This is a genomic window from Geodermatophilus sp. URMC 62 (genome assembly GCF_052931475.1).
In genome coordinates this window covers 4,744,275-4,859,617 of the sequence record NZ_JBRFHY010000001.1, presented here as the reverse complement: position 1 = coordinate 4,859,617, position 115,343 = coordinate 4,744,275, and the positions used below count along the sequence as shown (strand labels likewise).

Below are 115,343 nucleotides of genomic sequence, written 5' to 3'. Positions count from 1 at the left end.
GGTGATGCCCGAGCCGAGGGCGGTGACCTCGGCCTGATCTCGACCAGGTCGACGGCGACGCCGGCCTGGGCCAGCCGGATGGCGGTGGCGGTACCGGCCAGGCCGCTGCCGATCACCAGGACGCTGCCCACTGCGCTCACGGGGTGCTCCCTCACTTGACGGCGATGGGGTTGACCGGGGCGCCGACGGCGCCGGTCACGGGCAGCGGAGCGGCGGTGAGGGAGAACTCCCACACCCCGTCGTCGGCGCAGTCGGCGGCGAGGGCGTCGAGGTCCCACAGCTCGCCGAGGAACAGGCCGATGTGCGGGATGGCGACCTGGTGCAGCGGCTGGAAGGCGACGTCGAACTCGTTGGGCCGCACCTCGAAGCCCCAGGTGTCGGTCGCGACCCCGGCGATCTCGGTGGCGTGCAGCCAGTCGGCGGTGGTGAAGCTCAGGCCGGGGGCGGGGCCGCCGGCGTAGTCGCCCCACCCGGTGCCCGCGGCGAGCGAGCGGCGGGCGCGGGTCAGCTGGCCGGTGCGCACGCACAGCAGGTCGCCGCGGCCGACCCGGGCGGTCCCGCCCTGCGCGGCGATGGTCGCCTCGAGGTGGGCGGGGGTGATGGCGAACCCGTCGGGCAGCTCGCCAGGTGTGCCGAACTGCTCGCCGATCGCGCGGCCGACGTCGAGGAGCACGCCGCGGCCGGCCATGCGGTCGGCGACGGTCTCGATGCCGGTGACGGCGTCGCCGAGGCTGGTGACGACGTCACCGGCGCGGCGGCCGTTCCACGCGTCGCCGTGGTCGAAGATGTGGCCCAGGCCGTCCCACTGGGTGGAGGCCTGCAGCGGCATCGCGATGACGTCGTCGGCGCCGCCGATGCCGTGCGGGAAGCCCTGCACGCCGCGCTCGGCGTCGGTGCCGGTGTCGAGCATCGTGTGCACCGGGTTGGTGCGCCGCCGCCAGCCCTTCTGCGGGCCGTCGGCGTCGAAGCGCTGCGACAGCGAGAAGGTCACCCCGCGGCGGACCAGCCGCGCACCCTCGACCCGCTTGTCCTCGGTGAGGAAGTTCAGCGTGCCCAGCACGTCCTCGGCGCCCCAGCGGCCCCAGTTCGAGCAGCGCTTCGCCGCAGCGGCGATGGCGCCCTCGGGATCGGTGGGATCGAGCGCGGGGACGTCGGTGGTGCGGGTCACGTCTCCACACTCGGGGTCGGACGCCCATCAGGGAAGCACCAATGAGTGATGACGGTCATCGATGTCGCCGATAGCCTCGCGCCACCATGAACCTGGCCAACCTGGACCTGAACCTGGTGGTCTCCCTCAACGCCCTGCTCGAGCAGCGCAGCGTCACCCGGGCGGCCCAACAGCTCGGGCTGAGCCAGCCGGCCCTGTCCGCGTCCCTCGCCCGGCTGCGCCGCCACTTCGGTGACGAGCTGCTGTCCCGGGTGGGGAACGGCTACCGGTTGACCCCGCTGGCCGCGCAGCTCGGGCCGCGGGTGCGGCTCGCCCTCGACGGCCTGGAGCGGGTGTTCACCGCGCAGCCGGAGTTCGACCCGGCCGGGTCCACGCGGGAGTACTCCGTGCGGATCAGCGACTACGGCTGCGCGGTCCTCGGAGACGCCTTGGCGCGACTGATGGCCGAGGAGGCCCCACGCGCCCGGTTGCGGCTGGCACACAACACGCCCGAGGCGGTGGACCAGGCGGCGCAGACGTTGCTGAACACCGACCTCATCGTGCTGCCGCACGGTTTCATCAGCGACCTCCCGCACGTCGATCTGCACCGCGACCGCTGGGTGCTCCTGGTCTCGGCCGACAACGACGAGGTCGGGGAGTCGCTGACCGTCGACCAGTTGACGACGATGCCCTGGGTCGCGACCTACCACGGCCCGACCGCCTCGACGCCGGCCGCGCGACAACTGCGCATGCTCGGCGTGGAACCGCGGGTCAGCGTGGTCACCGAGAGCTTCCTGACCGTGCCCGGGCTGGTCGCCGGCAGCGGCCGCATAGGCCTGCTGCAGGAACGGCTGGTACAGCTCCTCCCGGTGGACGTCGGCGTCCGCGCACTGCCGCCGCCGTTCGAGCTCGGTCCGCTGGTCGAGGCGATGTGGTGGCACCCGGTGTACGACCACGACCCGGAGCACGAGTTCTTCCGGGACCTGGTCGTACGGGCCGCTCGCCGAGCGACTGAGCCGGTCGGCTGACGCGAACTCGACGCCGGCGCGGATGTCGACCTGGGCCACCTCGCGGCCGTCGGCTGGAGGCCAGGCGTCGCGGGTTCCGACCGTGCCGGCCCGACAGCCGGTGGCTGACCGTCGGTCCGGCGAGATGCTGCCAGCGGCCGGGAACGCCTCGCGTCATCTCCCACTGGGTGGGAGCGTCGTCGGCGCGAGTTGCCCGCCGATGCCGCGGGCGGCGACCTGCAGCGTGCTGACGTAGCGCTGCCGCTGGGCACCCAGCCGGGGGAGGACCACCCCCAGGGCGGCCAGCACCTGGGGTTCTCCGTCGTCGGGCCCTGCCGGCGCTGCGGCGACGATCGGCACGGCCACCGAGGACATGCCCGGCCTGCGGGTGCCGCCGCACGGGGTCAGCACGGACTCCCACTCCGGCCGGAAGGGGATGCCCTTACGCACCAGCGCGGCGTTCTGGCCGGGCCCGTCGTAGGTCACGGCGTCCCACCCGCGCGCCCGCGCCTGCGCGGGGCCCGGGGTCCACGCGTCGGCCACCGACCCGTCGCTGCCGTCGGTGACGACGAGGGTGCGGCGCGGCTCGTCCGCCGGCCTGGAGCGGAACAGGTGGCCGGGCAGCGTGGTGTCCACGGAGGGGATCGACAGGCGCTCGGCGGCGACGTCGCCGACGGCGTCGGTGAGGTCGACGAAGCGGTCCCAGGCGTCGCGGTGCCGCTCCCGGAGCGCGGTGAACTGCCCGGTGGCGTCGGCCTGGTCGGCGCCACCGACCAGTGGGTCGAGGCCCGCAGCCGGCGCGGTGCGCCGGTGCCCCGCGGTCTCGGCGGCCTCGCCTGCGGGGCGAGCCGTTCGGCGGTGGCGCTCCACTGCTGCACCCAGGCGCGCCGGTCGCCGTGGGGGATCCGGTCGACGGTGGTCAGGACCTCGCCCTGGCGCGGGGTTGGAGCGGGCGGGTCGACGCTGACCGCACCGACCGCCCGCCGACACCGAGGGGACGACCGTGGACGTCTACGTGCAGGACCTGGTCGACGTGCTGCAGCGGAGCGGGCACCGCCCCGTCCTGCGGTACGCCGGCAGCGACACCCCGGCCTCCGGCCTGCTGGCCGCCGCCTCCCGGTACGCCCGGGCACTGCGGTCCCTCGGCGTCGGCCCGGGAGACCTGGTCGCGCTGTTCGCCCCGAACCGGCCCGAGGCCCTCGCGGTCCGCTACGGCGCGCACCTGGCCGGGGCCGCGGTGGCCTTCCTCCCCGCGCCGCCCGACGCCGGCCGCAGGGCCCGGCTCGTCGCCCAGGTCGACCCGCGGCTGCTCGTCGTCTTCCCGGAGACCGCCGGCCTGGTGCCCGACGGGGTGGCGGCGCCGGTCACGACGGTCGGCGCGGTGCCCGGGGGAGCGCTGCGGCTCGACGCGCTCGCCGCCGGTCTCGACGACGGCCCACCGCCGTGCGGCGCCCGCCCGGGTGACCTCGCGGTGGTGATCCCCTCCGGCGGCACCACCGGGGTGCCCAAGTGCAGCCGGCGGGACTTCGCGACCTACACCGCGATGGTCGCCGGCCCCGCCCGCACCGACCGCCGGCAGCTGGCGAACGGCTCGCTGGCCCACCTCACCCAGGTGCTGGTCGACCAGACCCTGCTCGGCGGTGGCACCGTGGTGCTGCAGGACCACTACGACGGCGCGGCCACGCTGGCGGCCGTCGAGAGCGAGCGCATCACCGACCTCTTCCTCGTCGAGCCGCAGCTGTTCGACCTCATGGACCGGCCCGAGGTGGCGCGGCACGACCTCGGCTCCCTGCAGACGATCACCCACGTCGGCGCCCTGGCCCCGCCGGTGCTGCGCAGGCGGGCCCGCGCGCGGCTCGGCCCGGTGGTCGCCCACACCTACGGCGCCAGCGAGGTCGGCATCGTCAGCGCGCTGTCGGCCGCCGAGCACGACCGGCCCTCGCGCTTCTCCTGCACCGGGCACGTGCTCCCGGGGGTGCAGGTCCGCTTCCGCCGGCCCGACGGGACGCTCGACCCGTGGGCGGGGACGGTGGAGGTCCGGTCGGCGGGGATGGCGGCGGGCTACCGCAACCGGCCGGTCGAGGAGTCGGCGGCCTTCGTCGACGGCTGGTACCGCACCGGCGACCTCGGCTCCCTCGACGAGGAGGGGATGCTGCGCGTCCTGGGCCGTGCCGCCGACATGATCACTCCGGGGACGGTGGTGCCGGTCGACCTGCAGGAGACGCTCTGCCGCCGGCCCTCGGTGCGCTACGCCGTCGTCGTCCCCGATGCCGCTCGCGGCGTGCGGGTCGTGGCCGCCGAGGCGTGGCCGGGCGGGGAGGTCGACGTCGCGTCCTGCCGGGCGGCGGTCACCGCCGTGCACGGCCGGGAGGTCGCGGCCACGGTGCAGCTGCTGCCGGTCGAGCGGGTGCCGCTGACCGAGCAGGGCAAGCCCGACCGGGCGGCCCTCCGCGCGACGGCCGCCGCCCTGGGCGTGCCCGCCTGAGCCGGGGCCGGGGCAGGAGTCCGCGCGCGCGGTCAGGCGGTCTCGGCCACCGTGCGGGGCGGGTCGACGACGTCGGCCAGGGTGAGCCGGGCGCCGTCGACGCGGGCCCGCTCCGCGGCGCCCGGGTCGAGGGCGGCGGTGACCTCCCGCAGCACGTCCGGTGTCGCCTCGAACGCCGGCCAGCCCAGCCCGTTGCGCCCCGCCTGCGTGCGGGCCGCGGACAGCAGCCGGACCGCCTCCTGCGGCCGGCCGGCCATCGCCGTGGCCACGCCCCGCAGCTCCAGGGCCACCGGCCCGTCGGAGGTGCCGAGCACCAGCCGGTGGGCGATCATCCGGTCCGACCAGGACAGGGCCGTGGCCGCGTCGCCGGAGCGGAGCGCGGCGACGACGCCCATCCCCGCCACCAGCAGCGCGACGTGCACGTTGCCCAGGGTCAGCGCCCGCCGGTGCAGGGCGGGCAGCCACCCGCCCGGGAGGACGCCGGAGCCGCTGTCGACGAGGGTGGCGCAGGTCTGCGCCAGCAGGTCGAGGTCGGCGTCCCCGCTCCCGGCCCGCGCCGCCGCCGCCACGGCGGCGGCCACGGCCCGCGCCGGCTCCAGCGCACCGGCCACCACCAGGGCGTGGGCGAGCAGCGTCTGGACCTCGGCCACGGTGCGCGACCGCGCCCCGGGGCCGCCCTCGAGCAGCCCGGTGGCGACGGTGAGGTGGGCGGCGGCGAGGTCGTCCTGACCGCCGGCGGAGAGGTGGTGGGCGAGGGTCAGCCGCACGAGCGCCGCCGACACCGGGTCGGCGAGGTGCTCGGCCTCCAGCGCCCGCTCGGCCCACGTCCGGCCCTCGATGGTCTTGCTGCGGAAGCACCAGAAGGTGCCCAGCCGGCCGGCCAGCCGCACCCCCTCGGCGGAGGGCGCCTCCACGAGCAGGTGCTGCAGCGTGGCGCGCAGGGTGGGCAGGTCGTCGTCGAGGGCGTCGAACCACGCGCTCTCCGCCACGCGGCCCAGCGGCGGCTTGGCCACGGTCAGCGCGCTCGTCCACCCGTCGCGCCGGCGGCGCAGCGCGGCGGCGTCCGCCCCGGCCACGTGCGCGGCGTGCCCGCGCACCGTCGCGAGCTGGACGAACCGCGAGGGGCCGCCCGGCCGCGCCGGCCCGAGCGGCACCAGCAGCGAGCGGTGCACCAGCCGGGCGACGAGGTCGGCGGTGACCGTGCCCGGCCGCGGCTCCGCCCCGGGACCGCCGAGGACGGCGCCGGCGACGGCCACGGTGAACGGGCCGGGCAGGACCGAGGCGGCGCGGTGCAGCTCCGCCTCGTCGTCGGGCAGCAGCGCGACACTCTGCTCGACGGCGGCGCGCACGGTGCGGTGGTGGTCGCTGCCGCGTCCGGGCCGGGCCAGCGAGCCCGGGTCGGCCGTGACCTGGTGGGCGATCTCGTCGAGGCTGAAGGCCCGCGCCCGGGCCGCGGCCAGTTCCAGGGCCAGCGGCACGCCGTCGACCGCGGTCGCGATCTGCACCACCGCGCTGAGCAGGCCGAGGTCTTCGCGGTCGGCGCCGGCGGCGGCCAGCCGGTCGAGCAGCAGCGCCACCGCGGGGGAGGAGGTGACGTCGTCGTCGCCCTCGGGGAGGGGCAGCGGGCCGAGCCGGTGCAGCCGCTCGCCGGCGACCCCGAGCGGCTCGCGGCTGGTGGCCAGCACGGTGAGCGCGCCGGAGCCGGCGAGCCAGTCGTCGACGAGGTCGGCCACCGGGTCGAGGACCTGCTCGCAGTTGTCGAGGACGAGCAGCGCCCGCCGGTCGCGCAGCGAGGCCCGCAGCGCATCGGCGGGCCGGTCGGTGTCAGCGGGGGCGAACCCCAGCGCGGACACCACGGTGCACAGGACGGTGACGGCGTCACCGGCCGCGGTGAGGTCGACGAACCACACGCCGTCGGGGAACCGGTCGGCGACCGCGCGTGCCACCTCGATGGCCAGCCGGGTCTTCCCGCACCCGGCCGCCCCGACCAGGCTGACCAGCCGAGCGCTGGTCACCAGGCCGGTAAGCTCGGCCAACTCCCGCTCACGCCCCACCAGCGACGCGGTGCGGTGGGGGAGGTGCGCCGGCCGGGGCGCGGCGGTCCCCTCCGGGGGCCCGCGCCGCGGCGAGGGGACCGGCGGCCCGGCGCGGGCGGCTGCCGGCGGGCCGGCCAGCGTCGGGTCCTCGGCGAGGATCCGCCCGTGCAGCTCGCGCAGCTCCGGTCCCGGCTCCAGCCCGAGCTCCTCGCGCAGCACCGCGCGGACCTGCTGGTAGCTGCGCAGCGCCTCCTCCGGCCGGCCCAGGCGGTGCTGCGCGAGCATGCGCAGGCTCCACAGCCGCTCGCGCAGCGGCGTCTCGGCGACGGCGGCGCCCACCTCGAGCAGCGCCCGCTCCGGGGCGCCGCCGGCCAGCAGCGCCTCGGCCAGGAGTTCGCGCACCTGGTCGCGCAGCTCCTGCAACCGGGCGACCGCGGCCGTCGCCCACGGCTCGTCGGCCACCGTCGGGTAGGGCCGCCCGCGCCACAGCGCCAGGGCCCGCTCCGCGGCGCGGGCGGCCTCGTGCGGGCGGCCGGCCTTCAGCAGTGCCCGCGCGTCGGCGGCCAGCCCGGGAAACAGCCGCGAGTCGATGGTGCCGGGGTCGGCGACCAGCCGGTAGCCGCCCGGCTCGCGCACCAGCACCGCCGAGGGGACGCCCGGCCGCCGGCCGGGCTCCAGCACCTTGCGCAGCCGCCAGACGTGCGAGTCCAGCGTCGACGGCGAACGGGCCGGGGAGTCCGCACCCCACACGGCCTCGGTGAGCGCGTCGACGCTGACCTGCCGGCCCGCGTCGAGCAGCAGCAGGGACAGGGCCGCGGCGAGGCGCGCGCCGCCGAGGGCGACCGGCTCCCCACCGCGGGAGACCTCGAGCGGGCCCAGGTCCCGGAAGGACAGCACGTCGGCCGGAGCGTCGCCGCCCACGATGGACCCCCTCGCGTGCCACCCCCGTGCCCGCGACGACGGGGCCGGCCCCGTCCCGGAGGAGCGGGCGGGGGCACGTGGCCACCGTCGGTGACGCTGCAGCGTCGGACCACTGCGTACCGCATGTGGCGCTGTCCCGGTAGGGGTCCGGACACGGGCGGGTGCCCGGGTTGGAGCCCGCTTGGAGCGCCCGGCCGGAGGGTCCTCCGACCGGCCCCGCGCGGGGGCCCGGACCGCAGGGGGAGCCGTGACGAGCGTGCGAGGGACCAGGGGGGACACCGGGGGACGGGACGGAGGGCGGCGGGGGCTGTCGCGGCGCGGGTTCCTGATGGGGACCGGGACGGCGGCCGCCGGGGTCGCGGCCGGGTCGGTCGTCGGCGCGCTCCCGGCCGTCGCCGCTCCGCAGCCGGAGGCGGGCGGCGGGCCGGTCCCCGCCGTCGAGGTCCGCCCCGGTGACCCGCGCTACCCGGCGCTGGTCACGGGGTTCAACCAGCGGTTCACCGGCACCCCCGCGGCGGTGGTCGTGGTGACCACCCAGGAGCAGTGCGTGGCGGCGGTGCGCGCCGCGGTCGCCGCCGGCCGGCGGGTCACCGTCCGGGCCGGTGGCCACTGCTACGAGGGCTTCGTCACCGACAACCCCGGCGGCGTGGTCCTCGACGTCTCGGGGATGCGCGCGGTCACCCGCACCGACGACGGCATCCGGCTGGAGAGCGGCTGCACCAACTGGGACGTCTACGAGCTGCTGTACAAGAGCTCCGGCGTCACGCTGCCCGCGGGGTCCTGCTACTCGGTGGGACTGGGCGGGCACGTCGTCGGCGGCGGCTACGGGCTGATGTCCCGCGAGCACGGGCTGACCGTCGACCACCTGTCCGCCGTCGACGTGGTGGTGGTGGACGCCGACCTCTCCGTGCGGTTGGTGACCGCGCGCCCCGACGACCCGGAGACCGGGGACCTGTTCTGGGCGCACACCGGTGGCGGGGGCGGCACCTTCGGCGTCGTCGTCGCCTACACCTTCCACGACCTGCCGGCGCCTCCGCCGACCGTCCAGCTCGCCACCACCACCTGGCAGTGGAGCGCCCTCGACGCGACGTCGTTCGCCACCCTGCTGGGCAACTACGGCGGCTGGCTGGCCGCCAACAGCGCGCCGGACAGCCCCGGACGCCGGCTGTTCGGCCTGCTCAAGCTCTCCCACGTCTCCGCCGGCACGATCACGCTGGTCACCCAGGCCTCCGGCGAGGACCCCGCGCTGCTCGACGGGTTCCTCGCCGCGCTCGACGCCGGCATGCCCGCGGCCGCGCTGCCCACCACCACGCGGCGCACCATGCCGTGGCTGCAGGCCACCCAGACGCTCAACGGCTCGGGCCCCAACCAGCGGGGCAAGTACAAGTCGGCCTACCTGCGCCGGCCCTTCCCGGAGTCCCACGTCGCCGCGCTGCACGCCGCGCTGACCGACCCCTCCTACAGCAACCCCCAGGCGCTGGTGCAGGTCGACACCTACGGCGGGCAGGTGAACGCCGTCGCTCCCGGCGACACGGCCGTGTCGCAGCGGTCGTCGATCATGAAGCTGCAGTACCAGACATACTGGACCGACCCCGCTGAGGACGAGGTGCACCTCGGCTGGATCCGCCGCTGCTACGCCTCGGTCTACGCCGCCACCGGCGGGGAGCCGGCGCGCGACGACGTCACCGACGGCTGCTACGTCAACTACCCCGACGTCGACCTGCGGGACTGGCCGACCCTCTACTTCGGGCCGGACTACGGGCGCCTGCAGGAGGTCAAGGGCCGCTGGGACCCCACCGACCAGTTCCACCACGCCCAGTCGGTCCGCCTGCCGGGCCGCTGACCGGGCTCCGGTCACCGGGTGGGGCGGGAGCCGGTGGCGGCGGGACGGCGGCGAACAGGTCGACCAGGGCGTCCCAGCGGTTGCGCCGGCCCGGCGGGAACCGGAGCAGCGACCGGGCGTGGTGAGCGCTGCCCTCGGGATAGCGCCACCGCGCCCACGGCGACACCGGCCGCGCCAGCCGGACCGCGCCGACGAGGGCCACGAACGGCACGAACACGCCCACGACGCCGAGGACCACCCGGCCCTTGAGGACGGCGACGAGGGCAGTGGTGACGTGCAGCAGCACGGTCAGCGCGAGCAGGCCCTCGCCCTGGGCGTCGTCGGTGTCGAAGGGGTTGGCGCCGACGAGCAGCATGACGCCGACGACGAGCGCGATCAGCACCGCGTCCACCGAACTGCGGCCCTCGCGCGACCAGTAGACGTCCTCCAGGTGCAGCCACAGCGCGAACTCGTCGAGGGTCAGCGCGGCGCCGGTGCCGAACAGCACGGCGAGCAGGGCGCCGCCGGCGCCGTCCGGGCGCCAGGTGAACTCCGCCGTGCCGGTGCCCAGCAGCAGGAAGATGCCGTAGACCTCGTGGTGCACGTGCACGCCGCCGACGCTGGCGTCCCGGAACGGCCCGCGGCCGGTGCGGATGGCGTGCGTGACGAAGCGGGTGACGAGGAAGGCCACGAGGAAGCCGAGGACCAGCCAGGCGACCAGCTCGCGGCGGCCGCTGAGCACGGGCAGCAGCTCCGGGTCCAGGCCCGCACCCAGCAGGTCCCTCCGCTCGGGGTCCACGTCGCCTCCTCGCGTCCGGCACGTCCTGCGATCGTGCCGTCCCCGCCGCCGCCGCGGAGAACGCGCAGGTGTGCCTTCCACCGCGCACCGGGACCGGCGAGGATCGCTGCGCGCGCCGGGCGAGGGGAGGACTGGGTGGACGACGTCCTGTCGATCGACACCCTGGCCGCCGTCGCTGCCGTCTCGCTGCTGGCGGCCGTCGTCGTCGGGCTGTTCCCCCGCCTGCTGGTGCCCCAGGTGGTGCTGCTCCTGGCCGGCGGGATGGTCCTCGGCCCGCACGTCCTCGACGTCGGGGCGGCGGCGGACGTGCGGGTGCTCGCCGACGTGGGGCTCGGCTTCGTCTTCCTGCTCGCCGGCTACGAGCTGGACCCCCGGTTGTTCCGCGAGGACGCCGGCCGGCGGGCGGTCCTGGCGTGGTCGGTCTCGCTGGGGCTGGCGCTGGGGGTGGTGGGGGTCCTGGCGGCCACGGGCGTGGTCCGGGCCTTCCTCCCGGTGGCGCTCGGGCTGACCACCACCGCGCTCGGCACGCTGCTGCCCGTCCTGCGGGAGAAGGGCCTGCTCGGTGGCCGGCTCGGGCGGTACCTGCTGGCCACCGGTGGCGTCGGCGAGCTGTTCCCCGTCCTCGCCATCGCGGTGTTCCTGGGCAGCCAGGGGCGGCTGGCCGCGCTCGTCTCGCTGGCCGCGGTCGCCGTCCTGGCCGTGGTGCTCGGCCTGCTGCGCCGCAGCATCCGGGAGGGCGGCCGGCTGGCCGCCGTGGTCAGGGCGGGGCAGGACGAGACCGCGCAGATCACCCTGCGCGCCACGGTGCTGCTGCTGATCGCGCTCATCGCGGTCACCGACCAGTTCCACCTCGACGCGGTGCTCGGCGCCTTCCTCGCCGGCGTCGTGCTGCGGCAGTGGGTCGGCGCCGCCGCGCCGCAGCTGGAGGCCAAGCTCGACGCGGTCGGGTACGGCTTCTTCGTCCCCGTCTTCTTCGTCTCCTCCGGCATGGCGCTGGACCTCGCCTCGATCGCCGACGCCCCGCTGCGGCTGCTGCTGTTCTTCGTGCTCATGCTGGCGGTCCGGGGCGGCCCCGCCCTGCTGCTCTACCGCCGCGTGCTCCCGGTGCGGCAGCGGGTGCAGACCGCGCTGGTGAGTGCGACGGCGCTGCCCGTGCTGGTGGCGCTGGCCGAGATCGGCGTGCGCAGCGGCACGATGCTGCCGGAGAACGCCGCCGCGCTGGTCGGCGCGGGCGTGCTGACCGTGCTGCTGTTCCCCGCGCTGGTCGTCGCGCTGGACCGGCGGCCGGCCGTGGCGGCGCCGGTGCGGGCAGCGGGAGGCCCGGCGGGCAGCGGGTGAGCGCGGCCGCGGCCGGGCTGGCGCTGCTGGCCGCGGCCCTGTTCGCGCTCGCCTCGGCGGTCCAGCAGCGGACCGCGGCGGCGGTGCCGGAGGGCGCGGGCGGGGGCCTGCGCCTGGCCCTCACCCTGGCCCGGTCACCGCGGTGGTGGGCCGGCACCGTCGCCGACACCGGCGGCTACGCGGCGCAGGCCGCCGCCCTCGGCCTCGGGTCGCTGCTGCTCGTGCAGCCGCTCCTGGTCACGACGGTGCTCTTCGCGCTCCCGCTCGGCGCCCGGTGGGCCGGGCGGCGGCTGGGCCGCGCCGACTGGGTGTGGGCCGCGGTCCTCGTCGTGGCGCTGGCCGCGTTCGTCGTCACCGGGGAGCCGACCGCCGGGGACGACGCGGCCGGCTGGCGGACGTGGCTGCCGGTCTGGGCCGTCCTCGGCGCGGTCGGGGGCGCGTGCCTGCTCGGCGCGGCGCTGCGGCGGGGCACGCCGCGCGCGGTCCTGCTCGCGCTCACCACGGGCCTGGCCTACGGGCTGGCCGCGGCGCTCACCAAGGGGGTGGTGGACCTGCTCGGCGACGGCGTGGTCGCGGTGCTGACCTCGTGGAGCACCTGGCTGCTGGCGGCGGCGCTGCTCGGCGGGACCGCCGTCCAGCAGGCGGCGTTCCAGGCCGGCCCGCTCGGCGCCTCGCTGCCCGCGGCCACGGTCGGCGAGCCGGTGGTCGGCGCGGCGCTCGGCATCGCCGTGCTCGGCGAGCGGCTGCGCGCGGGCGGGACGGAGTGGCTGCTGGTGGCGGTGCTGGTCGCCGCCATGGTCGCGGCCACGGTGGCGCTCGCCCGCTCCGCCGCGGCGCACGGCGCGGTCCCGTAGGGCTCAGCCGACCGGCGCCGGGGCGCGGCGGCACGACGACCAGGTGCACGACGTCGGCGGTGCCGCACACCGGCGGCCCGGCCGCCGCCACCGCCCGCTGGACCGCGGCGGGGGAGCCGGGACCGCACGGCGCCCGCTCCCGGCCGCCTCACGCCGCCGCCCGGCCCGGCGGGTCCGGAGGCGCCGGCACGCCACCGACGGCGCGGGGCACGAGCAGCGGCCCGAGGCCGGGGACGGCGAGGAAGCCCTCGGCGCCGGCGTAGCGCAGCCCCACCCGCGGGAGGTCCGCGCGCCGGCGGACGGCGAGGACGCGCGGGAGCCACTCGGGATCGAAGCGCTCGTTGAAGTCGCGCAGCGAGCGGATCTGGAAGAAGGGGTTGAGCACGCCGACCGCCCAGCGGGCCGCGCGCTGGGCGGGGGTGAACTCGACGTCGTCGGCGAACAGCCGCCCCCACACGGCGAAGTTCATCGACAGCCGCGCCACGCCCCGGGCGCCCAGGGCGGCGGCGGTCCGGGCGATGAGGAACTCCGTCATCCCGTTCGGGGCGTCCGGGTCGTGCCGCATCAGGTCCAGCGTGTAGCCGAAGGACGGGCCGTAGGCCGGCACCAGCCGCAGGAAGCCGCCGGGCACGCCGCGCTCGTCGAGGGCCACGCAGAGGAGGAACTGCGGGTCCGCGCCGGCGCCGCGCACGTCCTGGGACAGCGTCATCGTGAACCCGCGCTCGGGTGCCTTCCCCCGCCAGCGGGCGCTGATCGCGTTGAGCTGGTCGACCAGCGCCGGCGGGGCGTCGGCCTCGGCGAGCAGCCGGAACCGGTGGGTGCGGCCGACCCGCCGCACGGCCGCCCGCAGGCCCTTGTGCGCGGACCCCTCGAGCAGCGGCCGGCGGCAGTCGATCACCGCCTCGTCGCCGAGGTACACCGAGGTGAACCCGCGGGAGGCGTACAGCGGCATGCTCGCCTCGCGGACCGCCAGCAGCGCCGGCGTCCACGCGCGCTCGTCGCACAGGTCGAGGAACTCGTCGAGGACCCGCACGACCGACTCCCGCGCCCCCACGGGGTCCCCGGACACCAGCGCGTACCCGCCCAGGTAGGTGTAGGCGAGGAACGCCTCGCCGTCGCGGGAGAAGAAGAAGCTCTTGTCGTCGCGCAGCGAGAAGTAGGCCAGCGTGTCCCAGCCGTAGGTGTGCACCAGGCGCGAGGCGTGCTTCCAGTCCTCTCCGGTGTGCGGCCGGCGGACGGCCAGCGGCCGCAGCAGCAGGACGCCGAGCACGACGAGCCCGGCGACGCCGAGGGCGAGGAGCGCGTCGGGGAGGAACCGGGCGAGGAACGCCGAGCGGTAGGTGTAGGGCCCGTCGAGGCCGACCAGCCCGCCGAGCACCGTCTCCAGCGCGCCGCCGGGGGTGAGGGCCGGCTCGACGCGGGCGCGCTCGGCCCACAGCGTGGTCAGGCCGAAGAGCAGGACGCCGGCCAGGTACAGCGGCAGGGCGTGCAGCAGCCGCAGTAGCGACGGCGGGTCGCCGGGTGCGCGGAACGCCGGGCGGGCGGCCACCAGCGCGGCCACCATCGCGACGCACAGCGCCACCGCGACCGGGTGCGGCCCCTTGACCGCGTGCGCGACCGCCCCGACCGCGAACAGCGCGACGACCAGCTGCCACGCGCGGCGCTTGCGCCGGGCGAGCTGCCGCGCGAGCAGAAGGAGCAGCAACCCGATCACGACGGAGGCCACCGAGCCGGCGACGGGCACCCAGAGCGGGTCGACGTCGACCACACCGCCGCCGATGCGGTCGTGCACCACCGGCAGGCGGACGGCGAGCTGCAGCACGCCGCACAGCGCGGTCAGCGCCGACAGCAGCGCGACGGTGCGCGGGCGCACCCGCGCGCGGGCCGGCGGCGCGGGCACGGGGTGTGCCGACGGCGCGAGGTCGGGGAGTGCGGTCACCGGGCCGCCGTCGGCCGGGAGCGGCGTGGGGGTGACCAGCGGCCGCGGGGCGCCGCCGGGGCCGCCGCCGGGCGGCGGTCCCGACTCCGGCCGCAGGGTGGGGAAGAGGATGACCTCGCGGATCGAGTCGACGCTCGCCAGCAGCATGACCAGCCGGTCGATCCCGATGCCGAGGCCGCCGGTGCACGGCATGCCGCGCTCCAGCGCACGCACGTAGTCCAGGTCGACGTCGCCGGCCTCGGGGTCCCCGTGCTCCTTGGCACGCGCCTCGGCCTCGAAGGCGGCCAGCTGCTCGACGGCGTCGTTCTGCTCGGAGTAGGCGTTGCACAGCTCGAAGCCGGCGACGATCAGCTCGAAGCGCTCGACGTAGGCGGGGTCGTCGCGGTGGGTGCGGGCCAGCGGGGAGACCTCGCGCGGGTAGTCGACGCAGAAGACCGGCCCGACGACGTCGTGCTGCACGCGCTCGTCGTAGACCTCCTTCATCAGCCGGCCGGGGCCCCACCCGGCCTCGTAGGGGAGGCCGAGCCGGTCGAGCACGGCGCGGGCCTCCTCCACCGGCATCGCCGGGTGCATCACCGCGCCGGTGACGTCGGCGATCATGTCGGCGAAGCGCCGGCGCGGCCACGGCGTCGCGCCCAGGTCGACCGCCTGCCCGGCGTGGTGGACGACGAGGTCCTCGCCGAGCGCGGCCCGGGCGGCGGCGGTGACCATGCCCTCGACCAGGTCCATCACGTCGGTGTAGTCGGCGAAGGCCTGGTAGGCCTCGAGCATCGTGAACTCGGGGTTGTGGCGGGTGTCGATGCCCTCGTTGCGGAACACCCGGCCGATCTCGAAGACCCGCTCCATGCCCCCGACGATCAGCCGCTTGAGGTGCAGCTCCAGCGCGATGCGCAGGTAGAGGTCCAGGTCCAGCGCGTTGTGGTGGGTGACGAACGGGCGCGCGCTGGCGCCGCCCTGGGTGCTCTGCAGCACCGGCCCCTCGACCTCGGTGAAGCCGCGGTCCTCCAGGTGCCGGCGGATGGCGCGCACGGCGGTGTGCCGGATCCGGAAGACCTCGCGGGTCCGCTCGTTGACCTCCAGGTCGGTGTAGCGCTGCCGGTAGCGCGTCTCGACGTCGGGCAGGCCGTGGTGGGCGTCCGGCGGCGGGAGCAGCGCCTTGCCGAGGACGGCGAACTCCTCGACGCACACCGACAGCTCACCGCGCCGGGTGGTGATCACGGTGCCCTCGGCGCCGAGCCAGTCCCCGCGGTCGACGTCGTCGAACTCGGCGTGCCGGTCGGCGCCGAGCACGGAGCTGTCGACGAACAGCTGGACGGTGCCCGTGCGGTCGCGCAGCGTGGCGAAGGTCAGGTGGCCCTGCCGGCGGACGAGCTCGAGCCGGCCGGCGATCCGCACCCGGTCGGCCGTCCGCTGGTCCGGCGCCAGGCCCGCGTACCGGTCCTGCAGGCCCGCGGCGGTGGCGTCGGTCGGGTAGCGGTAGGGGAGCGCCCGGCGCTCGTGCAGCGCCTGGAGCTTGCGCAGCCGGTGCGCGCGCTGGTCGGCCGCCGTCCCGGTCCCCGGCGGCTGCCCCGGCGTGGTCACCGGGTCCCGGCCCCGGCCGACACCCGGTCCGCCAGGACCCGGTGCAGGCGCGGGTGGACGGCGGCCGCCCGGACCTGCTGCCCGAGGCCGGCGCAGTGCCCGCCGGCCCGCAGCGAGGCGGCGCGGGCACCGGCCCGGTCGCCGGCCGCCGTCGCCGCGGCCGCCGCGTCCTCGGCCGCGGCGGCGGCCCCCGCCCAGGTGGCGTGCCAGCGGTCGCGGTCGGGCCGGTCCACGTGGGAGGCCGCGGCCGTCGCCTCGCCCAGGTCGGCGGCGGACACCACGGCCATCGACGGCGTCCGGGCGAGCCGGCCGTCGAGGTCCTCGTCGCAGAAGTGGAGGCGCGGGGGCCGGGCCATCGGTGTCCTCCCTGGTGCGAGCGGTGTCGCGATCGGGACCGTGCCGGTCCCGCCTCCAACCCGGCTCCAACGGGCGAGGCGTCGGGCGAGGCGCCGCACGGCCACGTCCCCGTGCACCGGCCCTCGACACGGACGAACAGCCGCGACACCCACCCTCGACCAGGACGGTGCAGCCTGGGGAGACGACACCACAGGAGGTGCTGCCGTGGTCCGACCGGCGGACTTCTACACCGGCATCGTCGCCGACCTCTACCACCTGTTGAAGTCGGTGTCCCCGGATCCGGAGCCCTACGCGCGGTTCATCCGGCGGCACGGTGAGCCGGCCCTCGAGCTGGGGTGCGGGGACGGTGAGCCGTTGCTGGACCTGCGTCGGCGGGGCTTGGCGGTCCAGGGCGTCGACTCGTCGGCGGACATGCTGCAGCGCTGCCGTCGCGCGGCCGCGCGGGCCGGGCTCGACGTCGTCCTGCACCACCAGCGGATGGAGGCGCTGGCCCTGCCCGAGCGCTACCGGTCGATCTTCCTGGCGGGCCCGACCTTCACCCTCCTGCCGGACGACGAGGCCGCGCTCCTGGCGCTGCGGGCGATCCGTGCCCACCTCGCGGCCGGTGGTGCCGCGCTCGTCCCGCTGTTCGTCCCCGCGCCCACTCCCGAGCACTCGTGGCGGCAGGTCCGTGAGGTCCGCGCGGAGGACGGTGCGCTCCTGCGGTTCTCGGTCGTGTCGGAGGAACGCGACGAGAGCAACCGGACGCAGCGGGCCGTGCTGCGCTACGAGCGGCACACCGCCGGCGAGAGCACGGTCGTCGACCGGACCTGGACGCTGCACTGGCACACCCAGGCCGGCTTCCGCGACCTCGCGGCGGCCGCCGGGCTGCGGACGGCAGCGGTCCGCGACGGGACGGGGCGGCGTGTCCGTGCCGACGCCTCGTCCTTCGCCTTCGTCCTGGAGCGCGGCGGCGGAGGCACCCCGTGACCGAGGGCAGTGCCGTGTCGTCGGCCGAGCGCGGTCCTCGTGCCGTCACCCACGTCCGGTGAGCGCCTCCGGCCGCCGGCGACAGGCCATCGGGCGAGCGGGCGCCGTGTCGGCTCTGCGGGAGTGTCGGGACCAGTCGTCCGGTCAGCCGTCGAACTGCTGGCCTCATCCCGGGTGTCCCGCTGCTCGCTGGTGCCGGGTGTCCGGCACCGACGGCCCGCGACCGGACGTGCACGAGGTCGTGAGCCGGCGGGGCCGGGGCAGCGGGTCACTCCTCCCCGGCCTCCGCCGTGCAGCGCGTCCGGCCGTGGCCGGCCGGCCCGGGCTCACACCTGGGCCGCGTGCGTCACCCACAGCTGCGGGGTGACGGGCACCCGCCCGACCGGCGGCGTGGATCCGGGCACGACGCCGAGATCGTCGCTGCGACCACTATCGGGGTCCGTGCGAGGTCGTTCGCCGCAGTCCGCCGTCGTTCGTGTGCCGCTCGACCTGCGTGGACGAGCACCAGCGGACGTACGCGGACCCGCGGCCGACGGCTGGGCGTCAAGGGGTCGCGTCCTCGGGCTGCCTCCTGTGAGTGGACGTCTGCGTGACCGCAGCCGTCAGGCGTCCGCGAGCTCATGGGGAGCCTCGCCCACGGGTGAGCGTCGGCCCGTGTCGCTGCGGTGGTTCGCGGCGAACGTCACGAGGCCGAGGACGACCATGGCGGCCCCCACGAGGGGCAGCAGCCGGTAGTCGTCGTCCAGGTCGAGTGCGGCGCCTCCGGCGGCTGAGCCGAGCGCGATGCCGGCGGCGAACGCGGCCGAGACGAGTGCGGGGACCATCGAGCTGCCACGGCGCCCTCGGCCGGGTCTACGGTGCCCCTCTGCCGGTTCGACCGGCCCCAGCCACCCCGGAGGTGCGCGATGGTGACCACCCCGCTGTGCACGTCCCTCGGCACCGAGGTGCCGATCTGGAACGCCGGCATGGGCGGCGGCCTCGCCGGCCCGGAGCTGGCGGCCGCGGTCTGCGGTGCCGGTGGCCTCGGGGTGCTGGGGATGGGCGGGCTGCCCACGCCGGCGATCCGGGAGTCGATCCGGCAGCTGCGGGCGCTCACGGACCGGCCCTTCGCGGTCAACCTGATCGTCCCGCTGATGGACGAGGAGGCGGTCTCCTGCTGCCTGGAGGAGCGGGTGCCCGTCCTCGTGCTCTTCTGGGGTGACCCGAGCCCGTACGTCGAGGAGGCGCACCGGGTCGGGACGAGGGTCCTGGTGCAGTGCGGCTCGGTCGCCGAGGCCCGGCGCGCAGCGGCCGCCGGTGTGGACGCCGTGATGGTCCAGGGCGTCGAGGCGGGCGGTCACGTGCGGGGCACCACGGCGCTGTCGGTCCTGCTGCCTGCGACGGTGGAGGCGGTCGCCCCGCTACCGGTCGTCGCCGCTGGGGGCATCGCGACCGGACAGCAGGTCGCGGCCGCCCTCGACCTCGGTGCCCAGGCGGTCTCCCTGGGCACCCGCTTCCTCTGCAGCCAGGAGTCGCGGGCCGCCCAGGAGTACAAGGACCGCGTCGTCGCCGCGACCGCGGAGGACACGTTCTCCACGAGGATGTTCGACGTCGGGTGGCCCGACGCCCCGCACCGGGTGCTGCGCAACGGGGCCGTCCGCGACTGGGAGGCGGCCGGTTCGCTGCCGATCGGGTCCCGCGCCGGTGAGGGGGACGTCGTCGGGAAGATGCCGGTCGCGGGGCAGACGGTCGAACTGCCCCGCTACGGCATCTTCATGCCGATGGAGGGGTTCGAGGGCGACCTCGACCACGCGGTCCTCTACTGCGGTCAGTCCTGCTCGCTCATCGACGACATCCGACCCGCGGCCGACATCGTGCGGGACCTCGCCCGGACTGCGGACTCCGTCCTCGCCGGGCGCTCGTAGACCGCGGCGTCCGTCAGCCGGGGGGCGCCCTCGCATCGAGCACCCGCCCGCTGTCCGCCGTCGGCGCTCGCGTCTGCGGCGCCGGCTCGCACACCGTCCTCCGCCGGGACGCCGCACCGAGGTCGCCGAGCGGCCTGACGCCGTGCGGGTCGCGCAGGGAGCGCCGTCGTGGCGCCGCTGGCAGGGTGGACGGCGTGGCCGACTCCTCTCCCGTCGTCGTGGTGACCGGTGCGAACGGACTGGTGGGCAGCGCGGTGTGCCGGGCCCTCGTGGAGCGGTCGGCGCGGGTGCGCGCCGTGGTCCGCCGCGCGGGCAGCGCGCCGGCGCTCGACGGCATCACCGAGCACGTCGGTGACTTCGCCGACGAGTCCCTGGCCCGCGCGGTGACCCAGGGCGCCGACGCGGTGGTCACAACGGTGCACCCGATGGGCTCGTCGCGGGAGGTGCAGTACCGGGTGGGCGCCGAGGGGACGCCGGTCCTGGCCCGGGCCGCCCGGGACGCCGGTGTCGCCCGGCTGGTGCACCTGTCCACGGCCGGGGTCTACGACCGCTCCGCCGGCGTCGGCGACGTCGCCGAGGACGGCGCCCTGCTGCCCGAGGGCAGCGGCGACTACCCCGACACGAAGAACGCCACCGACGCCGCGCTCGCGCAGGTCGGCGGGCTCACCACCGTGCTGGTGCGCCCGCCGGCGATCATCGGCGCCGGTGACACGTCGGTGTGGAACACCCTGCGACCGCGGGCCGTCCGGAACGGCGACCGCCGGGTGAACCCGGCGCAGACCTGGGCCTGGGTGCACGTGGAGGACCTGGCGGCGCTGGTCGCCGACGTCGCCACGGGCGCCGTCGCGACCGCCGACGACCCGGAGCGGGGCCCCGTGGCCGGGAGCACGACGCCGGTCATCGTCGCGGGCGAGCCGGCGACGTGGCGGGACTACCTCGGCACGGTGACCGACGCGCTGGGTGTCGCGCCGGAGTGGACCGACGAGCCGGTGTGGACCGGGCAGCTGCTGGCCGACCGCGCCCGCCGGTGGGGCTGGACGCCGCGGGTGAGCCTCGCCCAGGCCCTCGACGAGCTCCGCAACGGCCTGGTCGCGCGTCCGTGACGGGGCTCCCGGGCTGATCAGGCACCCCCCCGGGAGGGGGGACGGGAACGGGCGGCGCGGCGCCTGACGTTGTGCAGGGACGACGCGCCCGGCCCGGGTGCGGGAGTGGAGGAGGAGACGTGGACTACCTGCAGCGCCTGCGCCAGGAGCGGCCCGTCGTGTACTTGTTGGTGCTGCTGGTCGGCGTCTGGGTCGGGTTCCAGGTCCTCCTCGTCGTGGCGCAGCTGCTGCTCGGCCCGTTCGCGCTGCCGGCCTGGGCGCCCCTCGCGCTGGTGCTCGCGGTGCTGGTGCTCATCGCCCGCCGTCAGCAGCGGTCCCGCTAGTCCATCGCCGCGGTTCGCGGCGCCCTCAGGGGGCGCCTCCCGGACCGCGCGCACCGGCCGGGACCCCAGCGCCCGACTCGACCGGCACCGCCGGGTGGTCGGACGAGCCATGGGCGGCGGCTGTCCTGCGCGCGCCTGGACCCGCCGTCAGGCCCGCGTCGCCACGACCACCACCGTGCCGGCCTCGCCTGGCCGTCGTCCTCGTCTGCGTCGGGTGCCTGCCGACGACCACGCCGTCGGCGACGCGCTGCCCCTCCTCGGACGCCGCGTATCAGGAGGGGACGCCCGCTGCTCCTGGGTGTCGATCCCCACCCGTCACACGAGCGGAGCCGAGCCGAGATGACCTCCACTGCCAGGGCGACAGGACCGATGGTGACCACGAGCATCGAACCGGGTGAGGTCGTCCGCCGGGGCACGGTCATCTCGGTACGAGCCCGGGGCGACATCGCGCCGGAAGCGGTCGGTGGTGTCACGGTGCCGGGGCAGCGGGCCACCGTGACGCCGGCCGGCGACGGCACCGCCGCGGTGTCGACCGAGGGGCTCCCGCTGGGCGCGCACGTGCTGCGCATCGGCGAGGTGCGCCCCGACGGCGACGGCGACGGCGACGGCGGTGGGTCCGAGGTGGTGGCCGTCCCGTTCGTCCTGGTCGACACGCCGGCGCCGGTGCCGGACGACGTCGTCGTCCACCACGCCGTCCGGCTGCGGATCGGCGAGCTCGACGTCGAGCGCCTGCCGATGGCCCCGGGTGGTGAGGGCCCGTTCGTGGACGTGTTCAAGGCCGCGCGACGCGGGGGCGACGAGCCGGTGCAGCTGGCGTTCGACGACCGGGGCGAGCCGGTGGACGTCGACCACCTCCTGGCGGGGGTCGCCGCCCGCCGCGCCGAGCGGTTCGGGCGGGTGCACCCGCACCTCGACGCGCGGGTGCGCGGCCTCGGCGCCGACGAACCGGTGCCCGTCGCCGTGTGGCTGCACGCAGGAGACGCGGCGGACCCGGAGAAGTCGGAGGACGAGCCCACGCCGGAGCCTCCGCGCGACGAGCTGGCGGCCCGCGAGGAGTGGGTCCGGCTCGGCGAGCGCTTCGCCGCGGCGGCCGCGGAGGTCGACTTCGCGGCGGAGCGGATCGACGACGCGGCGCCCGTGGTGTTCGGGCAGCTGCCCGCCGGTCGCGTCGCCGCGCTCGCCGACCGGCCCGAGGTCGCAGCGGTGTTCCTGCACGAGGTCGAGGGCATCGAGGACCTCGCGGACTCGATCGCCATCGCGAACGCCGACGACGCGCACGCCGCCGGGGCGACGGGCCGGGGTGTGAGGGTGGCGGTCTACGAGGACGGGCCGGACACCACCACCGACCTCGTGATCGCCGCGCGGTTCCGCTCCGACCCGGCCACGAGCGACCACAGCCGGCACACCCACGGGATCATCCGCAACCAGCGGCCCGGCGCGCCGCACGGTCATGCGCCGGACTGCTCGCTGCACTCCGCGAACAGCAAGTCCCTCGCCGCGATCCGCTGGGCGGCGATCGAGCAGGGCTGCACCGTGATCAGCCAGAGCTTCCACCGCACGGCCGAACAGACCTCCTCCGAGCTCTCGTTCGACGACGTCTACAAGGACCACCTCGCACTGCGCTGGCCGTACCCGACGATCTGCGAGGCGGCCGGCAACGGAACGTCCTCGGAGTTCGTCAACCACAAGGGGTTCAACCGGCTGACCGTCGGCAACCACGACGACCAGGCCGCGGCGATGTCGTCCACCTCGGTCTTCGGCAACCCGGCATCGCCGCACGGCGACCGGGAGCTCCCCGAGCTGGCCGCGAACGGGACGGCGGTGACCGCGGTCGGGCTCACCAAGAGCGGCACGAGCATGGCGGCCCCGGCCGTCGCCGGTGGTGCGGCCCTGGTCCAGCAGACCGCGCCGCTGCTGCGCTCGTGGCCGGAGGGCTGCCGAGCGATCCTGCTGGCCGGCGCCTGGCGGAACCCCTCCGGTGGCACGTGGCGGGACGACCTCGTCGCGGGCGTCGATGCCGCCGACGGTTCCGGCGCGCTCGACTCGCACGCCGCCGTGCGGATCGCCCGACACCGGGAACGGCGCGGCGGGGACGGGTCCCGCCGCGGCTGGGACGTCGGCACCGTGCGCAGCGCGGACCTCGACCGGTTCGGCTTCACCACGTCGTCCTACCGGGTCACCGTGCCGCGGACCGGCCTCCGCTCGCGCGTGAAGGTCGCGCTCGCCTGGAGCTCGCACGTCGACGTCCTGCGCTTCCTGGGGCTCAGCCTCCCGCTGTCCTCGCACCTCACGGTCGACCTCGACCTGCACGTGCGGGACTCCTCGGGCGCCACGGTCGCGACGAGCACCTCGTGGGACAACAGCTACGAGATCGCCGAGGTCGCTGCCCGACCGGGGGAGACGTACGAGGTCCGGATCCGGCGCTGGTCCGGGACGGAGCGCGTCTGGTTCGGCATCGCCTGGACCGTCACCGGTCTCGACGTCCTCCTCGACCGCGTGAAGGCGACCGGTGCCGAGGGTCTCAGTCGCCGGTGAGGGGCCCTCGGTGCGCGGCTCGTCGAGCTCGCCGGACCGGACCGCCACGTCGCCGGCGACGACGGGACGACCGCCGGTCCCGACGACGACCACCTGCGTGCCGGGTGTGTGGCCGGGTGCCGGGAGGAGCCGGAGGCCGGGGAGCAGCTCGAGCTCGCCGTCGACCGGCACGTACCGCACGCCGGGCGCGTCGACCGACGCGCGGATGGTGTGGTCGTCCTGGCTGTGCGCGTCGTCGAGCTCCCGGCGCTGGACGGAGGTCGGTCTGCCGGCGAGGAGGTGGTTGCCGCCGCAGTGGTCGACGTGCAGGTGCGTGTTCACCACGACGTCGATGCCGGCGAGGTCAACGTCCTGCCCGGCCAGGGGCACGAGGCGGGGATCCGTGTCCGCCACCGGCGCAGGCGCCGTGCAGCGTCTCGCGCGGTGTGCCGCAGCCGGGGGTGCCGCACCGCCCTCCCGGGGCGTCGATCGAGTCGATCGACCCAAGCGCTCCGGTGGGCCGCCGGTGCAGGATGCGGCGCCTGCGCCGGCTCCCGAGGAGGAGGACCGATGTCCGATCCCACCGCGACGGGGAGCGACGCCGCGCTCCCACCCGAGTTCGACCGGCTCCCGCTGTCCCGGATGACCGTCGGGGAGGTGTCGCTGCGGGTCCGCGCAGGAGGCGACGGGCCGCCGCTGCTGCTCCTGCACGGCTACCCCGAGACACACCTGGCCTGGGCCCTGGTGGCCGGCGAGCTGGCCAGGGACTTCACCGTCGTGGCTCCCGACCTCCGCGGCTACGGGGAGAGCTCCAAGCCCGCCGCGGTACCGACGCACGAGAGCTACGGCAAACGGGCGATGGCCCAGGACTGCACCCGTCTCATGCAGCAGCTCGGCTTCGACCGGTTCGACGTGGCAGGCCACGACCGCGGCGGCCGGGTGGCCTACCGCATGGCGCTCGACTCACCGGCCGCGGTGCGCCGCCTGACCGTCATGGACGTCATCCCGACCGGGGAGGTCTGGGCCCGCGCCGACGACCGCTTCGCCATCGGGTACTGGCACTGGGGCTTCCTGGCCCAGCCGCACCCGATCCCGGAGCGGCTGATCGAGCAGGACCCGGAGTTCTTCCTCCTCGACGCCGAGTTCGGCGGCGCCATCCGCCGCTTCCCGCCGGCCGCCGTCGCCGACTACGTGCGGTGCGCCCGGGATCCGGCCGTCATCGAGGCCATGTGCGAGGACTACCGGGCCGGTGCCACCTGCGATCGTCGGTGGGACGACGAGGACCGGGCCGCGGGGCACCGGATCACCTGCCCGACGCAGGTCCTGTGGGCCGGGAGGGGCGCGCTGGAGGCGTGGTACGACACGCTCGCGGTCTGGCGCGACTGGGCCGACGACGTCTCCGGCGCCGCTCTGGACTGCGGGCACTTCCTGGTCGAGGAGCGCCCGGCCGACGTCCTGGCTGCCCTCCGCACCTTCCACGCCGGCGGTCGTGGGTCACCGGGGCCGTCCGTGTCGCCGTAGCAGCGTTCCGCCGGTCGGCCTCCGGTCGTCTCGAGGTCACTTGACCCATGCGCGGCCTCGCCGGCGCGAGGAACGTCCTCGACGCCTCCACCGAGGGGTGCGCCGGGTCGATGCGACGAACCGTGGGGAGGGGTCGTGGGGACGTTCACCACCGAGGACGGCGTGGACATCTTCTACAAGGACTGGGGGAGCGGGCAGCCGGTCGTCTTCAGCCACGGGTGGCCGTTGACCTCCGACGCCTGGGATCCCCAGCTCCAGCTGGTCGCCGATGCCGGCTACCGGGCGATCGCACACGACCGGCGAGGCGGTGGCCGGTCCTCCCAACCCTGGGAGGGCAACGACCTCACCACCTACGCCGAGGACCTCGCCGGGCTCATCGAGCACCTCGACCTGCACGACGTCGTCCTGGTCGGGCACTCCACCGGTGGAGGTGAGGTGACCAGGTACATGGGCCGTCACGGCACCGCACGCGTGGCCAAGGCCGTGTTGCTCAGCGCCATCCCGCCGCTGATGGTCCGGACCGACGCGAATCCCGACGGACTGCCGCTCTCGGTGTTCGACGACATCCGCGCCGGCGTGGCCGGGGACCGGTCGCAGTACTACGCGGACCTGTCCGCCGCGTTCTACGGCGCCAACCGTCCGGGTTCGAGCGTCTCGCAGGGCAAGAGGGACGAGTTCTGGTTGCAGTCGATGTCGGTCGGGATCAAGGGCGCCTACGACTGCGTCAAGGCCTTCTCCGAGACCGACCTCACCGAGGACCTCGAGGCCATCGACGTCCCGACGCTGATCCTGCACGGGGACGACGACCAGATCGTGCCCATCGTCGCCGCCGCTCGCAGGTCCATCGACCTGGTGCCGAACGCGACGCTCAAGGTCTATCCGGGAGCTCCGCACGGCCTCACCGGAGCCCACGAGGAGGAGTTCAACGCCGACCTGCTGGCCTTCCTGGGCAGCTGACCCACCACCGGATCCGCGCCGTTCCCGAGATCGGGAGATCGAGGAGATCACCATGTCCGAGTCCGCCACCGCCCCCACCGTCGCCCTCGTCCACGGGGCCTTCGCCGACAGCTCCGGCTGGAGCGGCGTCATCGCCGGCCTCACCGCTGCCGGGGTGCGGGTGCAGGCCATCCCCAACCCCCTGCGGGGCATCACCCACGACGCCGCCTACGTGGCCAGTGCCCTGGGCCAGATCCCCGGCCCGGTGCTCGCCGTGGGGCACTCCTACGGCGGGGCGGTCATCAGCAACGCCGGAGCGCGTCCGGGGAACGTGATCGGCCTGGTCTACGTGGCCGCCTTCGCCCCGGACGAGGGGGAGACGCTCCTGGCGATCGAGGGGAACTCCACGGACAGCGTCCTCGACAGCGCTCTCGTCGAGCTGCGGTACCCCACCGGGGAGGGGGACGGGACAGAGGTCGAGTTCGCCATCGACCCCGCGCGGTTCCACGACGCCTTCGCCGCCGACGTGTCCCCCGAGGAGAGTGCGGTGATGGCCGTCGCGCAGCGGCCCGTGTCGAGGCGGGGCTTCACCGAGCCGAACGGGACACCGGCCTGGAGGAGCCTGCCGTCGTGGGCGGTCGTCGCCACCGGGGACAAGGCCGCCGGCAGCGACGTCGTCCGCAGCATGGCCCAGCGGGCCGGCGCGACGATCACGGAGCAGGAGGGCTCGCACGTCGCCTTCGTCACCAAGCCCCAGCCGGTGGTCGACGTGATCCTGCAGGCGCTTCAGTCCCTGGGACACGAGGTGCGCGGTCGGACGGTCGCCGGCGTCTGAACCGGCCGCTCCCGTGCCCGGGTGGGGCTGTCGCAGGGGCGGCGGACCCACCCACCGGCCGCGGGGCTGCCCCGGGCGCGTCGATCCGCGGGTTCCTCCGCGACGTCGTCCGCCGTCCACGGGATCATCGAGCGGCGGAGCTGATCGCCGTGCGAGCTGGTGTCCGACCGGCGCCGACCGTGAAGCACCCACCACGAGGAGCCCGGCGGCGACCGCCCGGGTCGGTACGGCCGGCGGACGGAGGCGGGAGGACGCGGGGACGAGGGCCGGGCGGGATCGCCGATCGCGGTGGACGCCGGGGAGGTGTCCGGGGCTCAGCTGGCCTCGGCGGCGAACTTCTCGATGAGGTGGGTGGCTCCGGACACGATGAGCAGGTCGCCGTCCCTGACGGTCGTCTCGGGGACGGCGTGGGTGAAGTCCTCACCGCCTCGCTTGACCCCGACGATGGTCACGCCGTACCTGCTGCGCAGGGCCGACTCGCCGAGGGTCCTGTCGAGGGCCTCTCGTGGCGCCTTCATCTTGACGATCGCGAAGCCGTCGTCGAACTCGATGTAGTCGATGAGGCGACCGGACAGGAGGTGGGCGGTGCGCTCGCCGGCGTCGCGCTCCGGGTAGATGACGTGGTGGGCGCCGCTGCGCTCCAGGATGCGCCCGTGGGCAGGGGTGATGGCCTTGGCCCACACCTCCCGTAGTCCCAGGTCGAGCAGGATGCCCGTGCTGAGCAGGCTCGCCTCGATGTCGTCGCCGATGCCGACCACCGCGATGTCGAACTGCTCTGCGCCCAGTTGCCGCATGGCGCTCTCGCTGGTGGCATCGACCTGGGTCACGTGCCGCAGCCGGGTCGACCACTCCTGCACCAGCTCCAGGTCGGCGTCGACGGCCAGCACCTCGTGACCGAGGCGTTCCAGGGTGGTGGAGATCGAGCTGCCGAAGCGTCCCAGTCCGACGACCAGGACGCTGTCCTCGTGGTTCCTACCCAACGAGCACCCTCTCCTCCGGACGTCGGTACAGGCGGCGTCGTTCCCGCAGGACCAGCGCTGTCGCCAGCGTGACAGGTCCGGTCCGGCCCAGGAACATGAGCGCGATCAACACGTACTGCCCGGCCGCGGGCAGGTCTGCGGTGATGCCGGTGGACAGCCCGACGGTGGCGAAGGCCGAGACGGTCTCGTACAGCACCTGGTCCAGAGGCAGCCCGGAGACCACGAGCAGGACGAGGGTCCCGGACACGACCAGGGCGACGCCGAGCAGCGCCACGGTGAGGGCCTGCCGCAGCACCGGTGAGCTGATCTCCCGGCCGAGGGCGTCGACGTGGGGATCGCCCCGGGCCTCGGCCACGATGGCGAAGAACAGCACCATGAAGGTGGTGACCTTGATCCCGCCGGCGGTGCTGGCACTGCCACCGCCGATGAACATGAGCACGTCCTGGACCAGCAGGCTCTCCGGCTGCATGGCGCCGACGTCGACGGTGTTGAACCCGGCCGTCCGCGGCTGCACGCCCCCTTGGAAGAAGCTGGTGAGCAGCTTACCGGGCACGCTCAGCGGGCCGAGGGTACCGGGGTTGGTCCACTCGAAGGCGCCGATGACGACGGTGCCGCCGAGCAGGAGCAGGGCGTAGGTCAACAGCGTCGTCTTGGTGTGCAACGACCAACGCCTCGGGGACGTCAGCTCCCGCCGGAGTTCGAACAACACGGGGAAGCCCAGGCCGCCGAGGACGACGGCCGCCGCGATCGGCAGGCAGACGAACGGGTCGGAGGCGAAGCCCACCAGGTTGTCGCTGTACAGGGAGAAGCCCGCGTTGTTGAACGACGAGACGGCGTGGAACACCCCGCTGTTGAGCGCCTCGAGGGCCGAGTGGTCGTATCCCAGCCAGAACCTCAGGGTCAGGGCGAGGGTGACCAGCGCCTCCACCGTGAACGTCGTGCGCGCGACGCCGCCCAGCACGCGGCGGAGGTCACCGAGCCCCTCGGCCTTGGTCTCCCAGCTGGTCAGCAGTCGAGTACGGAGGCCGAGGCGGCGCGAGGCGGCCAGTCCCAGCAACGAGGCCAGCGTCATGATCCCGAACCCGCCGGCCTGGATGCCGACGAGGATGACGAGCTCCCCGAAGCCCGACCAGTGCCTGGAGGTGTCGACGACGGCCAGACCCGTCACGCACACCGCGGAGGTCGCCGTGAACAACGCCTCCCGGACGGTGGTCGTCTGCCCCGGCTCGGCGGCCACGGGCAGCAACAGCAGCACCGTGACCGCGAGAACGGCCACCGCGAACGCCAGTACGCCGGCCTGCGCCGGGTGCGGCGTCCGCACCAGCCGGACCAGCCGCGTCCGCAGCCGGCGCGTCCGCGTCGGGCGGCGCTGCGCGCGGTCGATGCCCGGTTCCGTCGCGCTCAACGACCCCTCCGTCGGCCAGCGACCCGCCTCACGGCTGCAGCACCGATGACGCCCAGAAGCTACCGCCTGCTCGCCGGTCAGCGGCCGTCGCCTCCGTGCGGCCGGTCCCCAGGAGGCGGTGGCCGAGCGGATGCCCGATGACCCCCACGGCGGCGCCGGGGGAGGGCATGCTCCGCACACCAGGAGGCGCCCGACCGGTGTGGCGGGCCCCGCGGACGGAGGACGCGATGACCGATCAGCAGCCAGTGGAGCCCGACGCGATCATCGGCGCGGACGGGGCAGCAGTCGCCCGCCGGGACGCCGGGGAGGGCGGGGTGGGTCATCTCCCCGAGCGGCTGGTCTCGACGCTGGCGCGGCTGGGCACCGCCGGGCCGGTGCTGGCCGCGTCGGCGGTCGCGCTGACCGCGGTCGCGTCCGCCAAGGTGCTGCAGATGGCCGGGCGCACGGCCTGGCAGGTCGCGGTCCGGGACGCGCAGCCGCAGCGGATCACCGGCCAGGTCCAGATCACCTGGACCCAGGTCGAGATCCGCATCCTGGAGTAGCCCTCGAGAACTCACACCCCGGTGGCGGACGCCGGCGCTGGCGTCACCGGGGGTTCACGGGCGCGCCATCGACTCCCCGTGTCGACGTGACGGGACGGTCGTGAGCGCTCGAGGTCGGCGTCCGGGCCACGCGCATCCTCGGTCACCGCGGTGCCCCCAGCACCCTCCGGCACGCCGAGAACACCCTGCAGTCCGTCCGCGTCGCCCTCGACGCAGGCGCCGACGCGGTGGAGGTCGACGTCCGGGCCACCGGCGACGGGGCCTCGTCGACGGGTGCCGGCTCCACGTCGACCCGGTCGTCGTCGGTCGCGGTCGACGGCCGTTCGAGACCGCGGACGACCCGACCGACCTGGAGCTGGTGGAGAACCGGCCGTTCGGCAACGGGGTCGCCCTGCTGCGCCACGCCGTCCCCCGGACCTGAGCCCGTCGCCGGCCGGATGTCGGTTGCGCGCCGCGTCACCGGCGTGCGACCGTCCCGGCGATCGTGCTCCACCGGCAGGAGGTGAGACCCGTGAACGCAGTGTCCAACGCAGTGTCCGCAGCGGGTGCTCCCTCCTGTCCACGATCGCGCGACTGACGTCGTCGCCACCGGGAGCGCCGCCAGGCGATCCGCGAGAGGCGACTCCCATGAACACGAACCCCTCCACCACCCCGCACGTCCCCTCGACGACGAGCTCCGGCGGGGGCCAGCCGCAGGCCGGCGCCACACCTCCGGCGGGCGCCGCGGGGCAGCGGGCGCTGGTCCTCGGTGGCGGCGGATCGGCGGGCAACGCCTGGTTGATCGGCGTCGTCGCCGGCCTGTTCGACGCCGGGCTGGACGTGGCCGACGCCGATCTCGTCGTCGGGACGTCGGCCGGGGCCACGGCCGCGGCCCAGATCACCGGCGCGACCCCGCCCGACCTGCTCGCCGCCGTCCTCACCGCGCCGCCCCCGCACCGCACCGGTCGGGTCGGCCCCGCCGGCGGGCGGGGTCCTCTCGCCGAGCACATGGAGCGGACGGGCCGGATCATCGCCGCCGCCGAGGACGCGGCCGACATGCGCCGCCGGATGGGTGCGGCGGCGCTCGACGCGGCCGGGGCGGACGGCGCCGGGTGGACGCGGTGGCGCGCCACGGTCGCCGCCCGGCTGCCCGGGCAGCGCTGGCCGGAGCGGCGGGTGCTCGTCACCGCGGTCGACGCCCGCACCGGGGACCCGGTCGTGTTCGACCGCTCCAGCGGGGTCGACCTGGTGGACGCCGTGGCCGCCAGCTGTGCCGGTGGCCCCGCCTACGGGATCGGCGACCGCCGGTACGTCGACGGCGGCTACCGGTCCGTCGAGAACGCCGACCTGGCAGCCGGGTACGCGCGGGTGCTCGTGCTGTCACCCCTGGGCGGTAGATCGCGGCACCCGCGGGAGTGGGGTACCCGACTGGTGAGGCAGGTCGAGGTCCTGCGCGCCGGCGGCAGCAGGGTCGAGACCGTCTTCCCGGACAGCAGGTCCCGCGCGGCGTTCGGCGAGGACCTGATGGATCCGTCGACGCGTCCGCCCGCCGCTCGAGCCGGGCACGACCAGGGCCGCGCCCTCGCCGGGCGGCTCGCCGCGTTCTGGCGCTGACGGCTCCGACTCGCGCCGGGTCGCGCCGCGTCGTCAGCCGCGGGGCCGGCGGGGGAGCACCTCGCGGGCGAGGCGGACCAGGGCCTCGACGGCCGGGTGGCTGGGCGGGTCGGTCCAGGCGAGGGAGACCGGCACGGGCGGGGTGTCGGTCAGCGGGAGGAACCGGACGCCGGGGTAGCCGTTGAGCTCGGCGGTCGCGCTGACCGTGACGCCGACGCCGCGGCCGGAGGCGATCGCGGCGAGCCAGTCCTCGGTGCTGGTGACCTCGACGGTGCGGGTGGGCCGGCGATCGGGGGGCCACAGCCCCGTTCCGGTCGTCCCCGAGACGCTGTTCACCACGACCGGGTCGTCGGCGAGGTCGGTCAGCGCCAGCCGCGGCCGGTCGGCCAGCCGGTGCTCGGCGGGGACGGCGGCCACCCGGGGCTCGTCGAGCAGGTGCTCGCTGCGCACCCCCGGACCGGGGACGGGGCCGCGGACCACGGCGGCGTCGGCGCGGCCGTCGGACAGGCCCGCGCTGCGGTGGTCGACCTGCACCAGCTGCAGCTCGACGTCGGGGTGGCGCTCGGCCCAGCGGCGCAGCAGCACCGGGGTGTGCACCCCGAGCGCGGACCACGCGTGCCCGAGGCGCAGCGGCCAGGACGGCGGCGCGGCCGGGTCGAGGACGGTGTCGACGGCGGTCACCGCCGCGGCCACGCGGTCGCGGTAGGCGGCGCCGGTGCGGGTGAGGGTCAGGGAGTGGGTGGACCGCTCGACCAGGCGCACGCCCAGGTGGGCCTCGAGCTGGGCCAGCAGCCGGGACACCGCCGGCTGGGTCATGTGCATCCGGGCCGCCGCGGCGGTGATCGTGCCGGCGTCGGCGATGTGCAGGAAGGCCCGCAGGTGCCGCAGGTCGGCGGTCATGCCTGCAGGGTATGACCGCCGCCGACTCGGCATTTCCGCGCGCCCGGCCCGGTTCGTAGCGTCGGGAGGCGTGACCACCACCGCACCTGCAGACCAGCGCACCCCGGCGGTCCTCGCCGCCGGCACCCGGCTCGGGGTGGGGCTGGTGCTGGGTGGGCAGCTCGCCCAGCAGGTCGGCGCGGCCGTGGCCACCGGCCTGTTCGACCGCGTGGGCGCCGTCGGCGCGGTCGGCCTGCGCCTGGGCCTGTCCGCGGTGGTGCTGCTGGCGCTGTGCCGGCCGTCGCTGCGCGCGGTGCGCCGCGGTGGCTGGCCGGTGGTGGTCGGCTACGGCGGCGCGCTGGCCGGCATGAACGTGCTGTTCTACGAGGCGATCGCGCGGCTGCCGCTGGGCACCGCGGTGACCCTGGAGATCCTCGGGCCCCTGGCCCTGTCGGTGCTGACCTCCCGGCGGTGGCTCAGCGTCCTGTGGGCGGCGCTGGCCCTCACCGGGGTGGTCCTGCTCGGCCACGGCGGTCTGGCCGACCTGGACGCCGTCGGCGTCGGCTGCGCACTGGGCGCCGGGGTGCTGTGGGCCTGCTACATCCTCACCGCCCAGCGCTCGGCCACCACCCTCGCCGGGCTCGACGGCCTGGCCCTGGCGTTGGCCGTCGGCGCCGTCGCCGTCGCACCCCTCTCCCTGGCCGCCGCGGGCTCGGCGCTGTTCTCACCCGCCGTCCTGGCCGCCGGCGCCGCCGTCGCCGCGCTGTCCTCGCTGCTGCCCTACGCCCTGGAGGCGATCAGCCTGCGCCGGCTGCCCAGCAGCACCTTCGCCGTCCTGATGAGCCTGGCGCCCGCCGTGGCGGCCGGCACGGGGGCGGTCCTGCTGGGACAGCGCCTCGCACCGGTCGGCGCGCTGGCCATCGCCTGTGTGGTCGCCGCCAGCGCCGGGGCGGTCGCCACCTCCGTGCGACGGCCGCGGCACGACCGGCCGTGACCGCCGTGGTCGGCGCGGCGACGTGACGCCCACCTCGTGGATCAAGCGGCAGCGGGGAGCGGCGCGCCGGCCAGTGGGCTCTGCACGGCGTAGACGCCGTGGGCGGGCGTGAGGACGGCACCGGGGAGCAGCCGGCGCACCAGCCCGACCATGCGGCCGTTGTCGGCCTGGACGTCGGCCGTGAGGGTGCGCACGCCGCGGCGTGCGGCCAGCTCGGTGAGCTCGGCGAGCAGGTGGCGGCCGACGCCGACACCCTGCCAGGCGTCCTCGACGACCACGGCGACGTCGGCGGTGGCGGGGTCGACGGGGGAGCGGTCGTAGCGCGCCACCCCGACCACCTCACCGCCGACGACCGCGACGAGCGCCTCGCGCAGGTCGTGGTCGACCTCGACGAACCGGCGCGCGTCGGCCGGCGGGTGGCGCAGCGGCGAGTGGAAGCGCCGGTACACGGTCTCGGGGGAGAGCCGGTCCCACAGCCGGCAGAAGAGCGGGCCGTCGTCCGGTCGCACCGGCCGGGTGTCCACGGGGATGTCCATCGCGACCTCCTGAGTTCGATTCCCGAACCGTCCTCCTCCCTGATGGGTTCGTCAAGTGAACTCAGCACGCCGTGGCCGTGGCCGCGAACCCGTCCCAGGAGCTGCGCCATGCCGGACACCGTCCTCGTCGCCGGAGCCAGCGGACTGGTCGGAGCCGCCGCCGTCGACCGTTTCCTCGACGACGGCCGGGACGTCGTGGCGGTGTCGCGGCGCAGGCCGGAGGTCGTCAGCGAGCGGCCCTTCCGGCACCGCGCGGTGGACCTGCGGGACGCGGGCGCCTGCACGGCGGCGCTCGCCGGCGTCACCGACGTGAGCCACCCCGTCCACGCCGCCGTCCACGAGAAGCCCGGTCTCGTCGCCGGGTGGACCGAGGACGACCAGATGCAGACCAACCTGGAGATGCTGCAGAACCTGGTCGAGGCGCTGTCCGGTGACGACGCCCTGCAGCACGTGACCCTGCTGCAGGGCACCAAGGCCTACGGCATCCACGTGCACCCGATGCGGGTCCCGGCGCGCGAGCGCCACCCCCGTGACGAGCACGCCGACTCCTACTGGCTGCAGGAGGACCTCCTGGCCGAGTGGGCCGCGCAGCGCGGCCTGCGGTACACGATCTTCCGTCCGCAGCTCGTCGTCGGGCCCGACCACGGCGTCGTGATGGACCTGCCGCCGGTGATCGGTGCCTACGCCGCGATCTGCCGGCAGGAGGGCCGGCCCTTCTTCCCGGGCGGCCCGCGCCTCGTCTGGGAGGCGGTCGACACCCGCATCGTCGCCGGCGCCATCCGCTGGGCCGCCACGGAGCCGGCGGCCGACGGGCAGCACGACAACCTCACCAACGGCGAGGTCTTCGAGTGGCGCGACCTGTGGCCGGCCCTGGCCGAGGAGCTCGGCGTGGAGGTGGGCCCCGACGAGCCGCTGAGCACGGCGGAGTTCCTGCCGTCCAAGGCCGATGTGTGGGACCGCATCGTCGCCGAGCACGGTCTGTGCCCCCTCGGCATGCAGGAGCTGCTGGGGGAGTCGCACCACTACGCCGACTTCTGCTTCCCGCACGGCGCCGCGGAGCCGCCCCTGGCGTTCGTCAGCACGGTGAAGATCAAGCAGCACGGCTTCGGCGAGGTCATGGACACCGAGGAGTCGTTCGGCACTGGATTTGCGTGCTGCAGGAGCGCCGGGTCCCGCCACCGCGCGAGTAGCCGCGCGCTGACCGCACCTGCGCCCCGGAGGCCCCACGACGCCGAGCCGCCGCGGCGTCCTCGACCGGGATCCCGGTCCGGACGCCGCGGCGGCTCGGCGCGGGGCTGCTCAGTCCGGCTGCGCCTGCAGGCCGGCCGCCTCGATGCCGGCGACGGCGGCGGCCTCGTCGTTGTCCGACGTCTCCCCGGAGACGCCCACGGCGCCGAGCAGCGTCCCGGACCCGTCCCGGACGAGCACCCCGCCCGGGACCGGGACCAGCGAACCGCCGACCGCCGCCGTCGCGGCGGCGATGAAGTACGGCTGCTGCTCGGCCCGCGCCATGAGGGCCCGCGACCCCAGGCCCAGCGCGATCGCCCCGTGGGCCTTGCCGAACGCGATCTCGAACCGCTTGGTCGACGAGCCGTCCTCGCGCTCGGCGGCCACCACGTGCCCGCCGGCGTCGAGGACGACGACGGTCAGCGGCTTGAACCCCTTCTCGCGGGCGGCCGCCCGCGCTCCCTCGATGACGGTGCGGGCGGTCTGCAGGTCGATGGCCATGGCGGCTCCTCGTCGTCGGTGCGGGTGGTGACGTCGGGCGGGCGGGACCGGGCTCAGGGCGCCGGGCTCGGGGTGCGGTCCGCGACGACGGCGTCGCGGGTCTGCCCCTGGCCGTCCTCGGTGGACTTGGCCCGCTGCCGCCAGGTGGTCAGTGCCCGCTCGGTGTAGCCGTTGGGCTCCCGCCGCCCGGAGAAGACCAGGTCGAGCGCGGCCTGGAACGACGGGCTGCCGTCGAGGTCGGCACACATCGGCCGGTAGCCCGGCTCGTCGGCGTTCTGCTCGTCGACCACCGCCGCCATCCGGGCGAAGGTCTCGCGCACCTGGCCCTCCTCGACCAGGCCGTGGTGCAGCCAGTTCGCGATCTGCTGGCTGGAGATCCGCAGCGTCGCGCGGTCCTCCATCAGGCCGACGCCCTCGAGGTCCGGGACGGTCGAGCAGCCGATCCCCAACCCGACCCAGCGGACGACGTAGCCCAGGATGGACTGCGCGTTGGTCTCCAGCTCGTGGCGCCTGTCCTCCTCGGCGAGGCCGGCGCCGCCGTCGGGGAGCACGGGCGGCACGAGCAGGCCGCGCCGGTCGGCCAGCGGACGCTGCCTGAGCTCCTCCTGGACGGCGAGCACGTCGGTCTCCAGGTAGTGCAGCGCGTGCAGCGTCGCCGCGGTCGGCGAGGGCACCCACGCCGTGTTCGCCCCGGCCCTCGGGTGCCCGCCCTTGGTGTCGAGCATCTCGCGCATGGCGGCGGGCTTGGCCCACATGCCCTTGCCGATCTGCGCCTGCCCGGCGAACCCCGCGCGCAGCGCCACGTCGACGTTGCGGTCCTCGTAGGTCTTCAGCCAGGTCTGCGACCGCTGGTCGTCCTTGCGGACCACCGGGCCGGCCTCGAAGTCGGTGTGGATCTCGTCGCCGGTGCGGTCGAGGAAGCCGGTGTTGACGAAGATGACGCGGTCGGCCGCGCGGGCGATGCAGGCCTCCAGGTTGACCGACGTCCGCTTCTCCTCGTCCATGATGCCGATCTTGAGGGTGGTCGGCTCGAGGCCGAGCGCCTCCTCCACGGCGGCCAGCAGCTCCACCGACAGGGAGACCTCGTCCGGGCCGTGCATCTTGGGCTTGACGATGTAGACGCTGCCGGTTCGGGTGTTGCTGAACCGGGCCTGCCCGCGCAGGTCGTACAGCGCGGCGGTCGCGGAGACGAGGGCGTCGAGGACCTCCTCGAGGATCGGCTCCCCGTCGGCGGTGCGCACGGCGTCCAGGCGCATGTGGTGGCCCACGTTGCGCACCAGCAGCAGCGACCGGCCGGGCAGGGTCAGCTCCCCGCCGTCGGCCCCGACGTAGGTGCGGTCGCCGTGCACCTCGCGGGTCACGGTCCTGCCGCCCTTGCCGAACGTCGCGGTCAGCTCACCGGTGCGCAGCCCCAGCCAGGTCCGGTAGGCGCCGACCTTGTCCGGCCCGTCCACCGTGGCGACCGAGTCCTCCAGGTCCACGATCGTGCTCACCGCGGACTCCAGCACGGCGTCGGACACCCCGGCGTGGTGCTGGGTCCCCACCCGCGTCGACGGGTCGATCGTGAGCTCCAGGTGCAGCCCGTTGCGGCGCAGCAGCACCGCGGCCGGGCGGTCGCCGTCCCCGGGCCGGTGCCCGGCGAACTGCGCGGGATCGGCCAGGCCGGTGCTCCCGGCGGAGGTGTCGACGGCGAGCTCGCCGGGGGAGGGCACCCGGTAGGCGACGACGTCGGCGTGGCTGCCCTCGGCGAGCGGGAAGAAGCGGTCGAGCAGGCGGTCGGCCTCGGCGATGACCTGCGCGCCGCGGCGCTCGTCGTAGCCCGGGGCCAGCTCGTGCTCGGTCGGGAGGGCGTCGGTGCCGTAGAGGGCGTCGAACAGCGAGCCCCAGCGGGCGTTCGCGGCGTTCAGCGCGTACCGCGGCACGGTCGCCGGCACCACCAGCTGCGGGCCGGCCACCTCGGCGATCTCGCGGTCGACGCGGGTGACCGAGACCGTCGGGTCCTCCAGCGGCAGCAGGTAGCCGATCCCGGTGAGGAACGCCTCCAGTGCCTCGACGTCACCGACCCCGTGCTCGCGGTGCCAGTCGTCGATCTGCTGCTGCAGCTCGTCGCGGCGGCCCAGCAGCTGCCCCACCCGTCCGGCGAACCGCTCGTTCAGCTCGGCCACGGTCGACCAGAACCGCTCGGGCTCGAGGTCGAGCCCGGCCAGCAGCTCGCCGGCCACGAAATCCCGCAGTGCCGGGTCGACCTGCAGCCCACCGGTAGCGCGTGCGTCACTCACGATCTCCACCCTCGTCCCTGTCGTCCGCCGGGACACCCCGTCCCGTCGCCGGAGTCTCCTTCCCGGCGCAGGGCACGGTTGCACCTCCCCTCCGGACGCCGCCTCCCAGGGGCGCCGAGCAGACCTCGCCGCCGCCCGGCGGGCGTCGGGGTGGACGCCGCCGCACGTAGCGTCGGAGGGGTGTCCGAGGCCGCCCGAGGCAGCCGGGGAGCGCGCGCGGCGGCGTGCCGGCCGCCCGTCAGACGCTCGCCCTGCTGCAGGCGCTGGCCCGGCAGCCCGGGCCGGTGCCCGCCGCGGCGCTCGCCCGCGAGCTCGGGCTGCCCCGCTCCACGACCTACCACCTGCTCGCGGAGATGGTGGCGGCGGGCTTCGTCGTCCACCTGCCGGAGGAGCGCCGGTACGGCCTGGGCGTCAGCGCCTTCGAGATCGGCAGCGCCTACGCCCGGCAGGAGCCGCTGGCCCGGCGGCCCGCCCGGTGCTCGCCCGGCTGGTCGACGCGCTCGGCCAGTCGGCGCACCTGGCGGTGCTGCACGGCCGCGAGGTGCTCTACGTCGTCGAGCAGCGCGCCCCGGGCCGGCCGCCGCTGGTGACCGACGTCGGGGTGCGCCTGCCCGCGCAGCTGACGGCCAGCGGCCGGGCCATGCTCGCGGCCCTGCCGGCCGCCCAGGTCCGCGCCCTGTTCCCCGACGCCACGGCCTTCGTCGACCGGCACGGCGTCGGCCCCACCCGGCTCTCCGAGCTGCGCCGCCTGCTCGCCGACGTCCGCCGGGCCGGGCACGCCGGCGAGGACGGGGAGGTGACCCCCGGGTTCGCCTCCGTCGCCGCGCCCGTCCACGACCACGCCGGCCGGCCGGCGGCCAGCGTCGCGGTCACCTTCGTCGCCGACGAGGTCGACCCGTCGGCGCGCGAGCGCATCGCGCACCGGGTCGCCCGGGCGGCCGGGGAGCTGACGAGGCGCATCAACGGCCGCGCACCGTCGTCCCGGGTCCCGTCCCGCACCGGGTAGAACGTCTGAGATCCCAGACAGGACCGGTCCTCCGGCCCTGGGAGCGGGCGCGCCGGAGCTGTCTGATGGGACGCATGGATGCCCAGCGGGTCGTCGTCGGTACCGGTCCCGTCTCCCCGGAGGACGTGGTCCGCGTCGCCCGTGGCGGCGCCCGTGTCACCCTGGCCGACGCCGCGCTCGCCGAGATCGCCCGGTCCCGCGACGTCGTCGACTCCCTGGCGAAGGACGACCGCGCCCACTACGGGGTGTCCACCGGGTTCGGTGCCCTCGCCACCCGGCACATCCCCGCCCGCATGCGCGCCGACCTGCAGCGCAGCCTCGTCCGCTCGCACGCCGCCGGCTCCGGCCCCGAGGTCGAGCGGGAGGTGGTCCGGGCGATGATGCTGCTGCGGCTGTCCACCCTCGCCACCGGCCGCACCGGGGTGCGGCCCGGGACCGCCGCGGCGTACGCGGCGGTGCTGGACGCCGGGCTCACCCCGGTCGTCCACGAGTACGGCTCCCTGGGCTGCTCCGGCGACCTGGCCCCGCTGTCGGCCGCGGCGCTGGCGCTCACGGGGGAGGGGCAGGTCCGCGACGCCGACGGCGCGCTCCGCCCGGCCGCCGAGGCGCTGCGCGCGCACGGCATCGCCCCGGTCGAGCTCGCCGAGAAGGAGGGCCTCGCGCTGGTCAACGGCACCGACGGGATGCTCGGCATGCTGGTGCTCGCGCTGGCCGACCTGCGCCGGCTGCTGACCACCGCCGACGTGGCCGCCGCGATGAGCGTCGAGGCGCAGCTGGGCACCGACGCCGTCTTCGCCGCCGACCTGCAGGCGCTGCGGCCGCACCCCGGGCAGGCCGCCTCGGCGGCCAACCTGCGCGCCCTGCTCGCCGGCAGCGGCATCGTGGCCAGCCACCGCGGACCGGAGTGCACCCGGGTGCAGGACGCCTACTCACTGCGCTGCTCCCCGCAGGTGCACGGCGCCGCCCGCGACACCGTCGACCACGCCGGCACGGTGGCCGCCCGCGAGCTCGACTCCGCCATCGACAACCCCGTCGTCACCCTCGACGGGCGGGTCGAGTCCAACGGCAACTTCCACGGCGCCCCGGTGGCCCACGTCCTCGACTTCCTCGCGATCGCCACCGCCGACGTCGCCGGCATCAGCGAGCGCCGCACCGACCGCTTCCTCGACGTCGCCCGCAACCACGGGCTGCCGCCCTTCCTGGCCGCCGACCCCGGGGTCGACTCCGGCCTCATGATCGCGCAGTACACCGCGGCCGGGATCGTCAGCGAGCTCAAGCGCCTGGCCGCACCGGCCAGCGTCGACTCGATCCCGTCGTCGGCGATGCAGGAGGACCACGTCTCGATGGGCTGGGCGGCCGGCCGCAAGCTGCGCCGCGCGGTGGACGGCCTGACCCGGGTGCTCGCCGTCGAGGTCCTCACCGCGGCCCGCGCCCTGGACCTGCGCGCGCCGCTCGACCCGGCCCCGGCGACCGCCGCGGTGCGCGACGCCGTCCGCGCCGCCGGCGTGCCGGGCCCGGGCCGCGACCGGCACCTGGCGCCCGAGATCGAGACGGTGGTCGAGCTGGTCGCCGGCGGCGCGGTCGTGGCAGCCACCGGCCTGTCCCTGTCCTGACGCCCGGGGCGGACCCGACCCACCGGCCCGCGCGGCCGGCCCACGCAGAGGAGGACGACATGGACGGAGCACGACCGGTGCGCGCCGCCCGCGGCAGCGGCCTGACCGCGCGCAGCTGGCAGACCGAGGCGCCGCTGCGGATGCTGCAGAACAACCTCGACCCCGAGGTGGCCGAGCGTCCCGACGACCTCGTCGTCTACGGCGGCACCGGGCGCGCGGCGCGCGACTGGCGCAGCTTCGACGCCATGGTGCGCACGCTCACCACCCTGCGCGAGGACGAGACGATGCTCGTGCAGTCTGGCCGCCCGGTCGGGGTGCTGCAGACCCACGAGTGGGCGCCGCGGGTGCTCATCGCCAACTCCAACCTGGTGGGCGACTGGGCCACCTGGCCGGAGTTCCGCCGGCTGGAGCGGCTGGGCCTGACCATGTACGGCCAGATGACCGCGGGCTCGTGGATCTACATCGGCACCCAGGGCATCCTGCAGGGCACCTACGAGACCTTCGCCGCGGTGGCGGCCAAGCGGTTCGGCGGGACCCTCGCCGGCACCCTGACCCTCACCGGCGGCTGCGGCGGCATGGGCGGCGCCCAGCCGCTGGCGGTCACCCTCAACGGCGGGGTCTGCCTGGTCGTCGACGTCGACGAGACCCGGCTGCGCCGCCGGGTCGAGCACCGCTACCTCGACGAGGTGGCCACCGACCTCGACCGGGCGGTCGAGCGCTGCCTGGCCGCCAAGCGGGACCGGCGGGCGCTGTCGGTCGGGCTGGTCGGCAACGCGGCCACCGTGTTCCCCGAGCTGCTGCGCCGCGGCGTGGAGGTCGACGTCGTCACCGACCAGACCTCCGCGCACGACCCGCTGTCCTACCTGCCCGAGGGCGTCGAGCTCGGCGACTGGCGCGACTCCGCCGAGCGGAAGCCGGAGGAGTTCACCGACCGGGCCCGGGCCTCCATGGCCAAGCACGTCGAGGCCATGGTCGGCTTCCTCGACGCCGGCGCCGAGGTCTTCGACTACGGCAACTCCATCCGCGACGAGGCCCGCCTCGGCGGCTTCGCGCGCGCGTTCGCCTTCCCCGGCTTCGTCCCGGCCTACATCCGGCCGCTGTTCTGCGAGGGCAAGGGCCCCTTCCGCTGGGCGGCACTGTCCGGGGACCCTGCCGACATCGCGGCCACCGACCGCGCCGTCCTCGACCTCTTCCCCGAGGACGACCACCTGCAGCGCTGGATCCGCGCCGCCCAGGAGAAGGTCGCCTTCCAGGGGCTGCCGGCCCGCATCTGCTGGCTCGGCTACGGCGAGCGGGACGCCGCCGGCCTGCGGTTCAACGAGCTGGTCGCCTCCGGCGAGGTCGCCGCGCCGATCGTCATCGGCCGCGACCACCTCGACTGCGGCTCGGTCGCCTCCCCCTACCGCGAGACCGAGGCGATGGCCGACGGCTCGGACGCCATCGCCGACTGGCCGCTGCTCAACGCCCTGGTCACCACCGCGTCCGGGGCCAGCTGGGTGTCGATCCACCACGGCGGCGGCGTCGGGATCGGCCGGTCGATCCACGCCGGCCAGGTCAGCGTCGCCGACGGCACGCCGCTGGCCGCGCAGAAGCTGGCGCGGGTGCTGCGCAACGACCCGGCCACGGGGGTCATCCGGCACGTGGACGCCGGCTACGACCGGGCCGTCGACGTGGCCGCGGAGCGCGGCGTCCGGACGCCGATGCGCGAGGGCGACGGCGCGGGCGTGGGCGCGGGCACGGGCGGGGCGGGGTCGTGACCGGCGGCCGGCCGGCGGGAGCGCGGCGGTGACGTTCGGGGGGATGTGGGCGGAGCTGGCCCCGGTCGGCAGGGACGCCGCCACCGGCGGGTACCACCGCTTCGCCTGGACCCCGACCGACGCCGTGCTCCGGGAGTGGTTCCGGGCCGAGGCGCAGCGCCGGTCCCTGGACGTCACCACCGACCGCGCCGGCAACCTGTGGGCCTGGACCGCGGACCCGGACGCCGCGGTCGCCGCCGGCCGGCCCGGCCTGGTCCTCGGCAGCCACCTGGACTCGGTGCCCGACGGCGGCGCGTTCGACGGGCCGCTGGGCGTGGTCTCGGCCTTCGCCGCGCTGGACCTCCTGCGCGCCCGCGGGACCGAGCCGCGGCGGCCGCTGGCCATCGCCTGCTTCGCGGACGAGGAGGGCGCGCGGTTCGGGATCGCCTGCGCCGGCTCGCGCCTGCTCACCGGCGCGCTGGACGCCGACCGCGCCCGGTCCCTGACCGACGCCGGGGGCGTGTCGATGGCCGAGGCCCTCGCGGCGGCCGGCCACGATCCGCGGTCCCTGGGCCGCGACGAGGAGACGCTGCGCCGGATCGGCGGCTACCTGGAGCTGCACGTGGAGCAGGGCCGGGGGCTGGCCCACGCGCGGGACGGCCGGGGCGCGGCGGTGGGCGTGGCGGACGCGATCTGGCCGCACGGGCGCTGGCTGCTGGACCTGCGCGGGCGCGCCGACCACGCGGGCACCACCCGGCTGGCCGACCGCGACGACCCGGTGCTGACCCTGGCCGGCGTCGTCACGCGGGCGCGCAGCGCCGCCGAGCGGCACGGCGCCGTGGCGACGGTCGGCCGGGTCCTCGTGCACCCCAACGGGGTCAACGCCATCCCGTCGCGGGTCACCGCCTGGCTCGACGCCCGCGGGCCGGAGGAGAGCGCGGTCCGGGCCGTCGTCGCCGACGTGGCCGACGCCGCCGGGACCGCGCCGGACGAGGAGTCGTGGACGCCGTCGACGGTCTTCGACCCCGCCCTGCGCGACCGCCTCGCCGCCCTGCTCGCCGGCCCCGACGGCGCGCCCGCGCCCGTGCTGCCGACCGCGGCCGGGCACGACGCCGGGGTCCTGGCGGCCGCCGGGATCCCCAGCGGGATGCTGTTCGTGCGCAATCCGACCGGCACCTCGCACTCCCCGGAGGAGCACGCCGAGGAGGCCGACTGCCTGGCCGGCGTCTCGGCGCTGGCCCGTGCGGTGGAGGCGCTGGCGTGACGGGGCCGGCGGGCTGGTGGTGTGAGCACGCGTGGCTGGACACCGGGCCGGTGGCCGGCGTGCGGGTGCTCGTCGACGACGGCCGCATCACCGCGGTGGAGCCCGGAGCCCCTGCTCGGCCCGGCGACGCCCGCCTGCCCGGCCTGGTGCTCCCCGGCCTCGCCGACGCGCACTCGCACGCCTTCCACCGGGCGCTGCGCGGCCGCACCCACGACCAGGGGGGCACCTTCTGGACCTGGCGCCGGCGGATGTACGCGGTCGCCGCGCGGCTCGACCCGGACTCCTACCTCGCGCTGGCCCGGGCGGCGTACGCCGAGATGGCGCTGGCCGGGGTCACCTGCGTCGGCGAGTTCCACTACCTCCACCACGCCCCCCGGGGCCGGCGCTACGCCGATCCGAACGCGATGTCGGCGGCGCTGGTGCAGGCCGCCGCGGAGGCGGGGATCCGGCTGACCCTGCTCGACGCCTGCTACCTCGCCGGGGGGCTGGAGGCCGGCGGCCACACCCCGCTCGACGAGGTGCAGCTGCGGTTCGCCGACGCCGACGCCGACGCCTGGGCCGCGCGGGTGGCCGCCCTGCCGGAGCGCCCCGGCGTGCGCGTGGGCGCGGCCGTGCACTCGGTGCGCGCGGTGCCGGCCGGCCAGCTGGGGGTCGTGGCCGCGGCGGCGCGCGGCCGGCCGCTGCACGTCCACCTCTCCGAGCAGCCCCGGGAGAACGAGGCCTGCCGGGCCGTCCACGGCCGCACCCCCACCGCGCTGCTGGAGCGGCACGGGGTGCTCGGCCCGGCGACGACCGCGGTGCACGCCACCCACCTGACCGACGACGACGTGGCGGTCCTCGGGCGGACCGGGACCGCGGTCTGCGCCTGCCCGAGCACCGAGGCCGACCTCGCCGACGGCATCGGGCCGTTCCGCCGGCTGGCCGACGCCGGCGCGCCCCTGTGCCTGGGCGGCGACCAGCACGCCCTCACCGACCTGCTCGCCGAGGCCCGGCTGCTCGAGGCCCACGAGCGGCTGGCCACCGGGCAGCGCGGGCGCTTCCCCCCGGCCGAGCTCGTCGCCGCCCTCACCGTCCAGGGGCACCGCGCTCTGGGCTGGCCCGACGCGGGCTGCCTGGCGCCGGGCCGCCGCGCCGACCTCGTCGCCGTCCGGCTGGACAGCCCGCGCACCGCCGGCTGCGCCCCCGGCCAGGCGCCGCTGGTCGCCACCGCCGCGGACGTCGACACCGTCGTCGTAGACGGCCGCGTCGTCGTCCGCGGGGGCCGGCACGTCCTCGGCGACGTCGGCCGGCTGCTCGCCGACGCCGTCGACCCGCTGTGGGAGGGCGCGTGAGCACCCTGGTCACCGGCATCGCCGAGCTGGTCACGAACGACCCCGGGCGGGGCGAGGGCCTCCTGGGCACGGTGCCCGACGCCGCCGTCGTCGTCTCCGACGGCGTGGTGGCCTGGGTCGGGCCGGAGCGCGCGGCGCCGGCGGCCGACCGGCGCGTCGACGTCGGGGGCCGGGCGGTGGTCCCCGGCTTCGTCGACTCCCACGCCCACCTGGTCTTCGCCGGCGACCGGGCCGCGGAGTTCGAGGCCCGGATGTCGGGCGCCCGCTACGACGGCGGCGGGATCTCGGCGACCGTCCACGCCACCCGCGCGGCCCCGGACGACGCCCTCCGCGCCCGGCTGCGGGCCCTGCTCGCCGAGATGCGGGCCCAGGGCACCACGACCGTGGAGGTCAAGAGCGGCTACGGGCTGACCGTGGCCGACGAGGCGCGGGCCCTCCGGATCGCCGCCGAGTGCACCCCGGAGACGACGTTCCTCGGCGCCCACGTCGTGCCGGCGGAGTACACCGGCCGCACGGAGGACTACCTCGCCCTGGTCCGCGGCCCGATGCTCGCCGCCTGCGCCCCCCACGCGCGCTGGGTCGACGTCTTCTGCGAGCCCGCCTCCCCGCACGCCTTCGACGGCGCGGCGGCCCGGGCCGTCCTGGAGGCCGGCCGCGCCGCCGGGCTCGGGCTGCGGGTGCACGCCAACCAGCTGTCGGCCGGCCCCGGCGTCCGGCTGGCCGTCGAGCTCGGCGCGGCCAGCGCCGACCACTGCACCCACCTCACCGGCGCCGACGTCGACGCGCTCGCCGCCGGGACGACGGTCGCCACGCTGCTGCCGGGGGTGGAGTTCTCCACGCGCTCGCCGTACCCCGAGGCGCGCCGGCTGCTCGACGCCGGGGTGACCGTCGCGCTGGCCACCGACTGCAACCCGGGCAGCTGCTTCACCTCCTCGATGGCCTTCTGCATCGCGCTCGCCGTCCGCGAGATGCGGATGACCCCGGCCGAGGCGCTGTGGGCCGCGACCGCCGGCGGCGCGGCCGCCCTGCGGCGCACTGACGTCGGCCGGCTCACCCCCGGTGCCCGAGCCGACCTCGCCGTGCTCGACGCGCCGTCCTACCGCCACCTCGCCTACCGCCCCGGCGTGCCGATCGTCCGGGCCCTCGACCCCGACCCGGCCGGGCCGGGCAAGCCGGCGGCGAAGCGGTCCTGAGGCCGCGGCGGTCACCCGGACGCCGTCCCTCGCGCGAGGGATCCCGGGCCACCGCAGGACCACCCGCGCGGGACCCCGGGTCGCCCCCGCGTGGGGCTCGTGGACGGCGCTCCTCCGGCCGCACGCTCGGTGCCCTCGTCCCCGCAGCACCGAGGCCCGGAGGTCCACATGAGCACCACCCGCACCCGACCGACCCGGCGCCTGCTGCCGTCCGTCCTGGCCGCCACGTGTGCCGTGGCCACCGCGCTCACGGCGGCCTGCACCACGACCGCGGGGCCCGCTGGGCCGCCCGTCCCCGCCACCGCCGCGGCCGAGCTCCCACCCGGCGGCGTGCCCGGCGTCCCGGTGCCGACGATCGAGTGGCGCGACGCCGGCGACGGCTACCAGGAGGCCACCGCCGCGGTGCCCTACGACTACGCCGACCCCGGGGGCCGCAGCCTGGGCCTGCACCTGGTCCGGCTGCCCGCCACCGACCCGGCGCACCGGATCGGCTCGCTGTTCGTGAACTTCGGCGGCCCCGGATCCGACGCCGCCGAGACGATCCGCGCCATGGGGCGGCAGCTGCTGCCGCCGGAGGTGCTGGCCCGCTACGACCTGGTCGGCGCCGACCCCCGCGGCACGGGCCAGAGCTCACCGGTGCGCTGCTTCGACGACCCCGCGGAGCTGTGGACCCTGTCCTACACCACCGCCCAGGACTTCCCCACCACCCCGGCCGAGGAGGCCGAGGCCGTCGCCCAGGCGCGCCGCCTCGCCGACGCCTGCCGGACCCGCAACGGCGACCTGCTCGACCACGTCGGCACGCTCCCGGCCGCCCGGGACCTGGACGTGCTGCGGGCCGCGCTCGGTGACGACCGGATCAACCTGATCGGGCTGTCCTACGGCACCTTCCTCGGTCAGGTGGTCGCCAACGTCTTCCCCGACCGCGTCGGCGCGCTCGTCCTCGACTCGGTACTGGACCCCGCCTGGGCCGACGGGGAGGAGGGCAGCACCGCGTGGCTGCGCGCCCACTCCGCCGAGGGCAGCGCGGACACCCTGCAGCAGTTCCTCGAGCAGTGCGGGCAGGCCGGCCCGCAGCGGTGCGCGTTCGCCGCGGACGGCGACCCGCGACGCGCGTTCGACGTGCTCGCCGACCGGCTGCGCACCTCTCCGCTGACCGTTCCCCTCCCCGGACGGCCGCCCGAGCAGTTCGGCTACGCCGAGCTGCTCGAGGTCACCTTCGGCCTCACCACGCTGTACCTGCCCGGCAACTGGCCGGCGCTCGCCCAGTTCCTGCAGGCGGTCGCCACCGGTGACACCGACGTCGTGGGGGAGCTCCTGGCCGTGCTCGGGCCGTCGGCGGTCCCCGGGTTCGAGGGCCTGCTCACCGCCAACGTGGCCATCACCTGCGCCGACACCGACAACCCGGCCGATCCGCACCGCTACGGGCAGCTCGGACGCCGGTACGACCGGACCGTCGCCCCCTACGCCGGGTCACGGTGGGCGTACCTCGGGCTGCCCTGCGCGGTGTGGCAGGGGCACTCCACCGAGCGCCACACCGGCCCGTGGACCGCGACGACCGCCGAGCCCGTCCTGCTGGTCGCCACCCGGCACGACCCGGCGACCCCGTACGGCAACGCGGTCCGGGTCCACGACCTGCTGCCGAACAGCACGCTGCTGACCGTGGACGGCGTCGGGCACCCCGCGCTCCTCTCCAGCAGCTGCGCGCTGCAGCTGACGAGCCGGTACCTGCTCACCGGCGCCACCCCGGCCGCGGGGACGGTCTGCCCGCAGGACCAGGGCCCCTTCGACCCGCCGGCGTGACCCGTCCCTCCCGATCCCCGGAGATGGTCCCGATGTCGCTCTCCGACGCCCTGGTCGACCCGCCGCTCCCGGCCTCGCGGTCCGGACCGCCGCGCCGCCTGCTGCCGGCGCTGGTCGCCCTGCTCGCCTCCGCGCTGGCGGTGGTGTGCGGCGCCGTGCTCCTCGGCGCGTACCTGCCCGCCGTCCCCGTGGTCGGGCCGATCGGCTCGGTCCTCGCCGGCGACCTCCCGGTGCACGTCGCCCTGCTCGCCGTCGCGGGGCTCGTGCTGGCCCTGGTGGCGCTGCGGGCCGGGCTGGTGCGGTGGGGGCGGGTGCTGACCGCGGCGACGGTCGTCTGCGTCCTGGCCGCACTGACCGTCGTGGGGGTGCAGGTCTCCGCCGCCGCCCGCGCCGGTGCCGACGTCCCGTGGCGTGGCGTCCTCACGCAGATCGGCACCCCGGCGGCGCAGCCGGACGAGACCACGACCTACGCCCGCCCCGGGGGCACGGCGCTGGACGTCGACGTGTACCTGCCCCCGGCCGACGTCCGGGGGGCGACGCCGGCGGTGGTGCTGGTCCACGGGGGCGGGTACCGCAGCGGGGACAGGGCCGACCTCGGTGGGACCGGGCGCTGGCTCGCCGAGCACGGGGTCGCCGTCTTCGCCGTCGACCACCGGCTGGCCACGCCCACCACGCCGACGTGGGACCGGGCTCCGCAGGACGTGGTGTGCGCGCTGGCCTGGGTCCAGGACGACGCCGCCCGCTACGGCGTCGACCCCACCCGGGTGTCGCTCGGCGGGATGTCCGCGGGCGGAGCGCTGGCGCTGGGCGCGGCCTACCGCCTGGAGGCCGGGACGATCGCGTCCAGCTGCGGGCGGACGCCGGCCCCTCCGGCCTCCGTCGTCGGCTTCTACCCCGTCACCGACGTGGTCCGGTCGTGGGAGGACGACGTCGACAGCTCGCGGGAGGCGGCCGAGTGGTTCACCGGCGGGACTCCCGAGGACCACCCGGAGCGCTACGCCGCCGTGTCGCCGAGCACCGCCGTCCGGCCGGGCCTGCCGCCCACCCTCCTCGTGGTGGGCGCGCACGACCTGGGCACCCGCCCCGAGGTGGTGACGGCGTTCGCCGCAGCTCTCACCGCCCGCGGCAACGACGTCACGGTGGAGGTGCTGCCCTTCGCGGTGCACGCCTTCGACGCCGTCGACGGCAGCATCGCCACCCAGACCGCCCGCCAGGTCCTGCTCGACTTCCTCCTCGGGGGCTCCTGACCCCGGGGGAGGAGCTCACCCGCGCGGCCGGCCGCCCGCCTCGGCCGGGTCAGCAAGTGGGCGATCCAGGAGGGTGAGGACGGTGTTCGCGCCGAACACAGGTGGCTGGCCGTCACCGCGGCGAGGAGCAGGGCCACGACCAGGACGGCCAGCCAGGAGAACGCGTCGCGCCGGACGGTCACGATGCCGTGGATCGACAGCGTCCGCTCGGCGCGGTGCCCTTCCACGTCAGTGGGCTGCTGGCCCGGGTGGGGGCCGTGGTCTCTGACGACGTGGGCCCGTGACCGCCCGCCCGGCACCGTGCGGCAGAGTCATGGCGCCGGGAGTCGGGAGGTGGACGCGTGCGCAGTTCCTCCGTCTCGCTCTGGCAGGACGAGCCGTACCGTCCGCGCGCCCCGCTGGAGGGGGAGGCGCGGACGGACGTCTGCGTGATCGGCGCCGGTGTGGGCGGCCTGGCCACCACGCGGCGGCTCATCGACGCCGGCCTGTCGGTCGTCGTGCTGGAGCGGCACGAGGTGGCCTCCGGCGCGAGCGGCCGCAACGGCGGCTTCCTCATCGCCGGTGCCGCGCCGATGTACCACGACAGCCGCCGCCTCTGGGGACGCGAGCGGGCGGCCGCCGTCCACCGCGCGACGCTGACCGCCCAGCGCGAGCTGCTCGAGGTGGCCGGGTCCGTCGGCGCGCGCCACCACTTCCGCGTCGGCGGGCTGCTGCGGCTCGCCGTCAACGCGGACGAGGCCGGCGACGTCCGGGCGAACGCCGCCGCGCTCGCCGAGGACGGGTTCCCCGGACAGCTGGTCGAGGCCGGTGACCTCCCGGCCCCGCTCGCCCGGCCCGACCGGGCCGGGCTGTTCCTGCCCCACGACGGATCGGTGCACCCGGTCCGCTGGCTCCGGGCGCTCGCCGGCGTCCTGGCGTCCCGCGGCGTGCGGCTCTTCGAGCACTCGGCGGTGGTCGGACCACCGGCCGCCGACGGCGACGGCGTCCGCGTGCGGACCGCGTCGGGGGTCGTCCGGTGCGACCGGGCGGTCGTGGCCGTGGACGGCGACCTGGCCGCGCTCGTGCCCCCGGCGGGGGCCGTCCGCCCGCGGCGCCTGAACGCGCTCGCCACGGCACCGCTGCGCCGGGCGGTCCTCCCGTTCCCCGTGTACGCGCGGTACGGCCACGAGTACGCGCACCAGACGGCGGACGGCCGGATCGTGCTCGGCGGCTTCTCCGACCTCGACGGGGACGCGAGCTGGACGGCCCGGGCCGAGGTCTCCGCGCCCGTCCAGGCGCGCCTGGACCGCTGGCTGCACGAGGAGCTCGGGGTGGAGGCACCGGTGACGCACCGCTGGGCGGGGGTCGTGGGCTTCGCCGAGGACCCCCTGCCCCGTTGCGGGCCGGTGCCCGGCACCGACGGGCGGGTGCTCGCGCTGGGCGGCTACAACGGCACCGGTCACGTGCAGGCGTGGGTGGCCTCCCGCGTGGTGGCCGACCTCGTGGTGACCGGCCGGAGCCCGTCGGCCGGGCTCTACGCGCCCGTCGACGCCTGACGGGGCCGGGCCGGGTCGGTCCGCCGCGGCCGCCGCGGTCCGCCGGCCGCACCCTGGGCGGGAGGCAGGCCCCGTATCCCGGTGGGGTGTTCCCGCTCTGAGGAGTGGGGTCGGCGCGCGGCTGATCGGGGGTGCGCCCGATGGTCCGCCCGGCCGCCGGAGGACATCGTTGCCTCGTGCTGGAGAACCAGGACGACACCGCCGTCCCGAGGCCCGGGAACGGGCGTCGGCCACGCGAGAGGAGCACCACCGTGTCCCGTCCCCGCCCGTGCCACCGGCACCCCGCGCACCGCTGGATCGCCGGCTGCGCCGACTGCACCGCCTGGCACCTGACCGCCCAGCTCCCCCTGCGGCGCACCGCGTCGTCGCCCGGGTGAGCCGTCCGCGCGACCCCGCGCCGCCTCGCCCTCGTCCCCCACCCACCCCTCCGCCGGCGCCCCCCGGAGCTCGCGGAGACCCCCGATCGGAGTTCGCCATGACCACCACCGTCGAGAGCCCGCTGGACGGCCTGCGCGCCGTCCTCGAGGTCGAGTTCTCCCGGGCGCGGACCAGGCTCGCGGAGGCCCGCAGCCAGCAGCGCCGCAAGGACACCCCGAGCGCCCGCGCCGCCGTCGCCGCCCGCGGTGCCGAGATCGACGCGGTGCTCGACATGTACCTCGCGGCCCGGGCAGCACCGGCCTGAAGGGGCGGTTCCCGGGCCTCCCGGCAGCTCCGCGCCGCCGGTTCAGGCCGCGAGGTCCAGCACGGTCAGCGTGCGGCCGTCCAGGTCGCTCACGTACCCCGTGGTGCCGTCGGGCAGGACGGCCAGGGACGTCGGTGACGGACCGGTGGGGATCGTGGCGGTCACGGTTAGACCGTCCGCGCTGATCACCGAGACCGAGTCGTCGCCGTTGTTGACGACGTAGGCGAACCGGCCGTCGGGGGCCCAGGTGACGAACTGGGGGTGCGTCCCCACGGCGACCCTGCCGACCACCGTGTTGCTGTCCGTGTCGATCACCGAGACCGACGCGGAGTCGAAGTTGACGGCGGCGACGAGGGGCCGCACCGGGTTCACGGCCACGCTGTGGGGGCTGTGTTCGACCGGGACCTCCGCGACGACGGTGTCGGTCGCCGGGTCGACGACGGAGACCAGGTCGGACTCGTGGTCGGCGACGTAGGCGCGTGTGCCGTCGGGGGTGAAGTCGATCCAGTGGGGGTTGGCCGGCACCCTGAAGTCGTGGACGACGTCCCTGGTGCGGGTGTCGATCACCGAGATGGTGCCCGAGTCGTGGTTGGGCACGTAGAGCTCCTCCCCGTCGGCGGTGACCGCGGCGAGGAAGGGACGGGTCCGGACGCCGATCGTGTCGACGACCGTGTTCGTCGTCGTGTCCAGCACGCTGACCGCCGCGACCGTGCGCGCGTCGTCCCACACGCTGACGTAGACCTCCCTGCCGTCGGGCGAGAAGGTCAGGAACTGGCTCGGGCCGGCCGTGACCGGGATCGTCGCGGTCACCTGCCCGGCCGCGGTGTCGACGACGGTGACCACCCCGGCGGCGCGGTTGGCGACGTAGAGCTGACGGCCGTCCGGCGCCGCCGCCACGAACCCCGGGGTCTCCCCGACCGGGATGGTGCCGGCCACGGACGGGACGGGGACGCTGGTCGCCACCTGCGGGGACGGCGACGCCTCGGACGAGGAGGCGGCCGAGGAGGCCGGGGAGCCGGCGCCCTCCTCGACGTCGCGCGGCGCCGGGCGCAGCACGAGGTAGATCCCGAGGCCGGCCAGCGCGACGACGAGCACCGCGGCGATGCCCGCGAGCAGCGGCCGGCGCCGGGGGCGCGACCCCGGCCTCCCCGGTGACGGCGACCCCGGCGGCGGGGTCCCCGGCCTGCGCGGCGGCCCGCTCGCGGCGGGAGCGGGCGGCGCCACGACCGACGCCACGGGGGAGGGCCGTGTCCCGGCCTCCGGGCCCGACGTCCCCACCGCCGGACCGGCCGCGGCGCGCGGCGCGGGGACCGACGACGGGACCTGCCGCGGAGCCCGGGCAGCCGAGGCGGCGCGCCCCGCGGTCGTGTCCCGACCGCTCCGGGACCGGCCGAGGAGGGCCGCGCCGAGGGCCACGGCGTGCACGGGGTGGGCGCTGACCACGGTGGGGCGCCCCAGCTCCTCCGAGACCATCCGCGCGACCAGCGGGATGCGGGAGGAGCCGCCGACGAGGAGCACCGCGGTCAGCTCGCCCGCCTCGACCCGGGCCGTCCGCAGTGCCCGGTCGAGGGTGCCGATGGTCGACTCGACCGGTGCCCGGATCATGTTCTCGAACTCGGCGCGGGTGAGCGGGACCTCGACGTGCCTGGTCGGCAGGAACACCGGGATGGTCGTCTCCGGCTCGGTCGACAGCGTCTCCTTCGCCAGGACGCAGTCCTGGCGGAGCCGGGTCAGCGCGACCACGGTCCGCGGATCGCCGGTGTCCAGCTCGGACAGTGCGCCGCCCGAGACGTTGTCGACGTGGGTGAGGACGGCGTCGTCGAAGTCCGCCCCGCCCAGGCGCTCGATCCCGTCCGGCGTGCCGAGGACGTCGAAGCCGGTCCTGCTGCGGCGCAGGACCGTGGCGTCGAAGGTGCCCCCGCCGAGGTCGTAGACGGCGATGGTCTCGCCCTCGGCCAGCCGGTGTGTCGTCGCGTGGTGCGCCGCGGCGGCCTCCGGCTCGGGAACGAACCGGGCCGTGGCCAGCCCCGCGGACGCGGGGACCTCCTCGAACAGCTCGCGGCGGAAGGGTCCCCAGGTGGCCGGGTGGGTGAGCACCACCTCGCCGGGGTCGTCGCCCTCGACCTCGCGGACCCGCTCGAGCACGTCCCGCAGCAGGGCCGCCAGCAGGACGGTCGGTGTGTGGGGACGACCCCCGAGGACCAGGGGGTCGGGGTTCCCCAGGCTGCGCCGCACCTCCCGCGCGACCCGGTCCGGGCTGCTCGCGGCGCGTCGGGCCGCCGCGTCGCCGGTCACCAGCCGGCCGTCGTCCCGGACGAGGACGACGGCGGGGACGACCAGGGAGCCCTCACCGAGCGGGAACACGTCGACACCCCGGTCGCGGCCCACGGCGGCCGCGACGGAGGTCGTACCGAGGTCCACCCCGAGGCTGTAGGTCACGACGCTCCCCCCAGGAAGAGCCGCATCGTATCGGCCCCCGCGCGGGCACCGGCCCGGATCGGGAGTGGGAGGTCGACGCCGCGCCGGTGGGGTTGTCCCCACCCGAGGTCGGGGGCGGTCCCCCTGGCGCCGGGGGAGGAGCGCCGGGGACGATTCGACGATGGCGCGTGAGCCCGCCCCCGGCACGGGAGAGGTCCTGGCCTCCGCCGGCCCGGACCCCGGTCCCGGCGACCGGTCGCCGGAGACCCCGCTGCCCGGCGGGGCGCCGCGACGGGCGGAGCGTGAACGGTGGCTGCGGCGACTGCGGTTGCAGCGCCAGCTGCACGACGGTGCCTCGCTGCGGATCTCCGCGCTCGCCCTGCAGCTCGGCGTCTTCCGGAGCCGGGTGCCGGACGGGGAGACGGACCTGCGTGCGTCCGTCGACGGGCTCCAGGACCAGCTGCACGCCGTGCTGCAGGAGCTGCGACAGGTCGCGCGGGAGATCTACCCCCCCTTGCTCGACCAGGCGGGGCTGCAGGCGGCGCTGTGCGAGGCCGCCGACGGCATCGAGGTGCCCGTGGCGGTCACCGCGCCGGTCGGGCGCCTGGACCCGGCCGTCGAGGGTGCCGCGTACTTCGCGGTCACCGACTGTCTGCGCGCCCTGGAGCCGGGTGGGCCCCCTGCCGGGGTGACCCTCCGAGCAGGGAGGGACGTGCTGCGCATCGTCGTCGACGGGGTGCCGGTGCGGCTGGCCTCCGTCATGGGGGACCAGGTCCGGGGACTGGGCGGCGAGGTGACCACCGAGGGTGGGCCCGGGACCGGCTCGATCACCGTGAGCATCCCGTGCGGGTAGCGCTGGCCGAGGACGGGGCCCTGTTCCGCGAGGGCCTGCTCATGCTGCTGCGCGCCGCGGGTCACGAGGTGGTCGGCTGCACCGCCGACGGGGACGCCCTCGTCGACCTGCTGGCCGACCAGCCGGTGGACGTCGCCATCCTCGACATCCGCATGCCGCCGGAGCCCGACGGCGGGCTGGTCACCGCCGAGCGGCTGCGGGCCGCGCACCCCGGCATGGGGCTGCTGTTCCTCTCCCACTACGCCGAGAGCCACTACCTCGTGCGGATCCTGCAGATCGGCACCGACGGCATCGGGTACCGGCTGAAGGAGAAGGTGGGCAGCGTCGACGTGCTCACCGACACCCTCACCCGCATCCGCGACGGCGAGATCGTCATCGAGCCGGTGCTGGCCAAGCGGCTGGTGCAGCGCCCCCAGGGGGACCGCAAGCAGGTCGTCGACTCCCTGTCGGCCCGGGAGCTCGAGGTGCTGGGGCTGATGGCCGAGGGCCGCTCGAACAACGGCATCGCCACCGAGCTGTTCGTCACGCAGAAGGCCGTGGAGAAGCACATCGCCAACATCTTCGACAAGCTGGGCCTGCCCAACGACGCCACGGCGCACCACCGCCGGGTGCTCGCGGTGCTCACCTATCTGCGCTCGCAGCGCGACGACGGCTGACCGGTGCGGGGGAGGGTTGGCCCCACCCGCCGACCCCCCTAGCGTGGGAACGGACCCGATTCCGGACCGACCGCCGAGGGCCGGGGGTGGCGATGACCCGGGCTGCCGCGCTCCGCTGGCTGCTGGTCGCCGTCCCCGTGGCCGCGCTGCTGGTCGTCGTCCAGCGTGTCGGGGACGCGGTGGGCTCCCGGCAGGTCGCGGTCCTGCTGCCGTTCGCCGCGGTGGCGCTGGCCGCGGCGGCCCTGGGCCCGGTCCTGCCGGTGCTCGACCGCCTGGTCGCCAGGGTGGCCCCGCACCGCCCGGTCAGCCCGGACGCGGCGCTGGCCGACGCGGCCCGGCGCAGCCGGACGGGAACGCTGGAGGAGACCCTGCCCGGGCTGGCGGAGACGGTGGCCGCTGGCACCGGGGCGCGGCAGGCGGCGGTCTGGCTGGCGGTGGAGGACCACCTCGTCGAGGCCGCACGCCACCCTCCGCGGCCGGAGCCGGCGGACTCCCCGGAGGAGACCGTCCCGAACCTCGCCGTCCTGCTCGAGCGGCCGGACACCGACCAGGTCGCCCCGGTGCTGGACGGACCGCACCTGCAGGCCGTGCTGGCGATCAGCAAGCCGGCGGCGGTCACCGCCGCCGACCGCCGGCTCCTGCAGGACATCGCGAACGGCGCGGGCCTGCTGCTGCGCGTCGTCGCCCTCAACGCCGAGCTCGCGCGGCGGGTGCGGCGGGCGGCGGACCTGGCCGACGAGCTGCAGGCGTCGCGACGGCGGCTGGCCTCCGCCCGCGACGCCGAGCGGCGGCGCCTGGCCGGCGAGATCTCGCACGTCACCAGCGACCGGATGGGCCGCCTGCGGGCCGAGCTCGCGGCGGCGCGGGCCGCGCTGGACGCCGTCCCGGCCGAGCCCGGACCCGTGCGGGAGGCGCTGTCCCGGGCGCGCGTCGAGCTGGACTCCCTGCTGGAGCGCTTCCGCGCCGTCGCCCGCGGGGTGTACCCGGCGGTCCTGCGCGACCAGGGCCTGGCGGCGGCCCTCGAGGAGCTGGTGGCCGACCTCCCCCGGCCGGTCCACCTCTCGGGCGGCACGCGGGGACGGCTGGGCTGGGAGATCGAGTCCGGGGTGTACTTCGTCACCGCGTCGGCGCTGCGCGTGCTCGCCGGCCGCCCGGCCGACCCGGGGATCGGGGTGCGGCTCGACCACGCCGAGGGGCGGGTCGGCGTCTGCATCGAGGACCCGGCGCCGCCCGTGCCCCGCGAGCGCCTGGGGGCCCTGCTCGCCGACGACGCCGAACGGCTCGCCGCGCTCGGCGGGACCCTGGAGCTCCCCCCGGGCGAGCCGGGCCCGGTCCTGTTGCGGGCCTGGCTGCCGGACCGGCTCGAGCCGGTCGCCGACGCCGAGGTGGACACCGCAGCCGACGCCGCGGCCGGGTCGGCGGTCCGGTGACGGCGCCGCGTCCTGCCCGCACGGCAGCCGTGGCCGTCCTGCTGGTCTGCGCGGTGCTGTCGGTCGGCTGGCTCACCCTCGGCGTGGTCGTGACCCTGGCGGCGCACGCGCCGGGTGCCGTTCCGGGGCTCCCCGCGGGGCACGGCAGCTGGGCCCGCGGCGTCCTGGCCGGGGTGTCGCGCAGCCAGCCGCTCGCCCCGGCCGTGCTCGACTCCGTGCTGGGCCTGGTCCTCCTGGGCGCGGGGGCTGCCGCGCTGGTGGTCCGGGACCGCGCCCGTCCGGTCCGGCTCCTGGGCCTCGCGCTGGTCACCGTGGCCGGTGCCTTCAGCCTGCAGTCCGCGGCGGCGGGCGCGGTGGTCGGCGCCGTGACCGGGTCCCCGCTCGCCGGCGTCCTGCCGCAGCGGGTGCTCCCCGTCGCGGCCGCGGCGGCCTACGCCACCGCGGTGCTCGCGTCGTGCTCCCCGACGTCCCCGGGCTCGCGCCGGGGAGCGCTGCGGCGCCCGCCGGCGGTCGCTGCCGTCGGGGTGACGGCGGCCCTCGCGGCCGTCCCCGCGCCGCTGTCCCTGCGGTGCGTGCTCGTCATGGGGTTCGCCGTGCCCCTCACCGGGGTCGCGGCGGCGCACGGCAGGCTCGGCGCCGCCGACGGCGGCCGGCTCCCCGCGCAGGCCCGGTGGCTGGCGGGCGTGCTGGCCGCCATCGCGGTCGTCGGCGGAGCGCTGGCCGTCCTCACCGCGCTGCCGTGGCCCGGCGGGTGGACCGGCCCGGTGCTCGTCGACGCTCCAGGTCCACCTGCGGCGGGACAGCAGACCGCGGTGCTGTTCTGGTCCGCCCGGCTGTCCGGTGCCGTCGTCGCCGGGGCGGTGCTCGTGGCCGCCCGGCGGACCGCCGGACAGCCGTCCGGCCGCGGGATCGCCGTCGCGCTGGTCACGGCGCTGGTCGGCGGCGGCTACCTCGCGGTGCAGGTCGCGGTGGGCAGGGCCGCCGGTCCCGGCCTCGGGACGGCGGTGGCCACCGTGGGAGCGGCGGCGGCCTTCCTGCCCGCCTGCGCCCTGGCCGACCACGCGGTCGACCGGCTCCTGTACGGGCGACGGCCGGCGCCCTACGGCGTCCTGGCCCAGCTCGCCGCGCTGCCCCGGCCCACCGGCCGCGACGTGCCCGACCTGGCCCGGGTGGTGGAGGCCGTGGGGCGCGGGCTGGGCGCGACCACCTGCCGGCTGGTCGTGCACCGGCCGGGCCTGCGCGACCGGTCGTTCAGCTGGACCAGGCCGGGGGAGGAGGAGGCCGAGGAGCTGGTCGAGGTCGCGGTCCGGCACCGCGGCGAACGGGTCGGCACCCTCGCCGTGGACCCCGCGGCGGTGGCCGGTCTGCAGGGGCAGCGGGCAGGACTGCTGGAGGCGGTCGCCGGCAGCCTGGCCGTGGTGCTGCAGGCGGCCCGCTCGGGCACCGAGCTGGAGCGCCAGCTCCGGGCGGCGCTGGCGCACGCTGCCGGGATCGCCACCGCGCGCCGCCGGGTCGTCGCCGAGACCGACCGCGAGCGGCGCCGCATCGAACGGGACCTGCACGACGGTGCGCAGCACCAGCTGGTCTCGTCGAGCCTGGTGCTGGGGCTGGTCGAGCACCACCTGGGCGCCGGGCGGCCGGCGGAGGCGCGCGCCCAGCTGGACCGGTTCGCCCAGCAGCTCGACGAGGCCGAGGCCGTCCTCGACCGCACGGCCACCGGGGTCTCCTCGCCGGTGCTGGCCGAGCGCGGCCTGGTCGCCGCCCTGCACGCCGAGTACGACGGCGGGCTCCTGCCGGTCACCCTCGACACCAGCGGAGTGGCGCCCGGCCTGCGCGCTGCGCCCGAGGTGGAGGCGGCGGTCTACTTCTGCTGCCTCGAGGCGGTGGGCAACGCGCGCAAGCACGCGCCCGGCGCCCCGGTCGAGGTGCGCCTGGCCGTCGCCGGCGCACACCTGGGCTTCACGATCCGCGACGAGGGCCCCGGCTGGGACGTCGACGCCGTCTCCGGCGCTCCCGGACGGGGCCTCCGCAACGTGGTGGCCAGGATCGGCTCGGTCGGTGGACGCGTCGACGTCCGCTCGGCACCCGGCGCGGGCACGACGGTCGAGGGCCGCGTCCCGCTGCCCGGAGGCGCCGCGCCCGGGGGCGCGCCCGCACCGGTCCTCCCGCTGCTCGGGGACGTCCGAGCCGCGGTGCGGATCGCCGGTGACCTGTACCGCGACACCCCCCACGCCGAGCGGCTCCGCGCGCTCGCCGGCCACCTCGCCGGACCGGTGCGGGTGGCCGTCGTCGGACCCCCGGGCGCCGGGGCGGCCGATCCGGCGGCGGGCGCGCTCGCCGCCGCCCTGTCCGCCGACCCGGCCCTGCAGGCCACGCGGATCGGAGTGCCGCCCGGTCCCGGGGACCCCCTCGCCGACGCCCGCCTGCTCCTCCTGCGCGCGCAGGGGCCCTGGCCGGAGCAGGGCGGCGGGCCGGACCCGGACGGCGACCCGGGACCGGTGCGGCCGACCCAGACGATCGGCGTGTTCCTCGATCCGGAGGCGGCCGGTGGGCGCCCCGGTACCGACGTCCTCCCTCCCGCCGTGCGTCGCCGGTGCCGGGCGGTGGTGCCGGTCGCCGAGGGCCTGGTCCGGGCGGCCGCGGTGCTGGACGACGCCGACCACCGGGCGCTGCTGCGGACACTGCACCCGGCCGGCCCGGGAGCCGCCGGCGTCGTCCCGCGGGAGCTCGTGGAGCGGCTCGGTGAGGACGGTGTCCGGTGCGCGGTGGAGCTGGTCCGCACCGGTGCGGCGCCGACCCGTGCCGCGCTCGTGGAGGCGCTCCGGTGGAGGAGCGGGCTGAGCCGCTTGCGGGAGGTCGTCGTCACCGTGTTCGTCGGCCGCGCCCCGCTGCTCGCCGCGCGCACCGTGCTCGGGGCTCTCGAGGCCCTGGTCCGGACGGCCCCGCCGCCGGGTGACCGCGCACCGCTCCTCTACGCGCTCGACCGCATCCGGTCCGGCGCCACCGAGCTCGCGGAGCTCGACCTGCTCGACGCCCTGTACGCCGGGGAGGTCGAGCTCCCGGACGACGACCGCCCCGCCGCCGAGCGCCTGCTCGGCGGCCGCGGGGGCGAGGCGTGGGCCCGGCTGGGGTGTCCTCCCCAGGCCGGCCGCGAGGAGCTGGCGCGAGCCGCGGCGCGGGACCTGGCCCGCTGGCAGCAGACGGCCCGCAACCCGGCGTCGGCGACCGCCACCCGGGCCGCCGCCGAGCTGCTGGCCGGCACGTGCCGGCGACTGTCCCCACCTCCTGCCGGCGGGGTCGGGACCGACCGCGTCAGCGGATGACCCGCAGCAGCCGGGTCTCGGCGGCCGCCAGCTCCCGGCGCGGGGTCGGCAGGAGGACGCCGCGGGCCCGCGCCCGCATCTGCCGGATCGAGTCCAGGTCGGCGGCGATCTCGCCCATGGCGACGCCGGCCTGCTCCGCGGCGTCCGCGGCCGCGCGAGCCGCCCGGTACTGGTGGTCGAGCAGCTCGGCGCGCCGCCCGACGGCGGCCGCGGTGGCGTCCCGGAGCTCCTGCTGGAGACCCCGGAGCGCGTCGCGGGCCTGTTTGCCGAGGGCGAGGTGCCAGTCGTCGCTGCGGGTCCGCAGGGTCGCCCGCACCCGGGTGCGGCGCGCCTCCCGCTGCTGGTGACGCTCGACGGTCCACGCGGCTCCACCCATGGTGAGCGCTCCGGCGACGGAGCAGACCAGGAACACCCAGGCCGGCAGGGCCAGGCCGAGGAACCGCGGGACGACGACGCCCATCAGCAGCCCGCCGTAGGTGGGCATCCCGACGGTGAGCAACCGCGCGGCCGCCCGGGACGGGGCCGTGGTCGCCGGCGGGCGGGCGGGGAGCCCGGCGACCAGCTCGGCGGCCGTGCGGGCCGACGGCGCCCGGACCGGGAGCGCGTCCGGCAGCTCCAGCTGGGCGGCGAGCCGGGCGGCGACCGCCCGCGCGCCGTCGCGCAGCAGCCGCTGGACGGCGGCTGCCTCGGCGATGAGGCGCTCGGTCAGCCACTGGTCGAGCCGGTCGGCGCTCCTCGCGCTCCTGGCGCCCGCGATCGCCTCCTCGGCCTCGGCCACGACGGTGCGGATGCCGTTGAGCAGGCCGTAGTCCACGTCGGACGAGACGGCGGCGAAGCCCTCCGCCAGGACCTGGCCCCAGGTGCTCGCGCGGGCCTGGAACTGCTGCAGCAGGTCCCGCGCCCGGTCGCGCTCGCCGCGCAGCCGGGGGGCGAGGCTGGGGTCGGCCAGGGTGGCGCGGCGGGTGCGGAGGTCGACCTCGAGGGTGTCGAGCGCGTGCAGGACGGCCTTGGCGGCGTCGCGCACGGCGTCGGAACGGGGAGAGGCCGGGGCGTCGAGCGCGTCCCGGGCGGCGGTCAGCCGGCGGACGAGGTCGGGACGTGCGTTGGCCTCGGCGCCCTGCAGGGTGAGGTCCACGAGGTCCCGGGCGGTCGCGACTGCTGCGCTGGTCGCGGTGTCCGGGCCTGGCCGGGGATGGGCGTTCACGGTGAGGTCCTCCTCGTCGGCACGTGCCGGGTACGGGGGCGAGCCCGGGCGGGAGCCGCCCGGGCTCGCCGGCTGGGAGGTGGGTCAGACCAGGAGGAAGTGGCTGGCGTCGCCGCCGTCGGCGCTGGCGGTGTTGGACTGGACGCCGCCGATGTTGACGTTGCCGGCGTTGACCGCCACGCCGCCGTTGCCGCCGTCACCGAACAGTCCGCCGGCGCCGCCGTCGGCGCTGGCGGTGTTGGTCTGGCTGCCGCCGAAGTTGATGTTGCCGGCGTTGACCGCCACGCCGCCGTTGCCGCCGTCACCGTAGAGGGGGACGTAGGAGCTGTAGAAAGACATCGGGTTCTCTTTTCCGTGAGGGGGGTTCGCGGTCCGAACCGGCGGTTCGTGCCGTGAGAGAAGAATGCGCTTCCCGGGAAGAGGGGACCATCGAGGTGTCCCTACAGAATGGCGAGGACGAACCCCCTCTCATTGGTGGGGAGGACCCCCGTGTCGGTGGGGTGGTGCCACCCCGACCGCCGGGGCGACGGCACCGCAGCCGGTGTCCCCGGGCACGCGGACGAGCGAGCCCCGGGCGAGAGTCGCCCGGGGCTCGCTGGGAGGGAGGTGTGGGTCAGACGAGCAGGAAGTGGCTGGCGTCGCCGCCGTCGGCGCTGGCGGTGTTGGTCTGGCTGCCGCCGATGTTGATGTTGCCGGCGTTGACCGCCACGCCGCCGTTGCCGCCGTCACCGAACAGTCCGCCGGCGCCGCCGTCGGCGCTGGCGGTGTTGGTCTGGCTGCCGCCGAAGTTGATGTTGCCGGCGTTGACCGCCACGCCGCCGTTGCCGCCGTCACCGTAGAGGGGGACGTAGGAGCTGTAGAAGGACATCGGGTTCTCTTTTCCGTGAGGGGGGTTCGCGGTCCGAACCGGCGGTTCGTGCCGTGAGAGAAGAATGCGCTTCCCGGGAAGAGGGGACCATCGAGGTGTCCCTACAGAATGGCGAGGACGAACCCCCTCTCATTGGTGGGGAGGACCCCCGTGTCGTCGCGCGCCCCAGGACCCGGACCGGACCCCGGGCCGCGCGGGTGCCGGGGTCAGACGGTCTCGGGCACCCGGAGGTGGGCGAGGACGAGGTCCATCTCGGCGACGTCGAGGACGTCGACGCCCATGGTGCGCACGCCCTCCTCCCGCAGGACCCGGGCCTGCTCCCGCGTCCGCTCGAGGTCGGCGCGGCTGTCGAGGACGACCGTGCCGACGGCGTGGCCGCTGTCCCGGTCGAGGAGCAGGCTGAGGCTGCAGAAGCCGGGCAGCTCCTGGATCCGCGGCATCATGTGGGTGCGGTACAGGTCGAGCACCTGGTCGGCCCGGGCCGGGTCGCCGCGGCTCCAGGTGAGCCGGGCACAGGCGCCGTCCCGGGTGGAGTGCTCGCGGTGCAGGACCGCGATCTCCCACTCCTGCACCTCGAGGTCGTCGCCTGCCCCGAAGCGGTCCATCAGCTGCCAGCGCATCGGGGCGATGCGCTCGGCGCTGGCCTGCATCGCCTGCCGGTCCTCCCAGGCCGACGTCGCGATGCACCGGCCGCTCTCGCGGTCGCACGTCATCGACAGGCCGACGCAGCCGTCCATGTCCTGCACGGCCGGCCAGACCTCGTCCCGCACGTAGGCGATGGCGTCGTCGAGCGAGCCGGGGTTGCCGCGGATGGTGGTCGATCGGGCGTACATGCCGCCCTCCTCTCGGACCGGCGGCGACGCCCCTGCGGCATCGCCGCACGGCCGAGCGTCCTCCCTCGCCCAGCGCCGGACAACGGTCCTCCGCGCGGGCGGCGTCCGTCCGGGCACGAGCGGGCCGACCCGGGACGGCCTCGGAGACGACGTCACACGAGGACGAGGTCACCCGAAGACGATGCAGACCTCGACCGCCGCGCCCCCGTCGGCGACGCGGTGTGCCTCGCCGGCCAGGCCGACGGGCCCGAGCCCGGTGACCAGCAGCCGGTCCTGCCCCGACAGCTGCAGCCGCAGCGGGCCCTCGTAGGCGGTGCCGGAGCCGCAGGAGACCAGCGCCCCGTCGACGTGGGACAGCGGCTCGGGCAGCAGGGCCGGGCGAGGCGGCGCCGTCCACCTTGACCCCGCAGGCGGGTGCGTGCGTTGATGAGCCACCCGACCCGCTCCAGAGGGACTGCTGGTGCGCTTCCCGGCCGTAGCACGTCCGACCGGTGCCCCACCACCGGTCACCGGAGGGACGACATGCCCGACCACCACCGCGGGCGACCGGCGACCTTCGCCGCGCCGAGGATCGAGTCCGACCGCCTGGCCGACGGCCGCGTGCTGCTGCGCTCGGCCGAACCGCTGGCCGAGCACCCGGTCAGCGTCGTCCACGAGTTCCGGCGGCACAGCGAGGAGCACCCCGAGCGGCTCCTGGTCGCCGAGCGCGGCGCCGACGGCGAGTGGGCCCGGCTGACCTGGGGCGAGGCGCGGGCGCAGGCCGACCGGCTCGCCCAGGGCCTGCTCGACCGGGGCCTGGCCGACCGTCCGGTGCAGGTGCTGTCGGGCAACAGCCGGCTGCACCTGCTCGTCACCCTGGCGGCGATGACCGTCGGCGCCCCGGTGGTGCCGACGAGCGTCGCCTACTCGCTGCAGAGCGCCGACCACGCGGAGCTGCGCGCGATGACCGACCTGGTGGAACCGGGGCTGGTCGTGGCCGAGGACGCCTCCTTCGCCGCGGCCGCAGCGGCCGTCGCCGGTGGGCGGCCGGTGCTCAGCCGGGACGGCGACCTGCCCGGCTCGGTCCCGGCGGCCGACCTCGGTGCCGACCCCACCGCCGAGGTCGACCGGCGGTGCGCCGCGCTGCGCCGGGAGGACGTGGCCAAGATGCTGTTCACCTCGGGGTCCACCGGCAGCCCCAAGGGCGTCCTCAACACGCATGGCATGCTCATGGCCAACCAGCAGCAGATCCGCCAGGTCTGGCCCTTCCTCGCGCAGGAGCCGCCGGTGCTGCTCGACTGGCTGCCGTGGAGCCACACCTTCGGCGGCAACCACGACCTGGGCATGGTGCTGGCCGGCGGCGGCACGCTGTGGATCGACGACGGGCGGCCCGCTCCGGCGCTGGTCGGCCGCACCGTGCGGAACCTGGCCGACGCCCGCCCCACCCTGTACCTCAACGTGCCGGCCGGCTACGCCGCGCTGCTGCCGCACCTCGAGCGCGACCCGGCGGTCGCGGGCGCCTTCCTCGCGCGCCTGCGGCTGGGCTTCTTCGCCGGGGCCGCGCTGCCGCAGCAGCTGTGGGACCGGCTGGAGGCGCTGGCCGCCGACCACGGCGCCACGATGACGATGACCACCTCCTGGGGGCTGACCGAGACCGCGCCGGCCGCGACCTCGGCGCACTTCCCGATCACCCGCAGCGACGTCCTCGGCGTCCCCCTGCCCGGGGTGGAGCTGGCGCTGGTGCCGGTGGGGGAGAAGACCGAGGTCCGGGTGACCGGGCCCAACGTCACGCCCGGCTACCACCGCCGCCCCGACCTCACCGCGGCCGCCTTCGACGAGCACGGCTTCTTCCGCACCGGCGACGCCGTCGCGCTCGCCGACCCCGGCGACCCGGCGGCGGGCCTGGTCTTCCGCGGCCGGATCGCCGAGGACTTCAAGCTGTCCACCGGCACCTTCGTCAGCGTCGGGACGCTGCGGCCCCTGCTGCTGTCGGCCGCCGAGGGGCTCCTCACCGACGCGGTGATCTGCGGCCAGGACGGCGAGTGCGTGACCGCGATGGTGTGGCTGCACCCCGACGCCGCCGGCCGCGTCGACGCCGACGGCGTCCCGGACGACGCGCTGCGCGCCGACCTGGCCGCCACCCTGCGGCGCCTGGCCACGCGGGGCGGCGGCTCCTCGCAGTGCGTCGAGCGCGTCCTCGTGCTCACCGAGCCCGCCCGCCTGGACGCCGGCGAGATCACCGACAAGGGCTACGTCAACCAGGCCGCCGTCCGCGACCGCCGCGCCGACCTGGTGGCGCTGCTGTCGGCCCGGCCGCTGCCGCCGCAGGTCGTCTGCCGGGAGGGCTGAGCTCCCCTCACCCGCCCGCGGTGAGCCGGGGGAGGACGGCCGCGGTGAACAGGTCGACCAGCTCCCGCCGGCGGGCGCCCGCCCCGACCGGGGAGAACACCAGGGTCTCGGCGCCGGCGTCGGCGTACTCGCGGGCCCGGGCGAGCACGCGGTCGGGGTCGCCGTGCAGCAGGTAGCGGTCGGCGAGCGGCGCGAAGTCCTGCTGGTAGACGGCGCTCACGCCGTCGACGACCTCCTGCCGGGCCCGGGCCGCGTCGGCGTCCACCCCGCCCCAGGAGAAGACCGCACCCCGGACGGCCGCGGGGTCCCGCCCCGCCCGCTCGGCCGCCTCGCGCACCTCAGCGAGGCTGCGGGCCAGCTGCTCGGGCGTGTACATGTACGGCATCCAGACGTCGGCGAACCGGCCGGCCCGCCGGATCGCCGGTGCCCGGCGGCCGCCGAGCCACAGCGGCGGGCCGCCGGGCTGCACCGGCCCGGGGGAGAGCGCCAGGCCCTCGATGCGGGTCCAGCGGCCGGCGAAGTCGACCGGGCCGCCGGCCCACAGCCGGCGCAGCAGGTCCAGCGCCTCGTCGGTGCGCGCGCCGCGCTGCCCGACGTCGACGCCGGCGGCGACGAACTCCGGCGGGTACTCGCCGCCGACGCCGACCCCCAGGTCGAACCGGCCACCGGAGACCTGGTCGAGCGTCGTCGCCAGCTTCGCGGCCAGGGCGGCGGGATAGAGCGGCAGCACCGTCAGCGAGCTGAGCAGGCGGATGCAGCTGGTCGCCCCGGCGGCCGCGGCGAGGGCGACGAAGGCGTTGGACGGGGCGCCGTGGAAGAACAGGTGCTCGCCGGTGGCGATCCCGTCGTACCCCGCGTCCTCCGCGCCGCGCGCCTCCGCGGCCACGGCGGTCTGGTCGGGGCCCAGCGTCAGGACGACCCGCACGGCACCTCCCCGTCGTCCGGGGCCCGGAGCATCACGAGCCGTCGGCGACGAGCTCGGTGTCGACCCCGATGCGGCCCACCTTCGACGCGCCGCCCGGGCTGCCCAGCGGCGCGTCGCGACCCGGGAGCGGCTCGACGAAGAACCGCCGGTTGTCGGCGACGTGCGGCTCGTTCTCCTCGGTGACCCGGCGGTCCTGCGAGATGGCCTCGACCGGGCAGACCGGCTCGCAGGCGCCGCAGTCGATGCACTCCTTGGGGTTGATGTAGAGCTTGCGGTCGCCCTCGTAGATGCAGTCGACCGGGCACTCCTCGACGCAGGACATGTCCGTGGTGTCGATGCACTCGGCGCCGATGACGTAGGGCACGGGGAGTCCTCCTGGCGGGTGTGGGGATCGGGGTCAGGCGCGCGCGGCGCTCACGCCGGGCCCCCGGTGATCGGCGTCAGGTCGGGCTCCGCCGCACCACCGAGGCGCTCGGTCGCCAGCTCGCGGATGCGGAAGCGCTGCAGCTTGCCGGTGGCCGTGGTGGGGAGCTCGTCGAACACGACGATGTGCCGCGGCCGCTTGAAGGCGGCCAGGCCGTCCCGGCACCAGGCCACGAGGTCCTCGGCGCCGGTGGCGGCCTGCGGGGTGAGGACGACGCAGGCGACGGGCTTGTCCAGGCCGGTCTCGTCGGGCACCGGGACCACCACGGCCTGTGCCACGTCGGGGTGGGCGCGCAGCCGCTCCTCCACCTCGGTCGGGGACACCCAGATGCCGCCGGCCTTGATGATGTCGTCGGTGCGGCCCAGCGAGCTGTAGTACCCGTCGGGGCTGCGCACGTAGGTGTCGCCGGTGCGCACCCACTCGCCCTGGAACACCCGGCGGGTCACCTGCGTGCGCGACCAGTAGCCGGTCGCCGCCGACGACCCGGTCACCCACAGGTTGCCGGGCGTGCCGTCGGGGACGGGCTGCCCGTCGTCGTCGAGGATCCGCGCGCCGTAGCCGGCGACCAGCTCGCCGGTGGAGCCGGGCCGGGTGCGGCCGGGCCGGCCGCTGATGAAGATGTGCAGCATCTCGGTGGAGCCGATGCCGTCGAGCACCTCCACGTCGAACGTGCCGGTGAACCGCTCGAACAGCGGGGCCGGGAACGCCTCGCCGGCCGACACGCAGGCGCGCACCCCGGTGAACGCGTCGGCGGGCAGGCCGGCCGCCAGCAGCGCCGCGTAGTAGGTGGGGCCGGCGAAGAACAGCGTCGGCCGCTGCTCGCGCAGCACCCGCAGCGTCCCGGCGGGGCTGGGCCGCGAGCGGTCGAGGACCGTGCTGGCGCCGACCGAGAACGGGAAGGTGAGCGTGTTGCCCAGGCCGTAGGCGAAGAAGAACTTCGCCACGGAGAAGGTGACGTCGTCGGGGCCGATCGCCAGGACGTCGCGGGCGTAGGTCACGGCGGTGTCGCGCAGCGAGCCGTGCCGGTGCATCGCGGCCTTGGGCGTGCCGGTGGTCCCGGAGGTGTAGAGCCAGAACGCGGGGGAGTCGGCGACCGTCGGGTAGGGCTGCGCGACCTGCTCGGCGAAGTCCGCGCCGGCGGCGGTGACGTCCGCCCAGGTGCGCACCCGCACCCCGGGGACGTCCGGCAGCGCGTCGGCGGTGAGGACGACGACGTCGGTCAGGTCCCGGCTGCCGGCGACCGCGGTCCCGAGCGCGGCGAACTCCGAGCTGAGCACGACCAGGCGGGCCCGGCTGTCGGTGGCCAGCACCGCGATGTCCTTGGGCGTGAGCATGGTGCTCACCGGCACCGGGACCGCGCCGATGCGCAGCCCGGCGAGGAAGGCGGTGAGCAGCTCGGGAGTGTCGCCCATGCACAGCAGCAGGCGCTCCTCCGGGCGGATCCCGGCGGCGACGAGGGCGGCGGCGAAGGCGCGGACGGCCGCGTCGAGCTCGGCGTAGGTCAGGGTCCGGACGCTGCCGTCGAGGTCGATCGCGGTGATCGCGCGGCGGTCGGGCGTGGCGCGGGCGTGCCGGGTGACCAGCCACTCGGCGGCGTTGAACGGCTCGCCGGAGGGGGCCGGTGCCTCGGGCCGCAGGGCGGTGGGCGAGGTGGGGGCGGTGTCCAGGGTGGCCACGGTGCTCGACCCTTTCCGTGCCGGGGGACCGAGGCGGAGGACCGCTCGGGGGAGGGGAGGCCGGCCGCGCCGGCCGGCGTCGTGCGGGCCTGCGGCCGGACCCCCAGGGCCCGGCCGCGGGCCGCGGTGCGCGACGGCTCAGAAGCGCACGTAGTCGTACTCGACCGGCAGCGAGTTGATCCCGACCGAGGGCGGGGCGATCCAGCCGGCGAACTCACCGGGCTCGTAGTGCGGCACCATCAGCTCGGCGACGCGCGCCCGGTCCTCGGCGGTGGGCAGGAACTCGCCCACCCGCTGCTGCCAGGTGGCCTCGTCGACGATCTCGCCGGTGGGCGTGACGTGGTGCCCGGCGAAGGCGCCGACCTTGCGGTTGAACCCCTGGTGCGGCAGGTACAGCCGCTCCTCCAGACCGGCGTCCTCCAGCTCCTGGTTCCACCGCTTGACGCCGTTCTCGCAGTCGGCGGCGTACTCGTTGCGCAGGTCGAGGTTGAGCGCGGTGAGCATCGGCACGGTGCGGGTGGTCAGCTGCCCGTTCTCGACGACCGGGACGTCCATGGTCAGGTCGTGCAGCTGGTGGTCGTCCTTGCGGCGGGTCTCCATCCAGCGGCCCTTGAGCCCGGCGGTGTAGTACGCCGCGACGTTGGAGGAGGTCTCGGACCCGAAGAGGTCCATCGAGACGGAGTACTGGAAGTTCAGGTACTTCTGGACGACCGACAGCGGGATGCCGCCGTGGGACCAGATGTCGTCGGTGCCGTGCTCCTTCATCAGCTCGGCGGTCCGCTGGACGGTGCGCTGCACGCCCGTCGTCCCGACGAACATGTGGTGCGCCTCCTCCTTGAGCATGAACTCGCAGGTGCGCGCCAGCGGGTCGAAGCCGCTCTCCTTCAGCGTGCCGAGCTGGTACTTGCCGTCCCGGTCGGTGAAGTAGGTGAACATGAAGAACGACAGCCAGTCGGTCGTCTCCTCGTTGAACGCCCCGAGGATGCGCGGGGAGTCGAAGTCGCCGGAGTTTCGCTTGAGCAGCTGCTCGGCCTCCTCGCGGCCGTCCTTCCCGAAGTAGGCGTGCAGCAGGTAGACCATCGCCCACAGGTGGCGGCCCTCCTCCACGTTGACCTGGAAGAGGTTGCGCATGTCGTAGAGCGACGGCGCGGTCATGCCGAGGTGGCGCTGCTGCTCGACTGAGGCGGGCTCGGTGTCGCCCTGGACGACGATCAGCCGGCGCAGGTCCGACCGGTGCTCGCCGGGCACCTCCTGCCAGGCCGGCTCGCCCTTGCGGTCGCCGAAGTTGACCTTCCGGTCGGGGTCGCGCTCGGCGAGGAAGATGCCCCAGCGGTACTCCTCCATGGGCACCCGGTCGAAGTGCGCCCACCCGTCGCGGCCGACGGCGATCGCCGTCCGCAGGTAGACGTCGTGCGTCGGGATGGACGGGCCGAGGTTCTTCCACCAGTCGAGGAACTTCGGCTGCCAGCCCTCCAGCGCCCGCTGCAGCTTGCGGTCGCCGGCCAGGTTGACGTTGTTCGGGATCCGCTCGCTGTAGTCGATGCGCGACAGCGGCCCGGTGGGGGTGGGGGCGTCCCCGGTGACCGTGCCGCTCTGAGGGGTGGACTCGGTGGTGGTCATGGTCAGACCCGCTTCCTGTCGTAGTCGGCGCGCTTGCCGGTTCCGTAGCGGCGCAGTGCTCCCTCGGGCCCAGCGGCGTTCGGCCGCTGGAAGATCCAGTTCTGCCAGGCGGTGAGCCGGCCGAAGACCTTCGTCTCCGGGGTCTCGCGGCCGGCGAAGCGCAGGTTGGCCTCCATGCCGGTGAGCGCGTCGGGGGAGAAGCTGGCGCGCTCCTCGATCGCCAGGCGGACCTCGTCCTCCCAGTCGATGTCGTCCGGCGTGCTGGTCACCAGGCCGAGGCCGTCCGCGTCGGCGGCCGGCAGGTCGCGGCCCACGGCCGCCTCGGCGGCGGCCAGCTCGTCGGCGCTGCCGAGGAAGCGGACCTGCAGGCGGGAGAGGCCGTTGCCCATCGGCAGCAGCCCGGTGTTGAACTCGTCGAGCCGGATGACCGCCGCCGGCAACGGGCGCTCGTCGTCCTCGGCCATGTCCTCCCAGATGCCCTCGAGCATGTACTGGCGGTCGGCGGCGAGGGCGATCTCGGCCAGCGAGCCGGCGAAGCAGGAGCCGGGCTCGACGAGCGCGAAGAGGCTGCGGCTGGTGGTGTCCAGGCGCTTGAGCGTGCGGCGGTGGAAGCCGATCGTCTCGTTGACCAGCCAGTGGTCGCGGTTGGCCAGCAGGAACTCGTCGTAGGCGGCGACCGCGGCGACGTCGCCCTCGGTGCGCAGCAGCCACGTGCCGACGGCGAGCTCGTTGGTGCGCAGCCGCAGGATCGCGTCGTCGAGCTCGCGGGTGGTGGCCAGCAGCCAGGCGGCGTCGCCCTGCGCCTGCAGCTCCTCGACGCTGCCGGGCACCGACTCGGGGCCGAGGACGGTGATCGTCGCGGTGCCCGAGTCGCGGTCGAGGACCACGCGGACGTGCGCGTAGCGGGTGGTGTCGCCGTCGACCTCGCGGCGCAGCGGGGTCAGCGCCACGCCGGTCGCGCCGGCACCCGGCCGGCTCGACGCGGCGGCGGCCGCGGCGGCCCGCCGGGCGACCTCGGCGTCGAAGTCGCGGGCCCTGACGCTGGCGTCGACCAGCCGCCACCGCACCGCGCGCTCGCCGCGGATGCCCTCGGCGGTGGTGGCGAAGACGTCGGCCAGGTCCCGGCGCACGCCGCGCTTGTCGACCACGCGGGTCAGGCCGCCGGTGCCCGGCAGCACGCCGAGCAGCGGGACCTCCGGCAGGGAGACCGCCGAGGAGTTGTCGTCGACGAGCACGATCTCGTCGCAGGCCAGCGCCAGCTCGTAGCCGCCGCCGGCGGCGGTGCCGTTGACCGCGGCGACGGAGCGCAGGCCGGAGTGGGCCGAGGCGTCCTCGATGCCGTTGCGGGTCTCGTTCGTGAACTTGCAGAAGTTCACCTTCCAGCTGTGCGGGGACGCCGCGAGCATCTTGATGTTGGCGCCGGCACAGAACATCCGCTCCTTGGCGCTGGCGACCACGACCACCTTGGCCTCGGGGTGCTCGAACCGGATCCGCTGCAGCGCGTCGTGCAGCTCGATGTCGACGCCCAGGTCGTAGCTGTTCATCTTCAGCTCGTAGCCCGGCACGATCCCGCCGTCCTCGGCGACGTCGAGGGTGAGGGTCGCGACCTCGCCCTCGACCGACAGCCGCCAGTGCCGGTAGCGCTCGGGGGAGGTGTCGAAGGAGACCTCGGTGGTCGCGGCCGGCTCGGCGACGGGGGCCGGTCCCTCCGCCGTCGTCGAACGGTCGTCGAGGGTGGTCACGGCGCCTCCAGGGATGCGGGCGGATCGGCCCCGGAGGGCCTGCCGCGACCATCGTGTCGTGCTACACGACCTTGCGCAAGCAACGCGTCAGATGTAGACAAGTGGCGCAGGCCACGGACGTCGACGGAGGTCTCGGTGACCCCTGCGCACACCCTGCGGTGGGTGCACGAGGACGACCCCCGGTGGGACGCCGACCGCGAGCGGGTCTTCGCCTCCGTGCCCGAGGGCGTCTTCCGCACCGAGGCCCGCCGGCCGGGCGAGCGGCTGTCCAGCGACTGGTGGCGCGTCGAGCGCGACGGCGTCGTGGTCGGCTACGGCTGGCTCGACGACGTCTGGGGTGACGCGGAGGTGCTGCTCGCCGTCGAGGCGGGCGCGCGCGGCTCCGGCGTCGGGCTGTTCGCGATGCACCACCTCGAGGAGGAGGCCGCCGCCCGCGGCCTGAACTACGTGCTCAACGTGGTCCGCGACACCCACCCCGAGCGGGACGCGGTGACCGCCTGGCTGCAGCGCCGCGGGTTCTCCGCGGCCGAGGACGGCCGGCTCCGCAAGCGCGTCGGCGGTCGTGGCGCCGGCGGGGACGGCGCTGGTGCTGACGACGCGGGTGCCGACGGCGCCGGTGGTGCCGGTGGTGCCGGTGACGGCACCGAGAACGGCGGTGGGCGCGACGTCGGGCAGCGGCAGGACGGGCGGCCGGGCACCGGCGTGGCCACCCCGCCCTCCGGCGACCGGGAGGCGCGCTACCTCGCCGAGCGCGAACGGGCAGCCGGCCGGCCGCGGTCGTCCTCCGAGCCGGCTGCCGTGGGGGCCGACCGGGGGCCGGGTGAGGAGGAGAGCGGCGGCTACGTCGACCCCGAGCAGCACCGGTACTGACGTCGGTCGGGCCTCGTCCCGGACAGCGCGAGCCTCTGAGCTGCGGTTTTGTCGTCCACAGGTCTTGCCCGACCCCTCGTTCGAACGTATGATCGAACGCATGACGGCGGGGTCGGTGCGCGAGGTGTCCGAGGCGCCTGCGGTGCCCGACCTCGCGTCGCCGGCCGTCGGGTGGGCGGCCGGTCCGCTGGGTGAGGTGCAGGCCGCCGATCGGGAGATCTCCCGCCAGACGGCACGCCGCGCGCGGGCGCTCGCCGCGTTCGCCGTGACCCGGCCGGCCTCGGCCGACCGGGCGCAGGGTGAGCGTGGCGCGATGTCGGCCCAGCGGTGGGCGGCGCGGGCCGAGGTGCTGCGCCCGGTGAGCGAGTGGGCCACCCAGGAGCTCACGGTCGCCCTGGGCGTCACCGCGCAGCGCGCCGAGGCCGAGCTGGAGCGGTCGCTGCTCCTGGTCACCCGGCTGCCCCGGGTGCTGGCCGCGCTGGAGTCCGGGCTGCTGCACACCGGGCACCTGTGGTGCCTGCTGGAGCACGTGGCGCCGATCGCCGAGGACGCCCTGCGTGGTCGGGTGGAGCAGGAGCTGCTCGACTGGGTGGCGCGGCGGCAGCGGGTGACCACCCCCGGCCAACTCGGTGACCGGGTGCGGCGCGCGGTCGCGCAGCACAACGCCCGCGACGCCGCCCGCGACCTCGTGCAGGCGCTGCGGGAGCGCGGCGTCTCGGCCCGGCCCGAGCGCACGGTGGGCATGTCGGCGGTGACAGTGGTGTGCACCACCGCTGAGGCGCAGACGCTGCTGCGGGCGCTGTCGGCCTACGCCGACGCGCTGGAGCCCGACCCGGCCGACGCGCGCACCCGCGGGCAGAAGATGGTGGACTGCCTGATCGACCTGGTGCTGCGCCCCGGCGAGGGCGGGCTGCCGCCGGTGCAGGTGCCGTTGACCGTCGTCGCGTCGGTGCAGACCCTGCTCGGCGGGGACGGTGTCGGCGAGGTCGACGGGCAGCTGGTGCCCGCGGAGATGGCCCGCCAGCTCGCCCGCGCCTTCGCCGGCCTGGACCCCATCAGTGATGCAGCCGGCAGCGGCACCGACACCACCGGCACCGACCCCAGCGGCATCGACGCCGATGCCGGTATCCCGCCCGGCGCTGGTCCCGCCGGCACCAGGGCCGGTCAGACCATGGGCGCTGGCGAGCCCATCGGCGCCAGCGAGCCCATCGGCTCCGGCGAGCCCGTGGCCGTCGACGAGCGGCTGGCCGCCGACCGGTTCACGGACTCCCCGGGGCCCACGGACGTCGAGGGCGGCCCGGTCGAGCGGGCCGCCGCCGAGCTCAGCGCCGCGGACTTCGACCGCTGGCTCGACGAGCTGGTGCGCGAGGCCTTCGGCGACGACCCGGCACCCGGCGATCCCGCCTGGACACCGGGCCACCCACCCGACCCGGCCGGGGAAGCTGCGAGTGGCCCACCTGAGCGCGACGACGTCACTGCGCCCGCAGCCGGCAGTCCGCCAGCCGGTGGCTGGTGGGCGGCGGCCGACCGGGCCGTCGAGGACGCCGCCGCAGCCGTGCACACCGCCCGCCTCGCCCTGGGCGCCGCCCAGTGGATGGTGGCCACCGCCACGCGCGCCGACGCCGCCGAGGAGACCGCCTGGCAGACCAGCCCCGCCGGCCGGGTGAGCACCGCCCCCGACGCACTCGGCGCGCTGGCCGCCGCCACCCAGCGCACCGACCTCGCCGCCCTGCTGTCCGCCACCGCCGGCGGCGGACTGGCCGACCGGCCGCGCATCGCCCTCACCGACGCCGTCAGCGGCGCCCTGCTCGTCCTCACCGACCTGCCCGCACTGCGCCGCACCGCGCACTGCGGCACCCCCGCCTGCCGCCGCCGGCCCGAGACCTGCGGCCACGACCTGAGCGCCCGCCCCGGCCTGCGCGTCCCCGCCCCCACCGCCGGCTACCGGCCCACCGCGGCACTGGACCGCTACCTGCGCGCCCGCGACCGGCACTGCCGGTTCCCGGGCTGCCGCCGCCGCATCCCCTACGCCGGCGAACTCGACCACGCCACACCCCACCCCCACGGGGAGACGTCAGCGGCCAACCTGGCCGGCTTCTGCACCACCCACCACCGCGGTAAGCACCAGGCCCCGGGCTGGACCCACACCCTCACCCCCGAGGGCACCCTCACCGTCACCACACCCACCGGCCTGACCGCAGTGACCACCCCACCACCGTTCTGAGCACGCGTGGCGCGGTCGCGGTCACTCCGAGGGGCGAGGTCCGGTCGGAAGGGCAGCGCTCCGTCGCACACGGCGCGAGCCGGCCCGTCGCGCACGCAGGGCTACCCGACCGCGACCGCCCGGCGCCGAGGGGCGACCACCAGTGCGACACCCACGGCGGTGAGCGCGATGCCGGCCAGCGACACCGCGGCCGGCACGGTCCCGAACAGCAGCCACGCCTCGAGGGCCACGGCCGGCGGCACCAGGTAGAACAGGCTGGACACCTCCGCGGCCGTGCCCCGCCGCAACAGCAGGAGCAGCAGCAGGACCGCGCCGAGCGAGAGGGCGAGCACCAGCCAGACCATGGCCAGGACGAACTCCCCGGTCCAGCGGACCGTCATCTGCTCGGTGGCCAGCGCGCCGGCCAGCAGCACGACCGCGGCGGCGGCGTACTGCACGGCGGTGCCCCACAGCATCGGGACGCCGGTGCCGTACCGCTTCTGGTAGACGGTGCCGGCGGTGCCCGAGGCCAGCGCCACCAGGCAGGCCAGCAGGCCCCGCGGCGAGAGCGAACCCGCCTGCCCGGCCGCGGCGGTGAGGCCGGGCCAGACGACGACGGCGACGCCGGCCACCCCGACCGCCAGCCCGAGCCACTGCCGCGGCGCGGCCCGCTCGCCCAGCACCGGACCGGCCAGCACCACGGTGAGCACCGGCTGCAGGCTCACCACGACCGCCGAGACCGGAGCCGGCACGCCGAGGGAGACCGCGACGAACACCCCGCCGAGGTAGCCGGCGTGCAGCAGCAGGCCGACGGCCGCGGAGTGGCCGTACTGCGCCGGCCGGGAGGGGCGCTCCGCGCGCAGGACGAGCGCGACGAGCGCCAGCAGGGTCGCGGCGAACACCATCCGCAGTCCGAGGAAGGTCAGCGGCTCGGCGTAGGGCAGGCCGGACTGGGCGCCGACGAAGCCGGTGCTCCACAGCAGCACGAACAGCGACGGGGCGCCCAGGCGCTGCACCCGCGACCGGCCGGGCGCGGTCACCGGGAGGTCAGCCACGCCGACGGGCCGGTGCGTCACCGAGCCGGCACCGCCGACTCCCGGCGCCGCGCCGCACGCGCTCACCGAGCCGGTGCGGCGGCTCGGGCACCCCACCGGCGGGCGGGTCGAGGTCGGCCTCCCGCGGCACGGTGCCCCGCCTCGTCATGGACCGCTCCGTCGAGTCCGGACGCACTACACCGCACGTCGTCCGAGCCGGGATGCTGTAGCGCAATCCGCGGTCTGTCAACCCGCACCCCACGCGCCGGCGGGGAGGACGGCGTCCGGGTGGCCGTCCCCGGCGCCCGGGCGCCCGGGTGACACCATGGGGGCGTGGAGGTCGTGGACGGGCCGTTCGTCACCCGTCGTCAGGAGCTCGGTGCGGCCAGTGCCCGCAGCCTCCTGCTCACCGTCCTCGGCGAGTTCGTGCTCCCCAGCGGCCGGCCGGTCTGGACGGCGACGCTGATCGACCTGCTGGCCGACCTCGACGTCGCCGAGAAGGCGGCCCGTCAGGCCATCATGCGCACCGCCGACAGCGGGTGGATCGCCGGCAGCCGGGTCGGGCGCGAGACCCGGTGGACGCTGACCGAGGCCGGCACCCGGCTGCTGCGCGAGGGCACCGACCGGATCTACGGCTTCGCCGCGGAGCAGCGGGAGTGGGACCGGCGGTGGCTGCTGCTCACCGTCGGCGTCCCGGACAACGCCCGGCCGCTGCGCCAGCGGCTGCGCACGCAGCTGGGCTGGGCCGGCTTCGGCTCGGTCAACGCGACCACCTGGGTCACCCCCCGGGTCGACCGCGAGCCCGAGGCGCTGCGCGTGCTGTCCGACTGCGGCCTGCTCGCCGGCAGCTGGTCGTTCGTGGCGCAGGCCGGCGCCGTGGGAGACGAGCGGTCGCTGGTGCGCAGCGCCTGGGACCTCGACGAGATCGAGGGCCGCTACGAGGACTTCCTCGACCTGGTCGCCCGGCGCCGTCCCCGCACCGACCGGCAGGCGCTGGTGGCCCAGGTCCGGCTGGTCCAGGAGTGGCGGCGCTTCCCGCTGCTCGACCCCGCGCTGCCCACCGAGCTGCTGCCGCCGCGGTGGAGCGGCAACCGGGCCGCCGAGGTCTTCCGGGAACGGCACGCCGCCTGGGCGCCCCGCGCCACGGCCGCGTGGGCCGAGCTCAGCCGCGACCGCTGAGAGCGAGGCGCCCCCCGCGACGGGTGCCCGTGTCGCGGCCGGGTGGGCTCAGGCGGTCGCGGCGTGCGAGGCCAGCCACTGCCGGCCGGCCTCGGTGAGCACCCGCATGTCCCGCTCGGCCGCCAGCAGCGGCGGGTCCTGGCGGTAGAGCCGGGCGACCAGGTGGTTGTCCGGGGCGAGCTGGCGGGCGATCTGGTGGGCCTCCAGCTTGTGCATCCGGCCCCCGGGCGCCTCGGCGAAGCGGCGCAGCAGCGCGGTCTGCGCCTCCTCGGGGTCGCGGCCGCGGCCCTCGGGGGCGGACGGCGCGGGCTCCTCGTCGAGCAGGGCGGTGACGGCGCGGGAGAAGGTCTGCACCAGGTCGCGGATGCGGTCGTCGCGGGACGGCGTCACGGCCCCGCCGCCCGAGCCCTGCCACGTGCGCTGCGGGTGCCGGCGCAGGTACTCCTGCTCAAGCTCGAGCATCCGCTCGGTGTGCGTGCGGAACTGGTCGGCGGTGCCGTGCAGGAACACCCAGTGCCGCATGGCGTGGGCGTGCACGCCCTGGCGCTCCAGCTCCTCGTCGGACAGGTCGCGGGCCGGGACCCCGGGTCGTTCGGTCATGGCTGCTCCTCCGCGTGGCGCCTGCGCTGTGGCCTCGGTCGCATGGTGCCCGCCGCGCGCGGCGCTGTCAGCGTGCCGGCCCGGACGCTCCGCCGACCGTCTACACCGCACCGGACGAGGAGGGGGTCGGGTGTAGGACGTTAGGATAGCGCGGCCGGACGACGGGAGGGAACGCGATGCTCGACGGGCACGTCCTGGTCGACGCCCACGTGCACGTGCCGCGGCTGTCCTCGCTCGCGCCCGCGTGGGTCGACTGGGCCCGGCAGTTCGGCCGGCCGGGCGTCCTCGAGGAGGTCTGGCGCGCCGACGGGACCCCGGACCCCGCGGTGCTCGATCGGCTCTTCGCCGAGGAGGGCGTCGACGTCGCGCTGCTGTTCTGCGAGTACAGCCCCAAGGCCACCGGCTACCAGCTCTTCGACGACCTGCTGCCCCTGGTCGAGGCCAACCCCCGGCGGTTCCGCCCGGTCGCCAACGTCAACCCGCACCTGCACTTCCCGATCGCCCGGGAGCTCACCCGGCAGCTCGACCTCGGCGCGGCGGCGCTGAAGATCCACCCGGTGCACGGCGGCTTCCGCGCCGACGACGCGGCGCTGTACCCGGCCTACGCGGTCCTCGTCGAGCGTGGAGTGCCGCTGGTGGTGCACTGCGGGACGAGCAGCTTCCCCGGGTCCACCAACGCCTACGCCGACCCGCAGCTGCTCGACGCCGTCCTGCGCGACTTCCCCGAGCTGCAGGTGGTGCTCGCCCACGGTGGGCGCGGGTGGTGGTACGACGCAGCCGCGTTCCTCGCGGTCTCGCGGCCCACCGTGTGGATCGAGCTCTCGGGTCTGCCTCCGAAGCGGCTGCCGGAGTACTACGCCCGGTTCGACCTGGGCCGGCTGGCGCGCAAGTTCATCTACGGCACCGACTGGCCCGGCGTCCCCGGGCAGGCGGTCAACGCCCGCGCCGTCGCCTCGCTGGGCATCCCGGACGACGTCGTCCCGCTCGTCCTCGGCGGCAACGCCCTGAGGGTCTACTCGGGGCTCGACCCGGCCTGAGGCGCGTTATGTGGGTTGGGTTACGCCAGCCTGAGGTCGGTGGAATGAACGCGTAGCAGGGTGTGCGCGGCGATGGTGGCGGCGGTGCGGGTCAGCAGGCCCCAGAAGGTGTGGGCGCCGTGGCGGGCCAGCTCCATCCGGTCGGTGAGCTCGCCGAAGGTGACCTCGATGTGGTTGCGCCAGCGGGCGATCACCTGGCGCAGGGCGCTGGGCATGTTCGGGCGCTGGGCCTTGGTGGGCGGGGTGAGCACGGCGGTGCCGCGGGCGGCGCAGGCGGCGGTGAAGGCCCGACCGGTGAAGCCCTTGTCGACCAGCAGGTCACGCGGTGCTGGCCCGGCGGCGAGCAGATCGGTCGCGACGTCGCGTTCGTTGACCGCGGCGGGCACGATGCTCCAGGCGCGCACCAGCCGCGATCCCAGATCGGTGCGGACGGCCAGCCGGAAGCCGTAGAACCACTCTCCGTGCGCGCCGTCGCGGCCGAAGCCGGCGACCAGCTCGTGCGGGCCGACCCAGCCATCGGGGCCGCGGACCCGGGAAGGGTGCTTGACCGGCAGCGCGCTGGTGTCGATCTGGGCGCAGTCATCGAGCGGGCACCGGGCCACCAGCGCGGCGCGCAGCTGCTCGAAGGCCGCCCACAGCCAGCGGATGCGCCGGTTGGCCTCCGACTGGTGGGGCAGCCGGGGAAACAGGTGCGCGAAGTCGCGGGCGACCTCGGCGAGGAACCCGGCTTCGCTGCGCCGGCCCAGCAGATGGCGCACCAGCGCGATGGTGAGCAGTTCGGCGTCGCTGCAGGCCGGCGCCGGACCCGGCCGCACCGGAATGGTCACTTCTGCGGCGGCGATGGCGTCGTCGACGAGCACGTAGACGTGGACGAGGAGGTTCTCGGTGGGCAGCATGAGAGGCGCCTCTGCGGACGAGGGGTCTTCGACAACCGCCACGTTCCGCAGAGGCGCCCTCATGTCAAGCCATCAGTTGCCGCGGGCAACCCACATAACGCGCCTGAGGAGGCCGGGCGGGCGCGAGCTCGCGGACGGCGTCCTGACCGCTCTCCCGGCGCGGTGGTCCCAGGCGCCCGTCGCCGGCATCGGCGGCAGGACACCGGCCCCGTCAGCCGGCCGAGCCGGTCGCCGAGGTGCCACGCCTCCGACACCCGGTCCCCGGACCAGTGCAGGACGTGGACGCCCTCGGCGGTCGTGCGGGTTCCCGGTCGGTTCCACCCCCGGCAGCAGCGGCGTCGTCCCGGAGGACACGGCCTCGGGGGTCCAGCGGTGCACCGAGGTGGTCCCGTCGGGGACGTGCTCGTGCACCTGGGCGTGGATCTCGGAGAAGCCGGTGTGGAACCCGGTGATGAACGGGCCCAGCTCGGCGCGGCCCTGTCGGGGAACGGCGGACCGTGGTGGACGACGTCCCCGGCGAGGACCTCGTCCACGGCCGACACGTCGCCCTGTTCCCAGACGGCCGTGAAGCGGATGACCGGCTCGCGCCCCCGTGCGGCGCGCCAGGGTCGTCCGGCCCCGGTCGCGCCCGGGAGGGGCCCCGGAACGGGTCGCGGTGGTTGCCGGCGACCGGCAAGGGCAGGCGGGCGGCGGATGCGCTGCCGAGACCGGCGCCACCGGAGCCGGCACGGCGGGACCTGGACGAGGCCCCGCTGCCACTGGGCGGCGGCTTCTGGATCGCCATCGCCCCGGTCCGCCTCGGCGCGCCGGTCGCGGGGGTGGCCCTGGCCGCGGCGTCGGCGCTGGCGTCGGCGACGTGGCGCTACCGCCCGCTCAGCCGCCCTTGCGGCGGGTGAGCACGAGGCCGGCGACCTCGACGGCGCCGGCGGCGAGGAGCACCCGGGCCATCTCCCGCAGGGAGAAGCCCTCGGAGTACACGTCGTCGAAGACCAGGACCCGTCGCCCGGCCACGCGGTCGGGCTCGGGGACCGACAGCGCGGCGCGCAGCTCACCCTCCGCGATCCGCTGGCGGGCTCCGGCGTCGATGCCGAGGAACCGGCCCGTCGGCACCGACTTGGCGATCAGCCCGGGCGCGAACGGCCAGTCGGGGCCGAGCCGCGCGGCCGCGTCCACGACGACGCGCAGGTAGTCCCACAGCCGCTGGGCGCGGGGTCCGACGTAGATGGCCCCGGTGGTGATCAGGTCGAAGCGCGCCAGGTCGTCGCGGTGGTCCTCGAGGAAGCCGACGAGGATGCGAGCGAGCACCTCGGCCCAGGCGCGCTCCTCGCCGTACTTGTAGCTCCAGATCGCCTCCCACATCTCGTCCGAGCGGCTGGTCACGGTGTAGATGCGGGAGAAGTGCGGGTCCGCGAGGGTGCACACGGTGTTCGGGCAGCGGCCGTCGCCGTCGAGCGCCTGCCCGCAGAGGGCGCACGCCGGGCCGGACGTCCGGGGGCCCGGGGCGGTGGCGCACGGGTAGCAGACGGCCGGGCTCCCCGTCGTCCAGTAGACGCAGCCGGGGCAGGCGGGGAAGCCGGCCGGTGACGGTCGCAGCGCGTGCAGCTCAGCTGGCATCCCACGTCCTCGACGAAACCGGTGGTGGAGACCTCGGAAGGCGCGACCGTAGGGCACGGGAGGCCGGTCCGGCGACACGTCGCGGTGCCGGATCCGCGACGTCGGCGCGGGGGAGTCGTCGTTGGTGGGCCAACCGTTGGTGCGCCAGCCCTCTACCGTGGGGGCGTGACGACCCGCCAGACACCGCAGCCGTCCGGGCCCGAGGACGTGCTCGCCCTGGACCGGCAGGTGTGCTTCGCCCTGTCGGTGGCCGCCCGCAACGTGGTCGCCGTCTACCGTCCCGTCCTCGAGCCGCTCGGCCTGACCCATCCCCAGTACCTGGTGATGCTGGCGCTGTGGCAGCACGGGACGCTGTCGGTCAAGGAGCTGTCGGGCCTGCTGCAGCTCGACCCCGGCACGCTCTCCCCGCTGCTCAAGCGGCTCGAGGCGGCCGGTCTGCTGCGCCGCGAGCGCGACCCGAGGGACCAGCGCAACCTGGCGCTGGCGCTGACCGACGAGGGCAGGGCGCTGCGCGAGCAGGCGGAGCGGATCCCGGCCGGCATCGTCGAGCGGCTCGGCATGTCACTCGAGGAGCTGGTGGGCCTGCACGGCGCCCTGACCCGGGTGATCGCCGCCGCCCAGCACGCCCTCGCCGGCACCGACCCGGCGGACGGTGCCGCTGCGGAGGCGACGGTCGCCTGACCCGGGCCAGGGCCCGCGACCGTGTGGGATGGCCGACACTTGGCACCCCAACGGTTGGCCCACCAACGTTTTGCGGGCACCATGGGGACGTGACCGTCGTCGAGCAGGAGCAGCCACGCGCCATGAGCAGCACCGCCCCGCAGGCCGGCCCGCCGGCCGGGTCCGTCGTCCGGCCGGCTCCGCACCGGTGGGTCTGGTACGCGTTCGGCGGGCGGCTGCCCGAGCGTCACCGCGGCTGGGTGCTGCACGACACCACGGTGCGGACGTGGTGGCTGCGCCACGTCCTGCGCATGCTGGTCCAGCTCGCCGTGCCGGTCGCGCTGATCATGCTGTTCCTGCCGGCGCCGTGGGGGCTGCGCGCCGCCTGCGCCGGTGCCGGCCTGATCCTCGGCCTGTTCTACTCGATGGCCTACATGCCCGAGAGCACCGAGAACCGGGTGGTGAAGGCCGGCTACCCGGCGGGCACCGCGACCGCGCAGCGGGAGCGCGCCGCCCTGGCGCGCGACCAGCGCGACATCGAGCGCCGGCGGGCCGCGGCGGCCCGGCGCGCCGCCCGCTACCGCGGCCGCACCGGTCGCTGACCCCCCACCGGGTCCCGCGCCGTCGCCGCGCCGGAGCCGGTGGGGCCTCGGCCGGGGGCGGGCTGGTCCAGCTCGCGGGCCGCTGCGGCCAGCACCGCCTCCCGGACGCGGTCGAGGGTGGCCGAGCGCAGCCGCCACTGCTGCCAGTACAGCGTGACGTCGACCGCGCCGGCCGGGTCGAGGTCGGCCAGCTCGACCGCCAGCCCCCGCGCCTGCAGGCCGGGAACCATGCCCCAGCCCAGGCCGAGGGCCACGGCGGTGACGTAGTCCGCCGCGGCGGGGACGTAGTGCACCGGCGGGGCGACGTCGGACCCGGCCCGGGCGTGCAGGTAGCGGTGCTGCAGGTCGTCCTTGCGGTCGAAGACGACGACCGGGGCCCGCGCGAGCGCGGCGGCGGTGGGGCCGGCGGGGAACCAGCGCCGCGCGAACCGCGGGGTGGCCATGGGCCGGTACCGCATCCCGCCCAGGCGGGTGGAGGTGCAGCCGGGCACCGGCTCGGCGTCCGCGGTCACCGCCGCCATCACCGTGCCGGCGCGCAGCAGGGCGCTGGTGTGCTCCTGGTCCTCGCGGTGCAGGTCGAAGCAGACGTCGCCGGCCAGGGGCGCCAGCGCGGGCAGCACCCAGGTGGTCATCGAGTCGGCGTTCACCGCGATCGGCAGGGTGGGCAGGTGCTCGGGTGAGGGGTCGCCGCCGAGCTCGCGGGCGACGTCGGCGGTGAGCAGGTCGACCTGCCGGGCCAGGCGCAGCACCGCCTGCCCGGACTCGGTGACCTGCACCGGCTTGGTCCGCACCAGCAGGATCCGGCCGGTCGCGACCTCCAGCGCGCGCAACCGCTGGCTGATCGCCGACGGGGTGACGTGCAGCGCCCGGGCGGCGGCCTCCAGCGTGCCCCCGCGGACGGTGGCGTCCAGCGCCCGCAGGTGGGCGAGGTCCAGCTCCATGAACAGCTACGCTAACGATGCGTCAGGATGTTGAGCTGAACCGGGGGCAGATCCGTTCCTAGCGTCGAGGGCGTGCTGACCACCCCGGCGCTGCTCGCCGCCGCCTCCGGGCTCGCCCTGGGCCTGGGCCTGATCGTGGCCATCGGCGCCCAGAACGCCTTCGTCCTGCGGCAGGGGCTCCGCCTGGAGCACGTGGCCGCGGTGGTGGCGGTGTGCGCACTCTCCGACCTCGCGCTCATCCTCGCCGGGGTGCTGGGCGCCGGCGCCGCGTTGTCCCGCGTGCCGTGGCTCGTCCCGGTGGTGTGCTTCGCCGGCGCGGCGTTCCTGCTGGGTTACGGCGTGCTGGCCGCGCCGGGCGCTGCGTCCCGGCGCGCTGCTGCCCGACGCCGCCGGCGCCCGCGCCGGTCTCGCGGTGACCGTCGGGACCTGCCTGGCCCTGACCTGGCTCAACCCGCACGTGTACCTGGACACGGTGGTGCTGCTCGGCTCGATGGCGTCGACCTACGGCGAGCACCGGTGGCAGTTCGCCGCCGGTGCCGGTCTCGGCAGCGTCGTCTGGTTCACCGGCCTCGGCTACGGCGCCCGGCTGCTGCGGCCGGTGTTCGCCCGCCCGGCGGCCTGGCGTGCCCTCGACGGCGTCATCGCCGTCGTCATGACCGTGCTCGCCGTCTCGCTCGCCGTCCGCGGCGTCAGCGGCGTCGGCGACGTCAGCGGGGCCTGACCCACCCGAACCCGAGGAGGACCTGTGATCGACGTCGAGCTCCCACCCGGACCCCCCGCCGGTGCCCTCGCCCGGGGGTTCGCCGCCTGCCTGGCGTCGGTGATCGAGGTGCCGGTGACCGACCTGCCGCTGCCCGAGGTGTCCGGGCCCGAGGTGTCCGGGCCCGAGGTGTCCGGGCGCGGCGAGGACCTGGTGCAGGCGCTGGGCGCCTGGCGGACCTGGCTGGCCGAGCGCGGGTCGGGGCTGGTGCCCATCGCCGACCCCGTGCGCTTCCAGTGGCCCGGGTGGTGGATCGCCGTCGTGGAGGACCCGGCCGGGACGGCGGCCGTGCTGGCGTTCGGCACGCCGCCGGGCGTCGTCCTCAGCCCCCAGGCGCCCGGGCTGCTGGGCCGGGCCACCGCGGACCTGCGCATCCGCGAGGCGCACGCCGTCGCCTCCCTCGACCCCGTGCTGCGCCGGCAGCCGGCCGGGCCCGAGCTGCGCGGCACCGTCGAGGAGCTCGCCGTCGCGCCGGCCGCGGAGGCGCCGATGCGGCTGCTCGAGGTCGCGCGGGCCCGCGCCGGCCGCGGGCTCGACGGTGACCGCTACGCCGCGGGGGCCGGTACGTTCACCCCCCGCGCCGGACGGCGCCCCGGCTACGACCTGACCCTGATGGCCGCCGAGGTCCTCGACGAGCTCGCCGCCGCCGGGCACGACCTGGACTTCGCCGGCACCCGGCGCAACGTGCTCACCCGCGGCATCGACGTCAACGCCCTGGTCGGACGGCGGTTCCGGATCGGGGACGTGCTGTGCGAGGGGCGCCGGCTGTGCGAGCCGTGCGTCCACCTCGACCGGCTCAGCGGGCCGGGGGTCCTGCGGCCGCTCATCCACCGCGGCGGCCTGCGGGCCGACGTCCTCACCGACGGGGAGATCCGCCGGGGAGCGCCGGTCGTCTCGCTCTGAGGGCGCGGTCCCGGGCCTCAGGCGGCAGGGGGCAGGTCGGTCACCGCGACGGTGAGCTGGCCCGCTCCCTCGTGGCGGGTCGTCATCTGGCCCACCCGACCCAGCATCCGCAGCGAGGCCCGGTTCCCGGCGGCGACCGCCGTCCGCAGCCGGACGACGCCGCGGGGCCGGCGGTCGAGCACGGCCGCCAGCAGCGCCCGGCCGACCCCGCGGCCCTGCCAGGCGTCGAGCACGGTGACCGCGACGTCGGCCACCTCGGGTTCGCCGGGGTGGCGCACCAGGCGTGCCACCCCGACCGGCCGGGCGCCGCCCCCGGCGGGGTAGGCGGTGAGGACGACGGCGACGTGGTCGACGCCGTCCACCTCGTCGACCAACAGCCGCAGCAGCGAGTCGGACAGCTCCGGCGGCTCGGTGAGGAACCGCGACCGCCGCGAGGCCGACGACAACTCGGCGTAGCCGCGCTGCAGCGCCTCCCCGTCGGTGTCCAGCAGCGGCCAGACCAGTGCCGGCGTCCCGTCGGCGAGGTCGACCTCGGTCCCCGGCCCGGTCGCGCCGGGGACCCGCTGGGCGGTCCGGTGGCTGCTCATGTCCGGTCCAACGCCCAGCGGGGGTGGTTGCGTCCGAGGTGTGCCCGGGAGCACGCGGGTCGTCCCCGCGCGGCGGGTGGCACGATGCCGGCATGGTCCCGCCACCCGTGCCGGCCGGCCCGGGCGGGACGGCGTTCGTCCTCGGCGGCGGGGGAGTGCTCGGCGCGGCCGAGGTCGGGATGCTGCAGGCGCTCCTCGAGCGCGGCATCCGCCCCGACCTGGTCGTGGGCACCTCGGTGGGCGCGATCAACGGCGCGGTCGTCGCCGCCGACCCGGCCCCGGGCGCGGTCGACCGGCTGCGCGGGGTCTGGGAGGAGCTGGCCTCCCGGGGGGTCTTCGCCGGGTCCCTGCTGGGCCGCGCGCGGACGCTGGTGCGCACCCGCACGCACCTGCACCCGCGGGAGCCGCTGCGCGACCTGCTCACCGAGCACCTGCCGGTGCAGACCTTCGCCGAGCTGGCCGTTCCGTTCCAGTGCGTCGCGGCCAGCATCGAGCGGGCGGCGGAGCGGTGGTTCACCGACGGCCCGCTCGTCGACGCCGTGCTCGCCTCCTGCGCCGTCCCCGGGCTGCTGCCGGCCGTGGAGCTCGACGGCGAGCACCACCTCGACGGCGGGCTGGTGCACAGCATCCCGGTCGGCCGGGCGGTGGCGCTGGGCGCCGCGACCGTCTACGTGCTGCACGTCGGGCGCATCGACCGCCCGCTGCGCCCGCCGACCCGCCCCTGGGAGGTCGCCACGGTCGCCTTCGAGATCGCCCGCCGGCACCGCTTCGCCGCCGACCTGGCCGCGCTCCCGCCGGGCGTCACGGTGCACGTCCTCCCCGCGGGCGACCCGGCGCCGGCGGCGTCCGGCGCGCTGCGCTACCGCGACTTCTCCGGTGTCCCCGCCCGGATCGAGCGGGCCCACGCCGCGGCCCGCGAGCACCTGGACCGGATCGCCGCCACCCGGGACGGAGGAGTCTGACGTGCTGCCACCCCGCCGCGTGCGCCGGGTCACCGGTCCGCTGCTGATCGCCGCGCTCGTGGCCGCGGTCGTCCTGGTGCCCGCGCTCGCGGTCGTGTCGGTGCTCGCCTCGGTGTTCCTGCCCGGGCGCCTGCGGGCGCTGCGCCTGCTGTGCTTCGCCCTGGTCTACCTCGCGCTGGAGGTCGCCGGGCTCGCGGCCGCGGCGGTGCTGTGGGTGCTCAGCGGCTTCGGGCGCCGGCTGCGGTCGCCGGCGTCCCGGGCGGCGCACTACACCGTGCTGCGCCTGCTGCTCGACACCCTGATGCGGGCGGCGCAGCGGCTCTTCGCGCTGCGGCTGGTCACCGACGGCGAGTCGTGGTCGCCGCTGGACGACGGGGTGCCCGGCTCGACCAACGCCATGGTCGTGCTCTCCCGGCACGCCGGCCCGGGCGACTCGTTCCTGCTCGTGCACACGCTGATGAACCGCGACCACCTGCGCCAGCCGCGCGTCGTGCTCAAGGACGTGCTGCAGCTCGACCCGCTCATCGACGTCTACCTCAACCGGCTGCCCAACTCCTTCGTGTCCTCGGACCCGGCCGCGGGGCACGGCTCGGAGCAGGCGATCGCCGACCTGGCCCGCGACCTGGGCGAGGAGGACGCGCTGCTCATCTTCCCGGAGGGCGCCAACTTCACCCCGCGGCGCAAGGTCCGGGCCCTGCAGCGGCTGCGCGAGCGCGGCCTGCTGTCGGCGGTGCGGCGGGCCGAGGCGATGCGGCACCTGCTGCCCCCGCGCCCGGGCGGGGTCGCCGCGGCGCTGCGCGCGGCCCCGCACGCCGACGTCGTCCTCGTCGCGCACACCGGCCTGGAGCACCTCAGCACGGTGCGCGACGTCTGGCGGGGGCTGCCGATGGACAAGACGCTGCACCTGCGCTGGTGGTTCGTCCCGGCCGCGGAGGTCCCGCGTGACGAGGAGGAGCTGACCGACTGGCTCTACCGGTGGTGGGAGACGATCGACACCTGGATCGCCGCCACGTCCGCTGCCGGGGACCGCCGCGCCGCGGTCGTCACTCCTCGACGCGGAAGCCGATCCTGAGGGTGACCTGGACGTGCGCCACCTCGCCGTCGCTCACCTGGCCGCGGATCTCCTGCACCTCGAACCACTCGATGTTCCGCACGGTCTGCGAGGCGCGGCGGATCGCGGTGCGGACGGCGTCGTCGACGCCGGACGTGCTGCTCCCGACGATCTCGCTGAGCCGGTACACGTGGTCGCTCACCGGGAACTCCTCCGGGTCGGGCCCGGGAGCCCCGGGCGGGGACGGTCCGGCGCGGTCGGCCGGACCGCGTCGGTCCAGCCGCGGCTAGATGACTGATTCCAAGGGGTTCGGGCTGAAACCGGTGTGATCACGGGCGAGGGTGTTCAGGCTTGGCGTTGCTAACCCAACGTCGAGCCGGGAGGCCCTCGTGGACGCCGACCTGGACACCCTCGCCACGGCACTGTATGCCCGCACCGATGACCTGCTGAAGGCCGCGCCGCAGCGGCTCCCGTGGCGCCCGGCGGTGGGCATCGCTCCCCGGCTCAGCGATGCCGAGCTGGTGACCCTGGCGGTGTTGCAGGCGCTGCTGGGGTTCACCAGCGAGGCCCGCTGGCTGCGGTTCGCCGGCCAGCAGCTGCGCCCGCTGTTTCCCTACCTGCCGCACCAGCCCGGCTACAACAAGCGGCTGCGCCGCCTCGCCGGCACCGTGATCTGGCTGATCCGGGCCCTGGCGACCGACACCAGCCTGTGGGCCGATGACGTGTGGGTCATCGACTCCACGCCGATCGAATGCGCCCGCTCCCGGGAAGCGGTCCGCCGCTCGGAGCTGGCCGGCTGGGCCGAGTACGGCTACTGCGCCAGCCACACCCGCTACTTCTGGGGGCTGCGGCTGCACCTGATCGCCACCCTGCACGGACTGCCGGTCGCCTTCGCCCTCTCCGGCGCCACAGCCGACGAACGCCAGGTGCTGCTCGACCTGCTCGGCGCCGACCCCGCCCTCATCTCGAGCCATCCCGGACAGATCCTCATCACCGACAAGCACGACTACGGCCGCCGCTTCGAAGCCGAGCTGGCCGACGCCGGGCTGAGGCTGCTGCGCCGCCCCCGCCGCGGAGAACCCGACCGGCCCGGCGCATCGGTGTTCAAACCGCTGCGCCAGACCATCGAGTCGGTCTTCGACACCCTCAAAGGCCAGCTCGACCTCGAACTGCACGGCGGCCACACCCCAGCCGGCGTCCTGATCCGGGTGCTGCAGCGCCTGCTGGCCCTGACCGCGGTCATCTGGCACAACGACCACACCGGCCAATCCGTCCGCAGATCGCTACTCGCCTACGACCACTGACCCCTTGGAATCAGTCATCTAGTCGAGGCGTCGCCAGGTGCGGCCGTCGCGGGCGACGAGGGCGGTGGCCTCCGCCGGGCCCCAGGTGGCCGCCTGGTACAGCGGGATCGGCCGGTCGTCCTGGCCCCAGTACCGCAGCACCGGGTCGACGATCCGCCACGACCGGCCCACCTCGTCGGCCCGGATGAACAGCGTGGGGTCGCCGATGAGCGCGTCGAGGATGACCCGCTCGTAGGCGTCGATGGACACCTGCTCGAAGCTCTCGTAGGAGAAGTCCATCGACGCCTTCTGCACCCGGAAGGCGTGGCCGGGGACCTTGGCGCCGAACTGCAGGCTCAGCCCCTCGTCGGGCTGCACCCGCACGATGAGCGCGTCGGGCCCGAGGTCGGAGGCGGTGCCGGGGAACAGCGGCAGCTGCGGCGGCCGGTGGAACTCCATGGCCACCTCGGTGACGCGGGCGGGCAGCCGCTTGCCGGTGCGCACGTAGACCGGGACGCCGTTCCAGCGCCAGTTGTGGATGTCCAGGCGCAGCGCGACGAAGGTCTCGGTGGAGCTGAGCGGGTCGACGCCGGGCTCCTCGCGGTAGCCGGGCATCAGGTCCTCCCGGGTGCCGCCGCGCGTGTACTGACCGCGGACGGCGTTGGCGGCGATGTCGGCCTCCTCGTCGAGCGGGCGGATGGCGCGCAGCAGCTTGACCTTCTCGTCGCGGATCGCCTCCGGGTGGAAGGACGTCGGCGGCTCCATGAGGAACAGCGACAGGACCTGCAGCACGTGGTTCTGCACGATGTCGCGCATCGCGCCGGTCGTCTCGTAGAAGCTGCCGCGCTCGCCGACCCCCAGCGTCTCGGCGACGGTGATCTGCACGTTGTCGACCCAGGTCCGGTTCCAGATCGGCTCGAAGATCGAGTTCGCGAACCGCAGCGCCAGCAGGTTCTGCACCGTCTCCTTGGCCAGGTAGTGGTCGATCCGGAAGATCTGGTCCTCACCGAACGCCGAGGACAGGTCGGCGTAGAGGTCGCGGGCGCTGTCCTCGTCCCAGCCGAACGGCTTCTCGATGACCGCCCGGACGAAGCCGCCGTCGTCGGCCCGGCCCATGCCGGCCTTGCCCAGCGACAGCGCGACCGGGCTGAACAGCCGCGGCGGCACCGAGAAGTAGTAGACGCGGTTGCCCGCCGTCCCGTGGTCGCGGTCGCACTCGGCGAGCACCTCGGCCAGCCGCGCGTAGGTGGCCGGGTCGTCGTAGCCGCCGTGGACGTAGCGGACCGTGTCCGTCAGCTCCCGCCACCGCGGGTTGCCCTCACCGGCGACGCGGTCGCGGCACAGCGCGGCGAACTCCTCGTCGGTCATCGGGGTGCGCGCCACCCCGACCAGCACGAACTCGCGGGGCAGCGCCCCGTAGGCGGCCAGCCGCTCCAGCGAGGGCAGCAGCTTGCGCGCGGTCAGGTCGCCCGAGGCGCCGAAGATCACCAGGCAGCATGCCGGCGAGCGGCGGTCCTGATCGGTCGTCATCGCGTCGCAGCCCCCTGCCGCCGTGCCCTCGGGGATGGTCGGCTCCGGCGGGTGTCCAGTCTGGCCGCAGTCCCCAGCAGGCGCGAGGCCTGCGGCACCCGACGGTGTCGCCCGGCCCCGCCGCGGCCGGGCCCACGGGGCCATGTGCTGCCGGTGTCTTCAGGTCTGGGGCGACTCCCGCCAGACTCGTGGTGACCACCGGCCCGGTCCGGCCCGTCGCGGGACGCGCCACACCCTGGGGAGCGCCATGAACGAAGCAGGTCACGACCCGACCGCCGATCCCGGCCGGAACGGCACGCCGCCCGTCCGGGCGCGGGACGTCTCCGTGTCCGGGACGCACCCCGCCATCGCCGAGCCACCGCCGTCCGTGGCCGACCGGCACTGGGACGTCGACAAGGTGCTGTTCGCCGTCGCCGCGGTCATGGCCCTCGGCTTCGTCGTCTGGGGCTTCCTCAGCCCCTCGGGTCTGAGCACCGCCAGCGGGTCGGCGCTCAACTGGGTCACGGGCAACCTCGGCTGGTTCTTCGTGCTCCTGGCCACGTCCTTCGTCGTCTTCGTCATCTGGCTGGCGGCCAGCCGCTACGGCCGCATCCCCCTGGGCCGCGACGGCGAGCGACCGGAGTTCCGCACCGTCTCGTGGGTGGCGATGATGTTCAGCGCCGGCATGGGCATCGGCCTGATGTTCTACGGCGTCGCCGAGCCGCTGGCGCACTACGTGTCCCCGCCGCCGCTCACCGTCGGCGCCGAGACGCCCGAGGCCGTCGAGACGGCGATGGCCACGACGCTGTTCCACTGGACGCTGCACCCGTGGGCGCTCTACGCCGTCGTGGGGCTGGCCATCGCCTACGGCACCTTCCGCCGCGGACGCCGGCAGCTGATCAGCGCGGCGTTCGTCCCCCTGCTCGGCGAGCGGCGGGTCTCCGGCCCGGCGGGCCGCGTCATCGACGTCCTCGCGATCTTCGCCACGCTGTTCGGCTCGGCCGCCTCGCTCGGCCTGGGCGCGCTGCAGATCGGCAGCGGGGTGGAGATCCTCGGCTGGGCCGGGGACGTCGGCAACGGCGTGCTGGTGGGGATCATCGCGGTGCTGACCGCGGCCTTCGTCGCCTCCGCGGTCTCCGGCATCGAGCGCGGGATCCAGTGGCTGTCGAACACGAACATGGTGCTGGCCCTGGCCCTCGCGGTGTTCGTCTTCGTGGCCGGCCCGACGGTGTTCATCCTCAACCTGCTCCCCGACGCCCTGGGCAGCTACTTCTCCGACCTGGGCGCGATGGCCGCCCGCACCGAGGCCACCGGCGGCGACCCCATGGCCACCTGGCTGCGCGGCTGGACGGTCTTCTACTGGGCCTGGTGGATCAGCTGGACGCCGTTCGTCGGGCTGTTCATCGCCCGGATCAGCCGCGGGCGCACCATCCGCCAGTTCGTCACCGGCGTGCTCCTGGTGCCCAGCGTGGTCAGCCTGCTGTGGTTCGCCGTCTTCGGCGGGGCGGGCATCGCCCTCCAGCGCGGCGGCGTCGACATCGCCGGGCAGGGCACCACGGAGGGGCAGCTGTTCGGCGTCCTGGAGCAGTACCCGCTGGCCACCGCGGCCACGGTGCTGGTGATGGTCCTGGTGGCGATCTTCTTCGTGTCCGGCGCCGACGCCGCGTCCATCGTCATGGGGTCGCTGTCCCAGCGCGGCACCCTGGAGCCGAGTCGGTGGGTCGTCGTCTTCTGGGGCGTCGTGATGGGCGCCGTCGCGGCGATCATGCTGTTGCTGGGGGAGGAGGGCGAGGCCCTGACCGGGCTGCAGAACCTCACGATCATCGCGGCGCTGCCGTTCGCGGTGGTCATGGTCGGGATGGCGGTGGCCCTGGTCAAGGACCTGCGCCGCGACCCGGTGGTCCTGCGCGGCGCCTACGCCAGCGTGGCCGTGGAGCGGGCCGTCGTCCACGGGATCACCCGGCACGGCGACCACTTCGACCTGGCCGTGCAGCCGGCACCGTCCGCCGACCTGCCGCTCGCCGACGTGCCACCCGCCGCCGAGGCGACCGCCGCGCCGGCCGGGGTCCCGCCGCACGACCCTCCCGCCTCGGTCCTCGCGCACGGGACCGACGGGCGCCGGCTGCCGGAGGCCGGTCCGGTCGTCCCGCGGCAGGGCGATCCCGGGGTGCGGGTCCCCGGCCGGCCACGCGGGCCACTCGGCTAGCCGCGCCGGCCGGGAGGAGCGCACGTGGGAGCAGCGGGCACCGCGCGGACGGTCGGCATCGGCGTCGTCGGCTTCGGCTGGATGGGGCGGGTCCACGCCCGGGCACACGCGCGGGTGCGGCACCACTTCCCCGACCTCGGCGTCGTCCCCCGGCTGGTGGCCGTCGCCGACGACGTCCCCGGCCGGGCCGCCGAGGCCGCCGACCGGTTCGGCTTCGTGCGCGGCTGCACGGACTGGCGCGACCTGCTCGCCGACCCGGAGGTCGAGCTGGTGTCGGTGACCGCGCCCAACTGGCTGCACCGGGAGATCGGCGTCGCGGTCGCCGAGGCCGGCCGGCACCTGTGGATCGAGAAGCCGGTCGGGCTGACCGCGGACGACGCGCGGGCGGTCGCCGACGCCGCGGCCGCCGCGGGCGTGCAGGGCGTCGTGGGGTTCAACTACCGCTCCGCCCCCGCGGTGGCCCTCGCCCGCGAGCTGGTGGCCGCCGGGGAGATCGGGCGGGTCACCCACGCCCGGTTCGCGTTCCTCAGCGACTACGCCGCGGCGCCGGAGGGGGCGCTGACCTGGCGGTACGAGCGCGCCCGCGGCGGCAACGGCGTCCTGGGCGACCTCGCCTCGCACGCCGTCGACCTGGTCCGCCACGTCCTGGGCGCCGAGGTCACCTCCGTGCTCGCCGACACCGCCGTCTTCGTCCCGGAACGGCTGCGCCCGAGCGCCCCGACCTCCGGGCACGCACTGGCGGTCGACGGCGTCCCCGGGCGGGTCGAGAACGACGACCACGTGGCCGCACTGCTGCGGCTGTCCTCGGGCGCGCGGGTGGCGCTCGAGGCCAGCCGGGTGGCGGTGGGCGAGCAGAACGCCTACGGGTTCGAGGTGCACGGCACCGCCGGGCGCCTGGCCTGGGACTACCGCCGGATGGGCGAGCTGCAGGTCAGCCGCGGACCGGCCGCGCAGGACCAGCCGGTGGCCACCGTCCTGGTCGGGCCCGGCGCGGGGGAGTTCGCCGCCTTCCAGCCCGGGCCGGGCAACCCGATGGGCTACGACGACCTCAAGGTCGTCGAGGCCCGCTGCGCGCTGGCCTCGGTCGCGACGGGGGAGCCGCACGGCGCCGGCCTGTCCGACGCCGTGCGCGCCGCGGTGGTCCTCGACGCCCTCACCGCGTCGGCGGCCGACGGGCGGCGGGTCGACGTCCCGGCGGGCTGACGAGGCGCGCGACGTGCCTCCTGGCCTGGTCGATCGGCGGAGATGACCCTTGACGCCCCGGGTGGGGCGTGTCACATTTTCGCATTGTCGTTATGTCCGTACATATGAGTCAGCCGCCAGCACCGGCGGCCCAGCCCCCGAGGAGACGCGCATGAGGACCACCCGGCGATCGCTGCAGGCGCTCGTGGCCGTGACGGCCGCCGCCACGGCGCTGGCGGCGTGCAGCAGCTCGGGCGGTGCCCGGAACGAGAGCGGCGGAGGTGGCGGTGAGGACTACACCATCGCGATGATCACCCACGAGGCGCCGGGGGACGCCTTCTGGGACAAGATCCGCGCCGGTGCCGAGGCCGCCGCCGACAGCCTGGGCGTGACGCTGAACTACTCGAACGACCCGGACGCCGGGGAGCAGGCCACGCTGGTGCAGAACGCGGTCGACAGCGACGTGGACGGCATCGCGATCACCCTCGCCTACCCCGACCAGGTCGGTCCGGCGGCCCAGAGCGCCGCGGAGGGCGGGATCCCGGTCGTCGCCTTCAACTCGGGCATCAGCGACTACCAGACCTACGGCGCGTCGATGTACTTCGGCTCGAACGAGGACCTCGCCGGCCAGACCGTCGGTACGCGGATCGGTGAGGACGGCGGCGGCAAGGCGCTCTGCGTCATCCAGGAGCAGGGCCAGGTCGCGCTGGAGACCCGCTGCGCCGGTGTCGCCAAGACGTTCCCGAACACGCAGATCCTCTACGTCAACGGCACCGACCTGCCCTCGGTGCAGCAGACGATCGGGTCGAGCCTGCAGACCGACCCCTCGATCACGCACATCGTCACGCTGGGCGCCCAGGTGGCCCAGGCGGCCCAGGCGGCCAAGACCGACACGAGCAGCCAGGCGCAGGTCATCACCTTCGACCTGAACGCCGACGTCGCCGAGGCGATCCAGAACGGGGACATCGCCTTCTCCGTCGACCAGCAGCCCTACGTGCAGGGCTACCTCGCCGTGGAGGCGCTGTACCTGAACCTGAGCAACGGCAACGACATCGGCGGTGGCCAGCCGGTCCTGACCGGGCCGTCGATCGTCGACCAGTCGAACATCGACCAGATCCTGCCCTTCGCGAAGAACAACACCCGCTAGCCCCGAGGGGGAGCCGGGGGAGACCCCGGCTCCCCCGTCCCCTGTCAGGAGCAGTGATGAGCTCATCCGTGGCGACCCAGCCGTCGGCCCCCTCGACGGCCACCCCGCCGGCGCGCGCCCCGCGGTCCCTGCTGGCGCGCGTGCTGGCCCGACCCGAGATCGGCGCGCTGGCCGCGGCGATCGCCATCTTCGCCTTCTTCTACGCCGTGGCCCCGGCGTTCCGGACGCTGCCGGCGTTCGCGACCGTCCTGTACGCCTCCTCGACCATCGGCATCGTGGCCGTCGGCGTGGCGCTGCTCATGATCGGCGGCGAGTTCGACCTGTCCTCGGGCGTCGCGGTGACGACCTCGGCGCTGGCGGCGGCGATGCTCACCTACCAGTTCAGCCTGAACATGTGGGTCGGCGTCGTGGTCAGCCTGGTGATCGCGCTGGCGATCGGCTTCGTCAACGGCTGGCTGGTGGTGCGGACGGGGATCCCCAGCTTCCTCATCACCCTGTCGACGTTCTTCATCCTGCAGGGCGTCAACCTCGGCGTCACCAAGCTGGTCACCGGCGCCGTCGCCACCCCCAACGCCAGCGGCCTGGACGGCTTCGAGTCCGCGCGGGCGGTGTTCGCCTCCGACATCGACCTGGGCTTCATCACGCTGAAGGTCACCGTGCTGTGGTGGGCCTTCTTCGTCGTGCTCGCCAGCTGGCTGCTGCTGCGCACCCGCACCGGCAACTGGATCACCGCCGCCGGCGGCAACCAGGCCAGCGCCCGTGCGGTCGGCGTCCCGGTGCCGAAGGTCAAGATCGGCCTGTTCATGGGGGTCGCCTTCCTGGCCTGGTTCCTCGGGATGCACCTGCTGTTCAACTTCAGCTCCGTGCAGTCCGGCCTCGGCGTCGGCAACGAGTTCATCTACATCATCGCCGCGGTCGTCGGCGGTGCCCTGCTGACCGGCGGCTACGGCTCGGCGGCGGGCTCGGCGCTCGGCGCGTTCATCTTCGGCATGACCACCCAGGGCATCGTGTTCGCCACCTGGGACCCCAACTGGTTCCGCACCTTCCTGGGCGTCATGTTGCTGCTCGCCGTCATCGTGAACCTGTACGTCAAGAACTACGCGGCCCAGAGGAAGTGACATGACCGACACGATCGCCGAGCACGCCGCACCCGACCTGAAGGCGGGGACGCCCCTGGTCGAGATGGAGGACGTCGGCAAGAGCTACGGCGCCATCCGGGCCCTCGAGGGGATCAACCTGCGGGTCAACGCGGGGGAGGTGGCCTGCGTCCTGGGGGACAACGGCGCCGGCAAGTCCACCCTCATCAAGATCATCTCCGGCCTGCACCCGCACACGGAGGGCACGCTGCGGGTCGACGGCCGGGAGCGGCACTTCTCCTCACCGCGCGAGTCCCTCGACGCCGGCATCGCGACCGTCTACCAGGACCTCGCGGTCGTGGGCCTCATGGAGGTCTGGCGCAACTTCTTCCTGGGCTCGGAGCTCCGGAAGGGGAAGTACCCGCTGGCCCCGCTCGACATCAAGGCGATGAAGGAGATCGCCGACGCCGAGCTGCAGAAGATGGGCATCCACGTCAAGGACATCAACCAGCCGATCGGCACGCTCTCGGGCGGTCAGCGGCAGTGCGTCGCGATCGCCCGGGCGGTGTACTTCGGCGCGCGGGTGCTCATCCTCGACGAGCCGACGGCGGCCCTCGGCGTCAAGCAGTCCGGCGTGGTGCTCAAGTACACCGCCGCGGCCCGCGACGCCGGCCTCGGGGTCGTCTTCATCACCCACAACCCGCACCACGCCTACCTGGTGGGCGACCACTTCATCATCCTCAAGCTGGGCCGGCGGGTGCTGGACAAGAAGCGCTCGGAGGTCACCCTCGAGGAGCTCACCACCGAGATGGCCGGCGGCCAGGAGCTCGCGGAGCTCCAGCACGAGCTCAAGCGCTGACCCCGCCGACCGCGGCGTCCCCTGCACCGGCCCCGCCGGCCGGGTCCTCCTCGGGACCCGGCCGGCGGGGCCGTGTCCGGGCCGCCCAGCGGACCTCCTGCGCGGATCGTCGGCGCGGGACGCGGGTCAGCCGTCGCGGTGCGCCCCACCGGCACGCCGCCCGGCCTGGGCGGTGAGCTCGGCGTCCAGGGCCTGGGGTGACCAGTCCTCCTGCAGCGCCCGCCACACCAGCTCGGCCTGCGTCTCGGGGGCCAGCCCGCCGATCGGCTGGTCGCGGTCGAGGTCCGTGGGGAAGGCGTAGCCCTCCGCGGAGGCGGCGAGGACGTTGCGCAGCGCGCGCTCCTCCGCGCCGGCGGCCTTGCGGGCGCGCAGGACCGGGTGGAGGGCGCGGCACATCGCCGTCCGGTCGACGGTCTCCATCGCCCGCCCGAACGCGGAGGAGACCTGCAGCAGGTTGGCCATGCGGCGCACGTCGGCCGAGCGGTTGGTGCCCGCCCCGTGGAACAGCGCGGGGTTGAAGAAGGCGGCGTCGCCCGTGCTCAGCGGCAGCTGCACGAAGTGCTCGTCGAAGTAGGCGGTGAACTCCGGCCGGTGGAAGGCGACGTAGCCGGGGGCGTACTTCTGCGAGTGCGGCAGGTACATCGTCGGGCCGGTCTGCACCGGCATGTCGCAGTGCGCGACCGCCCCCTGCAGGGTCATCACCGGGGAGAGCCGGTGCACGTGGGCGGGGTAGGCCAGCGCCTGCTCCTCGGACATGAAGCCGAGGTGGTAGTCGCGGTGCGCGACCTGCGCCTGGCCGCCGGGGTTGACCACGTTGACCTGGCTGGTGACCTGGTAGCCGCGCCCCAGCCACGCCTCGGACACCAGGGCGAGGACGTCGTTGGCGTAGTAGTCGGCGAAGGCCTCCGGATCGCGGACGGCGAACTTGTCCAGCGCTCCCCAGACGCGGTCGTTGGCCCCGGGCCGGGCGAAGTGGTCCCCGCCCGCGACGCCGGCGGCCTTCTGCTCGGCGATCAGCGCCTCGAAGACGGCGGTGGCCCGGTCGACCACGCCGGCGTCGGGGAAGGCGCCGGCGACGACGACGATCCCCGGGCCGTCGGCGAGCGCGCGGGCGAGCTCCGCCTGCACCTCCCGGCGCCCGTCGGGGCCGGCGACGGCGTCGCGCAGCCGCGACCCGTACACCAGGACGCCCTCCCGTACCTCGTCGGCGTGCGGGTACGCGGCCAGGTCGGTGGTCGTCTCGACGACGGCCCGGAAGTCCGCCAGGCGGCAGTCGTCGGCGGTGAACCAGCCGGGGGTGGTGCGGGCGGTGACCGGTGCGGCCATGGCGCCGTCCTTCCTGTGCGGGGCGGGGTGCCGTCGAGCCTGACCGCCCGCTGCGGGACCCACAAGGCCGCCGACCCCTCAAGAACCCCTCACGCCGGGAGGGTCAGAACTCCTCCCAGGAGTCCGGGTACTGGCCGTTGACGCGGGTGCCGTCGGCGAGCGTGGCGATGCCGGCCAGGTCCTCGTCGGTGAGCGCGAAGTCGAAGACGTCGAGGTTCTCGACCAGCCGGGCGCGCGAGGAGGCCTTGGGGAAGGTCACCAGCCCCTGCTGCACGTGCCAGCGCAGCACCACCTGCGCCGGCGTGCGGCCGTGCCGGGCGCCGATCCCGGCCAGCACCGGGGAGGCCAGCAGCTCCCCGCCGGTGGCCAGCGGTGACCAGGACTCGGTGACGATGCCGCGCCGGGCGTCGTCGGCGCGCTGCGCGAGCTGCGGCTCCCGCGGGTGGCACTCGATCTGGTTCACCGCCGGCACGGTCGAGCTCGCGGCGGCGAGGCGGTCGAGGTGCCCGGGCAGGAAGTTCGACACCCCGATGGCCCGGGTCAGCCCCTCGGCCAGCAGCTCCTCCATCGCCAGCCACGACTCGACGTAGCGGTCCAGCCGGGGGAGCGGCCAGTGGACGAGGTAGAGGTCGACGTGGTCGAGGCCGAGGCGGTCCAGGCTCGACCGCAGCGCCCGCTTGGCCTCGGCGAACCCCTGCTCGCGGCCGCGCAGCTTGGTGGAGACGAACACCTCCTCCCGCGGCAGGCCCGAGTCGGCCAGGGCCTGCCCGACACCGCGCTCGTTGCCGTAGCTGGCGGCGGTGTCGACGAACCGGTAGCCGACCTCGAGCGCCTCGCCGACGATCCGCCGCGTCTCCTCGTCGGGGAGCCGCGCGGTGCCCAGCCCGAGCTGGGGGATCGCGACGCCGTTGTCGAGCTGGACGGTGGGGACGGCGCTCATGCCCCCAGCCTGGTGACCGCCCGGCTGCCGGGCAACCTCGGCGACCCGTCAGGAACCCGTCAGACTGCCCGCGTGGCCCACCCGTACCCCCTCCGCGAGATCGCCCGCCAGGCCGGCCTGTCGGAGGCGACGGTCGACCGCGTCCTCAACCGGCGCGGCGGGGTGCGGCAGAGCACGGTGCAGGAGGTGCACCGCGCCATCGCCGACCTGGACCGGCAGCGCTCGCAGGTGCGGCTGAGCGGACGCACGTTCCTCCTCGACCTGGTGGTCGACGCGCCCGACCGGTTCTCCGCCGCGGTCCGGGCGGCCCTGGAGTCGCAGCTGCCGCTGGTCCGGCCGGCGACGTTCCGGGCGCGGTTCCACCTGACCGACGCCCCGCCGGTCGCCGAGCTGGCGGCCACGCTCGACGGGATCGCGCGGCGCGGGTCGCAGGGCGTCGTCCTCAAGGCCCCCGACTCCCCGCCGGTCGTCGCTGCCGTCGAGCGGCTGGCCGAGGCCGGGATCCCCGTGGTCACGCTGGCCACCGACCTGCCCACCAGCCGCCGGGTCGCCTACGTCGGCCTGGACAACCGGGCGGCGGGGGACACCGCCGCCTACCTGCTCGACCGGTGGCTGCCCGACGGCGCCGCCGTCCTCGTCACCCGCGGGACCGGCACCTTCCGCGGCGAGGACGACCGCGAGATGGGCTTCCGGGCGACCACCCGGTCGCTGCGCCCCGGCCGGCGGCAGGTCGACCTGGTGGACGCCACCGGGGAGGACGACGTGCTGCGCGGGCTGGTCCGAGAGGCGCTGGCCGCCGACCCGGGCATCGCCGCCGTCTACTCGATGTACGCCGCCGGCGGCAACACCGCGACCGTCGCGGCCTTCGCCGACGCCGGGCGGGCCTGCCGCGCGTTCGTCGCCCACGACCTGGACGCCGAGAACCTCGCCCTGCTGCGGGCCGGGCAGCTGTCCGCGGTGCTGCACCACGACCTGGCCCTGGACCTGCGCCGCGCCTGCCACGTGGTCATGCAGGCCCACGGCGCGCTGCCGGGCACCCCGCGGTCCTGGCACTCGGGGGTCCAGGTGGTCACGCCCTACAACGTCCCCGCCGAGGTCCTGAGGGGTTCTTGAGGGCTTCCCGCCGTTGACCTGCGCTCCGCCGAGCCCGGAACCTGGACCCGACGCGGACCGCGTGGGGCGCAGCGGAGTCGAGGAGGCCGTCGTGGGGCTGGACGTCGGGGTCGTCGGGGTCGGGATGATCGGCCAGGAGCACGTCCGCCGGCTCGACGGCGGTCCCGGGGGCAGCCGGGTGGTGGCGGTGGCCGACGCGGACGCCGACCGCGCCGCGGCCGTGGCCGCGCGGCTGCCGGCGGCCAAGGCCCTGCCCAGCGGCGAGGAGCTGATCGCCTCCGACGCGGTCGACGCCGTCGTCGTCACCTCCTGGGGGCCGACGCACGAGCCGTACGTGCTCGCCGCCGTCGCCGCCGGCAAGCCGGTGTTCTGCGAGAAGCCGCTGGCCCCCACCCAGGAGTCCTGCCTGCGGATCGTGGAGGCGGAGGTCGCCGCCGGCCGCCGGCTGGTGCAGGTCGGCTTCAACCGCCGCTACGACCCCGCGCACCGGGCCCTCAAGCAGGCGGTGGACGACGGCGCGATCGGCGCACCGCTGCTGGTGCACTGCGCGCACCGCAACGCCTCGGTGCCCCCGCACTACACCCGCGACATGTCCATCGCCGACACCGCCATCCACGAGATCGACGAGCTGCGCTGGCTGCTCGGCACCGAGATCGCCGCCGTGCGGGTCATGACCCCGCGCAGGAGCAGCCGCGGCGGCGAGCTGCAGGACCCGCTGCTGGTGCTGTTCGAGATGGCCGACGGCGTGCTCGCCGACGTCGAGGTGTCGGTCAACGTCCACTACGGCTACGAGATCCGCTGCGAGGTGTCCGGGGAGACCGGCACCGTCGAGCTGGCCACACCGGCGCCGGTGACCATCCGCCGCGAGGGCACCGTCGCCGGGCTCGTACCGGGCGACTGGCGGGAGCGCTTCGCCCTCTCCTACGACGTCGAGCTGCGCGAGTGGGTCGACGGCGCCGCCGGCGGGCGACCGCCGCAGGGGCCCAGCGCCTGGGACGGCCACGTCGCGCAGGTCGTCTCCGACGCGGCACTGCGGTCCCTGCACACCGGGAGCCGCGTGGCGGTGGAGCTCCCCGAGCGGCCGGCCCTGTACCGGTGACGACGGACGCGGCCGGCCCCCTGCGGATCGGGGTGCTCGGCGCCGCGCGGATCGCCGAGCGGGCCATCGCCGTCCCCGCGCGGGCCACCGGCCACCGGCTGGTCGCGATCGCCGCCCGCGACCGGGGCCGGGCCGAGGCGTTCGCCCGCGCGCACGGCGTCGAGCGCGTGCTGCCCTCCTACGCCGACGTCCTCGCCGACCCCGAGGTGGAGGCCGTCTACGACCCGCTGCCCAACGCGCTGCACGGGCCGTGGAACCTCGCCGCGATCGAGGCCGGAAAGCACGTGCTGTCGGAGAAGCCGTTCGCCTCCGACGCGGCGGAGGCCGCCGAGGTCCGCGACGCCGCCCGGCGCGCGGGCGTCACGGTCGTGGAGGGCTTCCACCACCTCCACCACCCGGTCATGCGCCGGCTGCTGGAGCTGGTGGACACCGGTGAGCTGGGCGACGTCGTCTCCGTCGAGGCCACCATCGCCATGCTCCCGCCGGACGACGACGACCCCCGCTGGTCGCTCGAGCTGGCCGGCGGCGCCCTCATGGACCTCGGCTGCTACGGCCTGCACGCCGCGCGCAGCCTGGCGCCGTGGACCGGCGGCGAGCCGGAGGTGCTCGCCGCGCGGGCCGGGGAGCGCGCCGGGGCCCCGGGCGTCGACGAGTGGCTCGACGCCGACCTGTCCTTCCCGTCCGGCGCCACCGCGACGGTCCGCTGCAGCATGGTGCACCCGGAGCGGGACTTCTCGCTGCGCGTCGTCGGCACCCGCGGCGAGGCGACGGCGCCGGCGTTCGTCGAGCCGGCCCGGGACGACCGCGTGCTGGTGCGCACCCCCGACGGGGAGCGCACCGAGCGCCTGGGCACCCGGTCGTCCTACACCTACCAGCTGGAGGCGTTCGCGGCCGCCGTGCGGGGCGGCCCGCCGGTGCCGACCGGTCCGGACGACGCGGTCGCGACGATGACGCTCATCGACCGGTGCTACCGGCTCGCCGGGCTCCCGACGCGGCCCCGCGCGACGGCCGCCCCGCCGGCCTGACCGCGCCGGAGCCCCGCGGTCGTGGCGCCGGAACCACCCGGGAGCGCCCAGCGGTGGTTCCGGCGCCATGATCGCGGAGGAGGGGAGCCGCGACCGTGTCGAGGAGGTGGGCGTCCTTGGGCGCAGCAGGGCCCGCGCGCCGTCCCCGGCTGCAGGACGTCGCGGCCGAGGCGGGGGTCTCGGCCGCCACGGTCTCGCTCGTGCTGCGCGAGGTCCCCGGCCCGAGCGGCGCCACCCGCGAGCGGGTGCTGGACGCCGCGGCCCGGCTCGGGTACCGGCCCGACCGCGCGGCCAGCCTGCTGGCCCGCCGGCGCAGCCGGCTGATCGGCGTGGTCATGGACGTCCGCAGCACGTTCCACGCCCAGCTGGTCGAGGACGTCCACGAGGCGGCCGAGGAGTACGGCTACGACCTGGTGCTCAGCACGGTGACCCGCACCCGCGACGAGCAGCGCGCGGTCGAGACGCTGCTCGACTCGCGGTGCGAGGCGCTGGTCCTGCTCGGCCCGGAGGCCACCGCCGCCCGGCTGGCCGCGCTCGACCGGCAGCTGCCCGTGGTGGCGGTCGGCCGCCCGGTGGCCTCGGCCGGGGTGGACGTGGTCCGGGCGGCCGACGACGAGGGCGTCGGGCAGGCCGTGGACCACCTGGTCGGTCTCGGGCACTCCCGCATCGCCCACGTCGACGGCGGCACCGGGGTCATCGCCGCCGGCCGCCGCCGCGGGTACCAGCAGGCGATGCGCCGGCACCGCCTCGGCAGCCGGCTGCGGGTGGTGCCCGGCGACCCCGGCGAGGCCGCGGGGGCGCGGGCGGCCCGGGAGCTGTTCGGGACGGGGGAGCACCCGACCGCCGTGGTCGCCTACAACGACGCGTCGGCGGTCGGGCTGCTCGACGCGCTGCTGCGCGCCGGCGTGGACGTCCCGGGTGAGGTCTCGGTGGTCGGCTACGACGACAGCCCGCTCTCCCGGCTGGCGCACGTCGACCTGACCAGCGTCAGCCAGGAGTCGCAGCAGCTGATGCGGCACGCGGTCGCCGCGGTGGTCGAGCGGCTCGACGGCGGCCGGGCCGGGCACCGCGAGGTCGTCGTCCCCCCGCGGCTCGTCGTCCGGGGTACGACCGCGCCGCCACCCGGGGGCCGGCCGGCGCCGACCGCGCCGCGACCCGCCCGGTCCTGACCTCCGGTTGACAGTGGCGCGCGCCACCCGTCAGGCTGTGACTTGAAGCGCTTGAAACAGGTCGCCGTCCGCGCGGCCCCGCGCTCCTCCCGCCCCCACGCGACCGCGGAGACCGCCGTGACCAGTGCCCCGACCGCGATGCACTACGACCCGTTCAGCCCGGAGTTCCAGGCCGACCCCTACCCGGTGTACCGCTGGATGCGGGAGGAGGCGCCGGTCTTCCACAGCCAGAAGTGGGGCTGGTGGGCGCTGTCGCGCTTCGAGGACGTCCGCGCGGCGGCCACCGACCCGGACACGTTCCGGAGCTTCGAGGGCATCGACATCGACGACACCGCCAAGGACCAGAGCGGCCCCGGCTTCCTGCCCGACATCGACAACCCGCGGCACGACCAGGTGCGCGCGGTGGTGCAGCCGCACTTCCTGCCGCGCCGCATCGGCGACAAGGAGGGGGCGATCCGCGACGTCGTCCGCCGGCTGGTGGCGCGGTGGCGGGACCGGGGCGCGGTCGACCTGGCCCGGGAGCTGGCCTGGCCGATGCCCAACGAGGTCTTCTTCACGGTGCTCGGGCTGCCCAGCGCCGAGGAGGAGGGGCGCGCGCAGCTCGACCGCTGGGTGCACGAGCTCAAGGACCGCCGTCCGGACGACCCCAGCCTGACCCCGGTCGCCAGGGCCGCCACCGAGGGCATACAGCGCTACTTCGTCGACCTGCTCGAGGACCGGCGGGCGCACCCGCGCGACGACGTCGTCAGCGCCCTGGTGCAGGCCGAGATCGGCGGCGTGCCCTTCGCCGACGAGCACCTGACGCCGGCCTCGGAGATCCTCGGCCTGATGATGGTGCTCTTCCTCGGCGGGGTGGAGAGCACCGCCGGGCTGACGGGTTCGCTGTTCAAGCTGCTCGCCGAGAACCCCGACCAGCGCGAGCTGCTGCGCCGGGACCCGTCGCTCATCCCCGCGGCGGTCGAGGAGACCATCCGCCACTCCAGCCCGCTGCAGCTCGTCGGCCGGACCACCTCGCGCGAGGTCACCCTGCACGGGGTGACCATCCCGGCGGGTGGCCGGGTGGTGCTGGTCTACGGCGCGGCCAACCGCGACGAGCGCCGGTTCCCCGACCCCGACCGCTTCGACGTCACCCGCGGCGTGGCCCGCCACCTCGGCTTCGGGGAGGGCCGGCACGGCTGCCTGGGCGCGCCGCTCGCGCGGCTGGAGGCGAGGGTCGCGCTGGAGGAGGCGCTGCCCGTGCTGGGCGACTACGCGCTCGCCGCGCCCCCGGTGCGCTACAGGACGACGCCGAACATGTACGTCTGGGACTCGCTGCCGCTGTCGTTCCCGGTCGGCGGGGGAGCGCGCCACCCCGCGCACGTCGAGACCGTGCGGCACCGGACCACCTCGACGACCGTGGTGGCCGGCGAGTTCGAGGCCGACGTCCGCGTCGAGGACAAGCGCCCGGTGGCCGACGGCGTGGTGACGCTGACGCTGCGGCAGGTGGACGACGCCCCGCTGCCGCCGTGGGAACCCGGCGCGCACGTCGACCTGCTGCTCGGCGACGCGCTCCCGTCGGCCGCCCCGACCCGGCAGTACTCCCTGTGCGGCGACCCCGCCGACTCCCACGCGTGGCGGGTGGGCGTCCTGCGCGAGCCGGAGAGCCGGGGGACGTCCTCCCACGTGCACGACCGGCTGCGGCCCGGCGACGTCGTCCGCGTGCGCGGGCCGCGCAACAACTTCCCCCTGCACCCCTCGCCCCGGTACCTGTTCCTCGCCGGGGGCATCGGCATCACACCGATCCTGCCGATGATCCGGGCCGCGGAGGCCGCCGGCGCCGACTGGCGGCTGGTCTACGGCGGCCGGCGACGCGCCTCGATGGCCTTCCTCGACGAGCTCGCCCGCTACGGCGACCGGGTGTCGGTGCGCCCCCAGGACGAGACCGGTCTGCTCGACCTCGACGAGCTGCTCGGCACGCCCCGGCCCGACACCCGCGTCTACTGCTGCGGCCCCGAGCCGCTGCTGGCGGCCGTCGAGCAGCGGTGCGCTGCCTGGCCGGCCGGCGCGCTGCACGTCGAGCGGTTCTCGGCCCGGCCGCTGACCGAGCCGGTGCGGTCGGAGGCGTTCGAGGTCGTCCTGCGGCGCAGCGAGCTGACCCTGTCCGTGCCGCCGGACCGCTCGATCCTGTCGGTGGTCGAGGAGGCGGGCGTCGGCGTCCTCTCCTCCTGCACGGAGGGCACCTGCGGCTCCTGCGAGACCGCCGTCCTCGAGGGCCGGCCCGACCACCGCGACTCGGTCCTCTCCGGCGAGGAGCGCGCGGCGGACGCCTGCATGATGATCTGCGTGTCCCGGGCCCGCACGGACCGGCTGGTCCTGGATCTCTGAAGGACCCCCTGCCCCCCACCGCTCGCGAGCTCGCGGCAGGACCCCGCAGGGGGCCGGTCAGCGCGGCGGGGCGGTGGTGCTCCGGACGACGAGCCGGGGCGGGACGACGAGCTCGCGCTGCCCGGCGGGGACCCCGTCCAGCCGGGCCAGGGCCCGCTGCACCGCCAGGGTGCTCAGCCGCTCGACGTCCTGGGCGACGGACGTGAGGTCGACCGCGGAGAGCCGCGCCAGGCGGCTGTCGTCGAAGCCGGCCACGCTCACCTCACCGGGCACCGCGCGGCCCGCCCGCCGCAGCACGTCCAGCACCCCCACGGCGCAGCGGTCGTTGAAGACGGCGACGGCGCTCGGCAGCGGTCCGGCGAGCAGGGCACGCGCGGCGGCGGCGCCGTCGTCCTCCGTGGGGCCGCCGGCCACGATCCGCGCGTCGAGGCCGTGGCGGTGCACCGCCTCCCGGTAGCCGCGCCGGCGCTCCGCCGCGCCGGGGGCCCGGCCGCCGTCGACGTGCACGACGTCGCGGTGGCCGAGGCCGACCAGGTGGTCGACCGCCAGGCGCAGGCCCTCGTCGTCGGCGGTGCGGACGACGTCCACCGTCGAGGAGCGCACCGGACGGGCGACGACGACGACCGGCAGGCGGGCCGCCAGGTCGGAGAGCGCGGCCGTGGGCGTCTGCGGGCCGAGGAGCACGAGCGCCTCGCACCGGTCCCGCAGCAGGCTGTCGACCGCCCGCTGCTCGCCGCGCCCCGGCGTGACGGCGCTCAGGGCCAGCTCGTACCCGGCCTCCTCGGCGGCGTCGTAGAGCCCGGCCAGCAGGTCGCCGTGGAAGGCGTGCTGCACCCCGAAGACCACGCCGAGCAGCCGGCTGCGGGAGCTGCGCAGCAGGCGGGCGCGGGTGTCGGGGCGGTAGCCGATCTCGTCCGCGGCGCGCCGCACGCGCTCCCGCGTCGCGGTGCTCGCCCCCGGGACGTCCCGCATGACGATCGACACGAGGGCGGTGGAGACGCCGGCCCGCGCGGCGACGTCGGCCAGCGTCGGTCTCCGGTCCGGGTCCGTCCGCGTCACCGGCCGAGCGTAGCCCCGCGGACTAGAACGTTCTAGCCGGCTCCCCTTGACGGGGCACACCGGGTGACACCATCCTGGACTCGCCTAGAACGTTCTAGCAGAGGAGCCGGCATGGCGAACGGGACCGTGGGGGTGGCCCTGGTCGGGTCGGGACGGATGGGCGCCTTCCACGCGGAGACGCTCGCCCGGCGGCTCCCGCACGCGCGGCTGGCCGCCGTGGCCGACCCCGCGCCGGGTGCCGCCGAGCGGCTGACCGGCGCGCTCGGTGCCGGCCGGGCGTACACCGACGTGGCGCAGCTGTGGGACGACCCGGACGTCGACGCGGTCGTCGTCGCCGCGCCGGCCCGCTCGCACGCCGACCTGGTGGTGGCCGCCGCGGGCGCCGGGCGGCACGTCTTCTGCGAGAAGCCGATGGCGGTCACCCTCCCGGACGCCGACCGGGCGATCGGCGCGGCCCGCGCCGCGGGCGTGGTCCTGCAGGTCGGCTTCAACCGGCGGTTCGCCGCCGACTGGCGGGGCGCCCGGGCGCTGCTGGACGCCGGCACGCTCGGCACCCCCCGGCTGCTGCGCTCGCTGACCCGCGACCCCGGCGGCTTCGACCCCGCGCGCGTCCTGCCGGACACGATCTTCCTCGAGACGTTGATCCACGACTTCGACACGCTGCGCTACCTGCACCCGGGCGCCGAGGCGGTGGAGGTCTTCGCGGTCGCCGACGCGCTGGTGGAGCCGGGCTGGCGGGACCGCGGGCTGCTCGACACCGCGGTGGTCACGGTCCGCTTCGACGACGGCGCGGTGGCGGTGGCCGAGGCGTGCTTCGAGGCGTCCTACGGCTACGACGTCCGCGGGGAGGTGCTCGGCTCGGGCGGCATGGCGACCATGGGCGACGGCCGGCGCACCGGCCTGGCCTTCTCGGGGCCGGCCGGGCGGCTGGTCGAGACCGTCCGCGGCGACCAGGAGCTCTTCCCCGGCGCCTACACCGCCGAGCTGGCCGCCTTCGTCGAGGCGGTCCGCGCCGGGACCCCGGCCCCGGTGACCGGCGAGGACGCCCGCGCGGCGCTGGCGATCGCGCTGGCGGCCGCGGAGTCGGTGCGCACCGGCCGCCCGGTGCGGATCGACGAGGTGGAGAAGTGACGTTCCGCCTGGCCGCCTCGGCGGAGATGCTCTTCCTCGACCTGCCGTTCGCCGAGCGGGTGCGGCGGATCGCCGGTCTCGGCTTCGAGGTGGAGATCTGGGACTGGACGGCGAAGGACGTCGACGGGCTGGTCGCCACCGGCGCGACGTTCTCGTCGATGACCGGCTACGTCACCGGCACGCTGGCCGACCCCGACGGCGCCGCGGAGCTGCTGCGCACCGCCGAGCGCTCGCTGGCGGTCGCCGAGCGGCTGGACTGCCCGCGGCTCAACGTGCACGGCACCGGGCTGGACGGCCGCGGGCTGCCGGTCGTCCCCACCGAGGTCGTGACCCCCGCGATGTGGCTGACCGCCGCCCGCACGCTGGAGCGGCTCGCCGCGCTGGGGGAGCGGGCCGGTCGGGTGTTCACCCTGGAGAACCTCAACACCGCCGTCGACCACCCCGGCACGCCCTTCGCCCGGGCCGCCGACACGATCGCGCTGGTGGAGGCGGTGGGCAGCCCGCACCTGCGGCTCAACCTCGACCTCTACCACGCCCAGATCGGGGAGGGGAACCTCGTCGCGCTGGTGGAGCGGGCGCTGCCGCTGGTCGGGGAGATCCAGGTGGCCGACGTCCCGGGCCGGTGCGAGCCGGGGACGGGGGAGATCCACCACCCGGCGATCGCCGCCGCGCTCGACCGCCTCGGCTACGACGGCGTCGTCGCGCTGGAGGGCTGGGCGTCGGGCGACCCGGAGGCCGCCCTCGGGTCCTTCCGGGCCGCCTACTCCTGACCGCCGCTCCCGGCGGGCGCGGGCGCGCGGTCGTCGGGGGCGCCCGGGGCCGCTACGTTCTCCAGCGGGCCCGAGCCGCTGCCGCACGACGGGCCCGGCGCCGTCCGGGGCGCCGGGGCACCGCAGGCCGTCGTCGAGCAGCTGCCCGCCGTGCCGAGCAGGGGCGCGACGTCCCGGCCCGCGACGTCCGGACCCCGACGGGGAGGCACCCTCATGATGCACCTGCTGGCCGCCGAGGCGATCGACCACACCGGCAACGACTGGCAGCTGGTGCTGGCCGCGCTGCTGGGCATCGCCACCGTCGTCGTGCTCATCACCTGGCTCAAGGTGCACCCGTTCCTGGCCCTGATCATCGGGTCGGGAGTGCTCGGCGCGGTCTCGGCCGTGGCCCCCACGGACGTGGTCACCAGCTTCAGCGGCGGCGTCGGCACCACCGTCGGCGGCGTCGGGCTGCTCATCGCGCTGGGCGCCATGATCGGCGGGATGCTCGCCGAGTCCGGCGGCGCGAACGCGGTCGTGCACGCCTTCACCGACCGGGTCCCGCCCGGCCGGCTGCCGTGGGTGATGGGCGGGGTCGCCGCGCTCATCGGCATCCCGCTGTTCTTCGAGGTCGGCGTCGTCCTGCTGGTGCCGATCGTGCTGCTGGCCGCGGCCAACACCCGCCAGCCGGTGCTGCGCGTGGGCATCCCGGCGCTCGCCGGCCTGTCGGTGCTGCACGGCCTGGTACCGCCGCACCCCGGCCCGCTGGTGGCCATCGACGCGCTGGGCGCCGACCTCGGCCGCACGCTGATCTTCGGGCTGATCGCCGCGATCCCCACCGTCGTCGTCGCCGGCCCGCTGTTCGGCGAGTTCATCAGCCGCCGGGTCCCGCTCGCCGCGCCGCGGGCGCTGGTCGGCGCCGGCGTCGGCGACCGGGCCACCACCGGCGACGAGCCGCGCGAGGCCACCCCGGCCGGGCGGCCGGCCACCGGGGCCGGCGGGGTCGACGACCCGCGTGACGTGGACGCCCTGGACGGCGACCCGCGGACCACGCCTCGGCGGCGGCCCGGGCTGGGCGCCACGGTGCTCACCGTCCTGCTGCCGGTGCTGCTCATGCTGCTGCGCGCGATCGGCGAGCTCACCCTCGACGAGGACAACGGGCTGCGGTCGTTCCTCGACGTCATCGGGACGCCGGTGATCGCGATGCTGGCCGGCGTCGTGCTGTCGATGTTCACCCTGGGCGCCGCCGTCGGGTTCGGCCGCGAGCGGATCTCGGCCACCCTCGGCGGCTCGCTGCCCGGCATCGCCGGGATCCTGCTCATCGTCGCCGCCGGCGGCGGGTTCAAGCAGGTGCTCATCGACGCCGGGGTCGGCGACCTGGTGGGCCGCTTCGCCCAGGACCTGAACCTGTCGGTGCTCGTGCTGGGCTGGCTGGTGGCCGTGGGCATCCGGCTGGCCACCGGGTCGGCGACGGTCGCCACCATCACCGCGGCCGGCATCGTCTCCCCGCTGGCCGAGGGCCTCGACGCCTCGACCGTGGCGCTGCTCGTGCTCGCCATCGGCGCCGGGTCGGTGTTCTTCTCGCACGTCAACGACGCCGGCTTCTGGCTGGTCAAGGAGTACTTCGGGATGACCGTCGGCCAGACCATCGCGAGCTGGTCGGTCATGGAGACGCTGATCTCGGTGGTCGGGCTGCTGGCGGTGCTCGTGCTGTCGCTGGTCGTCTGACCCCTGCTCGTCCGGCCCCTGCTCGTCCGGGACCGGTGACAGGCGCGCGGTCGGGCCCGTCCTGACCACCCCGTCGGCCCGCGTGCCCGGGGCCCGGGGCGGGGCCGGGTGCGTGTCCCACCGGTCGCAGGCCCCGCGACCGGCTCTCGGCGTGCCCGGGAAATCCCCTCGGTCCCTTCACTAAGTCTTAATGTCCTGACATAGTGGTGTGGCCGGCGCCACGCCGGACCTCCCGCCGCCACTCCTGGAGAGCCCACCATGCCGCTGGTCCGCATCGACGTCGTCGAGGGGCGGCGCACCCCCGAGCAGCTCCGGCGCCTGGCCGACGCCGTCCAGGACGTCGTGCTCGACGTCTTCGCCGCGCCGCCGGGGGACCGCTACCAGGTGATCACCGAGCACCGGCCGGGGCAGCTCATCTGCGAGGACACCGGCCTGGGCATCGAGCGCACCGACGACCTCGTCGTCCTGCAGGTCTTCCAGCAGGGCCGGTCGGAGGAGCAGAAGCGAGCCCTCTACGCAGGTCTAGCCAGCCACCTGCAGGAGGTCACCGGGCTCTCGCCCGGCGACCTGGTCGTCTCCGTCGCCACGAACACCCGCGAGGACTGGTCCTTCGGGCTCGGGCGCGCCCAGTTCCTCGACGGCGACCTCTGAGCGGGGCCCCCTGCGGGGCCCGTCCCTCGCACCGCCGTCCCGTTCCCCTGGAGGAGCGCGTGTCCGCACGGGCGCCGTCGCGCGAGCCGACGTCCGGCACCCCCTCCCGGCCGGCGCCCGTGCACCCCGCCGCCGGGTCAGGTCGTCGGGCGGCGGGCCGCGCGCAGCCGCTGTCCCGCCGTCACGGCGGCCCACCGGGCCCGGGTGGCCTCCGCGGGTCGCGCCGGCGGGTCGGTGACGGGGCCGAACTCGTCGAGCACCCGGTCGATGGTCGCCAGCAGGGTCGAGTTGAGCTCCCACAGGCCGGAGTGGCTGCGCGGGTCGCCGATCAGCAGGTCCTGCACCAGCGCCCGGCCGCTGCGCAGCGCCTCCAGCGCCCCGGTCAGCCGGTCCCGCTCGACGCCCGCGGCGCCCCGGGCCTCGGCGACGAGCCCGCGACCGAACTCGCGGACCACGGTGCCCATCCGCTCCAGCAGGCTGGCCACGGTCAGCCGGACGACGTCGGCGTAGCCGGCGTCCTCGTCGACCCCGGTCCGCTCACGGGTGGCGTCGTCGACGGCCCGGAACAGGGTGCGCAGCGACACCGAGGCGTGCTCGAGGGTGTCCAGGCCCCTCCGCGCCCCCCTGCCGACCGGCGGGACCCGCAGCGCCCTGACGTTGAGCCGGCGGCTCTCCTCGGCGTGGGCCAGCGCGCGGTCCACCCGCGGGGCGTGCCGGTTGAGCCGGCGGGCGTCCTCCAGCCAGCGGGTCGACTGATCCACGGTCGCGGGACCGGCGCGCAGGTCCGCCGCCGCGTCGTGCAGGAGGCAGGCGATCTCCTCGGCGAAGCGCTCCAGCGCCTGCGTCGCGTACCGCGTCTGGACCGCCGGCGGGAAGACGACGTTGACCAGCACCCCGACGGCCGCCCCGATGAGCGTCTCGACCACGCGCCCGCCGCCGACCTCCTCCGCGCCCGACGCGCCCAGCACGAGCATCGCGCTGATCGGGACCTCCACCAGGTGCGGGCCCAGCCGGAGCAGCTGACCGGCCAGGATCGAGGCGGCCACCAGTGCCGCGAGGCTCCACCAGGTGAGCCCCACGACCGCGGCGAACAGCACCGCCAGGGCCACTCCCGACACGACGCTGAGCACCCGCTGGACACCGTGCAGGAGCGTGCTGCTCAGGGTCGCCTGCACCACGAGCAGGGCGGTGAGCGCGGCGATCAGGGGCGGCGGGGTGTGCAGCCCCACGCCCTGGGCGACGAGGAAGGCCGCGACCGTCGCCCCGGTCATGCGGGCCGCGCGGAAGGCGGCCGAGCGACCGCGTCCGCGCACGAGGAGCAGCAACCCGGCGGTGTGCGCCCGGATCCGCGGGCGCCATGGCATCACCCCGTCATCGTCGGTGATCCACGCCGCCGCCGGTGCCCGGCTCGCCGCGCGGGGTCCGCGGCGTCCGCGCGCCCCGGGGGCCGGCCGTGACCGGCTCCGGGCCGGGCCGCCGGGCGGCGGACCGCCAGGCCTGGATCGTGTCCACGCTGCACGCCCTCGGCTTCGTGTCCGTCGCCGACCTCGCCCGCCAGCTGGGGGTCTCGCAGATGACCGTCCGGCGCGACCTGCACCGCCTGCAGGCGACCGGCCGGGTGCGTCCGGTGCACGGCGGTGCCAGCCTCCCCCCGCGTGAGCTGCGCAGCGCGCTCCCGGAGGAGGCCTGCACCGAGGACCAGGAACGCGTCGCCCGGCACGCCGCCGGGCTCGTCGGCCACCGCGACACCGTCGCCCTCGACGCGGGGACGACCGGCCTGGCGATCGCGCGGGCCCTGCCGGCGTCCTTCGTCGGCTGCGTCATCACGCACTCGATGCCCGCTCTCGCCGTCCTCACCCGGGAGCGCACGGGACGGGTCGTCGCGCTGGGCGGTGAGTTCCTCCCGGCCCGCTCGGCCTTCGTGGGACCGACGACGGAGGCCGCGATCGCGCAGCTCCGGGCGCGGACGTTCTTCGTGTCACCGGCCGCCGTCGACGCCCGCGGCCTGTACGCCCAGACGCCGGCGGAGGCCGGCGTGCAGCGCCGCCTCCTCGACATCGCCGACGAGGTCGTCCTCGTGACCACGCACGAGACCCTCCGGACCTCCGCGCCGGCCCTGGTCGCACCGCTGGACCGGGTGACGGCGGTGGTCTGCGACCGCCGGCTCCCCGCCGGGCTCGCCGCGGCTCTGGACCGGGTGGGGGTGGTCCCCCGTGTCGTCGGCGCGTGAGCCGGCAGGCCCGGCGCCGACCCGTTCCCGGGTCCTCTTCCGCCGCCGCGCGCCCTGATCGCCGGATGTGCGGAACCAGTCCGCAGATGTGCGATCCCGAACACCCCTCCGCCTTGCGACTGCCAATTCCGCCCCCTAGCGTCCCCGTTCGAGAACAGGACGGGAGCCGGGGCACGACCGATTCACCACCCCATTCCGCACCCCAGGCCGCCACGGCCTGATCCCGAGAAGAGGCGCCAATGTCGGCGATCCATTCCTCCCACGGCGGGCACTCCGGTCCGAGTGCCGCCTCGGTGAGGCGCTCTCCCGCGCACAACCGGTTCCTGGTCAAGCTGACGGTGATCTCCACCCTCGGCGGGCTGTTGTTCGGCTACGACACCGGTGTCATCTCCGGTGCGCTGCTGTACCTCAAGGACGACCTCAACCTGACCGCGACCACCGAGGCGCTGGTGGTCAGCTCCCTGCTGTTCCCCGGTGCGGCGTTCGGCGCGCTGCTCGGCGGCAAGCTGGCCGACGTCCTCGGCCGCAAGGGCAGCCTGCTGGTCTGCGCCGGGCTGTTCCTGGCCGGCGCGCTCATCTGCGCGACCGCTCCCAACGTGGGCGTCATGGTCACCGGCCGGATCCTGCTCGGCTTCGGCGTCGGCGCCGCCGCGGTGACCTGCCCGCTCTACCTGGCGGAGATGGCGCCGGCGGACCGACGGGGACGCATGGTGACGATCAACGAACTGATGATCGTCACCGGCCAGTTCCTCGCCTTCGCGATGAACGCGCTGCTCGACGCCCTGATCCACGACCCGCACGTCTGGCGCTGGATGCTCGGTGTCGCCACGGTCCCCGCGGTGGCCCTCTTCATCGGCATGTTCTTCCTCCCCGACTCCCCCCGCTGGTACGCCGTGCGCGGGCGGCTCGACCAGAGCCGCCGCGTCCTCGGCCTCAGCCGGGACCCGGCGGAGGCGGCCGAGGAGTACAACATCATCGCCACGCACGCCCAGCGCGACCTCAACGAGGACAAGGGCGCGGCGATGCGCGACCTGCGGGCCTACCCGTGGATGCGCCGGATCCTGTGGATCGGCTGCGGCCTGGCCACCATCCAGCAGGCCACCGGCATCAACACCGTCAACTACTACGCACCGACCATCCTGGAGTCGACGGGCCTCGGGGCGAGCGCGTCGCTGATCCTCACGATCACCGTCGGCGTCGTCGCGATCATCGGCACGGTCCTGGGCATCGTCCTGATCGGGCACTTCAACCGCCGGACCCTGCTGCTCACCGGGTTCACCGGTGTGGCGGCGGGACACGCGATCCTGGCGCTGTCCTTCCTGCTGCCGGAGTCCGGCTTCCGGAGCTACCTGATCCTGGCCGCGATGCTGCTCGTCGTCTTCTTCGTGCAGACGTTCATCGGCACGCTGGTGTGGCTGCTGCTCTCGGAGATCTTCCCGATGACCATCCGCGGCTTCGCCATGGGCATCGCGGTCTTCGTCCTGTGGACGGTCAACGCGGCCATCTCCTTCGCGTTCCCGCCCCTGGTCGAGGCACTGGGCGCGACCCCGACGTTCGGGCTCTTCGCGCTCGTCAACGTCGGGTCGTGGATCTTCGCCAAGAAGTTCGCGCCGGAGACCCGCGGGCGCACGCTGGAGGAGCTCGAGGACGACTTCCGGACGCACGACGCGGCACACCTCGTCCACGAGGCCCCGGCCGGCGTCCGCGGCGGCTGATCGTCCCACCGCGTCCCACCCGCCGCCGCCCCCGGGGACCCTGCCCCGGGGGCGGCGGCGTCCGCGCGCCCGGCGCCCCACCGGTGGCTGCGGTGCGGGCCCTGGTCCGGCGGCGGTGTCAGGAGTGACGGCGGCGAGGGCGGCGGTCGACCGCCCGGTGGACCGGAACAGCCGCTCGCGGTGCCACGGGTGCGGGCCGCGGCCGGCCGGCGACCGTCGTGGGGCGGCACTCGCTCGCCGCGCGGTCGTCCCCGCCGTGCTCCCTGCCGTGGTCCCGCCGCTCGCGCGGCGACTTCTCGATCTCCACCGTCGACACGGCCGGGCGAGGTCTGGCGCCGGCCGCCGGTGTGGGCCCTCCGGGGCGCCGTCGTGCTCTGCCCACCACTGTGGGCAGAGCACGACGGCGCCCGGGAGGTGTCCCGGTGGGTGGGTCAGCGCAGGACGACGCCGGCGTCGACCCGCAGCTCGAGCCCCGTGACGTAGCGCGCCTCGTCCGAGACGAGCCAGCGCAGGGCGGCCGAGGTGTCCCGCGTCTCCATCCACCCGATGGGGATCACGTGCTGCGGCCGCGACGCGATCTCGTACTCCTCGTCCGTGGGGGCGGGGTTGTCGGGCAGGAAGAGCCGCTTGTTGGTGTCGGTCATGTAGATGGCCGTGTTGACGTTCGTCGGCGACAACGCGTTGACCCGGATGAAGTGCGGCCCGAGCTCGGCGGCCATCGGCTTGAGCATGCCCACCAGCGCGGTCTTGGCCGCCACGTAGTGGGTGATGTTCTGGAAGCCCTTGGTCGCCCCGGCGGAGGCGACCATGACGATGGCCCCGCCGCGCCCGCCCTGGATCAGGGCCGGG

At 75.9% G+C, this 115,343-nt stretch carries 98 protein-coding genes and 4 pseudogenes (1 of these 102 only partly in view); 63 read left to right on the top strand and 39 right to left on the bottom strand.

The genetic code is table 11. The annotated features are described in order from the left end of the window. Positions 1 to 68: 68 nt before the first annotated feature. Together ACU616_RS23315 and ACU616_RS23310 are read right to left on the bottom strand one after the other, a co-directional pair. Positions 69 to 116, bottom strand: a pseudogene (locus ACU616_RS23315) (hypothetical protein); the annotation flags it as partial. Positions 117 to 151: 35 nt separating this feature from the next. Next, positions 152 to 1,168: a cyclase family protein gene (locus ACU616_RS23310; RefSeq protein WP_446760791.1), complete on the bottom strand. Its 1,017-nt coding sequence runs from the start codon at positions 1,166 to 1,168 to the stop codon at positions 152 to 154. A gap of 86 nt (positions 1,169 to 1,254) precedes the next feature. Between ACU616_RS23310 and ACU616_RS23305 the strand changes: the two genes are divergently transcribed. Continuing rightward, the gene (locus tag ACU616_RS23305) at positions 1,255 to 2,175 is read left to right on the top strand and encodes a LysR family transcriptional regulator (protein WP_446760790.1); all 921 of its coding nucleotides are present in this window, start codon (positions 1,255 to 1,257) and stop codon (positions 2,173 to 2,175) included. A gap of 153 nt (positions 2,176 to 2,328) precedes the next feature. Here ACU616_RS23305 and ACU616_RS23300 read toward each other — a convergent pair whose 3' ends face one another. Next, complete coding sequence (locus ACU616_RS23300) at positions 2,329 to 3,024, bottom strand: hypothetical protein (protein ID WP_446760789.1); 696 nt, start codon at positions 3,022 to 3,024, stop codon at positions 2,329 to 2,331. A 133-nt stretch (positions 3,025 to 3,157) separates the two neighbouring features. Between ACU616_RS23300 and ACU616_RS23295 the strand changes: the two genes are divergently transcribed. Continuing rightward, positions 3,158 to 4,639 carry a class I adenylate-forming enzyme family protein gene (locus ACU616_RS23295; protein ID WP_446760788.1) on the top strand — a complete coding sequence of 494 codons (1,482 nt, stop codon included), beginning with the start codon at positions 3,158 to 3,160 and terminating at the stop codon, positions 4,637 to 4,639. A 32-nt stretch (positions 4,640 to 4,671) separates the two neighbouring features. Here the strand turns inward: ACU616_RS23295 and ACU616_RS23290 are convergent, their stop codons facing one another. Continuing rightward, positions 4,672 to 7,596 (bottom strand): AfsR/SARP family transcriptional regulator, encoded by a 2,925-nt coding sequence (locus ACU616_RS23290; protein ID WP_446760787.1) that lies wholly within the window; start codon positions 7,594 to 7,596, stop codon positions 4,672 to 4,674. Between the two features lie 328 nt (positions 7,597 to 7,924). Here ACU616_RS23290 and ACU616_RS23285 point away from each other — a divergent pair, with 328 nt between their 5' ends. Further along, the gene (locus ACU616_RS23285; RefSeq protein ID WP_446760786.1) at positions 7,925 to 9,439 is read left to right on the top strand and encodes an FAD-binding protein; all 1,515 of its coding nucleotides are present in this window, start codon (positions 7,925 to 7,927) and stop codon (positions 9,437 to 9,439) included. On the opposite strand, the gene ACU616_RS23280 is transcribed toward ACU616_RS23285, so the two are convergent. Then, positions 9,372 to 10,217, bottom strand: coding sequence for a hypothetical protein (locus ACU616_RS23280; RefSeq protein WP_446760785.1), 846 nt, complete (start codon positions 10,215 to 10,217; stop codon positions 9,372 to 9,374). The genes ACU616_RS23285 and ACU616_RS23280 overlap by 68 nt on opposite strands. Before the next feature lie 135 nt (positions 10,218 to 10,352). Here ACU616_RS23280 and ACU616_RS23275 point away from each other — a divergent pair, with 135 nt between their 5' ends. Both ACU616_RS23275 and ACU616_RS23270 read left to right on the top strand, forming a co-directional pair. Further along, on the top strand, positions 10,353 to 11,555 hold the full coding sequence (locus ACU616_RS23275) for a cation:proton antiporter (RefSeq protein WP_446760784.1): 1,203 nt from the start codon (positions 10,353 to 10,355) through the stop codon (positions 11,553 to 11,555). Then, positions 11,552 to 12,409 (top strand): DMT family transporter, encoded by an 858-nt coding sequence (locus ACU616_RS23270; protein WP_446760783.1) that lies wholly within the window; start codon positions 11,552 to 11,554, stop codon positions 12,407 to 12,409. Before ACU616_RS23275 ends, ACU616_RS23270 begins: the two co-directional genes overlap by 4 nt. A 148-nt stretch (positions 12,410 to 12,557) precedes the next feature. Here the strand turns inward: ACU616_RS23270 and lysS are convergent, their stop codons facing one another. Both lysS and ACU616_RS23260 read right to left on the bottom strand, forming a co-directional pair. Then, positions 12,558 to 15,929, bottom strand: coding sequence for a lysine--tRNA ligase (gene lysS, locus ACU616_RS23265; RefSeq protein ID WP_446760782.1), 3,372 nt, complete (start codon positions 15,927 to 15,929; stop codon positions 12,558 to 12,560). Then, positions 15,926 to 16,285, bottom strand: a complete 360-nt coding sequence (locus ACU616_RS23260) for a hypothetical protein (protein ID WP_446760781.1) — start codon at positions 16,283 to 16,285, stop codon at positions 15,926 to 15,928. The genes lysS and ACU616_RS23260 overlap by 4 nt, the downstream gene beginning before the upstream one ends. Positions 16,286 to 16,490: 205 nt before the next feature. On the opposite strand from ACU616_RS23260, the gene ACU616_RS23255 reads away from it, so the two are divergent. Then, the gene (locus ACU616_RS23255) at positions 16,491 to 17,255 is read left to right on the top strand and encodes a class I SAM-dependent methyltransferase (RefSeq protein ID WP_446760780.1); all 765 of its coding nucleotides are present in this window, start codon (positions 16,491 to 16,493) and stop codon (positions 17,253 to 17,255) included. Between the two features lie 602 nt (positions 17,256 to 17,857). On the opposite strand, the gene ACU616_RS23250 is transcribed toward ACU616_RS23255, so the two are convergent. Then, entirely contained in the window at positions 17,858 to 18,079 is a 222-nt protein-coding gene (locus ACU616_RS23250) for a hypothetical protein (RefSeq protein WP_446760779.1), read from the bottom strand. An 84-nt stretch (positions 18,080 to 18,163) separates the two neighbouring features. Between ACU616_RS23250 and ACU616_RS23245 the strand changes: the two genes are divergently transcribed. The 4 genes from ACU616_RS23245 to ACU616_RS23230 all read left to right on the top strand — a co-directional run bounded on the left by ACU616_RS23245 (position 18,164) and on the right by ACU616_RS23230 (position 23,120). After that, positions 18,164 to 19,159 carry an NAD(P)H-dependent flavin oxidoreductase gene (locus ACU616_RS23245; protein ID WP_446760778.1) on the top strand — a complete coding sequence of 332 codons (996 nt, stop codon included), beginning with the start codon at positions 18,164 to 18,166 and terminating at the stop codon, positions 19,157 to 19,159. 194 nt (positions 19,160 to 19,353) lie between these two features. Beyond that, entirely contained in the window at positions 19,354 to 20,262 is a 909-nt protein-coding gene (locus ACU616_RS23240) for an NAD-dependent epimerase/dehydratase family protein (RefSeq protein ID WP_446760777.1), read from the top strand. A 119-nt stretch (positions 20,263 to 20,381) separates the two neighbouring features. Further along, positions 20,382 to 20,585, top strand: coding sequence for a hypothetical protein (locus tag ACU616_RS23235; protein ID WP_446760776.1), 204 nt, complete (start codon positions 20,382 to 20,384; stop codon positions 20,583 to 20,585). 372 nt (positions 20,586 to 20,957) lie between these two features. Next, a complete protein-coding gene (locus ACU616_RS23230) occupies positions 20,958 to 23,120 on the top strand; it encodes a S8 family serine peptidase (RefSeq protein WP_446760775.1) in 2,163 nt (720 codons plus the stop codon). A gap of 24 nt (positions 23,121 to 23,144) precedes the next feature. Here ACU616_RS23230 and ACU616_RS23225 read toward each other — a convergent pair. After that, positions 23,145 to 23,489 (bottom strand): annotated as a pseudogene (locus tag ACU616_RS23225) (MBL fold metallo-hydrolase); the annotation flags it as partial. Positions 23,490 to 23,669: 180 nt separating this feature from the next. On the opposite strand from ACU616_RS23225, the gene ACU616_RS23220 reads away from it, so the two are divergent. From ACU616_RS23220 to ACU616_RS23210, 3 genes are all read left to right on the top strand, one after another. Continuing rightward, positions 23,670 to 24,620 (top strand): alpha/beta fold hydrolase, encoded by a 951-nt coding sequence (locus ACU616_RS23220; protein WP_446760774.1) that lies wholly within the window; start codon positions 23,670 to 23,672, stop codon positions 24,618 to 24,620. 135 nt (positions 24,621 to 24,755) lie between these two features. Beyond that, on the top strand, positions 24,756 to 25,577 hold the full coding sequence (locus ACU616_RS23215) for an alpha/beta fold hydrolase (protein WP_446760773.1): 822 nt from the start codon (positions 24,756 to 24,758) through the stop codon (positions 25,575 to 25,577). Between the two features lie 52 nt (positions 25,578 to 25,629). After that, a complete protein-coding gene (locus ACU616_RS23210) occupies positions 25,630 to 26,391 on the top strand; it encodes an alpha/beta fold hydrolase (protein ID WP_446760772.1) in 762 nt (253 codons plus the stop codon). Positions 26,392 to 26,705: 314 nt separating this feature from the next. Here ACU616_RS23210 and ACU616_RS23205 read toward each other — a convergent pair whose 3' ends face one another. Further along, the gene (locus ACU616_RS23205) at positions 26,706 to 27,371 is read right to left on the bottom strand and encodes a potassium channel family protein (RefSeq protein ID WP_446760771.1); all 666 of its coding nucleotides are present in this window, start codon (positions 27,369 to 27,371) and stop codon (positions 26,706 to 26,708) included. Next, a complete protein-coding gene (locus ACU616_RS23200) occupies positions 27,364 to 28,776 on the bottom strand; it encodes a TrkH family potassium uptake protein (RefSeq protein WP_446760770.1) in 1,413 nt (470 codons plus the stop codon). Before ACU616_RS23200 ends, ACU616_RS23205 begins: the two co-directional genes overlap by 8 nt. 227 nt (positions 28,777 to 29,003) lie before the next feature. Here ACU616_RS23200 and ACU616_RS23195 point away from each other — a divergent pair, with 227 nt between their 5' ends. From ACU616_RS23195 to ACU616_RS23185, 3 genes are all read left to right on the top strand, one after another. Then, entirely contained in the window at positions 29,004 to 29,318 is a 315-nt protein-coding gene (locus ACU616_RS23195; RefSeq protein ID WP_446760769.1) for a hypothetical protein, read from the top strand. Positions 29,319 to 29,452: 134 nt separating this feature from the next. Then, on the top strand, positions 29,453 to 29,824 hold the full coding sequence (locus ACU616_RS23190; protein ID WP_446761517.1) for a glycerophosphodiester phosphodiesterase family protein: 372 nt from the start codon (positions 29,453 to 29,455) through the stop codon (positions 29,822 to 29,824). Between the two features lie 121 nt (positions 29,825 to 29,945). Then, the gene (locus ACU616_RS23185) at positions 29,946 to 30,911 is read left to right on the top strand and encodes a patatin-like phospholipase family protein (protein ID WP_446760768.1); all 966 of its coding nucleotides are present in this window, start codon (positions 29,946 to 29,948) and stop codon (positions 30,909 to 30,911) included. 33 nt (positions 30,912 to 30,944) lie between these two features. On the opposite strand, the gene ACU616_RS23180 is transcribed toward ACU616_RS23185, so the two are convergent. Next, entirely contained in the window at positions 30,945 to 31,811 is an 867-nt protein-coding gene (locus tag ACU616_RS23180) for a LysR family transcriptional regulator (RefSeq protein WP_446760767.1), read from the bottom strand. Positions 31,812 to 31,881: 70 nt separating this feature from the next. Here ACU616_RS23180 and ACU616_RS23175 point away from each other — a divergent pair, with 70 nt between their 5' ends. Further along, the gene (locus ACU616_RS23175; protein ID WP_446760766.1) at positions 31,882 to 32,784 is read left to right on the top strand and encodes an EamA family transporter; all 903 of its coding nucleotides are present in this window, start codon (positions 31,882 to 31,884) and stop codon (positions 32,782 to 32,784) included. A gap of 41 nt (positions 32,785 to 32,825) precedes the next feature. On the opposite strand, the gene ACU616_RS23170 is transcribed toward ACU616_RS23175, so the two are convergent. Then, positions 32,826 to 33,320, bottom strand: a complete 495-nt coding sequence (locus ACU616_RS23170; RefSeq protein ID WP_446760765.1) for an N-acetyltransferase family protein — start codon at positions 33,318 to 33,320, stop codon at positions 32,826 to 32,828. 42 nt (positions 33,321 to 33,362) lie between these two features. Between ACU616_RS23170 and ACU616_RS23165 the strand changes: the two are divergent. Beyond that, a pseudogene (locus ACU616_RS23165) lies at positions 33,363 to 33,950 on the top strand (NAD-dependent epimerase/dehydratase family protein); the annotation flags it as partial. A 669-nt stretch (positions 33,951 to 34,619) separates the two neighbouring features. On the opposite strand, the gene ACU616_RS23160 reads toward ACU616_RS23165, so the two are convergent. Then, on the bottom strand, positions 34,620 to 35,048 hold the full coding sequence (locus tag ACU616_RS23160; RefSeq protein ID WP_446761516.1) for a GlcG/HbpS family heme-binding protein: 429 nt from the start codon (positions 35,046 to 35,048) through the stop codon (positions 34,620 to 34,622). A 53-nt stretch (positions 35,049 to 35,101) separates the two neighbouring features. Next, entirely contained in the window at positions 35,102 to 37,327 is a 2,226-nt protein-coding gene (locus ACU616_RS23155; protein ID WP_446760764.1) for a malate synthase G, read from the bottom strand. A 224-nt stretch (positions 37,328 to 37,551) separates the two neighbouring features. Here ACU616_RS23155 and ACU616_RS23150 point away from each other — a divergent pair, with 224 nt between their 5' ends. The 12 genes from ACU616_RS23150 to ACU616_RS23095 all read left to right on the top strand — a co-directional run bounded on the left by ACU616_RS23150 (position 37,552) and on the right by ACU616_RS23095 (position 50,734). Continuing rightward, a complete protein-coding gene (locus ACU616_RS23150) occupies positions 37,552 to 37,917 on the top strand; it encodes a helix-turn-helix domain-containing protein (protein WP_446760763.1) in 366 nt (121 codons plus the stop codon). Then, positions 37,803 to 38,333 (top strand): IclR family transcriptional regulator, encoded by a 531-nt coding sequence (locus ACU616_RS23145; protein ID WP_446760762.1) that lies wholly within the window; start codon positions 37,803 to 37,805, stop codon positions 38,331 to 38,333. Before ACU616_RS23150 ends, ACU616_RS23145 begins: the two co-directional genes overlap by 115 nt. Before the next feature lie 74 nt (positions 38,334 to 38,407). After that, positions 38,408 to 39,946 (top strand): histidine ammonia-lyase, encoded by a 1,539-nt coding sequence (hutH, locus tag ACU616_RS23140; protein WP_446760761.1) that lies wholly within the window; start codon positions 38,408 to 38,410, stop codon positions 39,944 to 39,946. Positions 39,947 to 40,005: 59 nt separating this feature from the next. Further along, entirely contained in the window at positions 40,006 to 41,703 is a 1,698-nt protein-coding gene (gene hutU, locus ACU616_RS23135; RefSeq protein ID WP_446760760.1) for a urocanate hydratase, read from the top strand. Positions 41,704 to 41,731: 28 nt separating this feature from the next. Next, positions 41,732 to 42,946, top strand: coding sequence for an allantoate amidohydrolase (locus tag ACU616_RS23130; protein ID WP_446760759.1), 1,215 nt, complete (start codon positions 41,732 to 41,734; stop codon positions 42,944 to 42,946). Beyond that, positions 42,943 to 44,277, top strand: a complete 1,335-nt coding sequence (locus ACU616_RS23125; protein ID WP_446760758.1) for a formimidoylglutamate deiminase — start codon at positions 42,943 to 42,945, stop codon at positions 44,275 to 44,277. The genes ACU616_RS23130 and ACU616_RS23125 overlap by 4 nt, the downstream gene beginning before the upstream one ends. Further along, complete coding sequence (gene hutI / locus ACU616_RS23120) at positions 44,274 to 45,470, top strand: imidazolonepropionase (protein ID WP_446760757.1); 1,197 nt, start codon at positions 44,274 to 44,276, stop codon at positions 45,468 to 45,470. Before ACU616_RS23125 ends, hutI begins: the two co-directional genes overlap by 4 nt. Positions 45,471 to 45,638: 168 nt before the next feature. Beyond that, positions 45,639 to 47,270: an alpha/beta hydrolase gene (locus ACU616_RS23115; RefSeq protein WP_446760756.1), complete on the top strand. Its 1,632-nt coding sequence runs from the start codon at positions 45,639 to 45,641 to the stop codon at positions 47,268 to 47,270. 32 nt (positions 47,271 to 47,302) lie between these two features. Continuing rightward, a complete protein-coding gene (locus ACU616_RS23110; RefSeq protein ID WP_446760755.1) occupies positions 47,303 to 48,517 on the top strand; it encodes an alpha/beta hydrolase in 1,215 nt (404 codons plus the stop codon). A gap of 341 nt (positions 48,518 to 48,858) precedes the next feature. Next, positions 48,859 to 50,052 carry an NAD(P)/FAD-dependent oxidoreductase gene (locus ACU616_RS23105; protein WP_446760754.1) on the top strand — a complete coding sequence of 398 codons (1,194 nt, stop codon included), beginning with the start codon at positions 48,859 to 48,861 and terminating at the stop codon, positions 50,050 to 50,052. 251 nt (positions 50,053 to 50,303) lie between these two features. Next, complete coding sequence (locus tag ACU616_RS23100; protein ID WP_446760753.1) at positions 50,304 to 50,429, top strand: hypothetical protein; 126 nt, start codon at positions 50,304 to 50,306, stop codon at positions 50,427 to 50,429. A gap of 98 nt (positions 50,430 to 50,527) precedes the next feature. After that, a complete protein-coding gene (locus ACU616_RS23095) occupies positions 50,528 to 50,734 on the top strand; it encodes a hypothetical protein (protein WP_446760752.1) in 207 nt (68 codons plus the stop codon). Positions 50,735 to 50,776: 42 nt separating this feature from the next. Here the strand turns inward: ACU616_RS23095 and ACU616_RS23090 are convergent, their stop codons facing one another. Continuing rightward, entirely contained in the window at positions 50,777 to 53,173 is a 2,397-nt protein-coding gene (locus tag ACU616_RS23090) for an Hsp70 family protein (RefSeq protein WP_446760751.1), read from the bottom strand. 160 nt (positions 53,174 to 53,333) lie between these two features. Here ACU616_RS23090 and ACU616_RS23085 point away from each other — a divergent pair, with 160 nt between their 5' ends. The 4 genes from ACU616_RS23085 to ACU616_RS23070 all read left to right on the top strand — a co-directional run bounded on the left by ACU616_RS23085 (position 53,334) and on the right by ACU616_RS23070 (position 59,414). Then, positions 53,334 to 54,005 (top strand): sensor histidine kinase, encoded by a 672-nt coding sequence (locus ACU616_RS23085; protein ID WP_446760750.1) that lies wholly within the window; start codon positions 53,334 to 53,336, stop codon positions 54,003 to 54,005. Next, positions 53,996 to 54,661 (top strand): response regulator transcription factor, encoded by a 666-nt coding sequence (locus tag ACU616_RS23080; protein WP_446760749.1) that lies wholly within the window; start codon positions 53,996 to 53,998, stop codon positions 54,659 to 54,661. The genes ACU616_RS23085 and ACU616_RS23080 overlap by 10 nt, the downstream gene beginning before the upstream one ends. Positions 54,662 to 54,753: 92 nt before the next feature. After that, a complete protein-coding gene (locus ACU616_RS23075; protein ID WP_446760748.1) occupies positions 54,754 to 56,091 on the top strand; it encodes a hypothetical protein in 1,338 nt (445 codons plus the stop codon). Between the two features lie 29 nt (positions 56,092 to 56,120). Beyond that, a complete protein-coding gene (locus ACU616_RS23070) occupies positions 56,121 to 59,414 on the top strand; it encodes an ATP-binding protein (RefSeq protein WP_446760747.1) in 3,294 nt (1,097 codons plus the stop codon). Here ACU616_RS23070 and ACU616_RS23065 read toward each other — a convergent pair. From ACU616_RS23065 to ACU616_RS23045, 5 genes are all read right to left on the bottom strand, one after another. Then, complete coding sequence (locus ACU616_RS23065; RefSeq protein ID WP_446760746.1) at positions 59,404 to 60,618, bottom strand: hypothetical protein; 1,215 nt, start codon at positions 60,616 to 60,618, stop codon at positions 59,404 to 59,406. The two genes, ACU616_RS23070 and ACU616_RS23065, sit on opposite strands and share 11 nt — an antisense overlap. 84 nt (positions 60,619 to 60,702) lie before the next feature. Further along, complete coding sequence (locus ACU616_RS23060; RefSeq protein ID WP_446760745.1) at positions 60,703 to 60,957, bottom strand: hypothetical protein; 255 nt, start codon at positions 60,955 to 60,957, stop codon at positions 60,703 to 60,705. A 274-nt stretch (positions 60,958 to 61,231) separates the two neighbouring features. Further along, positions 61,232 to 61,486 (bottom strand): hypothetical protein, encoded by a 255-nt coding sequence (locus tag ACU616_RS23055; RefSeq protein WP_446760744.1) that lies wholly within the window; start codon positions 61,484 to 61,486, stop codon positions 61,232 to 61,234. A 206-nt stretch (positions 61,487 to 61,692) separates the two neighbouring features. Beyond that, entirely contained in the window at positions 61,693 to 62,319 is a 627-nt protein-coding gene (locus ACU616_RS23050; protein ID WP_446760743.1) for an antibiotic biosynthesis monooxygenase, read from the bottom strand. Positions 62,320 to 62,487: 168 nt separating this feature from the next. Then, a complete protein-coding gene (locus ACU616_RS23045; protein ID WP_446760742.1) occupies positions 62,488 to 62,754 on the bottom strand; it encodes a hypothetical protein in 267 nt (88 codons plus the stop codon). 87 nt (positions 62,755 to 62,841) lie between these two features. Between ACU616_RS23045 and ACU616_RS23040 the strand changes: the two genes are divergently transcribed. Next, positions 62,842 to 64,647 (top strand): feruloyl-CoA synthase, encoded by a 1,806-nt coding sequence (locus tag ACU616_RS23040; protein WP_446760741.1) that lies wholly within the window; start codon positions 62,842 to 62,844, stop codon positions 64,645 to 64,647. Positions 64,648 to 64,654: 7 nt separating this feature from the next. On the opposite strand, the gene ACU616_RS23035 is transcribed toward ACU616_RS23040, so the two are convergent. The 5 genes from ACU616_RS23035 to boxC all read right to left on the bottom strand — a co-directional run bounded on the left by ACU616_RS23035 (position 64,655) and on the right by boxC (position 71,034). Beyond that, on the bottom strand, positions 64,655 to 65,572 hold the full coding sequence (locus ACU616_RS23035; protein WP_446760740.1) for an LLM class flavin-dependent oxidoreductase: 918 nt from the start codon (positions 65,570 to 65,572) through the stop codon (positions 64,655 to 64,657). A gap of 31 nt (positions 65,573 to 65,603) precedes the next feature. After that, positions 65,604 to 65,936 carry a ferredoxin gene (fdxA, locus tag ACU616_RS23030; protein ID WP_446760739.1) on the bottom strand — a complete coding sequence of 111 codons (333 nt, stop codon included), beginning with the start codon at positions 65,934 to 65,936 and terminating at the stop codon, positions 65,604 to 65,606. Positions 65,937 to 65,986: 50 nt separating this feature from the next. Next, the gene (locus tag ACU616_RS23025; protein WP_446760738.1) at positions 65,987 to 67,672 is read right to left on the bottom strand and encodes a benzoate-CoA ligase family protein; all 1,686 of its coding nucleotides are present in this window, start codon (positions 67,670 to 67,672) and stop codon (positions 65,987 to 65,989) included. Positions 67,673 to 67,810: 138 nt separating this feature from the next. Next, positions 67,811 to 69,292: a benzoyl-CoA 2,3-epoxidase subunit BoxB gene (boxB, locus tag ACU616_RS23020; protein WP_446760737.1), complete on the bottom strand. Its 1,482-nt coding sequence runs from the start codon at positions 69,290 to 69,292 to the stop codon at positions 67,811 to 67,813. A 2-nt stretch (positions 69,293 to 69,294) separates the two neighbouring features. Further along, the gene (boxC, locus tag ACU616_RS23015; RefSeq protein ID WP_446760736.1) at positions 69,295 to 71,034 is read right to left on the bottom strand and encodes a 2,3-epoxybenzoyl-CoA dihydrolase; all 1,740 of its coding nucleotides are present in this window, start codon (positions 71,032 to 71,034) and stop codon (positions 69,295 to 69,297) included. A gap of 135 nt (positions 71,035 to 71,169) precedes the next feature. Here boxC and ACU616_RS23010 point away from each other — a divergent pair, with 135 nt between their 5' ends. After that, the gene (locus ACU616_RS23010; RefSeq protein WP_446760735.1) at positions 71,170 to 71,904 is read left to right on the top strand and encodes a GNAT family N-acetyltransferase; all 735 of its coding nucleotides are present in this window, start codon (positions 71,170 to 71,172) and stop codon (positions 71,902 to 71,904) included. Between the two features lie 100 nt (positions 71,905 to 72,004). Continuing rightward, complete coding sequence (locus ACU616_RS23005; protein ID WP_446760734.1) at positions 72,005 to 74,128, top strand: DUF222 domain-containing protein; 2,124 nt, start codon at positions 72,005 to 72,007, stop codon at positions 74,126 to 74,128. Between the two features lie 101 nt (positions 74,129 to 74,229). On the opposite strand, the gene ACU616_RS23000 is transcribed toward ACU616_RS23005, so the two are convergent. Further along, complete coding sequence (locus ACU616_RS23000; RefSeq protein WP_446760733.1) at positions 74,230 to 75,162, bottom strand: DMT family transporter; 933 nt, start codon at positions 75,160 to 75,162, stop codon at positions 74,230 to 74,232. A gap of 312 nt (positions 75,163 to 75,474) precedes the next feature. Between ACU616_RS23000 and ACU616_RS22995 the strand changes: the two genes are divergently transcribed. Next, positions 75,475 to 76,320, top strand: a complete 846-nt coding sequence (locus ACU616_RS22995; RefSeq protein ID WP_446760732.1) for a PaaX family transcriptional regulator — start codon at positions 75,475 to 75,477, stop codon at positions 76,318 to 76,320. Positions 76,321 to 76,368: 48 nt separating this feature from the next. Here ACU616_RS22995 and ACU616_RS22990 read toward each other — a convergent pair whose 3' ends face one another. Then, positions 76,369 to 76,920: a DUF6158 family protein gene (locus tag ACU616_RS22990; protein WP_446760731.1), complete on the bottom strand. Its 552-nt coding sequence runs from the start codon at positions 76,918 to 76,920 to the stop codon at positions 76,369 to 76,371. Positions 76,921 to 77,096: 176 nt separating this feature from the next. Here ACU616_RS22990 and ACU616_RS22985 point away from each other — a divergent pair, with 176 nt between their 5' ends. Then, positions 77,097 to 77,957, top strand: a complete 861-nt coding sequence (locus ACU616_RS22985; protein ID WP_446760730.1) for an amidohydrolase family protein — start codon at positions 77,097 to 77,099, stop codon at positions 77,955 to 77,957. A gap of 20 nt (positions 77,958 to 77,977) precedes the next feature. Here the strand turns inward: ACU616_RS22985 and ACU616_RS22980 are convergent, their stop codons facing one another. Beyond that, positions 77,978 to 78,853, bottom strand: coding sequence for a transposase (locus ACU616_RS22980; RefSeq protein ID WP_446757353.1), 876 nt, complete (start codon positions 78,851 to 78,853; stop codon positions 77,978 to 77,980). An 873-nt stretch (positions 78,854 to 79,726) separates the two neighbouring features. Continuing rightward, positions 79,727 to 80,467, bottom strand: a complete 741-nt coding sequence (locus tag ACU616_RS22975; protein WP_446760729.1) for a ComF family protein — start codon at positions 80,465 to 80,467, stop codon at positions 79,727 to 79,729. A gap of 165 nt (positions 80,468 to 80,632) precedes the next feature. Here ACU616_RS22975 and ACU616_RS22970 point away from each other — a divergent pair, with 165 nt between their 5' ends. Both ACU616_RS22970 and ACU616_RS22965 read left to right on the top strand, forming a co-directional pair. Continuing rightward, positions 80,633 to 81,148 carry a MarR family winged helix-turn-helix transcriptional regulator gene (locus tag ACU616_RS22970; protein WP_446760728.1) on the top strand — a complete coding sequence of 172 codons (516 nt, stop codon included), beginning with the start codon at positions 80,633 to 80,635 and terminating at the stop codon, positions 81,146 to 81,148. 89 nt (positions 81,149 to 81,237) lie between these two features. Next, positions 81,238 to 81,729, top strand: coding sequence for a DUF5313 family protein (locus tag ACU616_RS22965; RefSeq protein WP_446760727.1), 492 nt, complete (start codon positions 81,238 to 81,240; stop codon positions 81,727 to 81,729). Here the strand turns inward: ACU616_RS22965 and ACU616_RS22960 are convergent. Then, the gene (locus ACU616_RS22960; protein ID WP_446760726.1) at positions 81,705 to 82,670 is read right to left on the bottom strand and encodes a LysR family transcriptional regulator ArgP; all 966 of its coding nucleotides are present in this window, start codon (positions 82,668 to 82,670) and stop codon (positions 81,705 to 81,707) included. The two genes, ACU616_RS22965 and ACU616_RS22960, sit on opposite strands and share 25 nt — an antisense overlap. Positions 82,671 to 82,742: 72 nt before the next feature. Here ACU616_RS22960 and ACU616_RS22955 point away from each other — a divergent pair. The 3 genes and pseudogenes from ACU616_RS22955 to ACU616_RS22945 form a co-directional block, all read left to right on the top strand. Next, a pseudogene (locus ACU616_RS22955) lies at positions 82,743 to 83,000 on the top strand (LysE family transporter); the annotation flags it as partial. An 82-nt stretch (positions 83,001 to 83,082) separates the two neighbouring features. Continuing rightward, the gene (locus ACU616_RS22950; RefSeq protein WP_446760725.1) at positions 83,083 to 83,391 is read left to right on the top strand and encodes a LysE/ArgO family amino acid transporter; all 309 of its coding nucleotides are present in this window, start codon (positions 83,083 to 83,085) and stop codon (positions 83,389 to 83,391) included. Positions 83,392 to 83,415: 24 nt separating this feature from the next. Next, complete coding sequence (locus tag ACU616_RS22945) at positions 83,416 to 84,333, top strand: MOSC domain-containing protein (RefSeq protein WP_446760724.1); 918 nt, start codon at positions 83,416 to 83,418, stop codon at positions 84,331 to 84,333. 17 nt (positions 84,334 to 84,350) lie between these two features. Here the strand turns inward: ACU616_RS22945 and ACU616_RS22940 are convergent, their stop codons facing one another. Beyond that, entirely contained in the window at positions 84,351 to 84,920 is a 570-nt protein-coding gene (locus ACU616_RS22940) for an N-acetyltransferase family protein (protein ID WP_446760723.1), read from the bottom strand. Between the two features lie 92 nt (positions 84,921 to 85,012). On the opposite strand from ACU616_RS22940, the gene ACU616_RS22935 reads away from it, so the two are divergent. Continuing rightward, positions 85,013 to 85,882, top strand: coding sequence for a patatin-like phospholipase family protein (locus tag ACU616_RS22935; RefSeq protein ID WP_446760722.1), 870 nt, complete (start codon positions 85,013 to 85,015; stop codon positions 85,880 to 85,882). Between the two features lies 1 nt (position 85,883). Then, positions 85,884 to 86,954: a lysophospholipid acyltransferase family protein gene (locus ACU616_RS22930; protein WP_446760721.1), complete on the top strand. Its 1,071-nt coding sequence runs from the start codon at positions 85,884 to 85,886 to the stop codon at positions 86,952 to 86,954. Here ACU616_RS22930 and ACU616_RS22925 read toward each other — a convergent pair. Then, complete coding sequence (locus ACU616_RS22925; RefSeq protein ID WP_446760720.1) at positions 86,926 to 87,135, bottom strand: dodecin; 210 nt, start codon at positions 87,133 to 87,135, stop codon at positions 86,926 to 86,928. The two genes, ACU616_RS22930 and ACU616_RS22925, sit on opposite strands and share 29 nt — an antisense overlap. Positions 87,136 to 87,322: 187 nt before the next feature. Between ACU616_RS22925 and ACU616_RS22920 the strand changes: the two genes are divergently transcribed. Then, a complete protein-coding gene (locus tag ACU616_RS22920; RefSeq protein ID WP_446757825.1) occupies positions 87,323 to 88,237 on the top strand; it encodes an IS982 family transposase in 915 nt (304 codons plus the stop codon). An 18-nt stretch (positions 88,238 to 88,255) separates the two neighbouring features. Here ACU616_RS22920 and zwf read toward each other — a convergent pair whose 3' ends face one another. Next, entirely contained in the window at positions 88,256 to 89,746 is a 1,491-nt protein-coding gene (zwf, locus tag ACU616_RS22915; protein WP_446760719.1) for a glucose-6-phosphate dehydrogenase, read from the bottom strand. A gap of 247 nt (positions 89,747 to 89,993) precedes the next feature. On the opposite strand from zwf, the gene ACU616_RS22910 reads away from it, so the two are divergent. From ACU616_RS22910 to ACU616_RS22890, 5 genes are all read left to right on the top strand, one after another. Next, positions 89,994 to 91,931: a BCCT family transporter gene (locus ACU616_RS22910; RefSeq protein WP_446760718.1), complete on the top strand. Its 1,938-nt coding sequence runs from the start codon at positions 89,994 to 89,996 to the stop codon at positions 91,929 to 91,931. Positions 91,932 to 91,955: 24 nt separating this feature from the next. Further along, entirely contained in the window at positions 91,956 to 93,134 is a 1,179-nt protein-coding gene (locus tag ACU616_RS22905; protein WP_446760717.1) for a Gfo/Idh/MocA family protein, read from the top strand. Between the two features lie 151 nt (positions 93,135 to 93,285). After that, positions 93,286 to 94,260 (top strand): substrate-binding domain-containing protein, encoded by a 975-nt coding sequence (locus tag ACU616_RS22900; protein WP_446760716.1) that lies wholly within the window; start codon positions 93,286 to 93,288, stop codon positions 94,258 to 94,260. A 56-nt stretch (positions 94,261 to 94,316) separates the two neighbouring features. Further along, positions 94,317 to 95,378: an ABC transporter permease gene (locus ACU616_RS22895; protein ID WP_446760715.1), complete on the top strand. Its 1,062-nt coding sequence runs from the start codon at positions 94,317 to 94,319 to the stop codon at positions 95,376 to 95,378. 1 nt (position 95,379) lies between these two features. Further along, a complete protein-coding gene (locus ACU616_RS22890; RefSeq protein ID WP_446760714.1) occupies positions 95,380 to 96,195 on the top strand; it encodes an ATP-binding cassette domain-containing protein in 816 nt (271 codons plus the stop codon). Between the two features lie 126 nt (positions 96,196 to 96,321). On the opposite strand, the gene ACU616_RS22885 is transcribed toward ACU616_RS22890, so the two are convergent. Both ACU616_RS22885 and ACU616_RS22880 read right to left on the bottom strand, forming a co-directional pair. Then, positions 96,322 to 97,521: a phytanoyl-CoA dioxygenase family protein gene (locus ACU616_RS22885; RefSeq protein WP_446760713.1), complete on the bottom strand. Its 1,200-nt coding sequence runs from the start codon at positions 97,519 to 97,521 to the stop codon at positions 96,322 to 96,324. Between the two features lie 103 nt (positions 97,522 to 97,624). After that, positions 97,625 to 98,461 carry an aldo/keto reductase gene (locus ACU616_RS22880; protein ID WP_446760712.1) on the bottom strand — a complete coding sequence of 279 codons (837 nt, stop codon included), beginning with the start codon at positions 98,459 to 98,461 and terminating at the stop codon, positions 97,625 to 97,627. A 72-nt stretch (positions 98,462 to 98,533) separates the two neighbouring features. Between ACU616_RS22880 and ACU616_RS22875 the strand changes: the two genes are divergently transcribed. The 5 genes from ACU616_RS22875 to ACU616_RS22855 all read left to right on the top strand — a co-directional run bounded on the left by ACU616_RS22875 (position 98,534) and on the right by ACU616_RS22855 (position 105,231). Continuing rightward, positions 98,534 to 99,574: a LacI family DNA-binding transcriptional regulator gene (locus tag ACU616_RS22875; RefSeq protein ID WP_446760711.1), complete on the top strand. Its 1,041-nt coding sequence runs from the start codon at positions 98,534 to 98,536 to the stop codon at positions 99,572 to 99,574. A 91-nt stretch (positions 99,575 to 99,665) separates the two neighbouring features. Then, positions 99,666 to 100,673, top strand: a complete 1,008-nt coding sequence (locus ACU616_RS22870) for a Gfo/Idh/MocA family oxidoreductase (RefSeq protein ID WP_446760710.1) — start codon at positions 99,666 to 99,668, stop codon at positions 100,671 to 100,673. Continuing rightward, complete coding sequence (locus ACU616_RS22865; RefSeq protein WP_446760709.1) at positions 100,670 to 101,698, top strand: Gfo/Idh/MocA family protein; 1,029 nt, start codon at positions 100,670 to 100,672, stop codon at positions 101,696 to 101,698. Before ACU616_RS22870 ends, ACU616_RS22865 begins: the two co-directional genes overlap by 4 nt. 116 nt (positions 101,699 to 101,814) lie before the next feature. Beyond that, complete coding sequence (locus ACU616_RS22860; protein WP_446760708.1) at positions 101,815 to 102,867, top strand: LacI family DNA-binding transcriptional regulator; 1,053 nt, start codon at positions 101,815 to 101,817, stop codon at positions 102,865 to 102,867. Positions 102,868 to 102,984: 117 nt separating this feature from the next. After that, the gene (locus ACU616_RS22855; RefSeq protein WP_446760707.1) at positions 102,985 to 105,231 is read left to right on the top strand and encodes a cytochrome P450; all 2,247 of its coding nucleotides are present in this window, start codon (positions 102,985 to 102,987) and stop codon (positions 105,229 to 105,231) included. Between the two features lie 57 nt (positions 105,232 to 105,288). On the opposite strand, the gene ACU616_RS22850 is transcribed toward ACU616_RS22855, so the two are convergent. Then, positions 105,289 to 106,290, bottom strand: coding sequence for a LacI family DNA-binding transcriptional regulator (locus tag ACU616_RS22850; RefSeq protein ID WP_446760706.1), 1,002 nt, complete (start codon positions 106,288 to 106,290; stop codon positions 105,289 to 105,291). A 111-nt stretch (positions 106,291 to 106,401) separates the two neighbouring features. On the opposite strand from ACU616_RS22850, the gene ACU616_RS22845 reads away from it, so the two are divergent. The 4 genes from ACU616_RS22845 to ACU616_RS22830 all read left to right on the top strand — a co-directional run bounded on the left by ACU616_RS22845 (position 106,402) and on the right by ACU616_RS22830 (position 110,549). Next, positions 106,402 to 107,421, top strand: a complete 1,020-nt coding sequence (locus ACU616_RS22845) for a Gfo/Idh/MocA family oxidoreductase (RefSeq protein ID WP_446760705.1) — start codon at positions 106,402 to 106,404, stop codon at positions 107,419 to 107,421. Continuing rightward, positions 107,418 to 108,191 (top strand): TIM barrel protein, encoded by a 774-nt coding sequence (locus tag ACU616_RS22840; RefSeq protein WP_446760704.1) that lies wholly within the window; start codon positions 107,418 to 107,420, stop codon positions 108,189 to 108,191. The genes ACU616_RS22845 and ACU616_RS22840 overlap by 4 nt, the downstream gene beginning before the upstream one ends. 213 nt (positions 108,192 to 108,404) lie before the next feature. Next, positions 108,405 to 109,898, top strand: a complete 1,494-nt coding sequence (locus ACU616_RS22835) for a GntT/GntP/DsdX family permease (RefSeq protein WP_446760703.1) — start codon at positions 108,405 to 108,407, stop codon at positions 109,896 to 109,898. Positions 109,899 to 110,156: 258 nt separating this feature from the next. Further along, the gene (locus tag ACU616_RS22830) at positions 110,157 to 110,549 is read left to right on the top strand and encodes a tautomerase family protein (RefSeq protein ID WP_446760702.1); all 393 of its coding nucleotides are present in this window, start codon (positions 110,157 to 110,159) and stop codon (positions 110,547 to 110,549) included. A gap of 137 nt (positions 110,550 to 110,686) precedes the next feature. On the opposite strand, the gene ACU616_RS22825 is transcribed toward ACU616_RS22830, so the two are convergent. Continuing rightward, on the bottom strand, positions 110,687 to 111,913 hold the full coding sequence (locus tag ACU616_RS22825) for an FUSC family protein (protein ID WP_446760701.1): 1,227 nt from the start codon (positions 111,911 to 111,913) through the stop codon (positions 110,687 to 110,689). A 35-nt stretch (positions 111,914 to 111,948) separates the two neighbouring features. Here ACU616_RS22825 and ACU616_RS22820 point away from each other — a divergent pair, with 35 nt between their 5' ends. Continuing rightward, a complete protein-coding gene (locus ACU616_RS22820; protein WP_446760700.1) occupies positions 111,949 to 112,779 on the top strand; it encodes a DeoR/GlpR family DNA-binding transcription regulator in 831 nt (276 codons plus the stop codon). A 293-nt stretch (positions 112,780 to 113,072) separates the two neighbouring features. Beyond that, positions 113,073 to 114,494, top strand: a complete 1,422-nt coding sequence (locus ACU616_RS22815) for a sugar porter family MFS transporter (protein ID WP_446760699.1) — start codon at positions 113,073 to 113,075, stop codon at positions 114,492 to 114,494. 431 nt (positions 114,495 to 114,925) lie between these two features. Here the strand turns inward: ACU616_RS22815 and ACU616_RS22810 are convergent, their stop codons facing one another. Then, on the bottom strand, positions 114,926 to 115,343 hold the 3' portion of the coding sequence (locus ACU616_RS22810; RefSeq protein ID WP_446760698.1) for a mycofactocin-coupled SDR family oxidoreductase. 437 nt of this gene lie beyond the right edge of the window; the window shows 418 of its 855 coding nt (coding positions 438–855); the start codon falls outside the window, past its right edge; it ends in the stop codon at positions 114,926 to 114,928.

Coding starts and splice junctions, on each gene's coding strand:
- ACU616_RS23305 (WP_446760790.1), top strand. CDS start 1,255: ATGAACCTGGCCAACCTGGACCTGAACCTGGTGGTCTCCCTCAACGCC.
- ACU616_RS22890 (WP_446760714.1), top strand. CDS start 95,380: ATGACCGACACGATCGCCGAGCACGCCGCACCCGACCTGAAGGCGGGG.
- ACU616_RS23110 (WP_446760755.1), top strand. CDS start 47,303: ATGTCGCTCTCCGACGCCCTGGTCGACCCGCCGCTCCCGGCCTCGCGG.
- ACU616_RS23220 (WP_446760774.1), top strand. CDS start 23,670: ATGTCCGATCCCACCGCGACGGGGAGCGACGCCGCGCTCCCACCCGAG.
- ACU616_RS23040 (WP_446760741.1), top strand. CDS start 62,842: ATGCCCGACCACCACCGCGGGCGACCGGCGACCTTCGCCGCGCCGAGG.
- ACU616_RS23170 (WP_446760765.1), bottom strand. CDS start 33,320: ATGGACATCCCCGTGGACACCCGGCCGGTGCGACCGGACGACGGCCCG.
- ACU616_RS22975 (WP_446760729.1), bottom strand. CDS start 80,467: ATGCCAGCTGAGCTGCACGCGCTGCGACCGTCACCGGCCGGCTTCCCC.
- ACU616_RS22835 (WP_446760703.1), top strand. CDS start 108,405: ATGATGCACCTGCTGGCCGCCGAGGCGATCGACCACACCGGCAACGAC.
- boxB (WP_446760737.1), bottom strand. CDS start 69,292: ATGACCACCACCGAGTCCACCCCTCAGAGCGGCACGGTCACCGGGGAC.
- ACU616_RS23050 (WP_446760743.1), bottom strand. CDS start 62,319: ATGTACGCCCGATCGACCACCATCCGCGGCAACCCCGGCTCGCTCGAC.
- ACU616_RS22845 (WP_446760705.1), top strand. CDS start 106,402: ATGGCGAACGGGACCGTGGGGGTGGCCCTGGTCGGGTCGGGACGGATG.
- ACU616_RS23005 (WP_446760734.1), top strand. CDS start 72,005: ATGACGGCGGGGTCGGTGCGCGAGGTGTCCGAGGCGCCTGCGGTGCCC.
- ACU616_RS23195 (WP_446760769.1), top strand. CDS start 29,004: ATGACCGATCAGCAGCCAGTGGAGCCCGACGCGATCATCGGCGCGGAC.
- ACU616_RS23180 (WP_446760767.1), bottom strand. CDS start 31,811: ATGACCGCCGACCTGCGGCACCTGCGGGCCTTCCTGCACATCGCCGAC.
- ACU616_RS23115 (WP_446760756.1), top strand. CDS start 45,639: ATGAGCACCACCCGCACCCGACCGACCCGGCGCCTGCTGCCGTCCGTC.
- ACU616_RS22900 (WP_446760716.1), top strand. CDS start 93,286: ATGAGGACCACCCGGCGATCGCTGCAGGCGCTCGTGGCCGTGACGGCC.
- hutU (WP_446760760.1), top strand. CDS start 40,006: ATGGACGGAGCACGACCGGTGCGCGCCGCCCGCGGCAGCGGCCTGACC.
- ACU616_RS22990 (WP_446760731.1), bottom strand. CDS start 76,920: ATGACCGAACGACCCGGGGTCCCGGCCCGCGACCTGTCCGACGAGGAG.
- ACU616_RS22980 (WP_446757353.1), bottom strand. CDS start 78,853: ATGCTGCCCACCGAGAACCTCCTCGTCCACGTCTACGTGCTCGTCGAC.
- ACU616_RS22895 (WP_446760715.1), top strand. CDS start 94,317: ATGAGCTCATCCGTGGCGACCCAGCCGTCGGCCCCCTCGACGGCCACC.
- ACU616_RS23160 (WP_446761516.1), bottom strand. CDS start 35,048: ATGGCCATCGACCTGCAGACCGCCCGCACCGTCATCGAGGGAGCGCGG.
- ACU616_RS23095 (WP_446760752.1), top strand. CDS start 50,528: ATGACCACCACCGTCGAGAGCCCGCTGGACGGCCTGCGCGCCGTCCTC.
- ACU616_RS23260 (WP_446760781.1), bottom strand. CDS start 16,285: ATGGCCCGGCCCCCGCGCCTCCACTTCTGCGACGAGGACCTCGACGGC.
- ACU616_RS22830 (WP_446760702.1), top strand. CDS start 110,157: ATGCCGCTGGTCCGCATCGACGTCGTCGAGGGGCGGCGCACCCCCGAG.
- hutH (WP_446760761.1), top strand. CDS start 38,408: ATGGATGCCCAGCGGGTCGTCGTCGGTACCGGTCCCGTCTCCCCGGAG.
- ACU616_RS22940 (WP_446760723.1), bottom strand. CDS start 84,920: ATGAGCAGCCACCGGACCGCCCAGCGGGTCCCCGGCGCGACCGGGCCG.
- ACU616_RS23085 (WP_446760750.1), top strand. CDS start 53,334: ATGGCGCGTGAGCCCGCCCCCGGCACGGGAGAGGTCCTGGCCTCCGCC.
- ACU616_RS23055 (WP_446760744.1), bottom strand. CDS start 61,486: ATGTCCTTCTACAGCTCCTACGTCCCCCTCTACGGTGACGGCGGCAAC.
- ACU616_RS22985 (WP_446760730.1), top strand. CDS start 77,097: ATGCTCGACGGGCACGTCCTGGTCGACGCCCACGTGCACGTGCCGCGG.
- ACU616_RS22825 (WP_446760701.1), bottom strand. CDS start 111,913: ATGCCATGGCGCCCGCGGATCCGGGCGCACACCGCCGGGTTGCTGCTC.
- ACU616_RS23210 (WP_446760772.1), top strand. CDS start 25,630: ATGTCCGAGTCCGCCACCGCCCCCACCGTCGCCCTCGTCCACGGGGCC.
- ACU616_RS22885 (WP_446760713.1), bottom strand. CDS start 97,521: ATGGCCGCACCGGTCACCGCCCGCACCACCCCCGGCTGGTTCACCGCC.
- ACU616_RS23060 (WP_446760745.1), bottom strand. CDS start 60,957: ATGTCTTTCTACAGCTCCTACGTCCCCCTCTACGGTGACGGCGGCAAC.
- ACU616_RS22910 (WP_446760718.1), top strand. CDS start 89,994: ATGAACGAAGCAGGTCACGACCCGACCGCCGATCCCGGCCGGAACGGC.
- ACU616_RS23075 (WP_446760748.1), top strand. CDS start 54,754: ATGACCCGGGCTGCCGCGCTCCGCTGGCTGCTGGTCGCCGTCCCCGTG.
- ACU616_RS22935 (WP_446760722.1), top strand. CDS start 85,013: ATGGTCCCGCCACCCGTGCCGGCCGGCCCGGGCGGGACGGCGTTCGTC.
- ACU616_RS22960 (WP_446760726.1), bottom strand. CDS start 82,670: ATGGAGCTGGACCTCGCCCACCTGCGGGCGCTGGACGCCACCGTCCGC.
- ACU616_RS23285 (WP_446760786.1), top strand. CDS start 7,925: ATGGGGACCGGGACGGCGGCCGCCGGGGTCGCGGCCGGGTCGGTCGTC.
- ACU616_RS23250 (WP_446760779.1), bottom strand. CDS start 18,079: ATGGTCCCCGCACTCGTCTCGGCCGCGTTCGCCGCCGGCATCGCGCTC.
- ACU616_RS23185 (WP_446760768.1), top strand. CDS start 29,946: ATGAACACGAACCCCTCCACCACCCCGCACGTCCCCTCGACGACGAGC.
- zwf (WP_446760719.1), bottom strand. CDS start 89,746: ATGACGACCGATCAGGACCGCCGCTCGCCGGCATGCTGCCTGGTGATC.
- ACU616_RS22880 (WP_446760712.1), bottom strand. CDS start 98,461: ATGAGCGCCGTCCCCACCGTCCAGCTCGACAACGGCGTCGCGATCCCC.